The organism is Agrobacterium sp. 6Ca8, assembly GCF_055382765.1.
The window spans coordinates 895627-1007401 of the sequence record NZ_AP026433.1 but is presented as its reverse complement, the minus strand read 5'-3'; the positions used below and the strand labels follow the sequence as shown (position 1 = coordinate 1007401).

General features: G+C 58.2%; 112 protein-coding genes, 6 tRNA genes and 1 pseudogene (2 of these 119 running past the window's edge). 52 read left to right on the top strand and 67 right to left on the bottom strand.

What is annotated here, in order from left to right; all coding sequences use genetic code 11:
• The 3 genes in view from accB to aat are tightly spaced (at most 12 nt apart) and all read left to right on the top strand, a layout consistent with a single transcriptional unit that may run on beyond the window.
• Positions 1-48, top strand: partial view of an acetyl-CoA carboxylase biotin carboxyl carrier protein gene (gene accB / locus ACZ5A6_RS05055; protein WP_003512759.1) — the end only. 438 nt of this gene lie to the left of the window's left edge; the window shows 48 of its 486 coding nt (coding positions 439-486); the start codon falls outside the window, past its left edge; the stop codon is at positions 46-48.
• 12 nt (positions 49-60) lie between these two features.
• Positions 61-1407, top strand: a complete 1347-nt coding sequence (gene accC, locus ACZ5A6_RS05050; protein WP_174061441.1) for an acetyl-CoA carboxylase biotin carboxylase subunit — start codon at positions 61-63, stop codon at positions 1405-1407.
• 5 nt (positions 1408-1412) lie between these two features.
• On the top strand, positions 1413-2027 hold the full coding sequence (gene aat / locus ACZ5A6_RS05045; protein ID WP_003512757.1) for a leucyl/phenylalanyl-tRNA--protein transferase: 615 nt from the start codon (positions 1413-1415) through the stop codon (positions 2025-2027).
• A 16-nt stretch (positions 2028-2043) separates the two neighbouring features.
• On the opposite strand, the gene ACZ5A6_RS05040 is transcribed toward aat, so the two are convergent.
• The 5 genes from ACZ5A6_RS05040 to gatB form a co-directional block, all read right to left on the bottom strand.
• Positions 2044-2481 carry a DUF2155 domain-containing protein gene (locus ACZ5A6_RS05040; RefSeq protein WP_003512756.1) on the bottom strand — a complete coding sequence of 146 codons (438 nt, stop codon included), beginning with the start codon at positions 2479-2481 and terminating at the stop codon, positions 2044-2046.
• 146 nt (positions 2482-2627) lie between these two features.
• On the bottom strand, positions 2628-3026 hold the full coding sequence (locus tag ACZ5A6_RS05035) for an NADH:ubiquinone oxidoreductase subunit NDUFA12 (protein WP_003512753.1): 399 nt from the start codon (positions 3024-3026) through the stop codon (positions 2628-2630).
• A 109-nt stretch (positions 3027-3135) separates the two neighbouring features.
• Positions 3136-3609 carry a GNAT family N-acetyltransferase gene (locus ACZ5A6_RS05030; protein ID WP_112152854.1) on the bottom strand — a complete coding sequence of 158 codons (474 nt, stop codon included), beginning with the start codon at positions 3607-3609 and terminating at the stop codon, positions 3136-3138.
• A complete protein-coding gene (locus tag ACZ5A6_RS05025; RefSeq protein WP_174061442.1) occupies positions 3606-4103 on the bottom strand; it encodes a GNAT family N-acetyltransferase in 498 nt (165 codons plus the stop codon). Before ACZ5A6_RS05025 ends, ACZ5A6_RS05030 begins: the two co-directional genes overlap by 4 nt.
• 159 nt (positions 4104-4262) lie before the next feature.
• Positions 4263-5768: an Asp-tRNA(Asn)/Glu-tRNA(Gln) amidotransferase subunit GatB gene (gene gatB, locus ACZ5A6_RS05020; RefSeq protein WP_003512750.1), complete on the bottom strand. Its 1506-nt coding sequence runs from the start codon at positions 5766-5768 to the stop codon at positions 4263-4265.
• Positions 5769-5919: 151 nt separating this feature from the next.
• On the opposite strand from gatB, the gene ACZ5A6_RS05015 reads away from it, so the two are divergent.
• Positions 5920-6252 carry a DUF1294 domain-containing protein gene (locus tag ACZ5A6_RS05015; RefSeq protein ID WP_174061443.1) on the top strand — a complete coding sequence of 111 codons (333 nt, stop codon included), beginning with the start codon at positions 5920-5922 and terminating at the stop codon, positions 6250-6252.
• Here ACZ5A6_RS05015 and ACZ5A6_RS05010 read toward each other — a convergent pair.
• Positions 6234-6743 (bottom strand): GNAT family N-acetyltransferase, encoded by a 510-nt coding sequence (locus tag ACZ5A6_RS05010; protein WP_003512748.1) that lies wholly within the window; start codon positions 6741-6743, stop codon positions 6234-6236. The two genes, ACZ5A6_RS05015 and ACZ5A6_RS05010, sit on opposite strands and share 19 nt — an antisense overlap.
• Before the next feature lie 239 nt (positions 6744-6982).
• On the opposite strand from ACZ5A6_RS05010, the gene ACZ5A6_RS05005 reads away from it, so the two are divergent.
• Both ACZ5A6_RS05005 and ACZ5A6_RS05000 read left to right on the top strand, forming a co-directional pair.
• Positions 6983-8212 carry a hypothetical protein gene (locus ACZ5A6_RS05005; RefSeq protein ID WP_141566653.1) on the top strand — a complete coding sequence of 410 codons (1230 nt, stop codon included), beginning with the start codon at positions 6983-6985 and terminating at the stop codon, positions 8210-8212.
• 65 nt (positions 8213-8277) lie between these two features.
• Positions 8278-8372, top strand: a tRNA-Arg gene (locus ACZ5A6_RS05000).
• Between the two features lie 69 nt (positions 8373-8441).
• Here the strand turns inward: ACZ5A6_RS05000 and ACZ5A6_RS04995 are convergent.
• Positions 8442-8549: pseudogene (locus tag ACZ5A6_RS04995) on the bottom strand (GNAT family N-acetyltransferase); the annotation flags it as partial.
• Positions 8550-8782: 233 nt separating this feature from the next.
• Here ACZ5A6_RS04995 and ACZ5A6_RS04990 point away from each other — a divergent pair.
• Entirely contained in the window at positions 8783-9040 is a 258-nt protein-coding gene (locus ACZ5A6_RS04990; RefSeq protein WP_003512746.1) for a YjhX family toxin, read from the top strand.
• 59 nt (positions 9041-9099) lie between these two features.
• Here ACZ5A6_RS04990 and gatA read toward each other — a convergent pair whose 3' ends face one another.
• The 3 genes from gatA to ACZ5A6_RS04975 all read right to left on the bottom strand — a co-directional run bounded on the left by gatA (position 9100) and on the right by ACZ5A6_RS04975 (position 11754).
• Positions 9100-10581 (bottom strand): Asp-tRNA(Asn)/Glu-tRNA(Gln) amidotransferase subunit GatA, encoded by a 1482-nt coding sequence (gatA, locus tag ACZ5A6_RS04985; RefSeq protein WP_174061444.1) that lies wholly within the window; start codon positions 10579-10581, stop codon positions 9100-9102.
• A 55-nt stretch (positions 10582-10636) separates the two neighbouring features.
• Positions 10637-10924 (bottom strand): Asp-tRNA(Asn)/Glu-tRNA(Gln) amidotransferase subunit GatC, encoded by a 288-nt coding sequence (gene gatC / locus ACZ5A6_RS04980; RefSeq protein WP_003512734.1) that lies wholly within the window; start codon positions 10922-10924, stop codon positions 10637-10639.
• Positions 10925-11049: 125 nt separating this feature from the next.
• On the bottom strand, positions 11050-11754 hold the full coding sequence (locus tag ACZ5A6_RS04975; protein ID WP_003512733.1) for a metal-dependent hydrolase: 705 nt from the start codon (positions 11752-11754) through the stop codon (positions 11050-11052).
• An 84-nt stretch (positions 11755-11838) separates the two neighbouring features.
• Between ACZ5A6_RS04975 and ACZ5A6_RS04970 the strand changes: the two genes are divergently transcribed.
• Together ACZ5A6_RS04970 and ruvX are read left to right on the top strand one after the other, a co-directional pair.
• Positions 11839-12141 carry an alkylphosphonate utilization protein gene (locus ACZ5A6_RS04970; RefSeq protein ID WP_025593281.1) on the top strand — a complete coding sequence of 101 codons (303 nt, stop codon included), beginning with the start codon at positions 11839-11841 and terminating at the stop codon, positions 12139-12141.
• Positions 12142-12156: 15 nt separating this feature from the next.
• The gene (ruvX, locus tag ACZ5A6_RS04965; protein WP_003512731.1) at positions 12157-12636 is read left to right on the top strand and encodes a Holliday junction resolvase RuvX; all 480 of its coding nucleotides are present in this window, start codon (positions 12157-12159) and stop codon (positions 12634-12636) included.
• Here the strand turns inward: ruvX and ACZ5A6_RS04960 are convergent.
• The 5 genes from ACZ5A6_RS04960 to ACZ5A6_RS04940 form a co-directional block, all read right to left on the bottom strand.
• Positions 12588-12905 (bottom strand): DUF6105 family protein, encoded by a 318-nt coding sequence (locus ACZ5A6_RS04960; RefSeq protein ID WP_003512730.1) that lies wholly within the window; start codon positions 12903-12905, stop codon positions 12588-12590. The two genes, ruvX and ACZ5A6_RS04960, sit on opposite strands and share 49 nt — an antisense overlap.
• The gene (locus tag ACZ5A6_RS04955) at positions 12902-13063 is read right to left on the bottom strand and encodes a hypothetical protein (protein WP_013635969.1); all 162 of its coding nucleotides are present in this window, start codon (positions 13061-13063) and stop codon (positions 12902-12904) included. Before ACZ5A6_RS04955 ends, ACZ5A6_RS04960 begins: the two co-directional genes overlap by 4 nt.
• A 258-nt stretch (positions 13064-13321) precedes the next feature.
• A complete protein-coding gene (locus ACZ5A6_RS04950; protein WP_003512728.1) occupies positions 13322-13966 on the bottom strand; it encodes a TetR/AcrR family transcriptional regulator in 645 nt (214 codons plus the stop codon).
• A gap of 135 nt (positions 13967-14101) precedes the next feature.
• On the bottom strand, positions 14102-14713 hold the full coding sequence (locus ACZ5A6_RS04945) for a GNAT family N-acetyltransferase (RefSeq protein WP_003512727.1): 612 nt from the start codon (positions 14711-14713) through the stop codon (positions 14102-14104).
• A 139-nt stretch (positions 14714-14852) separates the two neighbouring features.
• Positions 14853-16505 (bottom strand): acyl-CoA dehydrogenase family protein, encoded by a 1653-nt coding sequence (locus ACZ5A6_RS04940; protein WP_013635968.1) that lies wholly within the window; start codon positions 16503-16505, stop codon positions 14853-14855.
• A 129-nt stretch (positions 16506-16634) separates the two neighbouring features.
• Here ACZ5A6_RS04940 and ACZ5A6_RS04935 point away from each other — a divergent pair, with 129 nt between their 5' ends.
• Genes ACZ5A6_RS04935 through dprA form a run of 4 tightly spaced genes read left to right on the top strand, consistent with a single transcriptional unit; the run spans position 16635 to position 20692 of the window.
• Positions 16635-17576, top strand: coding sequence for an aspartate carbamoyltransferase catalytic subunit (locus ACZ5A6_RS04935; protein ID WP_003512724.1), 942 nt, complete (start codon positions 16635-16637; stop codon positions 17574-17576).
• The gene (locus ACZ5A6_RS04930) at positions 17573-18865 is read left to right on the top strand and encodes a dihydroorotase (RefSeq protein WP_174061445.1); all 1293 of its coding nucleotides are present in this window, start codon (positions 17573-17575) and stop codon (positions 18863-18865) included. Before ACZ5A6_RS04935 ends, ACZ5A6_RS04930 begins: the two co-directional genes overlap by 4 nt.
• 48 nt (positions 18866-18913) lie before the next feature.
• Positions 18914-19531, top strand: coding sequence for a glycerol-3-phosphate 1-O-acyltransferase PlsY (plsY, locus tag ACZ5A6_RS04925; protein ID WP_003512722.1), 618 nt, complete (start codon positions 18914-18916; stop codon positions 19529-19531).
• Positions 19532-19552: 21 nt separating this feature from the next.
• Complete coding sequence (gene dprA, locus ACZ5A6_RS04920) at positions 19553-20692, top strand: DNA-processing protein DprA (RefSeq protein ID WP_065704684.1); 1140 nt, start codon at positions 19553-19555, stop codon at positions 20690-20692.
• Here the strand turns inward: dprA and ACZ5A6_RS04915 are convergent.
• Positions 20648-20878, bottom strand: coding sequence for a hypothetical protein (locus ACZ5A6_RS04915; protein ID WP_019565491.1), 231 nt, complete (start codon positions 20876-20878; stop codon positions 20648-20650). The two genes, dprA and ACZ5A6_RS04915, sit on opposite strands and share 45 nt — an antisense overlap.
• 258 nt (positions 20879-21136) lie before the next feature.
• Here ACZ5A6_RS04915 and topA point away from each other — a divergent pair, with 258 nt between their 5' ends.
• The 6 genes from topA (at position 21137) to rpmG (ending at position 28789) form a co-directional block, all read left to right on the top strand.
• Positions 21137-23821 (top strand): type I DNA topoisomerase, encoded by a 2685-nt coding sequence (gene topA / locus ACZ5A6_RS04910; protein WP_025593271.1) that lies wholly within the window; start codon positions 21137-21139, stop codon positions 23819-23821.
• Positions 23818-26172, top strand: a complete 2355-nt coding sequence (gene rnr / locus ACZ5A6_RS04905) for a ribonuclease R (RefSeq protein WP_174061446.1) — start codon at positions 23818-23820, stop codon at positions 26170-26172. The genes topA and rnr overlap by 4 nt, the downstream gene beginning before the upstream one ends.
• A 46-nt stretch (positions 26173-26218) precedes the next feature.
• Positions 26219-26662, top strand: coding sequence for a DUF983 domain-containing protein (locus tag ACZ5A6_RS04900; RefSeq protein ID WP_003512717.1), 444 nt, complete (start codon positions 26219-26221; stop codon positions 26660-26662).
• 20 nt (positions 26663-26682) lie between these two features.
• On the top strand, positions 26683-27351 hold the full coding sequence (locus ACZ5A6_RS04895; protein ID WP_003512714.1) for an NUDIX domain-containing protein: 669 nt from the start codon (positions 26683-26685) through the stop codon (positions 27349-27351).
• 17 nt (positions 27352-27368) lie between these two features.
• Positions 27369-28532: an MFS transporter gene (locus ACZ5A6_RS04890; protein WP_019565488.1), complete on the top strand. Its 1164-nt coding sequence runs from the start codon at positions 27369-27371 to the stop codon at positions 28530-28532.
• Positions 28533-28621: 89 nt separating this feature from the next.
• Complete coding sequence (gene rpmG / locus ACZ5A6_RS04885; protein ID WP_003496403.1) at positions 28622-28789, top strand: 50S ribosomal protein L33; 168 nt, start codon at positions 28622-28624, stop codon at positions 28787-28789.
• An 880-nt stretch (positions 28790-29669) separates the two neighbouring features.
• On the opposite strand, the gene ACZ5A6_RS04880 is transcribed toward rpmG, so the two are convergent.
• Together ACZ5A6_RS04880 and ACZ5A6_RS04875 are read right to left on the bottom strand one after the other, a co-directional pair.
• Positions 29670-31040, bottom strand: coding sequence for a PleD family two-component system response regulator (locus ACZ5A6_RS04880; protein WP_019565487.1), 1371 nt, complete (start codon positions 31038-31040; stop codon positions 29670-29672).
• Positions 31041-31058: 18 nt separating this feature from the next.
• Positions 31059-31430 (bottom strand): response regulator, encoded by a 372-nt coding sequence (locus tag ACZ5A6_RS04875; protein ID WP_003496409.1) that lies wholly within the window; start codon positions 31428-31430, stop codon positions 31059-31061.
• Between the two features lie 131 nt (positions 31431-31561).
• Here ACZ5A6_RS04875 and ACZ5A6_RS04870 point away from each other — a divergent pair, with 131 nt between their 5' ends.
• From ACZ5A6_RS04870 to ACZ5A6_RS04860, 3 genes are all read left to right on the top strand, one after another.
• Positions 31562-31870, top strand: coding sequence for a DUF3572 domain-containing protein (locus ACZ5A6_RS04870; protein ID WP_080798728.1), 309 nt, complete (start codon positions 31562-31564; stop codon positions 31868-31870).
• A gap of 69 nt (positions 31871-31939) precedes the next feature.
• On the top strand, positions 31940-33223 hold the full coding sequence (locus ACZ5A6_RS04865) for a DNA polymerase IV (protein ID WP_025593266.1): 1284 nt from the start codon (positions 31940-31942) through the stop codon (positions 33221-33223).
• Between the two features lie 165 nt (positions 33224-33388).
• A complete protein-coding gene (locus ACZ5A6_RS04860) occupies positions 33389-34627 on the top strand; it encodes a L,D-transpeptidase family protein (protein ID WP_112154933.1) in 1239 nt (412 codons plus the stop codon).
• Between the two features lie 12 nt (positions 34628-34639).
• Here ACZ5A6_RS04860 and dnaE read toward each other — a convergent pair whose 3' ends face one another.
• From dnaE to ACZ5A6_RS04730, 26 genes are all read right to left on the bottom strand, one after another.
• Positions 34640-38140, bottom strand: a complete 3501-nt coding sequence (gene dnaE / locus ACZ5A6_RS04855) for a DNA polymerase III subunit alpha (RefSeq protein WP_019565483.1) — start codon at positions 38138-38140, stop codon at positions 34640-34642.
• 482 nt (positions 38141-38622) lie between these two features.
• On the bottom strand, positions 38623-39306 hold the full coding sequence (locus ACZ5A6_RS04850) for an ABC transporter ATP-binding protein (RefSeq protein ID WP_013635957.1): 684 nt from the start codon (positions 39304-39306) through the stop codon (positions 38623-38625).
• A gap of 15 nt (positions 39307-39321) precedes the next feature.
• Positions 39322-40629, bottom strand: coding sequence for a lipoprotein-releasing ABC transporter permease subunit (locus tag ACZ5A6_RS04845; protein ID WP_003512696.1), 1308 nt, complete (start codon positions 40627-40629; stop codon positions 39322-39324).
• 122 nt (positions 40630-40751) lie between these two features.
• Complete coding sequence (gene proS / locus ACZ5A6_RS04840; RefSeq protein ID WP_038492791.1) at positions 40752-42074, bottom strand: proline--tRNA ligase; 1323 nt, start codon at positions 42072-42074, stop codon at positions 40752-40754.
• A gap of 687 nt (positions 42075-42761) precedes the next feature.
• Positions 42762-43067, bottom strand: a complete 306-nt coding sequence (locus ACZ5A6_RS04835) for a DUF1467 family protein (RefSeq protein WP_003512694.1) — start codon at positions 43065-43067, stop codon at positions 42762-42764.
• Positions 43068-43215: 148 nt separating this feature from the next.
• A complete protein-coding gene (locus ACZ5A6_RS04830) occupies positions 43216-44883 on the bottom strand; it encodes a ribonuclease J (protein ID WP_003512693.1) in 1668 nt (555 codons plus the stop codon).
• Between the two features lie 205 nt (positions 44884-45088).
• A complete protein-coding gene (locus ACZ5A6_RS04825) occupies positions 45089-45829 on the bottom strand; it encodes a biotin--[acetyl-CoA-carboxylase] ligase (protein WP_174061447.1) in 741 nt (246 codons plus the stop codon).
• A gap of 26 nt (positions 45830-45855) precedes the next feature.
• Positions 45856-47298 carry an NADH-quinone oxidoreductase subunit NuoN gene (nuoN, locus tag ACZ5A6_RS04820; protein ID WP_003512691.1) on the bottom strand — a complete coding sequence of 481 codons (1443 nt, stop codon included), beginning with the start codon at positions 47296-47298 and terminating at the stop codon, positions 45856-45858.
• A gap of 18 nt (positions 47299-47316) precedes the next feature.
• Positions 47317-48828 carry an NADH-quinone oxidoreductase subunit M gene (locus ACZ5A6_RS04815; RefSeq protein ID WP_013635953.1) on the bottom strand — a complete coding sequence of 504 codons (1512 nt, stop codon included), beginning with the start codon at positions 48826-48828 and terminating at the stop codon, positions 47317-47319.
• Positions 48828-50825 carry an NADH-quinone oxidoreductase subunit L gene (gene nuoL / locus ACZ5A6_RS04810; protein ID WP_013635952.1) on the bottom strand — a complete coding sequence of 666 codons (1998 nt, stop codon included), beginning with the start codon at positions 50823-50825 and terminating at the stop codon, positions 48828-48830. The genes ACZ5A6_RS04815 and nuoL overlap by 1 nt, the downstream gene beginning before the upstream one ends.
• Before the next feature lie 7 nt (positions 50826-50832).
• On the bottom strand, positions 50833-51141 hold the full coding sequence (nuoK, locus tag ACZ5A6_RS04805; protein ID WP_003496445.1) for an NADH-quinone oxidoreductase subunit NuoK: 309 nt from the start codon (positions 51139-51141) through the stop codon (positions 50833-50835).
• A gap of 29 nt (positions 51142-51170) precedes the next feature.
• Positions 51171-51785, bottom strand: a complete 615-nt coding sequence (locus ACZ5A6_RS04800) for an NADH-quinone oxidoreductase subunit J (protein WP_003512680.1) — start codon at positions 51783-51785, stop codon at positions 51171-51173.
• Between the two features lie 141 nt (positions 51786-51926).
• On the bottom strand, positions 51927-52418 hold the full coding sequence (nuoI, locus tag ACZ5A6_RS04795; protein WP_003512679.1) for an NADH-quinone oxidoreductase subunit NuoI: 492 nt from the start codon (positions 52416-52418) through the stop codon (positions 51927-51929).
• Between the two features lie 36 nt (positions 52419-52454).
• Complete coding sequence (nuoH, locus tag ACZ5A6_RS04790) at positions 52455-53501, bottom strand: NADH-quinone oxidoreductase subunit NuoH (RefSeq protein ID WP_013635951.1); 1047 nt, start codon at positions 53499-53501, stop codon at positions 52455-52457.
• Positions 53502-53513: 12 nt separating this feature from the next.
• Positions 53514-55595 carry an NADH-quinone oxidoreductase subunit NuoG gene (gene nuoG, locus ACZ5A6_RS04785; RefSeq protein ID WP_041694373.1) on the bottom strand — a complete coding sequence of 694 codons (2082 nt, stop codon included), beginning with the start codon at positions 55593-55595 and terminating at the stop codon, positions 53514-53516.
• A 156-nt stretch (positions 55596-55751) separates the two neighbouring features.
• Complete coding sequence (gene nuoF, locus ACZ5A6_RS04780) at positions 55752-57056, bottom strand: NADH-quinone oxidoreductase subunit NuoF (RefSeq protein ID WP_003502381.1); 1305 nt, start codon at positions 57054-57056, stop codon at positions 55752-55754.
• A gap of 10 nt (positions 57057-57066) precedes the next feature.
• Positions 57067-58176 carry an NADH-quinone oxidoreductase subunit E gene (locus tag ACZ5A6_RS04775; RefSeq protein ID WP_019565474.1) on the bottom strand — a complete coding sequence of 370 codons (1110 nt, stop codon included), beginning with the start codon at positions 58174-58176 and terminating at the stop codon, positions 57067-57069.
• 16 nt (positions 58177-58192) lie between these two features.
• Entirely contained in the window at positions 58193-58453 is a 261-nt protein-coding gene (locus tag ACZ5A6_RS04770; RefSeq protein ID WP_025593255.1) for a hypothetical protein, read from the bottom strand.
• Entirely contained in the window at positions 58453-59643 is a 1191-nt protein-coding gene (locus ACZ5A6_RS04765; protein WP_003512668.1) for an NADH-quinone oxidoreductase subunit D, read from the bottom strand. Before ACZ5A6_RS04765 ends, ACZ5A6_RS04770 begins: the two co-directional genes overlap by 1 nt.
• A 1-nt stretch (position 59644) precedes the next feature.
• Positions 59645-60073, bottom strand: a complete 429-nt coding sequence (locus tag ACZ5A6_RS04760) for a GFA family protein (RefSeq protein WP_038490727.1) — start codon at positions 60071-60073, stop codon at positions 59645-59647.
• Entirely contained in the window at positions 60070-60672 is a 603-nt protein-coding gene (locus ACZ5A6_RS04755; protein WP_003512657.1) for an NADH-quinone oxidoreductase subunit C, read from the bottom strand. The genes ACZ5A6_RS04760 and ACZ5A6_RS04755 overlap by 4 nt, the downstream gene beginning before the upstream one ends.
• Positions 60673-60693: 21 nt before the next feature.
• The gene (locus tag ACZ5A6_RS04750; RefSeq protein ID WP_003512655.1) at positions 60694-61278 is read right to left on the bottom strand and encodes a NuoB/complex I 20 kDa subunit family protein; all 585 of its coding nucleotides are present in this window, start codon (positions 61276-61278) and stop codon (positions 60694-60696) included.
• A complete protein-coding gene (locus ACZ5A6_RS04745; protein ID WP_003512653.1) occupies positions 61269-61634 on the bottom strand; it encodes an NADH-quinone oxidoreductase subunit A in 366 nt (121 codons plus the stop codon). Before ACZ5A6_RS04745 ends, ACZ5A6_RS04750 begins: the two co-directional genes overlap by 10 nt.
• Before the next feature lie 435 nt (positions 61635-62069).
• Positions 62070-62146 (bottom strand) — tRNA-Asp (locus ACZ5A6_RS04740).
• Between the two features lie 43 nt (positions 62147-62189).
• A tRNA-Asp gene (locus ACZ5A6_RS04735) sits at positions 62190-62266 on the bottom strand.
• An 89-nt stretch (positions 62267-62355) separates the two neighbouring features.
• Positions 62356-62487 carry a hypothetical protein gene (locus ACZ5A6_RS04730; RefSeq protein ID WP_272870985.1) on the bottom strand — a complete coding sequence of 44 codons (132 nt, stop codon included), beginning with the start codon at positions 62485-62487 and terminating at the stop codon, positions 62356-62358.
• Between the two features lie 226 nt (positions 62488-62713).
• On the opposite strand from ACZ5A6_RS04730, the gene ACZ5A6_RS04725 reads away from it, so the two are divergent.
• Both ACZ5A6_RS04725 and ACZ5A6_RS04720 read left to right on the top strand, forming a co-directional pair.
• A tRNA-Val gene (locus tag ACZ5A6_RS04725) sits at positions 62714-62789 on the top strand.
• 311 nt (positions 62790-63100) lie between these two features.
• Entirely contained in the window at positions 63101-63241 is a 141-nt protein-coding gene (locus ACZ5A6_RS04720) for a hypothetical protein (protein WP_003512649.1), read from the top strand.
• A gap of 208 nt (positions 63242-63449) precedes the next feature.
• Here the strand turns inward: ACZ5A6_RS04720 and ACZ5A6_RS04715 are convergent, their stop codons facing one another.
• From ACZ5A6_RS04715 to clpP, 5 genes are all read right to left on the bottom strand, one after another.
• Complete coding sequence (locus ACZ5A6_RS04715; protein ID WP_464111057.1) at positions 63450-65648, bottom strand: esterase-like activity of phytase family protein; 2199 nt, start codon at positions 65646-65648, stop codon at positions 63450-63452.
• A gap of 358 nt (positions 65649-66006) precedes the next feature.
• Positions 66007-66282: a DNA-binding protein HupB gene (hupB, locus tag ACZ5A6_RS04710; RefSeq protein ID WP_003496481.1), complete on the bottom strand. Its 276-nt coding sequence runs from the start codon at positions 66280-66282 to the stop codon at positions 66007-66009.
• 288 nt (positions 66283-66570) lie between these two features.
• Positions 66571-68988, bottom strand: coding sequence for an endopeptidase La (lon, locus tag ACZ5A6_RS04705; protein ID WP_003512645.1), 2418 nt, complete (start codon positions 68986-68988; stop codon positions 66571-66573).
• Between the two features lie 412 nt (positions 68989-69400).
• Entirely contained in the window at positions 69401-70678 is a 1278-nt protein-coding gene (gene clpX, locus ACZ5A6_RS04700) for an ATP-dependent Clp protease ATP-binding subunit ClpX (protein ID WP_003512644.1), read from the bottom strand.
• A gap of 291 nt (positions 70679-70969) precedes the next feature.
• On the bottom strand, positions 70970-71602 hold the full coding sequence (gene clpP, locus ACZ5A6_RS04695; protein ID WP_003496491.1) for an ATP-dependent Clp endopeptidase proteolytic subunit ClpP: 633 nt from the start codon (positions 71600-71602) through the stop codon (positions 70970-70972).
• 455 nt (positions 71603-72057) lie between these two features.
• Between clpP and ACZ5A6_RS04690 the strand changes: the two genes are divergently transcribed.
• Both ACZ5A6_RS04690 and ACZ5A6_RS04685 read left to right on the top strand, forming a co-directional pair.
• Positions 72058-73305 (top strand): GGDEF domain-containing protein, encoded by a 1248-nt coding sequence (locus ACZ5A6_RS04690; RefSeq protein ID WP_174061449.1) that lies wholly within the window; start codon positions 72058-72060, stop codon positions 73303-73305.
• 85 nt (positions 73306-73390) lie between these two features.
• A complete protein-coding gene (locus ACZ5A6_RS04685; RefSeq protein WP_162706736.1) occupies positions 73391-74644 on the top strand; it encodes a cytochrome P450 in 1254 nt (417 codons plus the stop codon).
• 58 nt (positions 74645-74702) lie between these two features.
• Here the strand turns inward: ACZ5A6_RS04685 and ACZ5A6_RS04680 are convergent, their stop codons facing one another.
• The 3 genes from ACZ5A6_RS04680 to ACZ5A6_RS04670 form a co-directional block, all read right to left on the bottom strand.
• The gene (locus ACZ5A6_RS04680) at positions 74703-75071 is read right to left on the bottom strand and encodes a cupin domain-containing protein (RefSeq protein WP_111803643.1); all 369 of its coding nucleotides are present in this window, start codon (positions 75069-75071) and stop codon (positions 74703-74705) included.
• Between the two features lie 15 nt (positions 75072-75086).
• Positions 75087-76370, bottom strand: coding sequence for an O-acetylhomoserine aminocarboxypropyltransferase (locus ACZ5A6_RS04675; protein ID WP_035198148.1), 1284 nt, complete (start codon positions 76368-76370; stop codon positions 75087-75089).
• 73 nt (positions 76371-76443) lie between these two features.
• The gene (locus ACZ5A6_RS04670) at positions 76444-76878 is read right to left on the bottom strand and encodes a CoA-binding protein (RefSeq protein WP_025593243.1); all 435 of its coding nucleotides are present in this window, start codon (positions 76876-76878) and stop codon (positions 76444-76446) included.
• Positions 76879-77761: 883 nt separating this feature from the next.
• On the opposite strand from ACZ5A6_RS04670, the gene ACZ5A6_RS04665 reads away from it, so the two are divergent.
• From ACZ5A6_RS04665 to ACZ5A6_RS04640, 6 genes are all read left to right on the top strand, one after another.
• The gene (locus tag ACZ5A6_RS04665; RefSeq protein WP_174061450.1) at positions 77762-78598 is read left to right on the top strand and encodes an EamA family transporter; all 837 of its coding nucleotides are present in this window, start codon (positions 77762-77764) and stop codon (positions 78596-78598) included.
• 251 nt (positions 78599-78849) lie between these two features.
• Positions 78850-79314 carry a 50S ribosomal protein L13 gene (gene rplM, locus ACZ5A6_RS04660; protein WP_003512633.1) on the top strand — a complete coding sequence of 155 codons (465 nt, stop codon included), beginning with the start codon at positions 78850-78852 and terminating at the stop codon, positions 79312-79314.
• A gap of 2 nt (positions 79315-79316) precedes the next feature.
• Positions 79317-79784: a 30S ribosomal protein S9 gene (gene rpsI / locus ACZ5A6_RS04655; protein WP_003512631.1), complete on the top strand. Its 468-nt coding sequence runs from the start codon at positions 79317-79319 to the stop codon at positions 79782-79784.
• Between the two features lie 131 nt (positions 79785-79915).
• On the top strand, positions 79916-80869 hold the full coding sequence (gene speB, locus ACZ5A6_RS04650; RefSeq protein ID WP_111789283.1) for an agmatinase: 954 nt from the start codon (positions 79916-79918) through the stop codon (positions 80867-80869).
• Positions 80870-80940: 71 nt separating this feature from the next.
• Positions 80941-81873 carry an N-acetyl-gamma-glutamyl-phosphate reductase gene (argC, locus tag ACZ5A6_RS04645; protein ID WP_019565461.1) on the top strand — a complete coding sequence of 311 codons (933 nt, stop codon included), beginning with the start codon at positions 80941-80943 and terminating at the stop codon, positions 81871-81873.
• Between the two features lie 10 nt (positions 81874-81883).
• On the top strand, positions 81884-82729 hold the full coding sequence (locus tag ACZ5A6_RS04640; protein ID WP_174061452.1) for an aminoglycoside phosphotransferase family protein: 846 nt from the start codon (positions 81884-81886) through the stop codon (positions 82727-82729).
• 6 nt (positions 82730-82735) lie between these two features.
• On the opposite strand, the gene ACZ5A6_RS04635 is transcribed toward ACZ5A6_RS04640, so the two are convergent.
• A complete protein-coding gene (locus ACZ5A6_RS04635; RefSeq protein WP_174061453.1) occupies positions 82736-83854 on the bottom strand; it encodes a COX15/CtaA family protein in 1119 nt (372 codons plus the stop codon).
• A 227-nt stretch (positions 83855-84081) separates the two neighbouring features.
• Between ACZ5A6_RS04635 and ACZ5A6_RS04630 the strand changes: the two genes are divergently transcribed.
• Entirely contained in the window at positions 84082-84294 is a 213-nt protein-coding gene (locus ACZ5A6_RS04630) for a DUF2842 domain-containing protein (RefSeq protein WP_003512618.1), read from the top strand.
• 98 nt (positions 84295-84392) lie between these two features.
• Positions 84393-85625: a polysaccharide biosynthesis GNAT family N-acetyltransferase UppA gene (gene uppA / locus ACZ5A6_RS04625; protein WP_174061454.1), complete on the top strand. Its 1233-nt coding sequence runs from the start codon at positions 84393-84395 to the stop codon at positions 85623-85625.
• Between the two features lie 21 nt (positions 85626-85646).
• On the opposite strand, the gene uppB is transcribed toward uppA, so the two are convergent.
• Positions 85647-87911 (bottom strand): polysaccharide biosynthesis protein UppB, encoded by a 2265-nt coding sequence (gene uppB / locus ACZ5A6_RS04620; RefSeq protein ID WP_174061455.1) that lies wholly within the window; start codon positions 87909-87911, stop codon positions 85647-85649.
• 209 nt (positions 87912-88120) lie between these two features.
• Here uppB and uppC point away from each other — a divergent pair, with 209 nt between their 5' ends.
• The 6 genes from uppC to ACZ5A6_RS04590 all read left to right on the top strand — a co-directional run bounded on the left by uppC (position 88121) and on the right by ACZ5A6_RS04590 (position 94005).
• Entirely contained in the window at positions 88121-88693 is a 573-nt protein-coding gene (gene uppC, locus ACZ5A6_RS04615; protein WP_174061456.1) for a polysaccharide export protein UppC, read from the top strand.
• 17 nt (positions 88694-88710) lie between these two features.
• Positions 88711-89853: a polysaccharide biosynthesis type 4 glycosyltransferase UppD gene (uppD, locus tag ACZ5A6_RS04610; RefSeq protein ID WP_149909820.1), complete on the top strand. Its 1143-nt coding sequence runs from the start codon at positions 88711-88713 to the stop codon at positions 89851-89853.
• Between the two features lie 221 nt (positions 89854-90074).
• Positions 90075-91628, top strand: a complete 1554-nt coding sequence (uppE, locus tag ACZ5A6_RS04605) for a polysaccharide biosynthesis glycosyltransferase UppE (protein WP_003512611.1) — start codon at positions 90075-90077, stop codon at positions 91626-91628.
• Positions 91625-92866, top strand: coding sequence for a polysaccharide biosynthesis O-antigen ligase family protein UppF (uppF, locus tag ACZ5A6_RS04600; protein ID WP_025593231.1), 1242 nt, complete (start codon positions 91625-91627; stop codon positions 92864-92866). The genes uppE and uppF overlap by 4 nt, the downstream gene beginning before the upstream one ends.
• Before the next feature lie 78 nt (positions 92867-92944).
• Positions 92945-93094, top strand: a complete 150-nt coding sequence (locus ACZ5A6_RS04595) for a hypothetical protein (RefSeq protein WP_003512607.1) — start codon at positions 92945-92947, stop codon at positions 93092-93094.
• A gap of 230 nt (positions 93095-93324) precedes the next feature.
• Complete coding sequence (locus ACZ5A6_RS04590) at positions 93325-94005, top strand: hypothetical protein (RefSeq protein ID WP_236776150.1); 681 nt, start codon at positions 93325-93327, stop codon at positions 94003-94005.
• Positions 94006-94099: 94 nt separating this feature from the next.
• Here the strand turns inward: ACZ5A6_RS04590 and ACZ5A6_RS04585 are convergent, their stop codons facing one another.
• The gene (locus ACZ5A6_RS04585) at positions 94100-94636 is read right to left on the bottom strand and encodes a DUF1269 domain-containing protein (RefSeq protein ID WP_174061457.1); all 537 of its coding nucleotides are present in this window, start codon (positions 94634-94636) and stop codon (positions 94100-94102) included.
• 219 nt (positions 94637-94855) lie between these two features.
• Here ACZ5A6_RS04585 and ACZ5A6_RS04580 point away from each other — a divergent pair.
• From ACZ5A6_RS04580 to ACZ5A6_RS04570, 3 genes are all read left to right on the top strand, one after another.
• Positions 94856-94932 (top strand) — tRNA-Pro (locus ACZ5A6_RS04580).
• Positions 94933-95070: 138 nt separating this feature from the next.
• Positions 95071-95331 carry a hypothetical protein gene (locus ACZ5A6_RS04575; protein ID WP_003512603.1) on the top strand — a complete coding sequence of 87 codons (261 nt, stop codon included), beginning with the start codon at positions 95071-95073 and terminating at the stop codon, positions 95329-95331.
• A gap of 170 nt (positions 95332-95501) precedes the next feature.
• Positions 95502-95705 (top strand): hypothetical protein, encoded by a 204-nt coding sequence (locus ACZ5A6_RS04570; RefSeq protein ID WP_013635930.1) that lies wholly within the window; start codon positions 95502-95504, stop codon positions 95703-95705.
• A 60-nt stretch (positions 95706-95765) separates the two neighbouring features.
• On the opposite strand, the gene ACZ5A6_RS04565 is transcribed toward ACZ5A6_RS04570, so the two are convergent.
• From ACZ5A6_RS04565 to ACZ5A6_RS04535, 7 genes are all read right to left on the bottom strand, one after another.
• Positions 95766-96263 carry a ferritin gene (locus ACZ5A6_RS04565; RefSeq protein ID WP_003512602.1) on the bottom strand — a complete coding sequence of 166 codons (498 nt, stop codon included), beginning with the start codon at positions 96261-96263 and terminating at the stop codon, positions 95766-95768.
• A 116-nt stretch (positions 96264-96379) separates the two neighbouring features.
• Entirely contained in the window at positions 96380-96835 is a 456-nt protein-coding gene (locus ACZ5A6_RS04560) for a pseudoazurin (protein WP_174061458.1), read from the bottom strand.
• Positions 96832-97653, bottom strand: a complete 822-nt coding sequence (locus tag ACZ5A6_RS04555; RefSeq protein ID WP_080798786.1) for an ABC transporter ATP-binding protein — start codon at positions 97651-97653, stop codon at positions 96832-96834. Before ACZ5A6_RS04555 ends, ACZ5A6_RS04560 begins: the two co-directional genes overlap by 4 nt.
• Positions 97650-98702, bottom strand: a complete 1053-nt coding sequence (locus ACZ5A6_RS04550) for a FecCD family ABC transporter permease (protein WP_065704973.1) — start codon at positions 98700-98702, stop codon at positions 97650-97652. The genes ACZ5A6_RS04555 and ACZ5A6_RS04550 overlap by 4 nt, the downstream gene beginning before the upstream one ends.
• 120 nt (positions 98703-98822) lie before the next feature.
• The gene (locus ACZ5A6_RS04545; protein ID WP_035198131.1) at positions 98823-99917 is read right to left on the bottom strand and encodes an ABC transporter substrate-binding protein; all 1095 of its coding nucleotides are present in this window, start codon (positions 99915-99917) and stop codon (positions 98823-98825) included.
• Positions 99918-100229: 312 nt separating this feature from the next.
• Positions 100230-100784: a dual specificity protein phosphatase family protein gene (locus ACZ5A6_RS04540; protein WP_003512595.1), complete on the bottom strand. Its 555-nt coding sequence runs from the start codon at positions 100782-100784 to the stop codon at positions 100230-100232.
• Between the two features lie 138 nt (positions 100785-100922).
• Positions 100923-101510: a YqaA family protein gene (locus ACZ5A6_RS04535; protein WP_003512594.1), complete on the bottom strand. Its 588-nt coding sequence runs from the start codon at positions 101508-101510 to the stop codon at positions 100923-100925.
• 516 nt (positions 101511-102026) lie between these two features.
• Between ACZ5A6_RS04535 and ACZ5A6_RS04530 the strand changes: the two genes are divergently transcribed.
• Entirely contained in the window at positions 102027-102671 is a 645-nt protein-coding gene (locus tag ACZ5A6_RS04530; protein WP_003512591.1) for an exopolysaccharide biosynthesis protein, read from the top strand.
• 3 nt (positions 102672-102674) lie between these two features.
• On the opposite strand, the gene ACZ5A6_RS04525 is transcribed toward ACZ5A6_RS04530, so the two are convergent.
• Positions 102675-102953, bottom strand: coding sequence for a hypothetical protein (locus ACZ5A6_RS04525; RefSeq protein ID WP_013635921.1), 279 nt, complete (start codon positions 102951-102953; stop codon positions 102675-102677).
• A gap of 176 nt (positions 102954-103129) precedes the next feature.
• Between ACZ5A6_RS04525 and ACZ5A6_RS04520 the strand changes: the two genes are divergently transcribed.
• From ACZ5A6_RS04520 to ACZ5A6_RS04510, 3 genes are all read left to right on the top strand, one after another.
• A tRNA-Asn gene (locus ACZ5A6_RS04520) sits at positions 103130-103204 on the top strand.
• A 157-nt stretch (positions 103205-103361) separates the two neighbouring features.
• Positions 103362-103871, top strand: coding sequence for a DUF6538 domain-containing protein (locus ACZ5A6_RS04515; RefSeq protein WP_003512587.1), 510 nt, complete (start codon positions 103362-103364; stop codon positions 103869-103871).
• 260 nt (positions 103872-104131) lie between these two features.
• Positions 104132-104374 (top strand): hypothetical protein, encoded by a 243-nt coding sequence (locus ACZ5A6_RS04510; protein ID WP_162736169.1) that lies wholly within the window; start codon positions 104132-104134, stop codon positions 104372-104374.
• Between the two features lie 1302 nt (positions 104375-105676).
• On the opposite strand, the gene ACZ5A6_RS04505 is transcribed toward ACZ5A6_RS04510, so the two are convergent.
• A complete protein-coding gene (locus ACZ5A6_RS04505) occupies positions 105677-106069 on the bottom strand; it encodes a DUF2934 domain-containing protein (protein ID WP_003512570.1) in 393 nt (130 codons plus the stop codon).
• A gap of 169 nt (positions 106070-106238) precedes the next feature.
• Between ACZ5A6_RS04505 and ACZ5A6_RS04500 the strand changes: the two genes are divergently transcribed.
• Positions 106239-106478, top strand: a complete 240-nt coding sequence (locus ACZ5A6_RS04500) for a hypothetical protein (RefSeq protein ID WP_013635919.1) — start codon at positions 106239-106241, stop codon at positions 106476-106478.
• 68 nt (positions 106479-106546) lie between these two features.
• On the opposite strand, the gene ACZ5A6_RS04495 is transcribed toward ACZ5A6_RS04500, so the two are convergent.
• The 3 genes from ACZ5A6_RS04495 to ACZ5A6_RS04485 form a co-directional block, all read right to left on the bottom strand.
• On the bottom strand, positions 106547-106990 hold the full coding sequence (locus ACZ5A6_RS04495; protein WP_025593218.1) for a TIGR02594 family protein: 444 nt from the start codon (positions 106988-106990) through the stop codon (positions 106547-106549).
• A gap of 113 nt (positions 106991-107103) precedes the next feature.
• On the bottom strand, positions 107104-107661 hold the full coding sequence (locus ACZ5A6_RS04490) for a methylated-DNA--[protein]-cysteine S-methyltransferase (RefSeq protein WP_174061459.1): 558 nt from the start codon (positions 107659-107661) through the stop codon (positions 107104-107106).
• Between the two features lie 131 nt (positions 107662-107792).
• On the bottom strand, positions 107793-108080 hold the full coding sequence (locus ACZ5A6_RS04485; RefSeq protein WP_003512562.1) for a DUF982 domain-containing protein: 288 nt from the start codon (positions 108078-108080) through the stop codon (positions 107793-107795).
• 189 nt (positions 108081-108269) lie between these two features.
• Here ACZ5A6_RS04485 and ACZ5A6_RS04480 point away from each other — a divergent pair, with 189 nt between their 5' ends.
• The 4 genes from ACZ5A6_RS04480 to sseA form a co-directional block, all read left to right on the top strand.
• The gene (locus ACZ5A6_RS04480) at positions 108270-109709 is read left to right on the top strand and encodes a cryptochrome/photolyase family protein (protein ID WP_174061460.1); all 1440 of its coding nucleotides are present in this window, start codon (positions 108270-108272) and stop codon (positions 109707-109709) included.
• 122 nt (positions 109710-109831) lie between these two features.
• On the top strand, positions 109832-110869 hold the full coding sequence (locus tag ACZ5A6_RS04475) for a cysteine synthase A (protein WP_112681865.1): 1038 nt from the start codon (positions 109832-109834) through the stop codon (positions 110867-110869).
• Between the two features lie 12 nt (positions 110870-110881).
• A complete protein-coding gene (locus tag ACZ5A6_RS04470) occupies positions 110882-111619 on the top strand; it encodes an alanyl-tRNA editing protein (protein WP_174061461.1) in 738 nt (245 codons plus the stop codon).
• A gap of 16 nt (positions 111620-111635) precedes the next feature.
• Positions 111636-111775 carry the start of a 3-mercaptopyruvate sulfurtransferase gene (sseA, locus tag ACZ5A6_RS04465; protein ID WP_174061462.1) on the top strand. The gene runs 1282 nt beyond the window's last position, so only the first 140 of its 1422 coding nucleotides appear in the window; its start codon is at positions 111636-111638; its stop codon lies beyond the right edge, outside the window.

Sequence of the window (111775 nt, the reverse complement as noted above, 5' to 3'; positions counted from 1 at the left end):
GACTCACAGCCCGTGGAGTATGGTGAAGCTCTCGTGGTCATCGAATAAAGGCGGTTCAGCATGGTTTCGAAGATCCTCATAGCCAACCGCGGCGAGATTGCGCTGCGCGTCCTGCGCGCTGCCAAGGAGCTTGGCATTCCGACAGTCGCCGTGCATTCCACCGCAGACGCGGACGCCATGCATGTGCGCCTTGCCGACGAAAGTGTGTGCATCGGCCCGCCGCCTTCGCGTGACAGCTACCTCAACATCCACCAGATCGTTGCGGCCTGCGAAATCACCGGTGCGGACGCCGTTCACCCCGGTTACGGCTTCCTGTCGGAAAACGCCAAGTTCGCCGATATCCTCGACGCGCACGGCATTACCTTCATCGGACCGACCGCAGAGCATATCCGCCTTATGGGCGACAAGATCACCGCCAAGCAGACGGCACAGGAACTCGGTATTCCCGTGGTTCCCGGCTCCGACGGCGAAGTGAAGCCCGAGAATGCGCTCGAAATCGCCCGGACGATCGGCTTCCCGGTCCTGATCAAGGCGACGGCAGGTGGCGGCGGTCGCGGTATGAAGGTGGCGAAGACGGAAGCGGATCTCGACGAGGCGGTCTCGACGGCCCGCTCCGAAGCGGCAGCTGCCTTCGGCAACGACGCCGTTTATATGGAAAAATACCTCGGCAAGCCGCGTCATATCGAAGTGCAGGTTTTCGGCGACGGGGAAGGCAACGCCATTCATCTTGGCGAACGCGATTGCTCGCTGCAGCGCCGTCACCAGAAGGTGCTGGAAGAGGCGAACTCCCCGGCCCTCACCGTTGAACAGCGCATGAATATCGGCGAAATTTGTGCAAGCGCCATGCGCAAGCTGAAATATCGCGGTGCCGGCACCATCGAGTTCCTTTACGAAAACGGCGAGTTCTATTTCATTGAAATGAACACCCGTCTTCAGGTGGAACATCCAGTCACGGAAGCGATCACCGGCATGGACCTCGTGCAGGAACAGATCAGGGTTGCTTCGGGACAGGGCCTGTCGGTCACGCAGTCGGATATCGAATTCCATGGCCATGCCATCGAATGCCGTATCAATGCCGAGGACCCGCGCACATTCGTTCCCTCCCCCGGCACGTTGACCTATTTCCATACGCCGGGCGGCCTTGGCGTGCGCGTCGATTCGGGTGCCTATCAGGGCTACAAGATCCCGCCTTATTACGACAGCATGATCGGCAAGCTTATCGTTCACGGTCGCGACCGTGACGAATGCATCCGCCGTCTGCGCCGGGCACTGGACGAGTTCGTCGTCGACGGCATCAAGACCACGCTCCCGCTTTTCCAGGATCTTCTTCAGAACGAAGATATCCTCAGCGGCAATTACGACATTCACTGGCTGGAAAAATACCTGGCCGGTGATGCGTCTCACTAAGAGATATGGTTGGGCGGCGCAGCAAAAATAACGGCATAACCGTCGATATATTGCTGCGCGCCTATTCCGCCGGCCTGTTTCCGATGGCCGATTCGGCTGACGATCCCGAGCTTTTCTGGGTCGAGCCGGAAATACGCGGCATCATTCCGCTCAACGATTTCCACATTTCCAAAAGCCTCGCCAAGGCGATGCGCAAGAAGCCGTTCGAGATACGCTTCAATACCGCTTTCGAAGCGGTGATGGCAGGATGTGCGGCTGAAGCGCCGGACAGGCCGAGCACCTGGATCAACGCCACAATTCGCAAACTCTACACCGAACTGCACCAGATCGGCCATGCCCATAGTGTCGAGGCGTGGGATGGCAAGGAACTTGTCGGCGGACTTTACGGCGTATCGCTTGGGGCCGCATTCTTCGGCGAGAGCATGTTTTCCCGCCGCACCAACGCCTCGAAAATTTGCCTCGTGCATCTGGTGGAGCGGCTGAGAGCAAGCGGTTTCGTGTTGCTCGACACTCAATTCACCACCGAGCATCTGAAGACATTCGGCGCGATCGACGTGCCGAAGCAGCAATACGCGAAAATGCTCGATCAGGCCGTCAACCAGCCAGACCTGCAATTCTAAAAATCATAACGTAACGTTATTTGCTTGCCGTTGAGGGAGCGGGAACTTCGGAGTCCTGCTTGCAGCCAGTCAGCCATACGTCGTAGATCGGGTGCTCGACGGCATTGAGGCCGGGGCTGTCGGCGAACATCCAGCCAGTGAAAATCCGCTTTATCTTGCGGTCGAGAGTAATTTCATCCACCTCGATGAAAGCATCGATCTTCTGGGCTTCCGTCTGGTCGCGCGAGTAACAGACCTTAGGCGTCACCTGGAGCGCGCCGAACTGAACCGTTTCGTCGATATAGACATCGAAAGACGTAATGCGGCCGGTGATCTTGTCGATGCCGGAAAACACTGCCACGCGGTTTTCAAGACGGGCGGCGGAGACGGGCGATACGAGGATGACAGCAGAGATCGCTGCAAACAGCGAGACTGTCAGCGCACGCAAAGAACGATCCCGCGTGAATATCCTCATACGATATGTCTCCAAAAAATTGCCTGTGTCGGGACGACGACCGGATCAACGCGTAAGGGCGGAATGTGGCAAAAACCGGTGAGGTCGTGTGCCAAGCGCGGCGTTTTGCACAACACCGCGCATCGCAATGCTCATTTTTCCCCTGCTCAGTTGCCGGGGGTCCAGGCGTCGTAGTCGCCGGTTACGCGTGGACGCTCGCCTGCGACCGCCAGCGATCCCTGTGGGCGATAGGCCTTGGATGTGCCGGTAAGGTTGGCCTGATGCGCCTTCTGCCATTCCCGGGGAACGTATGTTTCCTGGGTCGGCGGCACGTCGGTGCGGTAGTGCATCCAGCCATGCCAGCCGGGCGGAATGGCCGAAGCTTCAGCATAACCGTTATAGATCACCCAACGGCGCGGCATGCCCCAGGAGGTGGTGCCGCCTTCGTAATAGGTGTTGCCCAACTCGTCCTGTCCGACCTTCTTGCCGAAACGCCAGGTGTGAAACCGCGTTCCGATCGTCTGGCCGTTCCACCAGGTGAAGATTTGCGTCAGGAGAGTCTTCATTATGCGTTCCTCGGGCTTGAATGCGCCGCAGCGATTTTCCGTGCACGGCACAAGACAAGCTTATGCCGCCCCTCACGGCGATTGTCCAGTATTTCCCGATATATCCGCGCTATTTCAGCTTCATCCTGAAACCGAAATGCCGCTTCTCGAAACCCAGCCGCTCGTAAAAGCGATGGGCATCGAGCCTCGCCACGTTGGAGGTGAGCTGCACGGCTTTCATGCCCTTGGCGCGCGCTTCATCAAGGCAATAGTTGATCATGACCGCACCGATGCCACGGCCGCGCATGTCGGGCCGCGTCTGCACCGCTTCAATCACCATGGATTTGGCGCCGCGCCCGATAAGCTTGGTCAGGATGGCCGTCTGGAAAGTGCCGACGATCTCGCCGTCCAGTTCCGCCACGTAAAGCGTCTCGGTGGGGGACGCCTCGATATCGCGGAAGGCTGCGAGATAGTCCGGCAGCGCCGATTCGTCGGCCGTATCGCCGTGGCCTCCGATTTCGTCAGCGGCATAGATGGCCGCGAGTGCGGGAACATCCTCTTGCCGTGCCGCGCGGATTATCAGCGTATCTAATGTCGCATTCATCGTTTCAGGCTCTTTTCCATGACGATACCGGGAAAACCATCGATACCCGCCATGCGCTCGATTCGGTCAACCTCGCTAAATCCGACGCCTTCATAAAAGGCTATTGCGACAGTATTTTTGGGCTCCACTTCCAGACGCATGATTTCCGCATCCGGAAAGCAGGTTTCAAGCTCGGCGAAGAGATCGCGGCCGACCCCCTGACGCTGGAATTCGGGCCCGACATAAAGCTGGTGCAACAGGGCTGTCTTGCTCAATTTCGCAGACATGGAAGCATAAGCCATACCGCCGATCTGCCGGCCATTATCGGCCACCAGAAATTCGCCGCCCTTTTTCTCGATGCGGTCCTTCATGGCCTGTGGCGAATGCCATGCGGCAATCAGCTCCTTCACCTTGTCTGCGCCGTAGATCGCGTCATAGGTCGCATGCCAGGTGGTAGCCAGAAGCGCCCGGACCGGCTCGATATCGCGCTGGCTTGCCGTGCGTATAAAAAACATGATGTTTGCTCCGTCTCGAAACAGAAATGCCGGGCGTGATCCCGGCATAAATCAATGTCAGTCCCAGTGCTCGACGTCATCCTCGGGCTTATGCCGAGAATGACGGATGAGAACTTGCTACTTCAATGCCTTTGTACAGGCACGGGAAGCAGCGTCCGCTTACTCGTCCTCGATGCCGAGCTTGGCCTTCACCAGCGCCTGCACGGCCTGCGGGTTGGCCTTGCCGCCCGTCGCCTTCATGACCTGGCCGACGAACCAGCCGGCAAGCGCCGGCTTCGCCTTCACCTTCTCGACCTGATCTGGGTTGGCGGCGATGATCTCGTCCACAGCCTTTTCGATGGCGCCGGTATCCGTCACCTGCTTCATGCCGCGCGTCTCGACGATTTCGGCCGGGTTGCCGCCCTCGTTCCAGACGATTTCGAACACATCCTTGGCGATCTTGCCGGAAATGGTCTCTGCCTTGATGAGATCGATAATGCCGCCCAGCTGTTCGGGAGAAACCGGCGTCGTCTCGATGTCCTTGCCTGACTTGTTCAGCGCACCGAGAAGATCGTTGATGACCCAGTTGGCGGCGGCCTTCGGGTCGCGGCCGGCAGCAACCGACTCGTAGTAATCGGCGATCGCCTTTTCCGAAACGAGGATCGAGGCGTCGTAGACCGACAGGCCAAGATCGGCGACGAAACGGGCCTTCTTGTCATCAGGCAGTTCCGGCAGATCGACCTTCAGCGCCTCGACGAAAGCATCGTCGAATTCGAGCGGCAGCAGGTCCGGATCAGGGAAATAGCGATAGTCATGCGCGTCTTCCTTGGAGCGCATGGAACGCGTCTCACCCTTGCCGGGATCGAACAGGCGAGTTTCCTGATCGATGACACCGCCGTCTTCGAGAATGGCGATCTGGCGGCGCGCCTCATATTCGATGGCCTGGCCTACGAAGCGGATGGAGTTGACGTTCTTGATCTCGCAGCGCGTGCCGAAACCTTCGCCGGGACGGCGCACGGAGACGTTGACGTCGGCGCGCATCGAGCCTTCGTCCATGTTGCCGTCGCAGGTGCCGAGATAACGCACGATGGAGCGCAGCTTGGTGAGATAGGCCTTTGCCTCATCCGACGAGCGCATGTCGGGCTTGGAGACGATTTCCATCAGCGCCACGCCCGAACGGTTCAGGTCCACGAAGGACATGGTCGGGTGCTGGTCGTGCATGGACTTGCCGGCGTCCTGCTCCAGATGCAGGCGCTCGATGCCGATCTCGATGTCCTCGAAATTGCCCTGACGATCCGGACCCAGCGAAATCGTGATGATGCCCTCGCCGACGATCGGGTCCTTGAACTGCGAAATCTGGTAGCCCTGCGGCAAATCCGGATAGAAGTAGTTCTTGCGGTCGAAGATCGAACGGTTGTTGATCTTGGCCTTCAGGCCGAGACCGGTGCGCACCGCCTGCTTGACGCATTCCTCGTTGATGACGGGAAGCATGCCGGGCATGGCGGCGTCCACCAGCGACACGTTGGAGTTCGGCGCATTGCCGAAAGTGGTCGAAGCGCCGGAAAACAGCTTGGAATTGGAGAGAACCTGCGCATGCACCTCCAGGCCGATCACGATTTCCCAATCGCCGGTGGCGCCGGGAATGAAGCGTTTCGGGTCGGGGGTGCGCACGTCTACAAGGGTCATATGAAGCTCACGATATACGGGTTCTTTGGCCTTGGTGGGTAGAACAAATGGAGCGCGGGCGCAAGACATCTTGCACCCTGTCGCGCCAGGCACCGGATTTTCGCCGAAACCGGATACGCGTTTTTTACGGTTCTCAGTTTCAATTCACGTCATGACCATGATCGCTCTCTACTTCATGACCTATATGGCCTTCAATCTTTTCGTCTTTCTTGTCTATTGGTGGGACAAGGAGGCGGCAAGAAACGGTGGCTGGCGCATTCGGGAAAGTACTCTGTTATTGCTTGCTTTCATTGGCGGCAGCTTGGGCGCAGTCTCGGCTCAACAACTGCTGCGCCACAAGACCCGCAAGGAACCCTTCCGCAGCATCCTGATATCCATCGTAATTTTACAGGTGGGCCTTGTCGTGTCCCTTGCCATCATGCCGGACTGGCCGATACGGCTTGTAACCGGCCTGCAGACGCTCTCTCAGAACCCCGGCCCATAAAGGCCGCTCTCGACCTCGACCAGCTGTTTTTGCAGGCCGACGGATTGCACGTCGCGATCAAGCTTCGGCGCATAGGAGACGGAGAGCCAGTGGACGCTGTAACCGTGATGACGGAAAAAGGCGACCGCCGGTTCGTTCTGCGCATGGGTTTCAAGCCGGATGGTTTCGAAATCACGTTGCAATATCTGCCGTTCGATATCCGCAAGCAGGAGGCTGCCTATACCCCTGCGCTGAAAATCCGGATCGATCCAGAAATCGGAAATCGCCTCGTTGAAATGTTCCCGTGCCGCCCATCCGGCAACCGCGCCCCCGAACTCGGCCACGCGGATGGCAAGCCAGGACGAGCGGGTGAAATTGGAAAAGGCACTGGCTGCGTTATCGTAAAGCGTCGCGGTAATGCCGAGCGCCGTTGTGGCCTGCCGCCACGCCCTGAGGCCGATGGCTGCCAGAACCTCCGCTTCCTGCTCCTGCGCATTGCGAATGACGATCAAGCCGCACCCTCCATGGCCGACCGAAGTAAAGCATCGGTCGCGCGATTCGGCCAGTGCGGCCTTGATGAGTACCAGCGTGTGCCTGTGATCGACTAAGGAGCCTTAAAAAACACACTTAGAGCGAAGACTCCCATGAAGTAACGATGTCTACCTTTTTTATTAGAATCCCTCTTCATGGCTTGAAGGTTCGAGGCTAACATTCTTGGTTGTTGTTATGAACGGAATGGCGAGAAAAGGCTGTGCTTCAAAGAATCTTTCCTTATCTCCGATCAGGGGAGAAAATTCCCCACAATCTGATGCTCGACGCTCTAAATCAAATTACGGACGGCTTGTTTACTGACAAGCGTCGTGCCGTGGCCAGCTCCCTCTCTGAAACAGCCGGTCAATATCTGCCAGATGAACATCTCTTAGATTTCATCAGCGCAAAAATAAATCAAAGTGATCTTACAACAATCATCAACGAGAGAAAAATCTTCATCGCTAGACTGCAGGACTTACTCCCATCCATTGTCCAGATTTTAGATTTGATAGATTTTGCCAATATCAGTTCGGCCGTTCATCAAATAAATGACTGTTGCCGGGACTATCCGTCGGTCATGGTGTCTGAATACTCAAGTAAGAAGCGAAAGAAAATCCTACGTGACATTAACACCCTGATAACTCAAACTAATGAGTTGGAGAGCCTACTCGATCAAGCCGCTCGTCATATCGACATTCAATATGCACACCACAAAACTGCGCTGCATCAAGTATTGAATGACAGCACCTATTATCCAATCCGTCACATCGAGGAGTTGCGCGGAGAACTAAAGGTGTTGCGTTTTGCCGCCGAGCTGACTCGTTATGAGGATGAGAATGGCGGGACAGCGTTTTATGTAGGAGACAACAAAGGGCGGACCCACATCGTAGAGTGCGCATACCGCCTTTCCCTTCAATTTCAGTCACCCGAATTTGTCACGACACCCGGGTCATCATTCTCAATTCTATGCAGTTTGATATTTGAACTCGCGAGTGGCATATCCGATGAGAGCTTGGCGGGAGCGATAAACAGATTTGCTCGTAGTGAACTGAGAGTGGAGATAGATCGGGACGAGATAATTTCTCGCTACGAGAACAGCGATGAAGGAATGCGAGAGCGAGAGGCCGATAACTTTGCTGACGTGAAGCAGCGTATTAAGGAGCTCTCAAAATCTGAAGAATTCTGGAGAAAAATGATGTCCGCTCGTGAGTGGGATAAGTTTTCTGAGAGCCAAATAGCATTACGTCTCGTCGACGTTTTAGAGCAACGGGAAAAGGCAACTCTCACCCATGGACCTCATTTGGTTTGGGCAAGCCAAATAAGCCCATCGACAAGACAATCATATATGGATGAATTGCTAGACCATGAGCAGCAAAGGTTGAAACTGGCGATAGAAGTCGGGCAACAGAAACGTCGGGCGAATTTATCGACCCGCTTTTCGGAAAAATAACAAATCTGCGTCAACATCGTAGAACGCAGTCGGGGTATATCTCGAACGTGCCTGAGACGGCATGTCGCGGTGTAGCGCAATGGATAGCGCACTTGCTTTCTACGACAAGATTTACCCCTTGCCGGGCAAGAGGTTGCGGGTTCGAATCCTGCCACTGCGGCTTAATCCATTCGCTCTGCGTTAATGGCTTTCTCATCGAACCGCTTACAACGTCTCGACAATTTGTCGTATCCACATCGATCCAGAAATAGGAAATCGCCTCGTTGAAATGTTCCCGTGCCGCCCATCTGGCAACCGCCCCGCTAGACTCCGCCACCCGGACGGCAAGCCAGGCCGAACACATCGCGAAGGCACCGGTCGGTGACACGCGCCGGACTTGACCGCACCGGTCTCGCCCGCTAACCAAAAAGAGCAAACAAGGAGCTTTTATGTTCGCTCAATCGGAGTCCCGGTAACGGCCCTGCCCGCAAGTTTCTTGCGCGCCGGGCCATGATGAAACCGACCTGGATGCCTTAACGGCACCCGGACTTGTTTTCATGCGTCTAGAAGACGCCGACCGGATTTCCGACAATGGACATTTCCCGCGCCGAACAGCGCATTCTTCACCTGCTCGCCCAGGGCGGCAGCATCGAACTCGTTCGAGACGACCATCACAAAATCGAAAAACTCGCGCTCTATACGCGCGACGGCTGGATTTTCAGCGGCCTCGATCTCCTCACCTTCCGCAAACTGAAACGGAAGAGAGCCATCGCCTCGTCAGGCGGCAAGCCTTACCGCATCACGACGCGTGGCTTGGAACTCGTACGGGGTGAGCTGGACAATCGATAAAAACAAACGGGCGGCACTTGATGCCGCCCGTGACAATTATAGAGCTTTTGTTCAGCCGCTTACCACCACTTGGCGGGGGTGAACTTGCCGGCAGCCTGCTCGATGGCATGCGCCGTCTTGAAGAGCGTCTCTTCTTCGAAAGGCTTGCCGATGAGCTGCAAGCCGAGCGGCAGGCCCTTGCCGTCCAGGCCGGCAGGCACCGAGAGGCCAGGAAGACCGGCCATGTTGACCGTGATGGTGAAGACGTCCTGGAGGTACATCTTCACGGGATCGGAAGCGAGTTCCTCATCACCGACAGCGAAGGCGGATGACGGGGTAATCGGCGCCAGAATGGCGTCGACGCCCTCATGGAAGACGTTTTCGAAATCGCGCTTGATCAGCGTGCGGACCTTTTGCGCCTTCAGGTAATAGGCGTCGTAATAACCGGCTGAAAGCACGTAGGTGCCGACCATGATACGGCGCTGCACTTCCTTGCCGAAACCGGCTGCACGGCTCTTCTCGTACATGTCGGCAATGTCCTTGCCGTCCACGCGCAGGCCGTAACGTACGCCGTCATAACGAGCGAGGTTGGACGAAGCTTCCGCGGGCGCGACGATGTAATAGGCAGGAAGCGCGAATTTGGTGTGCGGCAGCGAGATATCGACCACTTCGGCACCGGCATCGCGCAGCCATTCGACGCCCTTTGCCCAGAGCTTTTCGATTTCTTCCGGCATGCCATCGACGCGATATTCCCTGGGGATACCGATCTTCAGGCCCTTGAGCGACTGGCCGATGGCCTTTTCGTAATCCGGCACCGGCAGGTCGACGGAGGTCGTATCCTTTGCGTCAACGCTCGCCATCGTCTTCAACAGGATAGCGGCGTCGCGCACGTCACGGGCGATCGGGCCGGCCTGATCGAGCGAGGAAGCATAAGCAACGATGCCGTAACGCGAGCAACGGCCATAAGTAGGCTTGATGCCGACGGTGCCGGTAAAGGCAGCTGGCTGGCGGATGGAGCCGCCGGTGTCGGTTGCCGTGGCGCCGGCGCACAGATGCGCGGCAACGGCTGCGGCCGAACCGCCGGAGGAACCACCGGGCACCAGCTTCTGCTCGGAGCCATTGGCGCGCCAGGGGTTGATGGCCGGACCGTACCAGGAGCTTTCGTTGGACGAGCCCATGGCGAACTCGTCCATGTTGAGCTTGCCGAGCATGACGGCGCCCTGGTCCCAAAGGTTCTGGGTGACGGTCGATTCGTATTTCGGCTTGAAGCCATCGAGAACATGCGAACACGCCTGCGTGTGCACGTCACGGGTGGCGAAAAGGTCTTTCACGCCAAGCGGAACGCCTTCCAGCTCGCCCGCCGCGCCTGCGGCGATGCGGCCATCGGAGGCTTTCGCCATGTCGCGCGCTTTTTCAGGCGTCAAGGCAACATAGGCGTTCAGCGCGCCGTTGGCGGCGTCGATGGCGGCAATATAGGCGTCGGTCAGCTCGAGGGCGGAAAACTCTTTCGCCTTGAGCTTTTCGCGGGCTTCGGCAATGGTCAGGCTCGTCAGGTCGGTCATGGTCGGCAACGGCTTTCGAAATCTTGAAAAAATCGGGCGGCAAACGGCGGTCGGATTACTCGACCACTTTCGGAACCATGAAGAAGTCCCGGTCTGTAGCAGGCGCATTGGCGACGATGTCTTCCGCCTTGTTGCCGTCGGTGACGACGTCGGCACGCTTTTTCATATCCACGGGGGTAACGGAGGTCATCGGCTCGACGCCGTCAACATTCACTTCCGAAAGCTGCTCCACGAAACCGAGTATGCCGTTCAACTGGCCAAGCATATTTTGTGCTTCGTCTTCAGTAACAGCGATACGGGCAAGGCGCGCAACGCGCTTTACGGTGGCTAGATCGACGGACATGGTTCTACTCCGGTCAGAATTTTCCTAACCGCTATAATCACCATGTCCGCCATTCGCAACGGTAGAAAGCATGTCGCGTAAAACTGTGTAGCGGTTTTGCTGTAGCGACATGCGTCAGCAAAATGTCAGAAGGACAGTATTTCACCCGGCTTCGGCGTGTGGACGCGCGCATCCGAGCCTTCCATGCCGGCCACGAACTTCTCCGGCGTCTGGTCAACGATCGGGAAGGAACCGTAGTGGCAGGGAATGACGTTGGCGAATTTGAAAAAGCGCTGGCAGGCGAGTGCAGCCACCGCACCACCCATGGTGAAGCGGTCGCCGATTGGCACGAGACCGATATCCGGCTGGTGCAATTCGTTGATGAGCTTCATGTCGGAGAAAATATCCGTATCGCCCATATGATAGACGGCCGGACCGTCTTCGAAATGCAGCATCAGTCCATTGGCGTTGCCGAGTGAATGAGAAACTCCATCCTCGGTGATCTGGGCGGATGAATGCAGCGCATTGGTGAAGGTTACGGAAAAACCGTCGAAATGTACCGTGCCGCCGGTATTACCCATATCGACCTTCGCCACGCCCTTGGTGGAAAGCCAAGCGGCGAGATCGGCATTGGCAAGCACCGTCGCGCCCGTTTCGCGAGCAAGCTGGACGGTATCCCCCACATGATCGCCGTGGCCGTGGGTCAGGAGAATATGGGTGATGCCTTCAGCCGCGCTTTTCGCATCCTGTCCGGCAAAACCGGGATTGCCGGTGAAAAACGGATCGATAAGGATCTTCGCGCTGCCGTTTTCAAGGCGGAAGGCGGAATGGCCGAGCCAGGTGATTTTCATGGGAAGTTCTCCTTTGTATTGCCCGTATATTATGACATAGGACGGCTTGAACAACCGCACTACCGATATTTCAGAGAGGCGACAATGGCCGCGGATAATGACGATTACGTGTATGACGAGGCGACCGGCGAATGGCGGCCTGCGTCCGAGCTGGCCGCAGAAGCTTCGCGCGCGAACGAAGTGCGCGATGCGGCAGGCAACGTGCTTGCGGATGGTGACCAGGTAACGCTGATCAAGGATCTAAAGGTCAAAGGCACCAATACGGTCATCAAGCAGGGCACTGTCATCAAATCGATCCGCCTGACCGGAAATCCGGAAGAAATCGATTGCAGGCACGAGACGGTTAAGGGTCTGGTGCTGCGCACCGAATTCGTCCGCAAAAGATAAGGGACAGCGTACGACATGGCGATACTTACCATCGAGGAGCTCGCGGAAACGCTTCAGCCGGCACAGGCGATTGCGGGCCTCGACCTTGGGACGAAAACCATCGGACTTGCCATGTCGGACCTGTCGCGGCGCTTCGCCACGCCGCGCCCCGTCATCAAACGGGTCAAATTCACTCGGGATGCCGAGGTGCTGCTGGCCTTTGCCGAAAAGGAAAAAGTATCCGCTTTCATCATCGGCCTGCCCATAAACATGGATGGATCGGCCGGACCACGCGCGCAGGCAACACGCGCCTTCGTTCGTACCATGGGGGAGAAAACCGCCCTGCCCTTCATTTTCTGGGATGAACGGCTTTCAACGGTCGCCGCCGAACGTGTGCTTCTGGAAATGGATGTCTCACGCGCCAAACGGGCCGAACGCATCGATTCGGCAGCCGCAAGCTTCATTCTTCAGGGCGCGCTGGACAGGCTTTCGGCACTCGCCCGCGCAACGGGCTGACGTCCCTGCCACCAATTGGCAATCTGTTTTCGCTTGCGGAAAGCAAGGATCGCAAAAACGATCAGGCTGTCGACCGCTATGGCGCGCGCGACCAGCGGCGGCAGGCTTTCCGGCGGCAGGCCGAGGATATTGCCGTAAATCTGGAATACCAGATCATGCGTCTGGCGCGTCAGCATGAAGAAGCCGAAGCTCAAGTCGTAATAGGATAGCCAGTACCAGCTGCCGAGCAATGCAACGGGACCGGCCCAGAGGATCAAAAACCACTTCATGCAGTCTGCTCCCGCGTGAAAATCGTATCGGGAATGCCAGCAAGCACCGCCCAGCGCACCAGAGCCATCAGGCAAAGGTTAAACGCTGGCGCGTCAATATCCAACGGCAGCATAGCAAAAAACGTCATCATGACGCCCAAAGCTGTCCAGCGGCTCACTTGCGGCTCCCTTATACGCAGTCATTGCGCATGGTTAACATTTTGTTAATTCACACTGGACCGGTAGCCATGGCTAAGCAAATGAAAGCTGTCGGTATGGTTAACGGTGGCCGGTCCGGCTGTGGAAAACACCCCTCACGAAGCCAACGGCATGCGATGCCGCAAGGTTGCCGGACCACTGAAAACATGGTTGATTTTTCGTCAAATAACGGCCGATTTTGTTAAGGCGACCGTCTCGCCCGGCTCGTTACGCCGCGCTCAGCCGTAAACGCCGCGCACCAGTCTTTTGACGGCGGTTGCAATCTTGTCCCAGTCCTTGTCCGACTTCAACGGCACGCCGGCGAACTGGCCGCTGGTGGCGGCGGAAATCACGAGATGCTGGATGGCGGCGAACAACACGGCATTGACGGCTGCGGTATCTACGCCCTTGGGTGCTGCCAGCGATCCGCGCATGCGCTCCAGCCATTTGCCAAGCGATTTGGCACGGGCTTCGGCAAGCTGCCTGACCTGCGGCGAGCCATCCGACACTTCCCAGGCAATGATCTTGCAGACGAGAGGATCGCTGCGCAGCGCATCCATGAAATAAAGCGCCAGCTTTTCCATGAGATCGCCATAGGTCAACAGGAACATGCCGCCGGTATCTTCAGGAATACGGTCCTTCACCCAGGATCCGAGATCCTCGCCGATCGCCTCGATCAACCCTTCCAAACCGCCGAAATAACGGTAGATCAGCTGCTTGTCGCATCCGGCGCGGCGGGCAACGGCATTGATGCCAAAACCCTGAAAGCCCTCTTCGGCCAGAAGCGACCGGGCCGCCTCAAAAATCGCCTTTTCGGTCGCAGCGCGATCCTTGATGCGCTTTTCCGGCTTGTCGGCTGAAATCACCTCTGCGGTCGCCAGCATGCTTCCCTACCCGTCTTTTAAAAGGCCTGACCCAACGGGTTAACAAAGCATGAAGACAAGGACAATGCAGCGCAGCAGCTGGGGAGAAGGTTCCTGTGGATGAATGAAGATCGAAGACCCGTACCCCGCAAATAATCACTCCAGCGCCATTCCAAACCACACGGTGCCTGGTGTGTCATGGGTTTCGAGACGTTTGAAGCCGCGGGTTTCCCAAAAGCGAATACCCGCCTGGTTGCGCTCGCTGGCGCCGAGGTGGATGCCATAGACGTTGTTTTGTCTCGCCATATCGAGCCAGCGCGACAAAAGCCGCGTGCCGCCGCCCTTGCCCTGTGTGCGTGGCAGAAGGTTCAGGTGGATATGGGCCGGAAACGGATCGGTCAGCCAGGTTGGCGTGTGGCGCGGGTGGTGGATGAAATGTGCACGGCGCTGATCGGCGTCCCATGTTTGCTGATCGCCAACGGGGTCGGGATAAAGGGCGCGCAGATGCGGCCACCACTCACGCTCCAGCCGCTCATCATGCAAGGCGGTATCGAGCGCGCCGGCGATGTAACCGCAGACACCCTCTTCGTCTTCTGCCACAAAAACGGCATCGGGCCACAGATGCAGATAAGGCACGGAATAAATATGCCCCACCATGCGGCCATCGCGATAAAGCGGGGTGGCATCCTGCCCGGCATCGCCGGTGGCAAGACTGATGGCGTAGAGCGCCTCTTCATCTTCAGGACGGGCGGAGCGGAAGGTCAGCATCTGCTATCGACCCCCATCTCCATGCCCGCACACGCGCCCACCGACTGAAAGACAGAAATACGCCCCACGCCAACGCCTTTTCTCAAATCCGATACCCCTCCCACAGGGACTGCAACAACAGCCTTCCACCCTTTATCGGTCAGGACGCGGGCGGATACAATAAATCGATTATATAATTCGGATCAAAGCGAGAATCGAGCATGCCGTAAGTATGTCGCCAACCACCCGCCAGACGGGTTTCGAGGAAGGCGTCTGCGATCTTGCCGGCGCCGAGCCGGCAAAGTTCGGCGGCAGCGGCGGCGAGTGCGAATTGCTCCACCAGCAGGCGGGCGGCACCCTCATCGCGTTCGGCAAGCGCGATTGCGGCGCGCAGCACATCCGTGGTCTTTTTGCCGGCGGGTCCGAGATCGCGCTCCAGCGTCTGGAAAACGAGATCGAACAGATCCTTGCCGCGCTGAAGAACACGCAGCACATCCAGCGCCATGACGTTGCCGGAGCCTTCCCAGATGGCATTGACCGGCGCTTCGCGGTAGTGGCGGGCAATCGGCCGTTCTTCCACATATCCGTTGCCGCCAAGGCACTCCATCGCCTCGTAAATCAACGCCGGCGCGATCTTGCAGCACCAGTATTTCACAATCGGCGTCATCACCCGCGCATAGGCCGCCTCGGAGGCATTGTTGCGGGCGGCATCGAATGCCGATGCCAGCCGGAAGGAGAGTGCCGTTGCTGCTGCGACATCCAGCGCCATATCGGCGAGAACGCGCGTCATGATCGGCTGGCTGACCAGCGTCTTGCCGAAGACGGAACGGCCGCGTGCGAAATGCACGGCTTCGGCGAGCGAAGCGCGCATCATGCCTGATGATGCCAGCGCGCAGTCGAGCCGCGTCAGCGTCACCATGTCGAGAATGGTGCGCACACCGCTGCCGGGTTCACCCAGAAGATAACCGAAAGCATCGGTGAACTCGACTTCGGCGGAGGCGTTGGAGCGGTTGCCGAGCTTGTCCTTCAGGCGCTGGAAATGCAGGCCGTTGGCGGAACCGTCTTCCAGATAACGCGGCACCAGGAAACAGCCCATGCCGTCGCCCATCTGCGCCAGCATGACGAAACCGTCGCTCATCGGCGCGGACAGGAACCATTTGTGGCCGGACAAGCGATAGATGCCCTCGCCCACCCGCTCCGCCGTGCTGCGGTTGGCGCGCACATCCGTGCCGCCCTGCTTTTCCGTCATGCCCATGCCGACGGTGACGGCGGTTTTCTGCAAGGCCGGCTTCTGCGAGGAATCATATTTCCGCGACAGTATCTTCGGCACCCATTCCTTCTGCACACGCGACGAGGTCATGATGGCTGCGACGGAGGCGCTGGTCATGGTCAACGGGCAGAGATGCCCGGCCTCGAGCTGCGAGGTCAGATAAAATTTGGTGGCGCGCGCCTTGTGTTCATTGCCGCGCGTTTCGGCTGCATTTTCCCAGACGCTGGAATGAAGACCCGATGACATGGAACGGCGCATCAGTGCGTGCCATGCGGGATGGAACTCAACCTGATCGAGACGTTCGCCGCGCGGGCCATGCGTGTGCAGCTGCGGCACGCCCTGATTGGCCATGCGCGCCAGTTCCTGCGCTTCGTGCGAGGTGACGTAACGGCCGAGCTGGTCGAACTCGTCCCTCAGATTGCGTGACAGGCCGGATGTGAGGTCGACGATCAGCGGATCGGAACGATAGGCATTGATACCGGACCATAGGCTAGGCTGGTTTAGTTCGGCGAGCGATTCTTCTGTCCGGTTCATGCCTGTCATTCGCATCCTTCTATCGGGATTCGTGCTTTATTGCGTGTATATGCCAAAACCCGGCTTATCGCATGCTTGCCCGCAAAGCCACCTGTCTTTATAGACCCGTTGACTATTGCGACCCGGAGGACAATTTCCATGGTCTATTTTCCCCACCGCCATCTCCTCGGCATAAAGGGGCTTTCCCATCAGGATATAACCCTGCTTCTCGACAAGGCCGACGAAGCGGTGAAAATCAGCCGTCAGCGCGAGAAAAAAACCTCGACGCTTCGGGGCCTCACGCAGATCAACCTGTTCTTCGAAGCTTCGACCCGGACACAATCCTCCTTCGAGCTTGCCGGAAAACGGCTTGGCGCCGATGTGATGAACATGTCGGTCAGCAATTCCTCGGTGAAGAAGGGCGAAACGCTGATCGACACGGCGATGACGCTGAACGCCATGCGCCCCGATGTGCTGATCGTGCGTCACTCCTCGGCCGGTGCCGCAGCCCTTCTCGCGCAGAAGGTTGCCTGCTCCGTGGTCAATGCCGGCGACGGCCAGCATGAACACCCGACGCAGGCCCTTCTCGACGCGCTGACCATTCGCCGCGCCAAGGGTGATCTTTCGGGAATAACGGTGGCGATCTGCGGCGACGTACTGCATTCGCGCGTTGCTCGCTCCAACATCATCCTGCTCAACCAGATGGGCGCGCGCGTGCGCGTCGTGGCTCCCGCGACGCTTCTTCCCTCCGGTATCCGCGACATGAGCGTCGAGGTCTTCCATGACATGAAGGAAGGCTTGAAGAACGCCGATGTTGTGATGATGTTGCGCCTGCAGCGCGAGCGCATGTCCGGTTCCTTCGTGCCTTCGGTGCGCGAATATTTCCACTATTACGGTCTCGATGCCGAAAAGTTGAAGGCAGCGAAAGAAGATGCGCTGGTCATGCATCCCGGCCCGATGAACCGTGGCGTGGAAATCTCATCCGAAGTGGCTGATGGTCCGCAGAGCGTCATCGAAAGCCAGGTGGAAATGGGGGTTGCCGTGCGCATGGCTGTCATGGAAACCCTGCTTGTCTCGCAAAATCAGGGTGAGCGCGTATGAGTGCCGTGACCGTTCTCAAAAACCTTCGCATCGTTGATCCCTCCCGCAATCTGGACGAGGTGGGCAGCATCGTCATCGGTGCCAACGGCACGATCCTCGACTCCGGCGGGCAGGCACACAACCAGGGTGTGCCCGAGGGTGCGACGGTTCGCGACTGCAAGGGGCTGCTGGCCGTTCCCGGTCTGGTGGATGCCCGCGTCTTTGTCGGTGAGCCGGGTGGCGAACACCGTGAAACCATCGAATCCGCTTCCCGCGCGGCAGCGGCCGGCGGCGTCACCAGCATCATCGTCATGCCGGACACCGACCCCGTTATCGACGACATTGCGCTGGTCGAATATGTGAAAAAGGCGGCACGCGACAAGGCGCTCGTCAATGTGCATCCCGCCGCAGCCCTGACCAAGGGCCTCAACGGCGAGGAAATGACCGAGATCGGCATGCTGAAGGAAGCCGGTGCGGTTGCCTTCACCAATGGCCGCAGGGCGCTTTCCGACACGCTGGTGTTGCGCCGCGCCATGACCTATGCGCGCGAATTGGGTGCGGTGATTGCACTTGAGACCCGCGACAAATATATCGGCGGCGGCGACATGAACGAGGGGCTTTTCGCAAGCTGGCTCGGTCTGTCCGGAATCCCCAAGGAAGCCGAGATCATTCCGCTGGAGCGCGACCTGCGCATTGCCGGTCTGACGCAAGCGATCTATCACGCCGCCAAGATTTCCGTGCCGGAATCGGCAGAAGCGATCCGTCTTGCCCGGCAGCGGGGCGTCAAGGCGACCTGCGGCATCTCGATCAACCATCTGACGCTGAACGAGAACGATATCGGCGAATACCGTACCTTCTTCAAGCTCTCACCTCCCTTGCGCGCCGAAGACGACCGCAAGGCCATGGTCGAGGCGCTGAAGGATGGCACGATCGACATCATCGTTTCCTCGCACGACCCGCAGGACGTGGACACCAAGCGCCTGCCCTTTTCGGATGCGGCAAGCGGTGCGGTGGGGCTGGAAACCATGCTGGCGGCGGCGCTTCGCCTTCACCATAGCGGCGAGGTTCCGCTGATGCGGCTGATCGATGCGCTTTCCACCCGCCCGGCGAAAATCTTCGGACTGGATGCGGGAACGCTTAAAGCCGGCGCGAAGGCTGATATCACGCTGATCGACCTGGACGAGCCTTGGCTGGTTGCGAGAGATCAACTGGTGTCGAAATCCAAGAATACGCCGTTTGAGGATGCCCGTTTCAGCGGCCGCGCTGTCGCCACTTATGTGGCTGGCAAAGCGGTTCATTCCTTGGCATAAGATCACGGGCATGGGATCACGCAGGCGCGCGACGAGAGGGAACGTTGAATGAGTGCTTTGACTGACTGGCAGACGGCGCCTGCCCTTCTCGCGCTTGCGGCGCTGATTGGCTATCTATTCGGCTCGATACCCTTCGGCCTGCTTCTTACCCGCATGGCGGGGCTGGGCGATGTGCGCAAGATTGGTTCCGGCAATATTGGCGCCACCAATGTGCTGCGCACCGGCAACAAGAAGCTCGCCGCAGCGACATTGCTGCTCGATGCGCTGAAGGGCACCGCCGCAGTGCTCGTCGCCAATGCGCTCTGGGGTTACGAGGCGTCGCTGGTTGCCGGTTTCTTTGCCTTTCTCGGCCATCTGTTTCCGGTGTGGCTCGGTTTCAAGGGCGGCAAGGGCGTGGCGACCTATATCGGCGTGCTTTTAGGCGCTGCCCCCCTGATGATGCTGGCTTTTGCGCTGATCTGGCTCGCAACCGCGTTCATCACCCGGTATTCCTCGCTGTCGGCGCTGGTTGCCATGCTTGTGATCCCGGTCGCCCTATGGATAGTCGGGCCTGAAAAGACGGCGCTTCTGGTAACGTTGCTGAGCGTGATTTCCTGGTGGAAACACCGGGAAAACATCGCACGGCTTCTGGCCGGCACGGAAAGCAGGATCGGGCAAAAGGGCTAAGGCCAGCTTTAGGGATACGTCATGCCGCATGAGGAAACGACACGGCAGGGCATAGAGCTTTCCGCGCGGCAGCGGGTCGCATGGCTTCGGCTGATCCGCAGCGACAATATCGGCCCCGTCACCTTCCGCGAACTCATCAATCATTTTGGCAGCGCTGAAAAAGCGCTCTCTGCCCTGCCCGAACTTTCAAGGCGCGGCGGTTCATTGCGCAGCCCGCGCATTGCCACGCAGGCGGAAGCGGAAGGCGAAATCGAAACGGCTGAAAGATTCGGCGCTCGCTTCGTCGGCATCGGTGAGCCGGACTATCCGCCTGCCCTGCGACAGCTCGACGGCGCGCCGCCACTGATCGCCATGAAGGGCTCGGCTTCCACCGCAACAAGACCTTGCGTCGGCATCGTCGGATCACGCAACGCCTCCATCAACGGCGCGAAATTCGCCGCGATGCTGGCGCGCGATTGCGGTCGTGCGGGCTATACGATCGCTTCCGGGCTGGCGCGCGGCATCGATGCGGCAGCGCACCGGGCAAGCCTTGCAACCGGCACGGTGGCCATGCTGGCGGGCGGTCTCGACCGTCCCTACCCTCAGGAAAATTTCGGGCTATTGCAGGACATCTACGAACAGGGCGGCGCGACGATCAGCGAAATGCCCTTCGGCTGGGAGCCACGCGCGCGGGATTTCCCCCGCCGCAACCGGCTGATATCAGGCGTCTCACTCGGCGTCGTCATAGTGGAAGCGGCGGAACGATCCGGTTCGCTGATCACGGCGCGGCTTGCCGGCGAAGCGGGCCGGCTGGTTTTCGCCGTGCCAGGCTCCCCACTCGATGCGCGCTGCGAAGGCACCAACCGGCTGATCAAGGAAGGCGCGATGCTGACCACGGGGGCGGCCGATATTCTCGATGCGCTACGACCGCTGATGGAACCGCAATTGCCCTATGACCGCAAGGTCGAGGAACCACGATCCGATGAGGAAATGTCACCACCCGGAGATGACGAGCGTAGCATCGTTGCCGCCGCTCTCGGGCACTCACCCGTCGAAACGGACGATATCATTCGCCACACGGGTTTTTCCGCGGCCACGGTTCACATGGTGCTGCTGGAACTCGATATTGCCGGGCGGTTAAACCGGCACGCCGGGGGGCGGGTTTCGCTCCTCGCGGATTGATAGCTTGCGCCGCCCGCTCTGGATATCGCCGACTTCCACATAGGCCATTTCAATCAGATAGCACAGCATGTCGGCGCCCTCGCGATTGGCGACGAGCCTCAGTTCCGCGAGCATCTGGCGAATGTAAGCCAAGTTCTCTCTGGTCCCTTCATTATCGGCATTATTGTTTGTTGCGTTCGGGACCATATATCTATCCTGGAATTTCAACCTGAAACAAAGATCATTACGTCAATTCAAATCATGTTGGTCACTATAACAAATTTACCAAAGATTGCAATACAACGACAGATTATCCATAGGTTGCAATTGCCTTGGAGCGATAAAATCGGGCTTGCCTCTTGACCCGCGCGCATTACCTGTCCATGTCGAATTATAAAGAAGGCGAATTGCGGCATTATGCCGTGACCCGGCTATGTTAACGGACCAGTTCCAGAGAAAAACAATATGAATGTCGTCGTCGTAGAATCTCCTGCCAAAGCCAAGACGATCAACAAGTATCTTGGTCCGGGCTACAAGGTTCTTGCATCCTTTGGCCACGTCCGGGACCTTCCTGCCAAGGACGGATCTGTGCTGCCCGACCAGGACTTCGAAATGTCCTGGGAGGTCGATAGCGCATCCGCCAAGCGCATGAAGGACATTGCCGACGCGGTGAAGTCCTCCGACGGCCTGTTTCTCGCAACCGACCCGGATCGCGAGGGTGAAGCGATTTCCTGGCATGTGCTTGATCTCTTGAAGAAGAAGCGCGTTCTCGGCGACAAGCCGGTGAAGCGCGTGGTCTTCAACGCAATCACCAAAAAGGCGGTACTGGACGCGATGGCGAACCCGCGCGACATCGACGTGCCGCTGGTCGATGCCTATCTTGCCCGCCGTGCGCTGGATTATCTCGTCGGTTTCAACCTGTCGCCGGTTTTGTGGCGCAAGCTGCCGGGCGCCCGTTCCGCCGGCCGCGTGCAGTCCGTTTCGCTGCGTCTCGTCTGCGACCGCGAAGCCGAGATCGAGCGTTTCGTCTCCGAGGAATACTGGAACATCAGCGCGCTGTTGAAGACACCGCGCGGTGACGAGTTCGAGGCGAAGCTGGTTTCCGCCGATGGCAAGAAGCTGCAAGGCCGTTCGATCAAGACAGGAGATGACGCCAACCGCCTGAAGGCGCTCCTGGAAGGCGCGACCTATATTGTCGATACGGTCGAGGCGAAACCCGTCAAGCGCAATCCCGGCCCGCCCTTCACCACCTCGACGCTGCAGCAGGCTGCCTCCTCGCGCATGGGCTTTTCCGCCTCGCGCACCATGCAGGTGGCCCAGAAGCTTTATGAAGGTATCGACATCGGCGGCGAAACCGTTGGTTTGATCACCTACATGCGTACCGACGGCGTGCAGATGGCGCCGGAAGCGATCGATGCCGCACGCCGCGCCATCGGCGAGCAGTTCGGCGACCGCTATGTGCCGGAAAAAGCACGCTTCTACTCAACCAAGGCAAAGAACGCGCAGGAAGCGCACGAAGCTATCCGTCCGACCGATTTTAACCGCACACCGGATCAGGTGAAGCGTTACCTCGATGCCGACCAGTTGCGTCTTTACGACCTGATCTGGAAGCGCGGCATTGCGAGCCAGATGGCATCTGCCGAAATCGAACGTACCACGGTGGAAATCCTTGCCGACAAGGACGGTGAAAAGGCCGGGCTTCGTGCCGTCGGTTCCGTCATCCGCTTCGACGGCTTCATTGCCGCCTATACCGACCAGAAAGAAGATGGCGAGCAGAGCGACGACGGTGACGATGAAGGCCGCCTGCCGCAGATCAATGCGCGCGAGAACCTCGCCAAGCAGAAGATCAACGCCAGCCAGCACTTCACCGAGCCGCCGCCGCGTTATTCGGAAGCATCGCTCATCAAGAAGATGGAAGAACTCGGCATCGGCCGTCCTTCCACCTATGCGGCGACACTGAAGACGCTAAGTGACCGCGAATATATCATCATCGACAAACGCAAGCTCATTCCCCATTCGCGCGGACGGCTGGTGACGGCTTTCCTCGAAAGCTTCTTTGCCAAATATGTCGAATACGACTTCACCGCCGATCTGGAAGAAAAGCTCGACCGCATTTCCGCGGGTGAACTGGACTGGAAGCAGGTGCTGCGCGATTTCTGGAAGGATTTCTTCGCGCAGATCGAAGATACCAAGGAATTGCGCGTTACCAACGTGCTGGATGCGCTCAATGAAGTTCTGGCTCCGCTGGTCTTCCCCAAGCGTGAGGACGGTTCCGATCCGCGCATCTGTCAGGTTTGCGGCACCGGCAACCTTTCGCTGAAGCTCGGCAAATATGGCGCTTTCGTCGGTTGCTCCAATTATCCGGAGTGCAACTTTACCCGCCAGCTCACGTCCGATGGCTCGGAAGCCGAAGCTTCCGTATCCAACGAGCCGAAAGCGCTGGGTGCCGATCCGATGACCGGCGAGGAGTTGACGCTTCGGTCTGGCCGTTTCGGCCCGTACATCCAGCGCGGCGATGGCAAGGAGGCCAAGCGCTCCTCGCTGCCCAAGGGCTGGAAGCCTGAGGACATCGACCACGAAAAGGCGCTGGCGCTCATCAACCTGCCGCGCGATATCGGCAAGCATCCCGAAACCGGCAAGATGATTTCCGCCGGGCTTGGCCGCTACGGACCCTTCCTGTTGCATGACGGTTCCTATGCGAACCTCGAAAGCATCGAAGACGTGTTCTCGATCGGCCTCAACCGTGCCGTTACCGTCATTGCCGAGAAGCAGAGCAAGGGACCGGGGCGCGGCCGCAACGGCACGCCCGCGGCGCTGAAGGAACTGGGTGATCACCCCGATGGCGGCCCGATCACTGTCCGCGACGGGCGTTATGGCGCTTACGTCAACTGGGGCAAAGTTAACGCCACCATTCCAAAGGGGCAGGATCCGACCTCCGTGACGCTTGACGAATCGCTGGTGCTGATTGCCGAGCGTATCGCCAAGACAGGAACCGGCGGCAAGCCCGCCAAGGCCAAGAAAACTGCTGCCAAGAAGGCCGATGGCGACACAGCCGCAAAGCCGAAGGCGACAAAAGCCAAGGCCGCGACGAAAAGCAAGACGGCTGCCAAGCCGAAGGCCGCAGCCAAACCCAAGAAGGCAGAATCGTGAGCAAGGCGCCGCGTCAGAGACAGGGTTCCGCCAGCGACGGCTTCGGACGTACCGGGCGCGGCAAGCGGGCAAATGAAGGTGAAGGCATCATCCATGGCGAGGTGCCTTCCCGCGAAGTGCTGCTGAAATTCATCGCCGAGCATCCGCAGCAGGCCTCCAAGCGCGAAATCGCCAAGGCTTTCGGGCTGAAGGGCGACGACCGCGTTGTGCTCAAGGCACTGCTGAAGGAGCTTGAAAGCGACGGCATGGTGCAGAAGAGCCGCAAGACGCTGACGCGACCGGGTGGCCTGCCGCCGGTGACGGTTCTCGACATCACCACCCGCGACAAGGACGGCGAATTGATCGGCCGGCCTGCCGAATGGCCTGAAGATCAGGGCGCGGCCCCCGCCGTGCTCATCCGCCAGTCCTCGCAGGATCGCAGTAAGAAAGCCCCTGCTGCCGGTCTCGGCGATCGCATTCTGGCAAAAATATTCCCTTCAAAGGACAGCGTCGGCCCGGCCTACACGGCCCGTGTCGTCAAGCTGATCGACCGTCGTCAGAACGCGCTGCTTGGCGTGTTCAAGGAAACGGAAGGCGGCGGCGGACGCCTGATGCCGATCGACCGGCGCGGCGAGGAAATGGTCATCGACCCCGAGGGTGTGGGCGATGCCAAGGACGGCGACCTGATCGAGGTGGAAACCTCGCGCAACAGCGGTCGTTACGGCCTGACACGCGCAAAGGTTCTTTCGGTGGTCGGCTCAGTCGCCTCGGAGAAGGCGATCTCGATGATCGCGATCCATGCCCACGGTATTCCGCACATCTTCCCGCCGAATGTTCTGGCCGAGGCGGATGCCGCAAAACCCGCGACCATGTCGCACCGTGAAGACTGGCGCGACCTGCCGCTGATCACGATCGATCCGGCCGACGCAAAGGACCATGACGACGCGGTCTATGCCGAACTCGACCCCTCGCCCGACAATCCTGATGGAGTGATCGTCACCGTCGCTATCGCCGACGTGTCCTGGTATGTGCGATCAGGCGCACCGCTCGACCGCGAGGCGCTGAAGCGCGGTAACTCCGTCTATTTCCCTGATCGTGTCGTGCCGATGCTGCCGGAACGCATCTCCAACGACCTCTGCTCGCTGAAGGAAGGCGTCGACCGCCCTGCCCTTGCTGTGCGGATGACGTTCTCGAAGGAAGGCCGCAAGGCGAGCCACACTTTCCATCGCATCATGATGAAGAGTGCCGCCAAGCTCTCCTACCAGCAGGCGCAGGCCGCAATCGACGGCCGCCCGGACGACAAGACCGGCACGCTGCTGGAGCCGATCCTGAAGCCGCTGTGGCACGCCTATGCCGTGATGAAGCGCGGCCGCGATCGCCGCCAGCCGCTGGAACTCGACATGCCGGAGCGCAAGATCCAGCTCAGGCCCGACGGCACGGTGGACAAGGTCGTCATTCCCGAACGCCTCGACGCGCACAAGCTGATCGAGGAAATGATGATCCAGGCGAACGTCGCCGCCGCAGAGACCCTGGAAAAGAAAAAGCAGCGGCTGGTCTACCGCGTGCATGACGCCCCCACACTTACCAAGCAGGAAGTGCTGCGCGAATTCCTCGGCACCATCGGCATTTCCATGGCCAAGGGTGTCGCGATGCGCGCCAATTCCTTCAACGGCATTCTGGCGCGCGCACTCGACACGCCGCACCAGATCATGGTCAACGAGATGGTGCTGCGCAGCCAGAGCCAGGCGATCTACAGCCCGGAAAATATCGGCCATTTCGGCCTCAACCTGATGAAGTACGCGCATTTCACCTCACCGATCCGCCGTTATGCCGACCTGATCGTGCATCGGGCACTGGTCGGATCGCTAGGCCTCGGCGAAGGCGGCATCACCCCGCAGGAAGAGGCGACGCTGGACGATATCGCCGCCGAAATCTCGACTTTCGAGCGCCGCGCCATGGCCGCAGAGCGCGACACCATCAACCGGCTGATCGCTCACCATCTTTCCGAGCGCGTCGGTGAGGAGTTCGATGGCCGCGTCGCGGGTGTCACCAAGGCGGGACTATTTGTCGCGCTGCCGCAGTTTGGCGCTGACGGGTTTGTTCCTATATCTACACTTGGAACCGACTATTTCCTCTACGACGAAGCCCATCAGGCTCTGACGGGGGAAAAGACGGGTCTCGGTTATCAGCTCGGCGATACGGTTCAGGTGCGGCTTGCAGAAGCGGTACCCTTGGCTGGTGCGCTGCGGTTTGAAATGCTGAGCCCGGGGCGCAAGATGCCGGTCGGCTCGCGGTCGTTCCACAAGGCAGGCCGGCGGACATCACGTCCTTCCGCCAAGCCGGGAACAAGGCCGCCGAGAGGACGTCGGTAACAAGACCGCGTCAAGCGGTTAAGACAAACGGGAGAAGGACTTCAGGATGAGTGCAAATCAGGGCTCGGAAACGGTTACCTTCGGAGATGGAAGCGCGGAGCGTCCGCTTGGCCGCTCGATCATGCGGGGCATGGCCAATCGCTGCCCGGCCTGTGGCAGCGGTCGCCTGTTTCGGGCCTTCCTGAAGCCAGTGGACAATTGCGCGGCCTGCGGCGAGGAAATGCATCATCACCGCTCCGACGACCTGCCGCCCTATATTTCCATCGTCATCATCGGCCATATCGCCGTTGGCGGCTTCATGATGACCGATCTCGTGCTTTCCGTTCCCATGTGGGTACACTTCGCCATCTGGGTGCCTATCACCATTCTGGCCGCGCTTCTGACGCTGCAACCGATCAAGGGTGGTGTCATCGGCCTGCAATGGGCACTTAGAATGCACGGCTTCGACGGAAAACAGCCAAAAGTGCAGATAGACGGCTCCTCCCACTGACGGCGGGCGGGAATTTGCAAGTGTCCGAGCTTCCCTCGAACACCCAAGCGGCGAGCGGCCCGTTGCGGCCGCGCGATGCCGCCTCGATCATCCTGTTTGATCGTTCCGGCCCTGCTATTCGCGTGCTGATGGGCCGGCGCAGTAATGCCCACATATTCATGCCCGGCGCTTACGTGTTTCCCGGCGGCAAACGCGATCCGCGCGACCACGCCCTGCCCTTCTCCGGCGATCTGCACCCCGCCGTGCTGCGCAGCCTCACCACGTCTGCCGCGCGCCGCCTGAGCGCTGCCGGGGCACGGGCGCTGGCGCTTGCCGCCGCGCGCGAGCTCGTGGAGGAAACCGGCGTCGATATGGGCATGGACGCTGATGGTCCGGATCTTTCGCGTTTTCGATATGTGGCGCGCGCAATCACCCCGCCCGGCAATATCAGGCGTTACGACACGCGATTCTTTTGCTGTTACGCCGACGAGTTGCGGCTGGATACCCGGCTAATCAGGGATTCAGATGAGCTGCACAATGTGCAATGGCTTGACATGACAGCGCTTTCCAGTCTGAACATGCCGAAAATCACACGCACGGTTCTCGAAGATGTCACAAAACTCATGATAGGTGATCCGTCACTGCCCTTTGAAAGCCCCGCGCGGCTCTATGTCACGCGCCACGGCCGATTCATTCGAGACTTTGTATAAAGGCCGTCATGTCACAAATGAAATGCGAAGCGGACGCCATTCACTGGCCCTCACTGATCGCCGCCATCTCCGCCATCAGTGCGGTCGGTGTCGCCATCGGCCTGGGCCTGCCGCTCCTGTCGATCATCCTTGAGAAGCGCGGCATCTCCTCCACCATGATCGGGGTAAATTCGGCAATGGCCGGCGTTGCGGCGATGATGGCAGCGCCGGTGACCACCAAGATCGCCCATGATTTCGGCGTGGCGCGAACGATGCTATTTGCCGTTGTCGTGTCGGCCCTGAGTGCGCTCTGTTTCTATTTCGCCGACGCCTTCTGGATGTGGTTTCCGCTGCGAATCGTCTTCCATGGCGCAACCACCACGCTGTTCATCCTCTCCGAATACTGGATCAACATGACCGCGCCGCCAAAAAAACGCGGCATGGTTCTCGGCATCTACGCCACCGGACTTGCGGTTGGGTTTGCGGTTGGCCCGTTATTGTTTTCCGTGGTCGGCAGCGATGGCATCCTGCCGTTTCTGGTCGGGGCAGCAATCATACTGCTTGCCGCGATCCCGATCTTCCTTGCGCGCGGCGAAAGCCCGGAGCTGAGCGAAAGGCCGAACCACCATTTCGCCCGTTATATATGGCTGGTGCCGATGGCTTCGGCTGCGGCCTTCGTGTTCGGCGCCGTGCAAGCGGGCGGTCTGTCGCTCTTTCCCATCTATGCGACCCGCGAAGGCTTCAACGAATCGCAGGCGGCACTTCTGCTGACCGTGATGGGCATCGGCAACATGGTCTTCCAGATACCGATCGGCCTGCTTTCTGACCGAATGAAGGACCGGCGCACAATGCTGGCGCTGATGGCCTTTGCGGGCGTTTGCGGCACGCTGGCGCTGCCCTTGCTGGTGGATAGATGGATTCTCGTCGCGGCCCTGCTGCTGTTCTGGGGCGGCCTCGTATCCGGCATGTATACTGTCGGCCTCACCCATCTGGGATCGCGTCTCAAAGGGGCCGATCTGGTGGCCGCCAACGCCGCCTTCATCTTCTGCTATGCCATGGGCACTATAGCCGGACCACAGGCCGTCGGCATTTCCATGGATGTTGCGGGTACCGATGGTTTCGCCTGGGCGCTTGCCGTGTTTTTCGGGCTTTACGTGGTGCTTTATGCCTTCCGTTTTGTTTTCAGGGCAAAACAGACTTGACTTTTCAGGCGCGATACGTAGTTTCGCGCCAGATTTAGCCGAGGTGAGAAGCGCCTGCGGCTTCTCTTTTGTTTAAAGGCAGGACGACCATGGCGAAAGCTACAACAATCAAGATCAAGCTGCTGTCGACAGCCGACACCGGTACCTTCTACGTCACCACCAAGAACAGCCGTACGTTCACGGACAAGATGACGAAGACGAAGTATGACCCGGTTGTACGCAAGCACGTTGAATTCAAGGAAACCAAGATCAAGTAATTCTTGATCGGGTTCTCCGGCAAAAGCGCGCCCAACGGGCGCGTTTTTTGTTTGTACGGAAAGGATTGCCGCCAACGGCATTCTTTGCGCCAGCGCCCTCGCAAGGCCCGCCACGGGCCAACGAATCGCAACCTTCCTAGTTGCGGTTCTTGAGTTTGGAACCCAGTCGGCGCTATCGGCACGGCGGGAAAACTCTTTATCACCGTCTCGCCTAACCAGCGCCTCTCCTAATCAGCGTCTCATCGGCCAAATGCGCCAACCCCTGCGACAGCGCGCTGCCTGCGCGCGCAGCCGGATGTGCTGCGCTATAAGCGGCAGCACAAGCACAGAATATTTTCGGAGATAAGGCGGTCGGCCAACGATGTGATCACGGCACGAGGAACCGATTCGGACATCGTCAGCCGACCGACCCCACGATCCAGGAGATGCGGCGGACCTGAGCATCATGGGGCATTCAAACTACGCAATACCAGCCCCTGACGACCGAAACATCAGCGGTGTAAACCGCCATCGTTTCTTCATCACTAGACGGAAAAACCGCCGGAAGAACTGTTATTCTCGATTGGGAGTGTGCGCAGAAGTAAAATAAAAATCAACAAATTCTTAAGCCAGAGATACATCACCTGGAAAACATGGTTAAATATACAACGCTGGCACACTATAGTTCCGTGAGCGATTGAATTCAACGTATTTTTCAACTTGAACTCTATTAACCCTGTTAGACTTCACCCCCTCATTGTAAGAAGATAAAATACTGGCAAGGTCAGGGACTTCGCGCTTGCCACAGTTTGCCGTCAGGTCTTTGGGCGGCTATCGATTACGGTAAACGTCGAAAGTCTCAAAAGGCGGCACGGATTGTCAGCGTCATGGGTCTGCGCCTTTAGGCGGCGGCCGCCACGACGCGGTTGCGTCCCGTGTGTTTCGCCTCGTAGAGCGCCCTGTCGGCCTGCTTCAGAAGCTCGTCCGGCGCGCCGAATGCTCCACTGCTGGTGGCGATGCCGAGCGAAGCCGTGATACTCAACTCGCGGTCGATGGAACGAACGTGAAACGGCTTGTCCTCGATGATTGCCCGCAGGCGTTCGGCAACGCTTGTGGCAAGCTCCATCGGCGTGTCGGGCATCACGACCACGAATTCCTCCCCGCCATACCGGCAGGCAAGATCGGCGCCGCGCACCGTGCTGCGGATGCGGGCTGCAAACTCGCGCAGAACCTCATCGCCGACATCGTGGCCATAGGTATCGTTGACCAGCTTGAAGCGGTCGATATCGGTCATGCAAATGGAAATCGGGCGGCCACGCACGGCGGCGCGGTCGAAAAGTATTTTCAGATGATTGTCGAGATAACGGCGATTGTTAAGACCAGTCAGCCCATCGACGATAGCAAGCTCCATCGTGTGCTGGAGATTGAGCCGCAGATGCTCGTTATAGCGCTTGCGCCGGATCTGCGTCAGAGACCGGGCGACAAGTTCGTTGGGATCGATCGGGCGGAGAATATAATCGTTCACGCCAAGATCGAGCGCCCGCGCCACCATGTCGTCCGCCCCCTGTTCCGCTACCAGAAGCAACGGCAGGAACCGGGTACGCTCCAGCGAACGAAGCTGCGAACACAGTCTCAGCGGATCGTAATCCTCAAAATTGGAATTGACGATGACAAGCTCGAAGGGGTTGCTCGCGGCCTTCAACAGGGCCGCCTGAGGCTCCGTGACGGCATCGACCTCGGCAACCGGCTTCAGCGCCCTGACGATGCGTTCCTGCGAGCTGGCGCGGCCATCCGCCACCAGAACGCGGCCAGGCGTCTGCATGAGGCCATCGCTGCGCAGCATCTCCTCGATGCCGATCTCGCGCGCGGTCTCGGCCCGCAGCCGCAATTCGTCACTGACGGCCTTGAGGCGCACGAGGCTTTTGACACGGGCGATCAATTGAAGGTCGTTAACGGGCTTGGTCAGAAAATCATCGGCGCCGGCTTTCAGGCCGCGCACGCGGTCCGAGGGCTGATCGAGTGCGGTGACCATGACAACAGGAATATGCGCCGTTTTCGGATTGGCCTTCAGCCGTTCGCAGACCTCGAAACCGTCCATGCCAGGCATCATGATGTCCAGCAGGATGATATCGACCTGTTCCTGGTCGCAGATATCAAGCGCCTTGAAACCATCCTCGGCGGTTACGACGTCGAAATATTCCGCGACAAGCCGGGCTTCGAGAAGCTTTACGTTTGCGGGTATGTCGTCAACAACCAGAACTCTCGCCGTCATAACAGTTCCCCAACCGCCTTACGCATCGCCTAGATAGGTCTTGATGATTTCGATGAATTTCGGAACGGAGATCGGCTTGGACACATAGGCCTCGCATCCGCCCTGACGAATGCGCTCCTCATCCCCCTTCATAGCGAAGGCAGTTACCGCGATGACCGGAATGACGTGCAGCTCATCATCCTCCTTCAGCCATTTCGTCACCTCCAGCCCGGAAACCTCCGGCAGCTGAATATCCATGAGAATGAGGTCGGGGCGATGCTTGCGGGCAAGATCCAGCGCTTCCATGCCGTTGCGTGTCTGGATCGTCGTATAGCCAGACGCCTCGATCAGGTCACGAAAGAGCTTCATGTTCAGCTCGTTGTCTTCGACTATCATGACCTGCTTGGGCATGGTGGGCAGTCCCCGTTTCGCTTTGAAACCTTCTCCCAGACATATAGGGTGCCAGAGAACCGATTCCATCGTCCATTTGTTGCGCAAGGCTAGAACGATTTGGTTTCAAAATAGGTAACTTCGGTAGAGAAATGCTGAGAGATACAAAAAACAAAGACAATGCCGGAAAAGATCCGCAAGAAACGGCGGCCGCCATACTTGGCTGGCTGGCAAACGAGCCGGAAATGCTCGGGCGTTTTCTGGCGCTGAGCGGATTGCAGGCCAATATGCTGCGCCATGCCGCCCACGATCCCGGCTTTCTGGCGGGGCTCACCGATTTTCTGATGAGCCACGAACCAGACCTCATGGCCTTCTGCGCGGCGACCGAAACATCCCCCGAAACGGTTGCCGCCGCCTGGCACCATTTTTCCGGCCCGGGGCTGGATTCGGGTGAGTATTGACAGGCCCCCCCTTGAGCCACCGTCACGGCCGGAGTATGGTTGGCGACGTTCTGGTTTTGTTTTCGGCCTATGTCCACGTCGCATCTTTATGATCCCGGTTTTTGCCGCGACTGTCTGGCCGGCCAGCCAGCGGACCTGAGGCGTTGTCGCGCCTGTGGCAGTCCCCGCCTCGTCTACCATGACGAACTCTACGACCTCAGCATCGCCCATATCGATTGCGACGCCTTTTACGCCTCTGTTGAAAAACGGGACAATCCCGAGCTTGCCGACAAGCCGTTGATCATCGGCGGCGGAAAACGCGGCGTGGTTTCCACTGCCTGCTACATTGCCCGCATCCAGGGCGTGCGCTCCGCCATGCCGATGTTCAAGGCGCTGGAAGCCTGTCCGGACGCCGTGGTCATCAAGCCCGACATGGAAAAATACAGCCGCGTCGGCCGTCAGATCCGAACCATGATGCAGGATTTGACACCGCTCGTGCAGCCGCTTTCCATAGACGAGGCGTTTCTCGATCTTTCCGGAACGGAGAGGCTGCATCACGATCCACCTGCCCGGGTTCTGGCGAAATTTGTGAAACGGGTGGAAAAAGAAGTGGGCGTGACCGTCTCGGCCGGGCTGTCCTACTGCAAATTTCTGGCCAAGGTCGCGTCCGACCTTAAAAAACCGCGCGGTTTTTCGGTGATCGGCGAAGCGGAAGCGCTTTCCTTTCTGGCAGCACGGCCGGTCACGACGATATGGGGCGTTGGAAAAGCGTTTGCGGCGACGCTGGAGGCGGACGGCATCCGCATGATCGCGCAGTTGCAGGAGATGGAGGAAGGCGACCTGATGCGCCGCTATGGCGTGATGGGACAACGGCTGTTCCGGCTTTCGCGCGGTATCGATGAACGGCACGTGCACAATAACGACCCCGTGAAAAGCGTGTCTTCCGAGACCACCTTCTTCAACGATATTTCTCGCCACGAGGACCTCGTACCGATCCTGCGGTCGCTTTCCGAAAAAGTTGCCTGGCGGCTGAAGAAGAGCGGCATTTCCGGCCAGACGGTTGTACTGAAAATGAAGACGGCCGATTTCAAACTCCGCACCCGCAACCGCAAGCTTGATGACCCTACCCAGCTTGCCGACCGCATATTCCGTACCGGCCTTTCGCTGCTTGCGAAAGAAACCGACGGCACCAAGTTTCGCCTGATCGGCATAGGCGTCAGTGATCTGCGCGATGCGGACCTTGCCGATCCTCCCGATCTCGTCGACAGGCAGGCGGAACGGCGGGCGGCGGCGGAAGCGGCAATGGACAAGTTGCGCGACAAGTTCGGCAAGGGCAGCGTCGAGACCGGCTACACTTTCGGCACACGCAAATAGCGGTCATGCCGCTTGCAAACGCCGTGAAACCCTGCGGCCTGCAACACCCCGCCCATATTTTAGATATTACACAAATTAGTGATGTGGCAGACGCCCTATCCTTAAACTTCATTAAACTTCGCGTGGTTGAGTAAACGAAGTTTTGTGCATGTGGTGTATTGCGTCATGTCCCTTCGCTTCCGTCTTCTGACCGGCATGCTGTCGGCCAGCATTCTTGCCTTTCCGGCGCTTGCCGCCGACAACAAGTCCCTGCAGATCGTCGTTTCGAAAAGCGATCAATCGCTGGCGCTTTACGAGAACGGCGAGATCGTTGCTACATCCAAGGTCTCAACCGGCAAGGCCGGGCATGAGACGCCGAGCGGCATTTTTTCGATTCTGGAAAAACGCAAATACCACGAATCGAACATCTACTCGGCCGCGCCCATGCCTTTCATGCAGCGACTGACATGGTCGGGCATCGCGTTGCACGAAGGCAAGGTGCCGAATTACCCGGCCTCGCATGGCTGCGTGCGCCTGCCTTCGAAATTCGCGCAGTCGCTGTTCGGCGAGACCCGCTACGGCGTGCATGTCATCATCACCGACCGGCCGGTTTCTCTGCGCTCCGTACAACATTCAGCCCTGTTTGAGCCGCGGGACGATGCCGATGACGGCAAGCTGCTTTTATCCGACGTCGAGCTGCGCCCCGCGACCTTCGACGCCGCATTGGGCACCGTTGAGGTGGCCGTGAATGAAAAAACGCAAGCCATCAAACCGATGGCCAAAGGCAAGGAGCCCTCGCCCTTGCGCATCCTCATCACCCGGCGCGGCGAGCGCGAAAAGGTGATGGATATTCAGGCCGTGCTGACCCGCCTTGGCTTCGATGCCGGCGCACCGGACGGCTATACCGGAGAAATGACGATCAGCGCCGTCAACGGGTTCAAGCGCTGGAAGGGGCTGAAAACCACCGGGCCGCTACTGACCGACGATTTCGTCGCTGCGCTTTACGCATCCGCCGGCGAAGATCATCCACCGAATGGCCAGATCATGGTGCGACAGGATTTCAAGCCGCTATTCGAGGCTGCGATCGACATCAAGGATCCCGAGGTGGCACTCGGAACGCATTTCTTCGAAGCCGTTGCCGTTAACCGCGCAGCCGGAACCGCCGAATGGAATGGCGTAACACTGGAAAACCATCTGCCGGCCGCAGCCCGCAAGCGGCTCGGCATCACCGTTACCGAAGCGCCCGGTGGCTTTGACCAGCTAAGCGCCGTGCTCGATCGCCTCGAAATACCGGCTGAAATTCGCTCCCGAATCGAGAAAGAGCTTTCAACCGGCAGTTCGATTACCGTTTCCGACCTCAGTCATCAGATGGAGACAGGGATGGGAACGGACTTCATTACCGTGACAAAGGAAGGGCCGGTTTGAGGGCTTGAGGCCTCACACCAGCTCTACATCAACAACGCCGGGGGCGGAGCGAAGTGCGGCGGCGATCTCAGGGGAAATACGGTATTTCTCCGTCAGCTCCACCTCGATCTCACGGCTCCCCTCGTCCTTGATGACGATAAAATAAACCGATCCGTCACCTTTGGTATTGAGGTGGCGGGCAACGGTTTTCAGCGGGCCTGAATCGCGCACATAAACTCGCAACGCCTTTTGCATTTGGACGGATTTTTCCTCGAGCGATTGCGCCGTCTGGATGCGAAGACCGATGCCTTCCGGGCGCTCTTCCGCCTGCACGGTGATAACAAGCGATTTGCCCACCTCGAGCAGATCGCGAAACTGGGCAAGCCCTTCGGAAAACAACACCGCCTCATATTGGCCGGAGGCATCGGAGAAGGTGACGATACCCATCTTGTTGCCAGTGCGGGTCTTGCGTTCCTGCTTGCCGGTGACGGTGCCGGCCAGACGCCCGGCGGTCGCCCCCTGTTTCACTGCGGCGGAAAAATCGGCGAAATTCTGCACCCGCAACTTTTCCAATACAGGGCGGTAGGTATCGAGCGGATGTGCGGTCAGGTAAAAACCGAGCACCTGATATTCGCGCAGCAGTTTTTCCGAGGCGAGCCACGGCTGGAAGGCAGGCAGGATGAGCTTTTCCGGACCGCTTGCGCCGCCGGAGCCGAACATGTCCGACTGGCCGGTAACGCGGCTTTCCTGCGCGCGTTGCGAATAACCGATAATGCGGTCCAGCCCGCCGATCATCTCGGCGCGGTCGCGGCCAAAACAATCGAAACCGCCAGCGTTGATGAGGCTTTCGAGCACACGCCGGTTGATCTGCTTCGGATCGATGCGCAGGCAGAAATCCTCCAGGCTCGCAAATGGCTTGCCGTCGCGCACGGTAACGATGTGTTCCACCGCGCCCTCGCCCACGCCCTTGATGGCGGCCAGCGAATAATAGATGCGGTTCTCACCCGTCTCGAACTGCCGGAAGGACGTCTGCACCGAAGGTGCCACGACCTCTATACCGAGACGGCTGGCATCCTGGCGGAAATCATTGAGTTTTTCCGTGTTGGCCATATCCAGCGTCATGGAGGCCGCAAGGAACTCCACCGGATAATGCGCCTTCATATAGGCGGTCTGATAGGACACGATGGCGTAAGCGGCGGCGTGGCTCTTGTTGAAGCCGTAATTGGCGAATTTCGCCAGAAGGTCGAAGATGGTGTTGGCCTGCGGCTTCGACACGCTGTTTCTGATCGCGCCGTCGACGAAGCGCTCGCGCTGCTGGTCCATCTCCTCCTTGATCTTCTTGCCCATCGCACGGCGCAGAAGATCGGCTTCGCCGAGCGAATAACCTGACAGAACCTGGGCGATCTGCATCACCTGTTCCTGATAGACGATAACGCCCTGCGTTTCCTTCAGGAGGTGGTCGATGGTGGGGTGGATCGACTCCAGTTCCTCCTCGCCATGCTTGCGGGCATTGTAGACCGGAATGTTTTCCATCGGACCCGGACGATAAAGCGCCACCAGCGCAATGATGTCCTCGATGCAGTCCGGGCGCATGCCGATAAGCGCCTTGCGCATGCCGGCACTTTCCACCTGGAACACGCCGATGGTTTCGCCGCGTGACAACATCTCGTAGGTTTTGGCGTCGTCCAGCGGAATTGCGGCGAGATCGACCTTGATGCCGCGTTTGGCAACGAAATCGACGGCAACCTTCAGCACCGTCAGCGTCTTCAGACCGAGAAAGTCGAATTTGACGAGGCCTGCGCTTTCCACCCACTTCATGTTGAACTGGGTAACCGGCATGTCGGAGCGCGGATCGCGATACATCGGCACCAGCTTCGACAGCGGCCGGTCACCGATGACGATACCGGCAGCATGGGTGGAGGCGTGACGGTAAAGCCCCTCGATCTTCTGGGCGATATCCAGAAGTCGGGCAACGACGGGTTCCTTGTCCGCCTCTTCCTGCAGGCGCGGCTCTTCCTCGATCGCTTTTGACAGCGGCGTCGGATTGGCCGGGTTGTTGGGGACCAGCTTGCAGATCTTGTCCACCTGTCCATAGGGCATTTCCAGCACGCGGCCGACGTCGCGCAATGCCGCGCGAGCCTGCAACGAACCGAAGGTAATGATCTGCGCCACCTGCTCGCGGCCATATTTGCGCTGCACGTAGCGGATCACCTCTTCGCGGCGGTCCTGGCAGAAGTCGATATCGAAGTCGGGCATCGACACGCGTTCGGGATTGAGGAAGCGTTCGAACAGCAGCGAGAAGCGCAGAGGATCGACATCGGTGATGGTCAGCGCATAGGCCACGAGCGAGCCTGCACCCGAACCGCGGCCGGGGCCGACTGGAATATCCTGCTGCTTGGCCCATTTGATGAAGTCCGCAACGATCAGGAAGTAACCGGGAAAACCCATGCGTTCGATGACGCCAAGCTCGAAATCCAGCCTGTCGCGATATTCCTGCTCTGTGTAGCCAGGTGCCATGCCGAGGGCCGCAAGGCGAAGATCAAGACCTTCGACGGCCTGACGGCGAAGCTCTTCGGCCTCTGCCCGTTGCGCCGCTTCGGGATCGTCGCTGGCACCGGTGAAGCGCGGCAGGATCGGCCCACGCTTCTTCAGCACATACGAGCAACGCATTGCGATTTCGACGGTGTTTTCCAGTGCCTCCGGAAGGTCGGCAAACAGCTCCGCCATCTCCTCACGGCTTTTCATATAATGGTCGGGGGTCAGGCGGAACCGGCTGTCATCCGAAACGATGGCGTTATGCGCCACCGCCATCAATGCATCATGCGCCTCATAATCGGCCCTCGAAGGGAAGAAGGCCTCGTTGGTGGCGACCAGCGGAATATCATGTTCATAGGCAAGCCCGATCATACGCCGCTCATGGGCGCGGTCGAAACCGGACTGACGCTGCAACTCGATATAAAGCTTATCACCGAAGAGTGATTTCAGCGCCAGCAGGCGTTCTCTCGCCTGCGCCGTATGCCCTTCCTTCAGAGCCATATCCACCGGACCACCGGAGGCACCCGTCAGCACAATCAGCCCGGCATTGGAGGCTTCCTCCAGCCATGCACGGGTAATATGCACGGACTGGCCACCGCTTTCGCCTTCCAGATAGGCGCGGCTGATAAGGTCCACCAGCCGCTCGTACCCTCCGGCATCAGCCGCGAGCAGCACGATGGCTGGAAGCTTGGCAAGGTGGCTGTTGTGGTTGCGGCGATCATCCACCGCATCCTGCATGTCGATCGACACCTGACAGCCGATAATAGGCTGCAAGCCCTCGTCACGCGCCTTTTCGGAAAACTCCAGCGCGACGAAAAGATTGTTGGTGTCGGTAATGGCTATGGCTGGCTGGCCGTCTGCAACGGCCTTGGACATGATTTTCTTGAGGGGTAAAGCCCCCTCAAGCAGGGAGTAAGCGGAGTGAACCCGCAGATGGACGAAACCGGGTGTTTTCAGCGTTTCGCCAGAGGTCTCTCCACGCGTAACCGTCTCGCCCATATCGTCATCCTGTCATTCTGAATCGAGGGGGCGATTTTCCGATTTTCGGCCTTCAAAGTCCACCGCCTTTCGGCGTCTATACAGGCTTCTGCGCCGGTGTGCCCTTCACAGGGCAGTGAGGATCACCGAAAAGCTGGCGACGAACACAGCGATGGAGGCGAAAGCGGCAACGTCACGGATGAAATCAGTCATTGGTCTCTCCTTACTCGTTATGTTCTAACTTTGTTCTCATTTTGTTCGATTGTCAACAGGCTTTTACCAATATTCCCCTTGCTAACGCGGCAGAATCGGCTGCGGTTCCACCTTCGTGAATGGCAAGCCACTGACTCCAAAGCAAAAAACCCGGAGGCAAAAACACCTACGGGTTCGTGAAAATTCAATTGTGGAAGGACGAGTGGCCTTGCGGGAAACCTGACCGTAGACAGACTCAGCCGCAGAAAAGATCGCAAAGGCGGCGTTATGGTCGCCTTACTGCATCACGATCAGAAGTCTACGATCTTGCCGTCTGCAAGCGTCACGCGGCGGTCCATGCGGTTGGCAAGCTCGTGATTATGGGTGGCGATCAGTGCGGCAAGGCCGGACTGGCGCACCAGCGCCTCCAGCGCGTCGAACACGTAATGCGCGGTCTCGGGATCGAGATTGCCGGTCGGCTCGTCGGCGAGAAGCAGGAGCGGTGCGTTGGCAACGGCACGCGCAATCGCCACACGTTGCTGTTCACCGCCGGAAAGCTCAGCCGGGCGATGTTCGCCGCGATGGCCGACGCGCATGTAATCGAGCAGCGCGCTCGCACGCTTGCGGGCCTCGCCCTGCGTCAAACCGGCGATGAGCTGCGGCATCATCACATTCTCCACCGCCGTGAACTCCGGCAGCAGATGATGGAACTGGTAGACGAAACCGATGTCGCTGCGGCGGATCGCCGTGCGCTTTTCATCCGGCAGACCATTGCACGGCGCGTCATTGATGAAAACCTCGCCAGCATCCGGATGTTCGAGAAGCCCAGCGAGATGCAACAGCGTGGATTTGCCGGTGCCCGAGGGGGCAACAAGCGCCACCATCTCACCACTCTTCAACTCGAAATCGGCCTTGCGCAGAATGGAGAGCGACGTCTCGCCCTGACCATAGGTCCTCTCGACGCCGGTAAGCCGCAGCACTGATTTTTTTGCCATATTGTGAAGCGGTCCTTATTCGTAACGCAGGGCCTGCACCGGATCGAGCTTGGAAGCCCGCCATGCCGGAAAGATGGTTGCCAGGAAAGAAAGCGTCAGCGCCATGATGACGACGGTAATGGTCTCGCTGATATCCATTTCGGCCGGAAGCTGGCTGAGGAAATAGAGCTGCGGATCAAACAGCACCGTGCCTGACACCCAGGAGAAGAACTGCCGGATGGATTCCACATTGAGGCAGACGATGACGCCAAGTGCCACACCGGCGAATGTGCCCACGGTACCGATGGCAGCTCCCGTCATGAAGAAGATACGCATGACGGCACCGGAACTGGCGCCCATGGTGCGCAGAATGGCGATATCGCTGCCCTTGTCCTTAACCAGCATGATGAGGCCGGAAATGATGTTGAGCGCCGCCACCAGAACGATGAGCGTCAGTATCATGAACATCACGTTTCTTTCCACCTGCAGGGCGGAAAAGAAGGTCTGGTTACGCTGTCTCCAGTCGGTGATATAGATCTGCCGCTCAGCTGCCTGCTCCACCAGCGGGCGGATGCCGTCGACATTGTCTGGGCGACTGACGTAAAGCTCGATGGATTGCACCAGGCCTTCGGCATTGAAATAAAGCTGGGCTTCGGACAGCGGCATATAGATCATCGACGCATCATATTCCGACATGCCGATCTCGAAGACGCCCGAAATCTTGTAGGATTTGACGCGCGGGTTGACACCCATCGGCGTCACATCGCCTTCAGGCGAAATGAGGGTGATATCGTCACCCGCCGTCACGCCAAGCTGTGCGGCAAGCCTTGAGCCAACCAGAACCCCGTCGCCCGCCATGAAGCCGACGAGATCGCCGGTCTTGACGTTAGTGGCGACTTCCTTGATCTTGTCGATATCGTCCTGGCGAACGCCGCGCACGAGCGCACCGGAGCCGGCGCCACCGCGACCGGAGGCCAATGTCTGCCCCTCTACCAGCGGCAGGGCCATCGTCACGCCCGGAATGGCGGAGAACTTCTTCGCCAGCTCATCATAATTGTTGAAGGGCTGGTCGATCGGCTGGACGATCATATGGCCGTTGATGCCGAGAATGCGCGAAATCAGCTCCGTGCGAAAACCGTTCATGACAGCCATGACGATGATAAGCGTCGCGACGCCCAGCATGATGCCGACGAAGGAAAAGCCGGCGATGACGGATATGAACGCTTCCTTGCGCCGCGACCGCAGATAGCGCCAGGCCACCATGCGCTCGAAAGCAGAAAACGGCCGGGCGGTCCTTTCCCGGGCGGAAGGAGCCGCACCCTTGTCAGCCTCGGCTTTTGCCATGTCGTCTCCCTGATCTGAACTTGAAAGGCCGGTTTTCACAAAAAACCGACCCCTGATCTTGATCTCATAAAGCTGGAGCGGATTTCAGGCGAAAACCGCTCGTCACTTTCACCATTTCGCGCTTAGCCAAGCACCCTGTTCATTGCCGCTTCGATTGTGACGGTTTCACGGTCGCCGGTCTTGCGATCCTTCACCTCGACTTCACCGTTCGCTGCCGAACGTGGGCCGACGATGATCTGCATCGGCACGCCGATCAGGTCAGCAGTCGCGAACTTCTGGCCCGCGCGGTCGTCCGTATCGTCATAAAGAACATCCTTGCCGGCATTGGAGAGCGAGTAATACAGCTTTTCGCACGCCGCATCACAGGCTGCGTCACCTGCCTTCATGTTGATAATCACGACATCGAAAGGAGCGACCGAAGCCGGCCAGATGATTCCGTTCTCGTCATGCGATGCTTCAATGATGGCGGGAACAAGGCGTGTCGGGCCAATGCCGTATGACCCCATGTGAACGGGGTGTTCCTTGCCATCAGCACCCTGCACCTTGGCGCCCATCGGCTCGGAATATTTGGTGCCGAAATAGAAGATGTGGCCGACTTCGATGCCGCGCGCGGAAAGGCGCTCGCCATCGGGAATGGCCTCATAAGCAGCTTCGTCGTGCATTTCCGAGGTGGCGGCATAGTCAGCCGTCCATTCGTCGAAAACGCCCTGAAGGGCTGCGACATCGTCGAAGTTGGTATCGTCGGCGGGGATGGCGCGGTCGAGGAAGCTCTTGTGGCAGAAGACTTCGGATTCGCCGGTGTCGGCCAGAATGATGAATTCGTGGCTGTGATTGCCGCCAATCGGGCCGGTATCGGCACGCATGGGAATGGCGCGCAGGCCAAGGCGCTCAAAGGTGCGCAGGTAAGCCACGAACATCTTGTTATAGGAGTGGATCGCGTCTTCCTTGGTCAGATCGAAGGAATAGGCATCCTTCATCAGAAACTCGCGCGAGCGCATGGTTCCGAAACGGGGGCGGACCTCGTCGCGGAACTTCAGCTGAATATGGTAGAGGTTCAGCGGCAGGTTCTTGTAGGATTTCACATAGGACCGGAAGATGTCAGTGATCATCTCCTCGTTAGTGGGGCCATACAGCATCTGGCGGTCCTGACGGTCCTTGATGCGCAGCATTTCCTTGCCGTAATCGTCATAACGGCCGCTCTCCTGCCACAGCTCAGCGGTCTGCAGCGTCGGCATCAGAAGCTCGATCGCGCCCGAGCGATCCTGCTCTTCGCGGATGATCCTGTTGACCTTGTCCAGAACGCGCTTGCCGAGCGGTAGCCAGGAATAGATGCCCGCCGATTGCTGCCGGATCATGCCCGCACGCAGCATGAGGCGATGGGAGACAATCTCCGCTTCCTTGGGGTTTTCCTTCAGGATGGGCATGAAATAACGGCTGAGACGCATGACGACTTCCATTGGTATGGGCAACAACACGCAAAGGCGCGGGAATCGCCCCGAATAGAGGGATATTGGCGCCGTACATAGCTGTTTCTGACCAAGAAGAAAACCCGCCATGCAAAGACCTGCCCAGGCCATTTCGTGGCATTTTCGCGATAGCTAATTCGCGTCAAAACGCTTTGGCCGGAATATTATTCTTGATCCGGTGCGACAAATTGCACCACAGGGAATTTTTTGCCGACTGTAACAAATATGCAAAAAATGAGATGACAAGCATGGGTGATTGGGCTAACTTTAGCTCACAAAAGAGGCAGGAAGTCTAAATTCTTGCCGTTTTCGCGGTCAGTCTTGGGAGGATTCGATCTTAGGCGCGCTTGTCGCTGCCCCGGTGACGGTTACAGATCACGCGAAACCTGAAAAACAAGGCTGAAATGCCTTGTTTTTTTTTGATTCCGGCGAAGTTCACAACCCCGAATGCTTATTCCGGTAAAATTGTGACAGCGAATTGCCCGCCAGACACGCTCATGGTGTGTGCACGACTGATATGACATCCATGTGACAGCACTGGCGCATCTTGTGGCGACCGTTCATAAAACGGCAGCACAGCTTATGTTGCCTTAAATCGCATCACGAAGCCCGCCACGCTGCAAAATTCTGCGGCGCGCTATAATCCTAGGGCGTGGGTGAGGTGCTTCAGTCGAAAACCGGGATAATTCTCGGAAGGTCGTCCATGCTGACGCCGAACCACCAGGTTACGCCGTACCAGAGCCCGCAGATCAAAGCCGATATCAGCGTTGTCCACAAGACGATGCGCCCGCCCCTGAACCTTGACGGGGCGCTTGCAACCGTGCCGATCGCCACATCGCCGTCTTCCTCCTGGGTGCGAAGGCCAATCGGCAGCACAACGAAAAGCACCGTCCACCAGACGATGAAATAAATGGCGAAGACCGAAAGAAGCGGCATGACGTCCTCCTGCGTGATGCGCCCCTTGTAACGCATTCATCCGCGAACCGGAATCACTTCCCTGCAAGATGTATAAAAAGCTGCAAGAGAGGAGAAGGAACGATCGCGGACGGCGATTGCGTCATGTCCGAGATGGTCCGGACATGACGGGGCGTGACGGTTTGAAAACCCGGGATTTTCCGGTTCAGACCTTGGTGACGAAAACCGTCACGATCGGCTTCTTGCCCCATGCCTGATTGGCAGCGGCGCGTACGGCGCGGCGCACTGACTCGCGCAGCAGCGCAAGGTCCTTGCGGCGGGCCCGGGGGATGCTTTCCACGGCGCCGAGTACGGCGTCATAGAGCGTATCTTCCATGTCCTCGCCCTCATCATCGAATTCCGGCAGGCCGAAAGGTACGACATCGGGATCTCCGAGGAAGTCGTAGCGGCTGTCCAGCAGCACATTGACGGAGACGTGGCCGGCGAAGGAAAGCTTGCGGCGGTTGCTGATCCCCATCTCGTCGAGGTCACCGATGAGGTTGCCGTCCTTGAAGACGCGGCCGTGCGGTGCGTCGTTGATGACTTCCGCAGGACCAGGCGCCAGACGCAGAATGTTGCCGTTACGAACCTTCGGCACCTGAGAAATGCCGGCCTGTTCAGCCAGTTCCTTCTGCGCCACCAGATGCGCCGCCTCGCCATGCACCGGCACCAGGATTTGCGGCTTGGTCCATTCGTACATCCTCAGAAGTTCGTTACGGCGGGGATGGCCGGAGACATGCACCAAAGCCTCATTGTCGGTAACGATATGGATGCCCTGCTCTATCAGGCCGTTCTTGATCTCGATGATCGCCTTTTCGTTGCCCGGAATGGCGCGCGAGGAAAATACAACCGTATCACCGGCAGCCAGCGCCACATTACGCATCTCATCGCGCGAAAGCTTGGCAAGGGCTGCCCGCGGCTCACCCTGCGAACCGGTGAGAATGACGACCACCTTGTTGCGCGGAATATATCCGTATTCGTCTTCAGCCAGGAACGGCTTGATACCTTCCATGATGCCGAGATCCTGCGAAACGTTGACGACGCGCTTCAGCGACGAGCCGAGCAGCAGCACTTCGCGTCCGGCAGCTTCCGCAGCCTGCGCGATGGAGCGGATACGGCCGACATTGGAGGAGAAGGTGGTGATGGCCACGCGACCCTCGGCATTTTCAATGATCTGGCGCAGCCCCTCAGACACTTCGTGCTCCGAAGGCGATACGCCGTCACGCAGCGAGTTGGTGCTGTCGCACATCAACGCCAGCACGCCCTCCTCGCCGATGGCGCGGAAACGCGCCTCATCCGTCAACGGACCGAGAGACGGCGCCTCGTCAATCTTCCAGTCGCCCGTGTGGATGACATTGCCAAGCGGCGTGCGGATGACCAGCGACATCGGCTCGGGGATCGAATGGTTGACGCCGACGGCCTCGATTTCGAACGGGCCGACATTGATGCGATCACCCGCCTTGAACGGGGTGATTGGAATTTCGGCACGGCTGCCCTCATAGGCGCGCTTTGCCTCCAGCATGCCGGCGGTGAAACCCGAGGCATAGACGGGTACGTTGAGGCCCGGCCACAGATCGTTCAGCGCGCCGTAGTGATCCTCATGGGCGTGGGTGATGATGATGCCTTTGAGGTTCTTCTTCTGCTCGGCGATATAGCTGATATCGGGCAGAACCAGATCGACACCAGGCAGATCGAGACCGGCAAAGGTAACGCCGCAATCCACCATGATCCATTGGCGCTTGCTTTCCGGACCGTAGCCGTACAGCGCCAGATTCATGCCGATTTCACCGACGCCGCCAAGCGGCAGAAATACCAGTTCGTCCTGTTTAGTCATTGTTCTTCTTATCCACTCACGAGAGCGCGCTGGCGACGGCAATATGCCGCGCCCAGCCGCCCGTTTAACAGCATCGGACATGAAACATCATGATCGACCGGGCCGATGCGGAGCCGGTCTGTCACCCTGCTTTTCATGAGCAGCAGGAAAGCTCCAACCTGTGGGAAGAGGTTCGGCGTGGGTCCTTGAAGACACGCCGTCCACCTCATCCAAAAAACACGTCGCCGGCGGCGATGGAGCGCCTTGTGCCCTCATCCTCATCCAGCAGCAGATAACCATTATCATCAATTCCAACGAAACGCCCGCCGATCGAGCGATCCGGAAAATTGACGGTGATATGTTCGCCGATACCGCAGGCAGCCGCCCGCCATCCGGCCATGACACCGGAAACGCCCCTGCCCTCATCCCAGCTTTGCAGCACATCCGCTGTCTCGCGGAAGAGATGCGCGAACAGCTCGTCGGGGGAGCACGACGCCCCGTGTTCGGACAGCATGGTGACAGGATAAAGCGGATTTTCAGGCTTGTGGGCGATATTGATGCCGATGCCGATGACGATGGCGCGGCGTCCATCCGGCAGAAGTTCGGCTTCCATCAGAATGCCGCAGGTCTTCCGGCGCCCGATCAGCACGTCATTCGGCCATTTTATCTCTAGCGGTTCGCCACCCGTCGGCAGCACAGCGCGAATGGCGCGGTAGACGGCGAGCGCAAAGGCAAGCGGCAATGAACCGATGCGGTCCATTGGCGCGGGATCGATGAGAAGAAGCGAAGCGTAGAGATTGCCTGGTTCAGACACCCAAGGCCGGCCGCGGCGACCGCGTCCGCCAGTCTGGCGGATGGCGGTGATCCACAGATTGCCGCCATCGCCTGCCCTTGCGCGGGCGAAACATTCTATGTTGGTCGATGGCGTGTCCGCCATCGCCTCGTGCCGGAAGTCATCGATGGACATCCGGCCCGTATGCTTGTGCGTATTGCTCAAAAGAACGTCTTTGCCGCAACCGTGACTGCATTGCCGAGCGCACCACCGAAGACGATGAAGGCGACGACGAACAGTCCAGAGAGCGCATAAACGATTTTCAGTTCGCCAGCCGGACGCTCGAAGCTGCCCTTGGCTTCATCGAACCACATGACCTTGACGACGCGGATATAATAATACGCACCGACAACCGAACCGATCACACCGATAACGGCAAGCGGATAGAGTTTGGCTTCGATGGCAGCAAGGAAGACGTAGTACTTGCCGAAGAATCCGGCGAGCGGCGGAATGCCGGCAAGCGAGAACATCAGGATCGTCAGAACAACTGCCATGAAGGGGTTGGTGGACGAAAGCCCGGCCAGATCCTCGACATTTTCGACATTGCCGATTTCCTTGCGACGCATGGAGAGAATGCAGGCGAAGGTGCCGAGCGTCATGACCATGTAGATGGTCATGTAGAGAATGACGCCCGAGATACCGGCCTCGGTGCCCGCCGCAAGACCAACCAGCGCGTAACCCATGTGACCGATGGAAGAATAGGCCATCAGGCGCTTGATGTTCTTCTGACCGATTGCCGCGAACGAGCCGAGCAGCATGGAAGCGATGGAGATGAAGACGACGATCTGCTGCCAGTCGGCAAAGACCGGCTGGAAAGCGTCAACAACGATGCGAACGAAGATCGCCATGGCGCCGATCTTGGGAGCGGCAGACAGGAAGGCCGTGACCGGTGTCGGCGCACCCTCATAAACATCAGGCGTCCACATGTGGAACGGCACGGCGGAAATCTTGAATGCCAGACCGGCAAGAACAAAAACCAGACCGAAGACGAGGCCGAGCGAACGGGTTTCTGCCGTCAGAACCTGGGCGATTTCGGTAAAGCCGGTATTGCCGGTAAAGCCGTAAACCAGCGACATGCCGTAAAGCAGCATGCCCGAGGAGAGCGCACCGAGAACGAAATATTTCAGGCCCGCTTCGGTGGAGCGCAGGCTTTCCCGGTTGATGGCGCAGACAACGTAGAGCGCAAGCGACTGCAGCTCCAGCGCCATATAGAGCGAGATCAGGTTGTTGGCCGAAATCATCAGCAGGATGCCGAGCGTCGCCAGAACCAGAAGCACCGGATATTCGAACCGGCCGACCGGCTCAAAACGGCTCTGGCCGACAGAAAGGATCATGGCGGTGATCGAGCCGATCAGCGCCAGCACCTTCATGAAGTTGCCGAAGGCATCGGCGACGTAAACGCCGCCGAAAGCCACACCCGAAGCGGGCGCAAAGACGATCCAGAGACCGACGACGAGCAGCAGGGCCACGGAGAGGCCCGTGACCGTCGTTGTCGACTTGTCGCCCGAGAAGACGCCAATCATGAGCAGCGCCAGCGCGCCGACCGCAAGGATCAGCTCGGGCGTCGCGATGTGCAGACTGGCAAAAAGAATTTCAGCGGTCATGTCCAACGGGTCCTGTCGTCAATTCATAGAAAGCGCAACATTTTGCGCCGCCTGCAATGCAGCCGTATAGTTGTTTACCAGAAGATCGACCGAAGCGGCTGTCGCATCGAAAACCGGAGCCGGATAGACGCCGAAGAAGATCGTCAGCGCAACCAGCGGATAAAGGATAACCTTTTCGCGGGTTGACAGATCAAGCATCGATTTCAGGCTTTCCTTCTCAAGCGCACCGAAAATCACGCGGCGGTAGAGCCACAGCGCGTAAGCGGCCGAGAGGATGACGCCGGTTGCCGCAAACAGCGCGACCAGCGTGTTGGCGCGGAATACGCCGATCAGCGTCAGGAATTCACCGACGAAGCCGGAGGTGCCGGGCAGACCGACATTGGCCATAGTGAAGATCATGAAGGCGACGGCATATTTCGGCATGTTGTTCACGAGACCGCCATAGGCCGAGATCTCACGGGTATGCAGCCGATCGTAAACGACGCCGACGCAGAGGAAGAGCGCGCCCGACACGATGCCGTGCGACAGCATCTGGAAGATTGCGCCCTGCACGCCCTGCACATTGGCCGCGAAGATGCCCATGGTCACGTAACCCATGTGGGCGACGGAGGAATAGGCGATCAGCTTCTTGATGTCGTCCTGCATCATCGCCACCAGCGAGGTGTAGATGATGGCGAGAACCGACAGCGTGAAGACGAAGGGTGCAAAATAGTCCGAGGCCAAGGGGAACATCGACAGCGAGAAACGGATGAAACCGTAACCGCCAAGCTTCAGCATGACGCCTGCCAGAATGACGGAACCTGCGGTCGGCGCCTGCACGTGCGCATCCGGCAGCCAGGTGTGAACCGGCCACATCGGCATCTTGACCGAGAAGGCCGCGAAACAGGCAAGCCATAGCCAGGTCTGCATGCCGGCCGGGAAGCCGTATTTCAGAAGTTCGGTCATGTCTGTTGTGCCGGACTGCCAGTACATCGCCATGATGGCGAGCATGGTCAGAACCGAGCCAAGCAGCGTGTAGAGGAAGAACTTGTAGGACGCGTAGACGCGATCCTTGCCGCCCCAGACACCTATGATGATGAACATCGGGATCAGCGTTGCTTCGAAGAAGACGTAGAAAAGAACGGTATCCAGCGCCACGAAGACGCCGATCATGACGACTTCCAGAAGCAGGAAGGCGATCATGTATTCCTTGATGCGCTTTTCAACCGACTGCCAGCTTGCCAGCACGCAGAAAGGCATGAGGAAGGTGGTGAGGATGACGAACAGCATGGAGATGCCGTCGACGCCCAGATGATAGGCGGCGATGTTGCCGAACCATGCGTGTTTTTCCACCATCTGGAAACCGGGGTTCGAATTATCGAAGCCGATCCAGACGAACAGCGACACCAGGAAGGTGAAAACGGTCGTCAGCAGCGAGACGTTGAGAATGTTGCGGCGACCGTAAGGGCCGTTCTCATTGGTCAGCAGCAAGAGCACCACGCCGACTAGCGGCAGAAAGGTGACCGTTGAAAGAATTGGCCAATCGGTCATCAAAACGCACTCCCGAGCATCATCCAGGTGACAAGCGCCGCGATGCCGATCAGCATCGCAAAGGCATAGTGATAAAGGTAACCGGATTGCAGGCGGACCATGCGGTTGGTCACGTCAACCACACGCGCTGCAATGCCGTTCGGTCCATAGTGGTCGATGACGGCCACGTCGCCCTTCTTCCACAGGAAGCGGCCAAGCGCCTTTGCGGAACGCACGAAGAGGAAGTCGTAAAGCTCGTCGAAATACCACTTGTTCAAGAGGAACTGATAGAGGCCGCGATGGGTCGCTGCCAGACGCTTCGGCGTCTCCGGCGACTTGATATACATGTACCATGCGGTGACAAAACCAAGCGCCATGGCGAAGAACGGGCTCCACTTGACCCACAGCGGAACATGGTGGAACTCGTCAAGGATTTCATTTTCCGGAAGCGTGAAGAGAGCACCCTTCCAGAACTCGGCATATTCATGGCCGAAGAAATAACCTTCGAAGACAACACCGGCGAAGATCGCGCCGACGGTGAGGATGAAGAGCGGGATCAGCATGACCATCGGCGATTCATGCACATGGTGCATCACGTCAGCCGAAGCGCGCGGCTTTCCGAAGAAAGTCATGAACGCCAGACGCCAGGAATAGAAGCTGGTGAACAGCGCGGCGATGACCAGCAGCGTGAAGGCGAAACCTGACAGCACCGAATGGGACGCATAAGCGGATTCGATGATCACGTCCTTCGAGAAGAAGCCGGCAAAGCCGATCATCGTGCCCGGAATGCCCACACCTGTCAGCGCAAGCGTGCCGACGGTCATCGTCCAGAAGGTGATGGGGATATGCTTGCGCAGGCCGCCCATGTAACGCATGTCCTGCTCGCCATCGACGGCATGGATGACGGAACCGGCGCACAAGAACAGCAGTGCCTTGAAGAAGGCATGCGTGAAGAGGTGGAACACGGCCGCGCCATAAGCACCGACGCCAAGTGCCACGAACATGTAACCGAGCTGCGAGCAGGTCGAATAGGCAATCACGCGCTTGATATCGTTCTGCACGAGACCGACGGTCGCTGCGAAGAAGGCGGTGATGGCGCCGACCAGCGTCACGACGGTGAGCGCATCATGCGACAATTCGAACAGCGGCGACATGCGGGCAACCAGGAAGACACCGGCGGTCACCATGGTTGCGGCGTGAATGAGGGCGGACACAGGGGTCGGGCCTTCCATCGCGTCCGGCAGCCAGGTGTGCAGCAGGAACTGCGCCGACTTACCCATGGCGCCCATGAAGAGCAGCAGGCAGACGCCCGTCATCGCATTGGCCTTGTCCAGCTGCATGCCGAACAGGTTGATGACGGTTTCCGTCGAAGCTGCACCTTCAGCCGGCAGATAGGTGCTGGCGGCAGCGAAGATGGTTTCGAAATTGATCGAACCGAACAGCACGAAGACGCCTGATATGCCGAGAATGAAGCCGAAGTCGCCAACGCGGTTGACGATGAACGCCTTCATGGCAGCAGCAGACGCCGAAGGCTTCTTGAACCAGAAACCGATCAGCAGGTACGACGCCAGACCAACGCCTTCCCAGCCGAAGAACATCTGCAGCAGGTTGTCGGAGGTCACCAGCATCAGCATGGCGAAGGTGAACAGCGAAAGATAGGCAAAGAAGCGCGGACGATGCGGATCGTGGTGCATGTATCCGATCGAATAGAGGTGCACCAGCGTCGAGACGGTGTTGACGACGACGAACATGACGGCCGTCAGGGTATCGATGCGGAACGCCCATTCGACGTCGATGCCGCCGGACTGGATCCAGCGCAGCACGGTGACCTTGATCACCTCGCCCGGCTCGCCATGGGCAAGCGCGACGGAGAAGAAAACGATCCACGACAGGACGGCGACCACGATCATCAGACCGGTGGTGACATATTCCGAAGCCTTGGCGCCGATCGACCGGCCAAACAGGCCGGCAATCAGGAAGCCGATCAGGGGAAGAAAGACGATAGCCTTGTAGATCATAGCCTTATCAGCCCTTCATCATATTGACGTCTTCGACAGCGATCGATCCGCGGTTGCGGTAGAAGACAACGAGTATTGCAAGACCGATGGCCGCTTCGGCGGCTGCGACGGTCAGAATGAACAGTGCGAAGACCTGGCCGACGATGTCGTTCAGGAAAGCCGAGAACGCCACCATGTTGATGTTGACCGCCAACAGGATGAGCTCGATCGACATGAGGATGACGATGACGTTCTTCCGGTTGAGGAAGATACCGAAGATGCCGATCGTGAAGAGGATCGCGCTGACCGTCAGGTAGTGGGAAAGACCGATTTCCATATTCTGTTTCCTTGGATCCGTTCGCGCCTTCAGATGCCCTGGCCCGGCTTGACCTTGACCGTGGTGACGGCGGTCTTCGGGTCACGGCCGACCTGCGTGGATATGTTCTGCCGCTTGATGTCGGTGCGGTGACGCAGCGTCAGCACGATGGCGCCGATCATGGCCACCAGCAGCACGAGACCGGCAAGCTGGAAGAAGTAGACGTAATTGGTATAGAGCACGTCGCCCAGCGCGGCCGTATTGGTGCGCACGGCCGGTGACGGGATCGGCATGGTAATCGATTTGGCGGCCTGCGGGTTGAGCACGCTGCCACCGACCACGACGATCAGCTCAGCCGCGAGGATGATACCGATCAGCGCACCGATCGGCGCATATTGCAGCACGCCGGAGCGCAGCTCCGCAAAATCCACATCCAGCATCATGACGACGAAGAGGAAGAGCACCGCCACCGCACCGACATAAACGACGAGCAGGATCATGGCGAGGAATTCGGCCCCCGTCAGCAGGAACAGCGCGGCTGCGTTGAAGAAGGTCAAAATCAGAAACAGCACCGAATGAACAGGGTTCTTCGATGCGATGACCATGAACGCAGACGCCACGGCGACGAAAGCGAATATATAAAAGAATACAGCGTGCAGACCCATGTTGGTGCCTTCTTGTCCTCATCCGGGCAAAGACCGCGCAATCGCGCGCTCTACCCGTTTCGTCCCCGCCGGCGATAACCGTGCAGGCTCTTTTACTCTTTCTTCGCTTTCCGGGGTCTCCCCCGGAAAGACGGTTGCGCCTTAACGGTAAGGCGCATCCAGTGCGAGGTTGCGCGCAATTTCACGCTCCCAGCGGTCGCCATTGTCGAGAAGCCTTTGCTTGTCGAAATAGAGCTCCTCGCGGGTTTCCGTCGCGAATTCGAAGTTCGGGCCTTCGACGATGGCATCCACCGGGCAGGCTTCCTGGCAGAAACCGCAATAGATGCACTTCACCATGTCGATGTCGTAACGCACCGTGCGGCGGGTGCCGTCATTGCGGCGCGGACCGGCTTCGATGGTAATCGCCTGAGCGGGACAGATCGCTTCACACAGCTTGCAGGCGATGCAGCGCTCTTCACCGTTCGGATAACGGCGCAGCGCATGCTCGCCGCGGAAGCGCGGAGACACCGGGCCCTTTTCGAAAGGATAATTCACCGTGGCCTTCTGCTTGAAGAAGTGGCGCATCGTCAGGAAGATCGCACCGACGAACTCCTTGAGGAACAGTGAATTGACGGCTTGGGAAAGGCTGGCCATCTCAAACTCCAGATTTCTGAGCGAGGCGTACGGACATCAACCGGCCCACCCCGTCAGCTTCAATACGAATGCAACAATAACGACCATGGCGAGCGACAGCGGCAGGAACACCTTCCAGCCAAGGCGCATGAGCTGGTCATAGCGGTAACGCGGAACGAAGGCCTTCACCAGAGCGATCATGAAGAAAACCATGCAGCCCTTGAGCGCGAACCAGACAATGCCCGGAATCCAGTTCAGGAACCACACATCCACGATCGGCAGCCAGCCGCCAAGGAACAGGATCGTCGTCAGGCAGCAGATCAGGACGATCGCAGCATATTCGCCGAGCATGAACATCATGTAAGGCGTCGAGCCATATTCGACCATGTGACCGGCCACCAGTTCCGATTCCGCTTCCGGAAGGTCGAAGGGCGGACGGTTGGTTTCGGCAAGACCCGAGATGAAGAACACGATGAACATCGGGAACAGCGACAGCCAGTGCCAGTCGAGGAACGAGGCCGGCAGACCGATCATCGTGCCGAGGCCGGTACGCTGCGCCAGAACGATATCCGTGAGGTTGAGCGAGCCGACGCACAGAAGCACGGTGACGATGACGAGGCCGATCGACACTTCGTAGGACACCATCTGCGCCGCCGAACGAAGCGCGCCGAGGAACGGGTACTTCGAGTTCGAAGCCCAGCCGCCCATGATGATGCCGTACACTTCAAGCGAGGAAATCGCGAAAATGTAGAGAATGCCGACATTGATATTGGCAACGACCCAGCCATCGGCAAAGGGGATGACCGCGTAGGTGGCGAGCGCCAGCGTTACGGCAACCAGCGGCGCCAGAAGGAAGACCGCCTTGTTGGCGCCCGCCGGAATGACGGGTTCCTTCAGGATGAATTTCAAAAGGTCGGCGAAGGACTGGAACAGACCAAAGGGGCCGACGACGTTGGGACCACGGCGCAACTGCACGGCTGCCCAGACCTTACGGTCGGCAAGCAGAAGGAAGGCGATGGCCACCAGAAGGCAAACGAGAAGCAGCAGGGACTGGCCGACCATGATCAGCGCGGGCCAGACGTAGCTCCAGAAAAACGATTCCATAATCCCCTACCCTTACTCTGCCGCAGCCTGGAAATTGTTGCGGGCCAATGCGGAACACTCGGCCATGACGGCGGATGCGCGCGCAATCGGGTTCGTCAAATAAAAGTCTTTTACCGGCGAGGCAAACGCAGACTTATTGAGGCTGCCCGCGCGAGCGGCAAGTGCCTCGACATCCGCGCCGTTGCCGGCAACGATCTCATCGGTTTCCGCCAGATGCGGATGCGCGACATAAAGCTGGCCGCGCAGCGCAGACAGCGAATCGAACGGCAGCTTCTTGCCGAGCACGTCGGAAAGCGCACGCAGGATCGCCCAGTCTTCACGGGCTTCGCCCGGTGCGAAACCGGCGCGGTTGCCCACCTGAACGCGGCCTTCGGTGTTGACCCAGATACCGGATTTTTCGGTATAGGCCGCACCCGGAAGGATGACGTCGGCGTTCATCGCGCCATGATCGCCGTGGCTGCCGATGTAGACGGTGAACTTGGCGCCCTTGTTCGATAGGTCGATTTCATCGGCGCCGAGCAGGAAGAGAACGTCCATGGACGTTACCATTTCGGCAGCAGCAACACCGCCCTCGCCCGGCACGAAGCCGATGTCGAGACCACCGACGCGGGCAGCGGCAGTGTGAAGCACCGAGAAGCCGTTCCACTCTTCGCTGATTGCGCCAACCGAAACGGCAAGCTTCGCAGCGGCCGCGAGAACGGCTGCACCATCGGCGCGTGCCAGAGCGCCCTGGCCGATGATGATCAGCGGGTTCTTGGCGGACTTCAGCTTCTCAACGAAGCTGTGAGAGCCATTGGCGAGATCGGAAAGCGTTTCCGCGCCGGAGCCTAGATATTCGTAGTTGTAGCGCAGCTCACCGGCTTCGCCGATCACGCCGATCGGGAAACCACCGCGACGCCAGCGCTTGCGGATACGTGCATTGAGCACGGCCGCTTCATAACGCGGGTTGGCGCCGACGATCAGCAGCGCATCCGCGTGCTCGATGCCTTCGATTGTGGAATTGAACAGGTAGCTGGCGCGACCCAAAGACGGATCAAGCGCTGCGCCATCCTGACGGCAATCGACATTGGCCGAGCCGAGCGACGCCAGAAGCGACTTCAGCGCGAACATTTCCTCGACGGAAGCAAGGTCACCGGCAATCGCGCCGATCTTGCTGCCGCTGGTTGCGGCAACCGCCTGCTTGATAGCGCCGAAGGCTTCGCCCCAGCTTGCGGGCTGCAAGCGGCCATCCTTGCGGACGTAAGGGCGGTCGAGACGCTGAGTCTTAAGGCCGTCCCAGATAAAGCGGCTCTTGTCGGAAATCCACTCTTCGTTGATTGCCTCGTTGACACGCGGCATGACGCGCATGACTTCGCGGCCACGGGTATCGACGCGGATTGCCGAACCGAGAGCGTCCATCACGTCGATGGTTTCGGTCTTGTTCAGTTCCCACGGACGGGCAGTGAAAGCGAAAGGCTTGGAGGTGAGCGCACCGACCGGGCAAAGATCGACGACGTTGCCCTGAAGCTCGGAGGTCATAGCCTGCTCGAGATAGGTGGTGATTTCAGCGTCCTCGCCGCGGCCGATGAGGCCCAGTTCGGCGATGCCGGCAACTTCCGTGGTGAAACGGACGCAGCGCGTGCAGTGGATGCAGCGATTCATCACCGTCTTGACGAGCGGGCCGATATATTTGTCTTCAACCGCACGCTTGTTTTCAGCGTAACGCGAACCGGCGATACCGAAGGCCATAGCCTGGTCCTGCAGGTCGCATTCGCCGCCCTGGTCGCAGATCGGGCAATCGAGCGGGTGGTTGATGAGAAGGAACTCCATCACGCCTTCGCGGGCCTTCTTGACCATCGGCGTGTTGGTGAAAACTTCAGGCAATTCGCCATTCGGGCCGCCGCGAACGTCGCGCACGCCCATGGCGCAGGATGCGGCGGGCTTGGGCGGTCCGCCCTTCACCTCAATGAGACACATGCGGCAGTTACCCGCGACCGACAAGCGCTCATGAAAACAAAAGCGCGGAACTTCAGCACCAGCCTCCTCGCACGCCTGCAACAGCGTGAAATGATCCGGAACCTCGATCTCTTTACCGTCAACCTTGAGCTTTGCCATGGTTCTACTTACGTCCTGTTGCCTGTTCGTCCCGTGTCTCTCACACGGTCCGCAACAAATCCTTAATCGCGCCCGACACTTCATCTCGTCGGTCAGGCGCTTCATGGTTTTCCGGCGCCGGGATCATCCCCGCGCCGCATGCAAACTGCGAAAAGCTTATTCGGCAGCTTCCAGAACAGCGCCATCATCCATGGCCCTGTAGGTATATTGGTCGATGCGCTTTTCGATTTCCGGACGGAAATTGCGGATCAGCGCCTGTACCGGCCATGCGGCGGCGTCGCCGAGCGCACAGATGGTGTGGCCTTCGATCTGCTTCGTCACTTCGAACAGCATGTCGATTTCGCGCTTCTGCGCGTTGCCCTTCACCATGCGTTCCAGCACGCGCCACATCCAGCCGGTGCCTTCACGGCACGGCGTGCACTGGCCGCAGCTTTCATGCTTGAAGAACGCCGCGATGCGGGCGATCGCCTTGATGACGTCGGTGGACTTGTCCATGACGATCATGCCGCCGGTGCCGAAGGACGACTTCACTTCGCGCATGCCGTCGAAGTCCATGATGGCGTCCTTCATGTCCTCACCGCGCACGATGGGGCAGGATGCGCCGCCGGGGATGACGCCAAGCAGATTGTCCCAGCCGCCGCGAATGCCACCGCAATGGTGTTCGATCAGCTCACGGAAGGACAGGCCCAGCGCATCTTCGAAGGTGCATGGACGCTCGACATGGCCGGAGACCATGAACAGCTTGGTGCCGACATTGTTCGGACGGCCGATAGACGAGAACCATGCCGCACCTCGGCGCAGAATCGTCGGAGCAACGGCGATGGATTCGACGTTGTTGACGGTCGTCGGGCAACCGTAAAGACCCATATTGGCCGGGAACGGCGGCTTCAGGCGCGGCTGGCCCTTCTTGCCCTCGAGGCTTTCGAGCAGTGCTGTCTCTTCGCCGCAGATATAGGCACCTGCGCCGTGATGGACGTAGATGTCGAAATCCCAGCCGTTCTTGTTGTTCTTGCCGAGCAAGCCTGCATCGTAACATTCGTCGATGGCGGCCTGAAGCGCCTCACGTTCGCGCATATATTCGCCACGCACGTAGATATAGGCGGTGTGTGCACCCATGGCGAAACCGGCGATAACGCAGCCTTCGATCAGCGTATGCGGATCGTTGCGCAGGATTTCGCGGTCCTTGCAGGTGCCGGGCTCGGATTCGTCGGCGTTGACCACGAGATAATGCGGACGGCCGTCGCTTTCCTTGGGCATGAAGGACCACTTGAGACCCGTCGGGAAGCCTGCGCCGCCGCGACCGCGAAGGCCGGAAGCCTTCATCTCGTTGATGATCCAGTCACGACCCTTTTCAATGATCTGCTTGGTGCCATCCCAATGGCCGCGCGCCATCACGCCCTTCAGGGACTTGTCCTTGAGGCCGTAGAGATTGGTAAAGATGCGATCCTGATCTTTTAACATGCTTCACCCTTTACCGCGGCTTCTTGCCGAAGACCCTGATATACTCGGCTTCGCCACCCTTGGCGAGCGCCTCGGCCTGCTTGATCCACTCATCGCGTTCGATGCGGCCCTTGAAATTCAGATAACCATCCACCCAGTCGCACTCGGCCTTCTTCCAGCCGGCAATCTGCGCATAGGTGAAGATGCCGAGCTCGTTAAGCGTGCCTTCGATCTTCGGGCCAACGCCTGAAATGAGTTTCAGGTCATCGGGCGCAGCGGGCTTTTCAATGCCTGCCGGACGGTCGGCTGACTCAAGCGACGGTCTGGATGCTGTCGCTTCCTTGCCTGCCGATTGCTGTTCCCCTGCCTTTGCGTTTTCCGCAGCAGCCTTGGGCTCGTTCGCAGGCGTCTTCAGCTTCGGATCGGTTTCCGGTGCGTCCGTCTTTGGCTTGGCGGCATTCGAAGGAAGAACGGGTGCTGCTTCCGCCGGAGCTTCCGCAGGCTTGTCGAGATTGGAGCGATCTGGCTTGATCTCTTCCGTCAGCGTCGTCAGGCCGCCAACGGGCACCGACTGGTGACGGTCGATCTGGGGGCCGGTCTTGACCGTGTCGCCCTTGCCTGCCTCGAACGTGTCGATGATCTCTTCCAGGCGCTCGGGCGTCAGATCCTCATAGGCATCCTTGAAGATGATGACCATCGGCGCGTTGACGCAGGCGCCCTGACATTCCACTTCTTCCCAGGACAGCGTGCCGCTCTCGTTGGTGTGCAGCGGATCGTGGTGGATCTTCTTGCGGCAGACATCCATCAGCGCTTCCGAGCCGCGCAGCATACAGGGCGTGGTGCCGCAAACCTGAACATGAGCGCGTGTGCCGACCGGCTTCAGCTGGAACTGGGTGTAGAAGGTCGCCACTTCCATGACGCGGATATACGCCATATCCAGCATGTCGGCGATTTTTTCGATGGCGGCGCGGGTAACCCAGCCGTCCTGCTCCTGCGCACGCATGAGCAGCGGGATAACTGCCGATTGCTGGCGTCCCTCCGGATATTTCTGGATCGTCTTTTCCGCCCATGCGGTATTATCCGCGTTAAAGGCAAATGCCACGGGCTGGAACTGATCTTCGGCTAGTCGACGAACGGACATACTTCCTCACGCCTTTTCAGTTTAACGTCTCACAACGCGATCTCGCCACCGTGACGAATTCGCAGGCATAAGCCGCCTTGTCTTTCTGCATGAACACGATGAACTTGCTGCCATTGGGAACCGAGGCCTTGATCTCGTATCCCGATGACAGAAGCTGCTTGATAGTGGAACCACCGCTGCTTGATAGCGAAACGCCCCCCTCGTCCGTCGCCGTCTGGGCGAGAACGGAGGTCGACATCGCAGCAAGAAAAGCCAAGATGGCCAGCGGCAGACGCATCAGCGGTCGACCTCCCCGAACACGATGTCGAGGGAGCCGAGCACGGCTGTAACGTCGGCAAGCTGATGGCCCTTGCACAGGAAATCCATCGCCTGCAAATGTGCATAACCCGGCGCGCGGATCTTGCAACGGTAGGGCTTGTTCGAACCATCGGCGACCACGTAGACGCCGAACTCGCCCTTCGGCGCTTCGACGGCGGCGTAAACTTCGCCGGCGGGAACGTGATAGCCTTCGGTATAGAGCTTGAAGTGATGGATGAGAGCTTCCATCGAACGCTTCATCTCGCCGCGCTTGGGCGGAACCACCTTGCCATCCAGCGAGGAGACCGGGCCGATGCGGTGCTTGCCGGACAGAAGATCGACGCACTGCTTCATGATCTTCACCGATTCGCGCATTTCCTGCATGCGGATCAGGTAACGGTCATAGCAGTCGCCGTTCTTGCCGACGGGGATATCGAACTCCAGATCGGAATAGCACTCGTAGGGCTGCGCGCGACGCAAATCCCAGGCAGCACCCGAACCGCGCACCATGACGCCCGTGAAACCCCATGCAAAGGCATCTTCAAGCGAGACGACGCCGATATCGACGTTACGCTGCTTGTAGATGCGGTTGTCGGTCAACAGGCCTTCGATATTGTCGAGAACGGTAATGAAGGGATCGCACCATTTGCCGATATCTTCGACCAGTTCCGGCGGCAGATCCTGATGCACGCCGCCCGGACGGACATAGGCCGAGTGCATGCGGGCGCCACAGGCGCGCTCGTAGAACACCATCAGCTTTTCACGTTCCTCGAAGCCCCAGACAGGCGGCGTCATTGCGCCGACGTCCATGGCCTGAGTCGTCACGTTCATGATGTGCGACAGGATGCGGCCGATTTCCGAATAAAGCACGCGGATTAGCTGGCCGCGCATCGGGATTTCGAGACCCAGCAGCTTTTCGACGGCGAGCGCGAAAGCGTGTTCCTGGTTCATCGGCGCGACGTAGTCGAGACGGTCGAAATAAGGCACCGCCTGAAGGTAGGTCTTGGTCTCGATCAGCTTTTCGGTACCGCGATGCAGAAGACCGATATGCGGATCGACGCGCTCGACGATTTCGCCGTCCAGTTCCAGAACCAGGCGCAGCACGCCGTGCGCGGAAGGGTGTTCCGGACCGAAGTTGATCGTGAAATTGCGGACGTTATGCTCAGTCATTCTAGTGCTCCGCCGAGGTGATCATGGCGATGAATTCGGGGCCGGTCATGTTCTGCGTGGTTTGCGCGAAAGAATAGCTCGAAGGCTTCTCATCCGTGAAAATCTGCGACGCAAAATGGAAACTGGAAGGGTTGTCGAAAGCCTGCAACGAGACGGCAAAATGCTTGCCATCCTTGGAGCGCCACATCAGCGTGCTGCCGCAATTCTTGCAGAAGCAGCGCTCACCCCATTCCGACGAGGTATAAACACCGAAATGCTCCTCGTTCTCGATGGCGACGTCAGCGCATTCGACAGCCAGAAATGTTCCGCCGGACCAGCGGCGGCACATCGAGCAATGGCAAACGCCGAATTCGCGGGCGCCGATGCTGGCATTGAAGCCAACGGCGCCGCAAAGACATTGTCCGTGCTCTGTCGCGGGGGCTTCGCTCATTGCTTGGCCTTTTCGTCACCCGGGAGAACATAGTCAGTCCCCTCCCAGGGAGAGAGGAAATCGAAATTGCGGAATTCCTGCTTCAGTTCGACCGGTTCATAGAGAACCCGCTTCAGAACGTCATCGTAGCGTACTTCCACAAAGCCGGTAACCGGAAAATCCTTGCGCAGCGGATGACCTTCGAAACCGTAATCGGTGAGGATTCGGCGAAGATCCGCATGGCCTTCGAAAGGAATGCCGTACATATCCCAGGCTTCGCGCTCGAACCAGTCGGCACCCATGTAAACGGAGGTTGCCGAGGGAACGCCCTCGTCTTCCGCCACCTGCAGCTTGATGCGCACGCGCAGATTCTGGCGCGGCGACAAGAGGTGATAGACAACGTCGAAACGCTTCTCGCGCTGCGGCCAGTCGACGCCGCAAATATCGATGATGTTGACGAAACCGCACTGCACATCGTCACGCAGGAACGTCAAAAGCGCGATAACGCTTTCCGTCGTCGTATTCAGCGTCAACTCGCCATAGGCGATATCGGCCGAAACCACGAGGGAACCACGCGCTTCCTTAACGTAAGCAGCAAGATCGTTTAGAGCTTCGCTCATTCCTTAATCCGTCCTTTGCCCTTAGCGCTCGATCGTACCGGTACGCCGGATCTTCTTCTGCAGCAGAAGCACGCCGTAAAGCAGCGCCTCCGCCGTGGGGGGACAGCCCGGAACGTAGATATCCACCGGCACGACTCGGTCGCAGCCGCGCACGACGGCGTAGGAATAATGGTAATATCCGCCGCCATTGGCGCAGGAGCCCATGGAGATGACGTAACGCGGCTCGGGCATCTGGTCATAGACCTTGCGCAGTGCCGGCGCCATCTTGTTGGTCAGCGTTCCCGCGACGATCATGACGTCCGACTGGCGCGGCGAGGCGCGCGGGGCGACACCGAAGCGCTCCATGTCGTAACGCGGGCCGGAAGCCTGCATCAGACCCTCGACGGCGCAGCAGGCAAGACCGAACTGCATCCACATCAGGGAGCCGGTACGCGCCCAGGTGATCAGCTCGTCGGTCGAGGTAACGAGAAAGCCCTTGTCGGCCAGCTCGTCGTTGATTTCCGTGAAGTAGGCATCGTTGCTGCCGACAGGCTTGCCGGTCGCGGGATCGATGATCCCCTTCGGCTGCGGTGCAACGAGCGTGCTGTTGTTCTGGCTCATGCCCATTCCAGCGCTCCCTTCTTCCACTCATAGATAAAGCCGATGGTGAGAACGGCGAGGAACACCATCATAGACCAGAAACCGAACCAGCCCATATCACCGAAGGACACAGCCCAGGGGAACAGGAAGGCGACTTCCAGGTCGAAGATGATGAAGAGAATGGACACCAGATAAAACCGGATATCGAACTTCATGCGGGCGTCGTCGAAGGCATTGAAACCGCACTCGAAAGCGGAGAGCTTTTCCGGGTCCGGCGCCTTATAAGCGACAGCGAAAGGCGCGATGAGAAGCGCCAGGCCAATGACAAGAGCGATACCGATAAAGATTGCGATCGGAATATAGGAACTGAGGAGTTCAGTCATGGTCTCTTCCCTGTCCGGCCGGGTGCCGGACCTGCCTTTGCGACTGAAAGTCTAAAGGCGCACAAATATGTTGCAACGCCAAAGTGGTTAGCGCAGCCGCGCTCTCTCTGCAAGAGTTTAGGCACCATTTCAAGACACCTGCCGCATTGATTGGCAACAATATTGCCGGAATTGACGCAAATTTGGGCCACAATTCCGGGCTAAGCCCCTCAAATACAATAATAATCGATTGAACGACGCAACCGCAAAAAAGTCACACGAATTTTACGTCAAAATGGCAGCGAAGTGACGATCTCTCGATATCGAAACTTGACTAAAAACAGCAGGAAAAACCGCGCTCGCAAATGCCGGAAACAGGCGCTGAAATCGCCATTGCCGATATGGCAGGACGATGCCTGCTTGCTTCGTTTGGGAGCGTCATTTCGGTGAAAGAAATGGCGCGAGTGACGGGGCTCGAACCCGCGACCTCCGGCGTGACAGGCCGGCACTCTAACCGACTGAGCTACACCCGCGCTCCACAGACATTCGTCTGCGTTTTTTTTCCGAGGAACAGGATGGCGCGAGTGACGGGGCTCGAACCCGCGACCTCCGGCGTGACAGGCCGGCACTCTAACCAACTGAGCTACACCCGCTTATCCTGACCGACAAGACCTTAGTCTCGCCGTACGAACCAGCCTCGGCTGTTCGTTGAGCGGCTAACTACGGCGTTCGTGCGGGGGTGTCAAGCAGGTTTCACGACAAAAGAATAAGCTTCTTCATTTTGATCGGAAAAAACTGAAAGGCCTTTGACCGGCATTGCAGCGAATGCCTTGTTTTCCGGGCTTTTCCCAACAGAAACAAAAAACTTGTCCACAGCCGGGGCGTCCGTAACGCGATTCCAGTATACCGCCAAAGGTAACGGCCGGGCGTTGTTTTTATCGAAAAGCCCGCAGTTCCCGGCTTTTTGCCGATCACCTCTGCCAGTGGGCAAAGCTGTCCGGAAAAAAAACAAAAAAACTTCACAAAAGCTCTTGCGGTTTTTTTCCGATCCGAATACATCACGGCCACCGACGCGGCAGACACGATCTGCAAGACGCGAAGGGCGATTAGCTCAGTTGGTAGAGCGCCTCGTTTACACCGAGGATGTCGGGAGTTCGAGTCTCTCATCGCCCACCATTTTCCAGCTTCTTCAAATTGTGCGCATTAACAAGCCGAAGCTCTTTCGGATGTCGGTGCGTTTCGCCGTAAACTTCCGGCATTGGGAATCACGGGCCCTGCCCCCGATTCTGTAGACGGCCGCGCCCTTGGGCTGGTGGAGCGGCTTTTCCGGCATGAGTTTATGCCAGATCGGCACTTCTGTTCCACATTCATACAGGCCGGCTCCAATAGGTGTGCCACCCCGCAACATACCGAAAAATAAGCAGATTCAGACTTTTTAAAGAGATTTCATGCATTGTTTTCGAGCCGTTTCATGATGAACGGTATAAATGATGGATGAAACCATGTCGGTCGACGCGTTTGTAACACTCGCGCTTATTGCGCTGCCTGTTTATATTTTTTTCCGCTGGGTCCAGCAGGACTCAGAAAAAGACAGCACTCCCAAAAGCAAGAATTCCATGGGGCGGTGATCTCTAGCGATCTGGTCCACTGCACATTCATGGAAGTCCTCCGGATAACACCCTCGATTATGCGATAGCGACGCGACCATGCCGGTTTTAACGGCTGGTATGCGACTCATCGTGGGGAATCGGCATTCCCCAGATCGGGGTTTCTTCCGCCGCACAAAAAAGCCGGGCTATGCCCGGCTTTTCTCATTTGCGATTCTATTCGGACCGATCAGTTGATCGCCTTTAGATCGACGGTAAAGAACAGCGTTTCGCCGGAAGATCCGTCGACGCCGTCATTGTCAGTGACGACATAGGCCGTTCCTGCCTTGTCGAAGGTGAAGCCTTCCAGCTTGTCAACGGTATAGCCATTCGTCTGGGCCTTGAGGTCCGGCAGGAAATCATGTGCTTCCTGCTTGGCCACCAGCGGCAGTTCGCCACCGATCTTGCCCGGCTTCAGGTCAGCGATCGCGACGCGGTAAAGCTTCTTGATCTTTGCCTTGTCACCGACCTGATTGTCGCGCTCGACGATATAGACATAGTCGCCCTGTGCGGCGATTTCAGAAAGGCCGACCCAGCCTGCCTCGGTCTTGTCGAGCGGGTAACGCACGGCGCCCCATTCCTTGGACTTCGGATTGTAGGAGACGAGTTTGACGACACCCTTCTCGTCCGTGCCCCACTCGCGCTGTACGGCCATCCACAGCGTCGCGTTGTCGCCCTTGCCGATCATGGTCACGCCTTCGAAACCGAAGCGGGTTTCGCCAGCCAGCAGTTCCTTCGGCAGAGCGATCTCAGCCTTGATCTCGCCCTTGGCGCTGACATTGTAGAGTGCGTGGGGCACGAGCTTGGCACTGTCACCTTCCGAGGCCAGCCAGAAGCCGCCCTTACCGTCAAGCGTAATGCCTTCGATGTCGAGTTTCTGGGCTGCGATACCGTCGCGCTTGATGCGCAGGGCGCTGGTTATGGTGGCGGGCTTCTTCGTTGCGTCGATGGTGTAGATCGACGGCTGGTTGCCATAGACCGAGTCGGACACGGCATAGAGGATGCCAGGCTTTTCAGCATCGCCCACCAGACCGGAGAGCGCGCCCCAGCCGATCGGTGCGCCGTCAACGGTGGCGGACGCGAGCTGCGGGTAGGCAATCTGGCCTTCTGCGCGTTCATAGATCATGACATGCGAGCGAGCGCCGCCATCTTCGACGAGATCGGCTTCGTTGGCAGTGACGAGAAGATTGCGCGACGGAATGGCGACGGCGCCTTCGGGCGAAATGCCCGAGGGCAGAAGCTGGACCAGTTCCGGTGTGCCGCCCGTATCCTTGTAGACAGCAGCGAGAGACGCGCGCTCGGCAAGAACGAAGAAGTACTTCTGGCCATCGAAGGTTGCCGCCTCCAGACCTTCCGGCTCGATGCCCTTGGCCTTGGAACGCTTTTCCGGATAGTGGCCGATGCTGGCGGCAGCGTGCTCAAGGGTGGCACCGGCTTCATAAAGAAGCTTGCCGGTCTTGTCGAAAATGGTGAAGCCGCGCGCGCCGCCCTGCCAGTCACCCTCATTGGCGATGACGATGCGGTCATTGTCCAGCCACTTCACGGCATCTGGCTCACGCTTGCGGCCTTCCTGCTTGTCGGTGAACTTGATCTGGCCGTCCGTCTTCGTGTCGACGCCTTCCAGATCAACCGTGCCAGCGGAGAAATGCGTCTTTACCGTACCGGTCTTGCCGTCGATGATGACGATGTGGTTGTTTTCCTGCAGCGTGAGCGCGATCTCGCCATTGGCATTGATCGAGACGAATTCCGGCTCCGGATCTTCCGGGGAGATTTCGGCAAGGCCGGTCACGTCGATCTTCTTCAGCGTCGCGCAGTCAGCAACACCGTTCTTCAGACCGACCGTCACCAGATAACCGGCGGGCATCTGTGGCAGGGCGCCTTCGTTCACCTCTTCATCGCGTTCGTTTTCGATCGCGATGGCGGCGAAGGTCTTGTCCGGGGAAATTGCGACAGAATCTGGCTGGCCGCCGAGATCGCAGCTCGCTTCAATCTTCTTGGTGGCGATATCGACCGTCACCAGCTTGCCGGACGGCTTGGCGCGGTTTTCGGACGTGTTGACACCGGCCAGAACCTTGGTGCCAGCAACGGCAACCGAGGTCGGTTCGCCTTCCAGCAGCAACGCGCCGCCAGCCTTGGGTGCCTTCGCGTCGGTGATGTCAACGAAACCAATGCCGCCAAGCGGGCTGTCCGAATAGACCAGCGTCTTGCCATCTTCGCTGGCGGTTACGATTTCAGCTGAGGTGACGGCCTTCGCGTCCTTGTCCGCTGGCAGGTTCTTTACGACCGGGAAAGATGCGATGCGGTTGAAAACCGGCTCGGCAGCAGCCGGAAAGGCCGCGGACGTGAGCAGAGCAGCAGTCAAAGCCATCTGAGAAAGTCGGAACGCCATTATAAATCCCCCTTGGATCCAAAAAAACACCCTATGGCTTCTGCGTCAGAGACATGACAGCGGCATGACATTTCCTGTCGGAGGAATCAAAAAGCCCGACCATGAAGGCCGGGCTTTCCTGTTCGTGCGCACATTCCGCGTATCAGAGCGCCGTGTGACCGGATGGAGGCTACACAGGCGCGCTCTCCTACTTTCAAGTACATCTTGCCGGTTCGAAAAAAGGGCCATCCGAAAAAGCAATTCGAAAAGCCGCCCGGTTTACGTGCCGGCATGATGGCGTCAGGGCGTCAAAACATGTTTCCTCGTGAACCTGAAAAGCCGCCCGCCCGCCGCCGAACGTCACGGCCTTTCGGAAACCTTACGAGTTGACGGCGTCCTTCAGGCCCTTGCCTGCGGAAAACTTCGGTACGTTGCGAGCCGGGATATCGACTTCAGCACCCGTGGAAGGGTTACGACCCTTGGAGGCTTCACGACGGCTTACGGAGAAGCTGCCGAAGCCAGCGAGACGGATGTCGCCACCGCTCTTCAGTTCGTTCTGTACGGTTTCGAATACGGCATCAACAGCGGAAGCAGCATCTGCCTTCGTGAGACCAGCCTTTTCGGCAACAGCAGAGACGAGCTCGTTCTTGTTCATGTTTCCACCCCTTTCAATGGTTTGAAACGACTCAAATTAAGCCGGCGCAGAATACGTTTGTATCCGCGCGCAGCAACTCAAAAGCGCTGGAATCGCCTGAAAAACAAGGGGTCTGCGGGGTTTTTCACAAAAAAGGCCGACATTTCTGCCGGCCTTTCCCTTAAACGTGCCAATTTCGCACCAGTTCTGCGAGCATCAAAGAAGCATCGCGCCTTTCGGCATCTAACACATTGAATCTATGCACAGGTGTCGCGAAAACCGATTCTGGCTTTCACAACGACGTGGCAATCAATGTGCGATCGTCTGTCCGCCCTCGTCGACACCGTCGACAGTTGCGATAACAGGCGTTTCGATGCTGCCGTCCCACTCGATTGGCTCGGGCATGCGAAGCAGCGCGTGCTTGATGACCTCACCCATGCGAGACACCGGGATGATCTCCATCTCGTTCTTCACATTATCAGGAATATCCGCCAGGTCCTTGGCGTTTTCTTCCGGGATGAGCACCTTCTTGATGCCACCGCGAAGCGCCGCAAGCAGCTTTTCCTTCAGGCCGCCGATCGGCAGCACGCGACCACGAAGCGTGATCTCACCCGTCATCGCCACATCCTTGGAGACCGGGATACCGGTCATGATGGAGACGATGGCGGTTGCCATGGCAACACCGGCAGACGGTCCGTCCTTCGGGGTAGCCCCTTCCGGAACGTGAACGTGGATGTCGCTCTTGTCGAAACGCGGCGGTTCGATGCCGAAGTCCACGGCGCGCGAGCGGACATAAGATGCCGCTGCCGAAATGGATTCCTTCATCACTTCCTTGAGGTTGCCGGTGACCGTCATGCGGCCCTTGCCGGGCATCATCACGCCTTCGATGGTGAGCAACTCACCGCCGACTTCCGTCCATGCCAGACCGGTGACGACACCAACCTGATCCTCACGCTCGGCCTCGCCGTGGCGGAACCGCGGAACGCCCAGATAATCCGGGACATTGGCTGCGGTGACTTCCACGGACTTGACCTTGCCCTTGATGATCTCGGTCACGGCCTTTCGCGCAAGCTTCATCAACTCGCGCTCGAAGCTGCGCACGCCCGCCTCGCGGGTGTACTGCTGGATCACGATCATCAGAGCGTCATCGCTGACCGAGAACTCTTCCGGACGCAGGGCATGTTCCTTGATCGCCTTCGGCAGCAGGTGACGCTTGGCGATTTCGCGCTTTTCGTCCTCCGTATAACCGGCGATGCGGATCACTTCCATACGGTCCATCAGGGGACCTGGAATGTTCAGCGTGTTGGCCGTGGTCACGAACATCACGTCGGACAGGTCGTATTCCACCTCAAGATAGTGATCCATGAAGGTGGAGTTCTGTTCCGGATCGAGCACCTCCAGCAGTGCGGAAGACGGATCGCCACGGAAATCCATGCCCATCTTGTCGATCTCGTCGAGCAGGAAGAGCGGATTGGACTTCTTGGCCTTCTTCATCGACTGAACGATCTTGCCCGGCATGGAGCCGATATAGGTACGGCGGTGACCGCGGATTTCCGCCTCGTCACGCACACCACCCAGCGCCATACGCACATATTCGCGGCCGGTCGCCTTGGCGATCGACTTGGCGAGCGAAGTCTTGCCGACGCCGGGAGGACCGACGAGGCACAGGATCGGGCCACGGATCTTCGAAGCGCGAGCCTGCACGGCCAGATATTCAACGATGCGTTCCTTGACCTTGTCCAGACCGAAATGATCCTGATCGAGGACCGCCTCGGCGCTGTTGAGATCAACCTTGACCTTCGACTTCTTGCCCCAGGGCAGGCTGAGCAGCCAGTCCAGATAGTTGCGCACGACAGTCGCTTCCGCAGACATCGGGCTCATCTGGCGAAGCTTCTTCATTTCCGCCTCGGCCTTATCCTTGGCCTCCTTGGAAAGCTTGGTCTTGGCAATGCGCTCTTCCAGTTCGGCCATCTCGTCACGGCCATCCTCGCCGTCGCCGAGCTCCTTCTGGATCGCCTTCATCTGTTCGTTCAGATAATATTCGCGCTGCGTCTTCTCCATCTGGCGCTTGACGCGCGAGCGGATACGCTTCTCGACCTGAAGCACGGAAATTTCGCCTTCCATGAAGCCGAGCGCTTTTTCAAGCCGCTGCTTCACGCTGACGGTTTCCAGCATTTCCTGCTTTTCGGTGATCTTGATCGACAGGTGCGAAGCAACAGTGTCGGCCAGCTTCGAATAATCGTCGATCTGGCCGGCAGCGCCGACAACCTCGGGCGAAATCTTCTTGTTGAGCTTCACATAGCTCTCGAACTCCGAAACGACGGAACGCGACAGCGCCTCGATCTCAACCGGGTCTTCCGCAGGCTCCTGCAGCGGCGTCGCAGACGCTTCGTAGAAATCCTCGCGGTCGGTATAGGCCTCGATCTGGGCGCGGCCCTTGCCTTCCACAAGCACCTTCACGGTGCCGTCGGGCAGCTTCAGAAGCTGGAGAACGTTAGCGACCGTGCCGACCTTGTGGATGGCTTCCGGGGACGGATCGTCATCGCTGGCGTTGATCTGGGTAACAAGCATGATCTGCTTGTCCGAGCCCATGACCTCTTCGAGAGCGCGAATGGATTTTTCCCGCCCGACGAACAGGGGAACGATCATATGCGGGAAAACGACAATGTCGCGCAGGGGAAGTACCGGATAGATACCGCCGGATGCCGCAGACGTGATGTTCGTCATATCATTTCCTTTCATGGTCCCTTTCAGGACACTTTGCCTGACGTCTTGGGGCGTCCGGCATATTCATTTCTCGAGACTGAAAGTGGAGTTTCGGAACGCCGATTTCAAGTCACCGGAAGGGACGACCCCGCGCAACGGCACGGCCGTAAAATTCAAACAAATACAGCGCCGGCTATTACTCCCGACATTTCCGGTTATCCCACAGGATCAGGAACCGGGTCGCCGACGGTAATTCACATTTCCGTCATATCGCGCTGCAAATCAGTTTTAAGACTTTATCAGCAAAGCGCAATCCGCTCCAAACGCAAAATCGGGTTACTCCAAGTTAGCGGCAAGTTTCGCACCTGCCACAACAGAAAAGGCCCGCACGAGTGCGGGCCTTTGGAATTCATCAAAGCGTCGGATCGGTCAATCAAGCCGAAACATTGGCCTTTTCTTCCTGACGATCCGCATAGATGTAGAGCGGGCGAGCGATGCCGCTGACGACATCGTTGGAGATCACCACTTCGCGCACGCCTTCCAGCGTCGGCAGTTCGAACATGGTATCCAGAAGGATCTTTTCCATGATCGAGCGCAAACCGCGGGCACCCGTCTTGCGGGTAATCGCCCGGCGGGCAATCTCGCGCAACGCGTCCTCGTGGAAGGTCAGTTCCACATCTTCCATCTCGAACAGACGCTGATACTGCTTGACCAGCGCGTTCTTCGGCTCGGACAGGATCTGGATCAGCGCATCCTCGTCAAGGTCCTCCAGCGTAGCCAGAACCGGCAGACGGCCGATGAATTCCGGAATAAGACCGAATTTCACCAGATCTTCCGGCTCCAGTTCGCGAAGCACCTCGCCAACGCGGCGATCGTCTTCCGCCTTGACGGTCGCACCGAAGCCAATCGAGGTCTTTTCGCCCCTGGCCGAGATGATCTTGTCCAGGCCGGCAAACGCGCCGCCGCAGATGAAGAGAATGTTGGTCGTATCCACCTGCAGGAATTCCTGCTGCGGATGCTTGCGGCCGCCCTGCGGCGGAACGGAAGCGACCGTGCCTTCCATGATCTTCAGAAGCGCCTGCTGAACGCCCTCGCCCGACACGTCACGCGTGATGGACGGGTTATCCGACTTGCGGGAGATCTTGTCGACTTCGTCGATATAGACGATGCCGCGCTGGGCGCGCTCGACATTGTAATCCGCAGCCTGCAACAGCTTCAGGATGATGTTTTCCACGTCCTCGCCGACATAACCGGCTTCGGTCAGCGTCGTTGCGTCCGCCATTGTGAAGGGAACGTCGATGATGCGGGCGAGCGTCTGGGCAAGATAGGTCTTGCCGCAACCCGTCGGACCGACGAGCATGATGTTCGACTTCGCAAGCTCGACATCGCCATTCTTGGAGGCGTGCGCGAGGCGCTTGTAATGGTTGTGAACGGCCACCGACAGGATCTTTTTCGCCTGCTTCTGACCGATGACGTATTCGTCGAGGATCTTGATGATGTCCTGCGGGGTTGGAACACCCTCGCGCGACTTCACCATCGACGTCTTGTTCTCCTCGCGGATGATGTCCATGCACAATTCGACGCATTCATCGCAGATGAATACCGTCGGTCCGGCAATGAGTTTCCGGACTTCGTGCTGGCTCTTGCCGCAGAATGAACAATAGAGTGTATTCTTAGAGTCGCCGCCGTTGCTGCCGCTGACTTTGCTCATATCACTTTCCTTCCAGCACGCCGCAGGTCCGCCAAACGGATCGCGGTCAACTTACCGCCCGCCGATACGGCCGCCCTTGGGTGCATCGCCGTATCCGCCTCGTTTCCCGGGGTACTAACCGGTATCAGATACATGAGCTGACAACCGGCTGCAACGAATTCCCCATCAAACCAAAGGCCACGTCATAAAAATTCAACACAGCCTTTATATATACTAATATCGCTTTCTGTTGCGGTTGAAAGCCCCGAAATTACTTTGCGGGGTTAAACAACCGTCAAAAAGCGTCGCGCCTTAATTCGCGGCGGCGCCTTCCATTTCCTGGCGCGAGGTGAGGATCTTGTCGATCACACCCCAGTCCTTGGCCTCGTCGGCATCCATGAAGTGGTCGCGATCAAGGGTTTTTTCAACCTCTTCCAGCGTGCGGCCGGTGTGCTTCACGTAGACTTCATTAAGGCGACGCTTCATTTTGATGATGTCGCGGGCGTGACGCTCGATATCCGAAGCCTGCCCCTGGAAGCCGCCGGAGGGCTGATGCACCATGATGCGGGCGTTCGGAGTTGCGAAACGCATTCCCTTTTCGCCAGCAGCCAGAAGCAGTGAGCCCATGGATGCGGCCTGGCCGACGCAAAGCGTCGAAACGGCAGGACGGATGAACTGCATCGTATCGTAGATCGCCATGCCGGCGGTCACGACGCCACCCGGCGAATTGATGTAGAGCGCGATTTCCTTCTTCGGGTTTTCAGCCTCGAGGAAAAGCAGCTGCGCGCAGACGAGCGAGGCCATCTGGTCTTCCACCGGTCCGGTGAGGAAAATGATGCGTTCCTTGAGAAGACGGGAAAATATGTCATAGGAGCGTTCGCCGCGATTGGTCTGCTCTACGACCATCGGCACCAGAGCCATGGCGGTATCAACTGGATTTTTCATGTCCGTCCTTTGTCAAACTCTGCCCTTCGCGGAAAACCGCTCCGGAATCACTTCTAACCTTCGTTCTCCCTACATAGAGTGTCCCTGCCCGGTACTTCAAGACACGAAGCCGCATATCCTTAACGGCTCAACAGCGTTTACGGGCGTTTTCCACCCGCGGGGTAACGGCTATGGACAAGCCGATGCCAACCGGACCATTCTCTGTCGCACTCATTATTTTTTAACAGGAGCAAACCGCAAACGCAAAAACCGGTGTGTTGCCCAGATATAACTTCTCACTGGCAAGAACTCGTTAGGTATTTGCGGCTGATACTACGCCCGCGAATTTCCGGTTTCCCGTCAGGGGGCGGGAGCCTCTTTTGAGGCGAAATGGCATCTCCACCAATTCGGCGGGCATTGCGCACATCGTGCCGCGAACCGCTTTTACGGCATGATAGCGCAGATAGGATTTTGCAATGCTGGATGCAAAGACGGGCATGCTGCTTTGGGCGTCGGAAACGCTGACCCTTGCCCTGCTGCTGGGAACCCTGTGGCTGCACCGCCCTGCCCGCCGGCACAATATCTATTTCGCCGCCGGTTTTGCCGCAACGAGCGCCGGCACGGTGATGGTGGCGCTGCGCGGCGATATTCCCAACTTCCTGTCGATCGAAGTCGGCAATACGCTTGCCCTTTCGGCCTTCAGTTTCTGGCTCGCCGGTGTCCTGTCCTTCGAACAGCGCAAGACCGCCGGCTGGATCGCCATTCCGCCGCTGTTATGGGTGGCGGGCATGCTGATCGGCCCCGTACGCGAAAACATGGTCCCGCGCATCCTGCTCTATCACATCTGTGCCGCCACCGGTTATTTCATGCTGGCCGGCATTCTTCTGGCCAGCAAGGCACGCGCATCATTCAGCCGCAAGGTGCTGGCGGCCACCTTCATCGTGCAGGCATTTTGCGGGGCGCTCGTGGCGTCCATCGTCATTCCCGTCAACGCCGCCGCCCCCAACGCCATTCCGCTGACGGCAGCGCTCGCCTTTTCAGGCATTCTCGGCTTTACCATCATCGTCATGATGAGCGCCAAGATCATCATGGAAGACACGGAAACCCGCCTGCACCGGCTGGCCATGACCGACCACCTGACCGGCGTCCTCAACCGGCGAGGGCTGCTTGAAGAGTTCGAACACATCAAAAAAAGGTCGCCCGGCTCCAGCCGTTACGTGGCGCTGGCGCTGTTCGACATCGACCATTTCAAGAAGATCAACGACAAATACGGCCATCAGTCGGGAGACGCGGTGCTTGTGCATTTTTGCAATATGGCGCAGCGGGTCATCGGTGAGCGCGGCCTGTTCGTCAGGATGGGCGGCGAAGAATTCGCGCTCGTCGCCGAAGTGGAAAGCCCCTCCAGCACCGTGACGCTTGCGGAAGCCATCCGCAGCAACCTGCGCCTTTCCAAGATCAGCGCACGCGGCGAAAACATCGAGGTCACGACCAGCGTCGGCATATCCGAAGCCATGATCAAGGATGCGGATCTGAGCGTGATGATGACGGAGGCCGACCGCGCGCTTTACGCGGCCAAGAAGGCCGGCCGCAACCGCACCGTGATCCACGTCAATTCAGCCAATGTTGTCGTCCCCTCTCCGGACCGGAACGAAAACCCGATGGACAACAATGCCAACCGGCAGGTTGCGGCGCTGAACCGGATAGCGGCCATCGCCAACCGGTGACAAAGTAACCGCACAGTGACATGCGGATAAACACACGGAACGGCATTTTCCCGCCCTTCCCAAAGTGCGGCGCGCGGAATAAACCATGGACATGACAGCGACATTTCCCTTTCTCAAAATCGATCCCGCCACGCGTCGTGTTTCACTCGATGCCCGCAATCCGGCTTTCTACAACGATCCGAACCCGGTCTATGCTGCCCTGCATGCCCAATGTCCCACTTTCTATTGGGAAGAGCAGCGGCAGTGGTTTTTCACCGAATATGACCATGTCAGCGCCCTCCTGCGCGACCGCCGGTTCGGACGGCAGATCCTGCATGTTGCGAGCCGCGAGGAGATCGGTCTGGCAGAGCCGCTCGAACATGTGAAGCATTTCGACGCCGCAGAGCAGCACTCGCTTCTGGAGCTGGAGCCGCCGGAACACACACGGCTGCGCACCCTCATCAACCGCGCTTTCGTGTCGCGGCATGTCGACAAGATGAAGCCGGAAATAGAGGAACTCGCCAACCGGCTGATCGACGCCTTCGAACGAAACGGCGAGACGGAACTGCTCTCTTCCTATGCCGATATCATCCCGGTCACGATGATCGCGCGCATGATCGGCATTCCCGAGGAAATGGGGCCGCAGCTTCTGAAATGGTCACATGCCTATGTCGGCATGTACATGTTCAAGCGCACGCCTGAGGACGAGCTTCTGGCCGACAGGGCCGCACATGAGTTTTCAGACTATGTGCGCAGTGTGATCGCGGAGCGCCGGGCGGAGCCGAAAGACGATCTGCTGAGCCACATGATCCATACGGAGCACAAGGGCCAGTATCTGACCGACGACGAGCTGATCTCGACCACCATCGTTCTGTTGAACGCCGGGCACGAGGCGACGGTGCACCAGATCGGCAATTCCGTGCGCATCATTCTGGAAAGCGGCATTGCGCCTGACACACTTTTCCACGACGAGACGGCAACGGAACGCACGGTGGAAGAAACGCTGCGTATCTGCGCGCCCGTCCATATTTTCCAGCGCTGGGTTCTGGAGCCGGTCGAGATCGATGGCGTGGAATTCAAACGCGGCGACAAGGTCAGCCTCATTCTGGCGGCCGCCAATCTCGATCCGGCCAAGTTTTCCGATCCCCTGGCATTCAGGCCGGACCGAAACGAAGGCGCCAACGTCTCCTTCGGCGCCGGCATCCATTTCTGCATTGGCGCGCCGCTGGCAAGACTGGAGCTGAACCTAGCCTTGCCTCTGCTTTTCAAGCGACTGCCGGGCCTGAAGATTGCCGAGCCACCCAGGGTCAAGGACGTCTATCACTTCCATGGTCTGGAACGGCTCGATCTCAGCTGGTGACAGCCACGCCGGGAACAACCTTTATCCCGGCGATGGACCAATAGAAATCATCCGGCCCCTACAACCGGATGACATAATCCTTGCGGGTCGTTTCGATGACCTCCCAGGTTCCCTTGAAGCCCGGCCGCAGGACCAGCCTGTCGCCCGGTTTCAGGTCGCGCGGGGATCCGCCATCCTCCGTCAGGATCGAGTGACCCTCGAGGATGTTGAAATATTCCCATTCGTCATAGACCACCCGCCATTTGCCGGGTGTCGACTGCCAGATGCCGGCATAGATGCCACCGGGCGCTTCCTCCAGATTCCACGTGGTGAATTTGGGGTCGCCGGAAATCAGCCTTTCCGGTGCGGGTGCACTGTGCTCCACCTCCGCCTCGACATCACCGGCCGTAGCGGTTCGTGTATCTTCGAATGCGAGAAAATTCGTCATGACGACCCCGGTCTCTCAGAGCTTCGCAAGCGATTGTTCGAGATCGGCGATGATGTCCTTGACATCCTCGATGCCGATCGAGAGGCGCACCACATCCGGTCCGGCACCCGCCGCCGTCTGCTGTTCCGGTGTCAGCTGCGCATGTGTCGTGGAAGCCGGGTGGATGACGAGAGAACGTGTATCGCCGATATTGGCGAGATGGGAGAAGAGTTGCAGACCTTCCACCAGCGCCTTGCCGGCGGCATAACCGCCCTTGATGCCGAAGGTGAAGACGGAACCAGCGCCCTTTGGCGAATAATGCTGCTGGATTGCGTAGTTGTCGCTGTCCTCCAGCCCGGCATAATGCACCCAGCCGACCTTGGGGTGCGCCTTCAGCCATTTGGCGACGGCCAGCGCATTGTCGGAGTGGCGCTGAACGCGCAGCGGCAGGGTCTCTATGCCTGTGAGGATGAGGAAGGCATTGAAGGGCGAGATCGCAGGGCCGAGATCGCGTAAGCCAAGAACGCGGCAGGCAATCGCGAAGGCGAAATTGCCGAAGGTCTGGTGCAGCACGACGCCGGAATATTCTGGGCGGGGCTGCGACAGCGACGGATATTTATCCGTGGCCGACCAGTCGAAAGTGCCGCCATCGACGATGATGCCACCCATGGAATTGCCATGGCCGCCGAGGAATTTCGTCAACGAATGCAATACGATATCCGCGCCATGCTCCAGCGGCCGCAACAGATAGGGGCTTGCCATGGTGTTGTCGACGATGAGCGGCAGGCCGTGACGATGGGCGACATCTGCAATCGCGGCGATATCCACGAATGTGCCGCCCGGGTTGGCGAGGCTTTCGATGAAGATGGCGCGTGTGCGGTCGTCGATCTGCCGTTCGAAACTGGCCGGATCAGCCGCATCGGCCCAGCGCACCTGCCAGTCGAAACCCTTGAAGGCGTGGCCGAACTGATTGATGGAGCCGCCATAAAGCTGGCGTGCCGCGACGAAATTGTCGCCGTGTTGCAGCAATGTGTGGAAGACCAGCAATTGCGCGGCGTGACCGGATGCAACGGCAAGTGCCGCCGTGCCGCCTTCAAGCGCTGCGACACGCTCCTCCAGAACCGCCTGGGTTGGGTTCATGATGCGCGTGTAGATATTGCCGAACTCTTTTAATCCGAACAGCGCGGCTGCGTGATCGGCGTCACGGAAGGCATAGGCCGTTGTCTGGTAGATCGGCGTCGCGCGCGCACCGGTGGTCGGATCGGGCTGTGCGCCCGCGTGCACGGCCAACGTTGAGAACCCGGGATTGCTGCTCGGCATGATGTTTCCTCCAATGATATTTTGGAGGGATCATAATGCCTTGCCGCCAAATGATAAGTCCAATCCGTACCAACTATCGCACAATATTGAGACGCGGATACTCAATTGCGGGGCAACGGTCCATCACCACGTTCATGCCGTAGGCCTCGGCCTTGGCCGCCGCATTGTCGTCTCTGACCGAAAGCTGGCCCCAGATCACCGATGGCCGCTGCGGCAGCAATATCGCCTCTTCGACAATTGCCGACAAATATTCCGGCGCCCGGAACACATCGACCATATCAACGGGTTCGGGAATGTCGGCAAGCCGCGCATACACCTTCTGCCCCAATATCTCCTTGCCCGCCTGACCGGGATTGACCGGAAACACGCGGTAACCCTTGGACAGCAGAAAGCGCATGACGCCGTGGCTCGGCCGATCCGGATTGGGAGAGGCGCCAAGCAGGGCGATGGTCCTGACATCCGTCAGAATTTTTCTGAGGTAATCCGGTTCATAGGTATCATGCTGCATGTCAACTTTTCCCTCTGCCATATCGCGCGGTTCAAGGACCTCATGCGCCGGCTCGACGCTCAATGGCCCAGCGAGAATTGCCTCTCCCGCATAAATCCGCGGACGAGCTTTTCGCACCGCTTTTTTGCGGCCGCTTTCCTAGATCTAGGAACCCTCATCCTTCTCTTGAACCCCCGCCCGAATGAAAATATTGAACAAGCCGGACTCGTGGTGTCACGAAAGTACACCTAGTTTGCGCAAAATGATTTCACAAAAACACCTTAAGCGGCGTTGTGCTGAGTATTTTTATCCAGTTTTTCAAAAGCATACATTTCGATGAATATTTGCTGAAACAACATTTGCGTGCATCTTATGCGCCCTTCGTCTCCTGTTTGTTTTCATTCCGTTCACCGATGCATTAGGCGTATCTAATTTTCAGAAAGTTATTCTGTAAATCAAGTTATAGGTAAAACTGTAACGTTGTAGCGAGCCATTCAGTAATGAATTGAAACTTCTTTTCATTTTGAGCCTGCATGTGCTCGCTTGATTGATACAGTTTTATCTTCTGGATATGGGCAATTTTGAGCAGGAATAATCGCCGCAATCGGTCGCATTTTTGCGAAAAACACGTTCCACAGCAAAACCATAAGCTGTGCATCCGGTATCGGCGCGTATGTCCTGCTGATGAAATCGTGAGCACGGCCGCATATCGCCTCTCGCACAGTTACCCACTCCATCCCGCAACACGCACAGACCCGAAACTTGACACGCGTCATAATCCGCAAAGAAGCAACCGCTTACGACAGGAGGATTTGCGTCTCCCACAGCCACCACGGAAAATGGATTCCGGTTTTCAAGCCGATGCTGTAGGTTGCCTGGAATAGCCCATGAGCGAGTCTCTATCGTGACATTTGACATTCTAATTCTGGTGCTTCTGGGCGCGATATTGCATGCCGGATGGAATGCGCTGGTAAAGTCCGGATCCGACAAGTCGCTGGACGCCTCGCTGATCGCGGCGGGCGCCGCAGCTTGTTCTTTACCCTTCCTGCCCTTCCTGCCGTTTCCTGCGCCGGTAGCCATTCCCTTTCTCATCGCCTCGGCCGTTCTGCAATTTGCCTATTTCCGCCTAGTCGCCGCCGCCTATACGATCGGCGATATCGGCCTCGTCTATCCCGTCATGCGTGGCGTGGCGCCGCTGATCGTCGCAGCGACGAGCAGCCTTTTTCTCAGCGAGATTTTAAGCCCGCTTGCGCTTGCCGGGATTGCCATCATTTCCGGCGGCATCCTGACGCTTGCTTTCGAGGCGCGGCGCGGCGGCGGAAAGGCGATCATTGTCGCGCTCATCAACGCCTTCGTGATTGCCTCCTACACCTTCGTTGATGGTGTCGGCGCAAGGCTTTCCGGCAATGCGATTTCCTATACGTTGTGGATGTCGCTTCTGCCGCCCGTCCTCCTCTTTGGTTTCGCCTTTTACCAGCGCGGCGTAAGCGCCGTTGCGCAGCATGTGCGGCGAAACTGGTGGCGCGGCCTGATCGGCGGCGGCGGCTCCATCCTCTCCTACGGGCTGGCGCTCTACGCCATGACCAAGGCCCCCGTCGCCGTCGTCGCGGCGCTGCGCGAAACCTCAATTCTGTTTGCGCTGGTGATCTCCGTCGTCATCCTCAAAGAACGCGCCAGCGTCTGGCGTTATCTCGCTGGCGGCATCATCGCAGCGGGTGTTCTGGTCATGCGGCTGGGATGAAACAGGTAAATCTATGGGGTAAAATAATACCACATAAGTAAACCATTGTTTTTATTTATTTATTTTTACAGTCAGCAAAATCCGTCATATTGACGCCTCATCCAGCACACCGTATAAGCGCGCCAGATCGGATTCCAAAGGGAATATGGTCATTTGCGGTCGCCTTCGGGTGACCAAACCAAGCAACAAGAAACGCCCGTATGCTCTTACTTTAAAAGAGGATGACGGGTCCACGTTAGAAAGTGAAATCCATGTCTACTTTCGTTCAGAAGCCTGCTGAGGTGGAGAAGAAGTGGGTCATCATCGACGCCGAAGGCCTCGTTGTTGGTCGCCTCGCCACCATCATTGCAACCCGCCTGCGCGGCAAGCACAAGGCCACCTACACCCCCCACGTCGATGATGGCGACAACGTCATCGTCATCAACGCGGAAAAGATTGCCTTCACCGGCAACAAGTACGCCGACAAGAAGTACTACTGGCACACCGGTCACCCGGGTGGCATCAAGGAGCGTACGGCTCGCCAGATCATCGAAGGTCGCTTCCCGGAGCGCGTCGTTGAAAAGGCCGTCGAGCGCATGATCCCGCGCGGCCCGCTCGGCCGTCGTCAGATGAAGAACCTGCGTGTTTACGCCGGCTCGAACCACCCGCACGAAGCACAGCAGCCCGTCGTTCTCGACGTAGCCGTGCTCAACAAGAAGAACGTAAGGAGCGCCTGATAATGGCCGATCTTTCCTCTCTGAAAGACCTCGCCCCTGCATCGGAAGCTTCTGCTCCCGTGCACGTCCGCAAGGTTGACACTCTCGGCCGCTCCTACGCGACCGGCAAGCGCAAGAACGCCGTTGCCCGCGTATGGGTAAAGCCGGGTTCTGGCAAGATCATCATCAACGGCCGCGATTTCACCACGTATTTCGCACGTCCGGTTCTGCAGATGATCCTTCAGCAGCCGATCGTTGCCGTTGCACGCACGGGCCAGTTCGACATCATCGCTACCGTTGCCGGTGGTGGTCTGTCCGGTCAGGCCGGTGCCGTTCGTCACGGTCTGTCCAAGGCCCTCACCTACTTCGAACCGGGCCTGCGCGCCGTTCTGAAGAAGGGCGGCTTCCTGACCCGCGACAGCCGCGTTGTCGAACGTAAGAAGTACGGTAAGGCCAAGGCCCGCCGTTCGTTCCAGTTCTCCAAGCGCTAATCGCTTCCCAGAACCGTTCGTTCAAAACTTCGAAAAGGCGGGGCTTCGGCTCCGCCTTTTTTCATTGCTATCCTCCTTGTTTTTTCGGCGAGAAGACAGCACCCTCAGCGCAAACCGCAATGGGGTGATCAATGCCATCAAAAACCATCGACCATGCCTTCACCGCAGCAACGCTGACATCGGCTGCGACCGACCCGACCCATGCGGGCGTCCTCTCCTTCATGCGGCGCAAATATACCAAGATCCTCAAGGGCGTATCGACGGCCGTCTGGGGTGTCCCCTTCGATGCGGCGACATCCAACAGGCCGGGTGCACGCTTCGGGCCGCAGGCGATCCGCCGCGCCTCCGCGATTTTCGACAACGACCCGCAATATCCCTTCGCCCGCGATCTTTTCGCCCATATGCCGACCATCGATTATGGCGACTGCCTGCTCGACTACGGCAATCACTGGAAAACGCCTGATACAATCGAAAAGGAAGCGCGCAAGATCATCTCCAAGACGGATTATCTGCTGACGCTTGGCGGCGACCATTTCATCACCTGGCCGCTGCTGAAGGCGCATGTGGCAAAGCACGGCCCGCTGGCGCTGGTGCATTTCGATGCGCATCAGGATACCTGGTTCGACGACGGTAAACGCATTGACCATGGTTCCTTCGTGGCCCGCGCCGTGCGCGATGGTCTGATCGATGCCGATCGTTCCATCCAGATCGGCATTCGCACCCATGCGCCTGAGGATTTCGGCATCCGCATTCTCCACGGTTACGAGGTGGAGGAGATGCGGGCGAGCGACGTCGCCTCGCTGATCATCAAGCACACGGCAGGCATGCCCACCTATCTGACCTTCGATATCGATTGCCTCGATCCAGCCTTCGCGCCCGGAACCGGTACGCCTGTGGCCGGTGGGCCGACAAGCGCCAAGATATTGTCCGTCCTTCGCGGACTCGGCCAGCTCGATATTCGCGGCTCCGATGTGGTGGAGGTCGCGCCCGCTTACGACCATGCTGATATCACTGCCATTGCCGGAGCGACCGTTGCAATGTATATGCTTGGCCTGCGCGCCGAGCGGCTGGCGAAGGCCGGCTGAACCGACGCCCGGGCGCTTAGCAAACTGAATCCGATTACACTCGCAACCCTCTGAAAAGTCAGGACAAGGACATGACAGCGAAGATCTTCATCGATGGCGAACACGGCACAACGGGTCTGCAGATCCGCACGCGCCTTGCTGGTCGCCGCGATATCGAGTTGCTGTCCATTCCCGAAGCCGAGCGCCGCAACGCCGCTATCCGCGAGGACATGCTCAACAACGCCGACATTTCGATTCTCTGCCTGCCGGATGATGCTTCCAGAGAAGCTGTCACCATGGTGGCAGGCAACAACAATGTCCGCATCATCGACACCTCGACCGCCTATCGTATCCATAAGGACTGGGCTTACGGCTTTGCCGAAATGGACAAGGAACAGGGCGAAAAGGTTCGTTCCGCCCGCTTCGTCGCCAATCCGGGCTGCTACCCGACCGGCGCGATCGGCCTTCTTCGTCCGCTGCGCGCCGCCGGCATTCTGCCCGATGGTTATCCCGTCAGCGTCAACGCCGTGTCCGGATATACCGGCGGCGGCAAGCAGATGATCGCGCAGATGGAAGATCAGAGCAGGGACGATGCGATCAGTGCCAACAACTTCCTCTATGGCCTGACGCTTGCACACAAGCACGTGCCGGAAATGACCATTCACGGCCAGCTGGACCGCGCGCCGCTGTTTGCACCCTCCGTCGGGCGCTTCCCGCAGGGCATGATCGTGCAGGTTCCGCTGTTTGCCGCCGACCTCAAGGATGGCGCGACCATCGAGACCGTGCATGCCGCGCTCACCGCCCATTATGCCGGACAGGACATCGTCAGCGTCGTTCCGCTTGCCGAAAGCAAGGGGCTGTCCCGCATCGATGCCGAGGAACTGGCGGGCAAGGACACGATGAAGCTGTTCGTCTTCGGCACGCCGGGCGGCGAACACATCAATCTCGTCGCGCTTCTCGACAATCTCGGCAAGGGCGCGTCGGGTGCGGCTGTCCAGAACATGGAGCTGATGCTCTCGGCATGAGGCTTTCTGCGTGAGCCGAGCTATCCCCTTTTTTCCGGCCTCGTGGAATATCGAGGCCGCAAAACAGATTGCCGACACGCCTGCCGGGGTGGTTTACGAAGTCAGACTAGGCAATGGTTCCCTTGCCATCGCCAAGGTACTTAAACACAAGGTTCTGAAAGACAGCCTTCGCGGGGCGGATTTCATCGAGTGGCGGGCGGGTGTCGGCTGCGTGAAGCTGCTCGATCGCTCCGACGACATATTGCTCATGGAACATGCCGGCAATGAGACATTGCGCGACGTGCTGTTCCGCGACGGCGACGATGATGCCACGACCGCAATCGCCGCCGATGTTCTCCTTCACTATCACCAGCCTTCAACGCAGACGCCACCAGCCAGCCTGCTGCCGCTGCCGCAATATTTCGAAAGTCTGTTCCGTAAAGCCGAGCACGATCGCAGCGAAGGCACCGACAGCCCCTATATCGAAGCCGCTTCGCTTGCCGAGGAGCTTATCGGGCACCAAAGCAATATTCGACCGCTGCACGGCGATCTGCATCACGAAAACATCATGCGCAGTGCGCGTGGCTGGATCATCATCGACCCGGCAGGCCTGATCGGCGATGCAGCACTCGACGTCGCCAACATGTTCTCCAATCCACTCGACCGCTTCGATCTGACACGCAGCGAGGCACGCATCGCCTCCATGGCGTCGATTTTTGCGAAAGCGCTCAAACGGAACGAACGGGTGCTTCTGCAATATGCCTTCGCCTACGGTTGCCTTTCGGCGGCATGGCACGAGGAAGATGGCAACACGCACGAACGCGACGACGAAATGGCCGTCGCGACAACCATCAAGTCTGTCCTGAAGCAATTTTAAGGGTTTTCAGTCCCTGATCTCAACCGCGACAGGTGCCGGGTATTCGCCGAGGAAGCCTCGCCAATGGGCTACTGCAAAACCAAGCACAAGCAGCGCCATGCCCTGATGGGCGAGCGCCACATGAATATCCACATGCATCAGAAGCGTGGTAATGCCGAGCGCCGCCTGAATGGAGATCAACACGAAGAGCAGTACGGCGCGGCGGGCATGCGGCGTGCCGGACAAGGCGCGAGCCAAGGACACCATATGCCACAGCGTGGCGGCAAACAGCGTATAGGCGCCGAGGCGGTGGACGAACTGCACCGTCTTCGGGTTTTCGAACAAGTTGATCCACCAGGGCTGTTGCAGGAAAAGATCGCCGGGCACCAGGGAGCCGTCCATCAGCGGCCACGTGTTGTAGGACAGGCCGGCATTCAGCCCCGCCACCAGCGCGCCGAGATAAATCTGGAACAGACAGAGGAAGGTCAGCAGCGCGGCAAAACGGCGGCCGGTCGTTTCATTGGCAGCATCGGCCGAATGGTGCGACAGGCCGCGCAATATCCACATGCAGCCCGCAAAGATGAGGCACGCGATCGTCAAATGCGTTGCCAGGCGATATTGCGAGACATCCGTACGGTTGACGAGGCCGGAAGACACCATCCACCAGCCGACGAAGCCCTGAAAGCCGCCAAGCCCCAGAAGGCCGATGAGCGGCAGGCGCAAGCGCTTTTCGATGCGGCCGGTCAGCCAGAAGAAGGCGAGTGGCAGGGCGAAGATGAGACCGATGGCGCGGGCAAGCAGTCGATGCGCCCACTCCCACCAGAAGATCGTCTTGAACTCATCGAGCGACATGCCCCGGTTGATTTCCTGATATTGGGGAATACGCTTGTAGAGCTGGAATTCCTCTTCCCATTCGGCAACGGAAAGCGGCGGAATGGCGCCGTGGATGGGCTTCCATTCGGTAATTGACAGGCCAGACTCGGTCAGCCGCGTGGCGCCGCCGACAAGCACAAGACAGAACAGCGTGAAGAGAACGACGCGCAGCCAGATGCGCAGCAGGCGGCGATCCTTCTGCTGTTTCTGCAGGGCAGCCTCCACCACCATTTCCGCAGAACCATTTGCCATCGTCATGCCGCTCGAATGCATCTTTGAGGTCTCCATCATACAGTCATGTTGATTAGCCCCAACCGGCACCACAAAACAAGGCCTCAGGGTTTGCGGCATCCGGTCGCGGCGGTATAGTTTCGCCAGACATTAGATCGTCCTGTCTCTGCTTCGAATCACCAAGACGATCTAGATTTTTTGTTTTACGCATGTCTTTTCCCCAAAACCGATGACACTTTTGGGATACATGCTCGGTTACGGAAGATTTCATGCACCCTCGCCTCAGATCGCTCATCGGCACCATCGTCATCATCTGCCTCGTCGTCATCTACGCCGTAGCGGCGACGGCCATCGCGTCGGCGACGCTGGCGCAATCTCCATGGTGGGTGCATCTTGCCTACTTCGTGCTGAGTGGGCTTTTGTGGATACTGCCCGCCATGCTGGTCATCAAATGGATGGCCGGCTCCAAAAAACAGGAATAGGCACCTGCTTTCTACGGGACATCCAGAGGTCGCAATTTTATAAACCTCTTGTTTGCCGCTCAACGATATAGTCTCACCGAAACAACCGGAGAGCGTGGATGGCGGCTGAAGCGCCGGTCATAGTCAGCGAGGGTGAAGGACCAGCCGCCGTGCAAAACGAGCGGCGGGGCGCCGATCGCCTGGCTATCGATCTCGTCGACGATGCCTCCACTATCCGCGCCGACTGGGAACAGCTGGAGTGCGACCCGCTCAATTCGCTGCATCAGGGTTACGGCTGGTGCTCCATCTGGGCGCACACGCAGGACAGACCCCTCCTCATCATTCGCGGCAGGCAAAGCGGAAAGACCGTGTTCCTGCTGCCGCTCGAAATCGTTCTGGAAGGCGGCATCCGCAAGGCACGTTTTCCCGGCGGCCGTTTCAACAATATCAATACCGGGCTTTTCGACCGGTCCTTCGCCGAAGCAGCCAGCCACAAAACGGCGGCAGCCATTGCCCGCGAAGCGCGAAAGCTGCTGCGTGGCCAGGCGGATATTCTGGCCTTGCAGAACATACCGCTGATCTGGCGCGGCAGGACCAACCCGCTCTCGCATCTGGCATCAGTCGAAAACCAGAACCCGGCCTTCCAGATTCCCTTACTGGCAAATTTTGAGAGCACGCTTCGGCAGATCAACGCCAAGAGGCGCCGGAAGAAATTCCGCATCCAGAGCCGGAGAGCCGAGGAAATGGGTGGTTACAGCCATGTGATCGCCCATTCGCCACGGGAAAAGTGCGAATTATTGCAGACGTTTTTCCGACAGAAGGCAGCCCGGTTCGCATCGCAGGGCATTCCGGATGTTTTTCGCGATCAATCGGTAAAAGACTTTTTCTATGACCTCGCAAATTTTCCGGAGATCGGCACAGACAGTCTTCTGGAACTACACGCCATTCGTCTGCATGGTCAAAATGAAGGTTTCATCGCTGCCATATCCGGCCTTTCCCGCAAGCAGGATCACATCATCTGCCAGTTCGGTTCTATCGATGAGACCTTCGCGGAAATCAGCCCCGGTGAGCTGCTGTTCTGGCTGATGATCGAACGGGCTTGCAGTGAAAATGCGGCGATCTTCGATTTCGGCGTCGGTGACCAGCCCTACAAGCGCAGCTGGTGTCCGCTTTTCACCGTGCAGCATGATATTTTCCTGCCGGTGACGTTGAAGGGCCGCGCGGCGGCCTCTGCCTATGTTGCCATTGCCCGGACAAAGAGCCTGATCAAATCCAATCCGGCACTCTATGCGTTCATTCAGCGTTTCCGCGCCGGTCGGCCGAGCATGGACGCAACGCCCGCTGCCGACTGACCGGTTATCGGCCACAGCATCTCAGGCGGCGCTCAGACGGTCCGGTTTGCGCATGCCGGTCATCGGCAATGCCTGCTCGTAGCCGTGGGCAACCAGTTCTCCGAGGGTCTTTTCCAGCAATTCGCTATCATTACCGGGAACGGACACGACGATTTCCGCCGGCAGATTGCGCAGCATTTTCTCAAGGCTCGATATCTGCACCGCGCCGCATTCCACGAGAACCGTGTCATAGGCGTCGGAAAGCGCGCTGAGGATCATGGTCAACCGGTCGATCGCGCGCATGGCCTCTCGCGGCTGCGCATTGCCGCGCGGCACGATATGGGCATCGGAAAGCCGGTCGCCGTGAATGGTTTCGCCAAAGGCGGCGGCACCCGCCAAAAGGTCCATGACGCCCGGCAGTCCGGTCTCAGGCGCCATCAGGCGCGTCGGACAGGCCGATGCCGTCATATCGACGAGAACGACCGAACGGCCCATTTCGGACAGGGCGCGCGCCAGCATGACGGTGGTGGTCGAACCACTATCACCAGCTGGAGACACGACCGCTGCGACGGATTTGGCAAGACGGGTGGCGAGGAAAGACGCGACGGCGTCGATCGAGAAATTGTCGACGTTGTCGATCTCTTCTTCCGCAGCGTCCGCTTTCGCAGCCATGGCATCTGCAACTGGCAAGGCCGATGTGACAGCGACAGCCGCGACCGGTATCTGCGCTTCCTGTTCGACAATGGACTGGCGGGCAGCGGCAGGCATGGAACGAACCGCAGGCAGCGCATCCTCTTCACGTGCGGGAAGCGGTTGTTCCGGCGTATCCGGTGTCTCATCCATGTCAGCACGCGCTTTGGCGGGCGGTGGCGGATCGGACAGCGGCGGGACATGGGTCTTGCCAACCGGCTTCAACGCCCGCCCGGTGAACAGTTCCACGAGCATGACGACGATGCAGGAGAGAAGGAAGGCCGCCAGCGTGACGACGATGGTGATGGCGCCGGTCTTCGGGAAATAGGGTTCGCGCGGCTCCACTGCGGTTGAAATCACGCGGGCATCGGCGGGCGTGGATTCGGCTGAACCGGCGCGCGACGTCGCCTCGCGGTAACGGGCGAGATAGGTTTCAAGAAGCTGGCGCTGAGCCGAGGCCTCGCGCTCCAGGTCGTTGAGGCCAACCTGCTGCTCACCGGCGCGTACACTTTCCGTTTTCAGCACGTTCAACTGCTGAACCAGCTGCCGCTCCCGCAGGCGGGACACATTGGCCTCGTTTTCGAGACTTGCGAGCACCTTGCGGGTCTCTTCCTGAATCTGCCGCTGTATGCCGTCAATTTGGCTGCGCAGCGCCTTGATACGCGGATGGCCTTCCAGCAGCGAGGAAGACAGATCGGAAATCTGGCTGCGCATGGCAGCCTCGCTTTCCTTCAGTCTCTGGATCATCGGCGAGGCGACGACGTCGGGGAAAGTATCGAGTGGGCGGCCGCTCGAAAGCGCGTTGCGCACGCCTTCTGCCCGCGCCTCCGCATTCGCCCGCTCGCCGCGGATACGGCCAAGTTCGGTCGAGATATCACTGAGTTGCCGGGTGGCGAGCGTTTCGCCCTGCCCTGCCGACAGAATATCGGACGAGGCGCGGTAATCCGCGACCTTCCTGTCCGCATCGCGAACCTTCTCACGCAGACTGGCGATTTCCGGCTCCAGCCAGCGTGCCGCCTCCGTGCTTGTGTCCAGTTTCGCGCCGCTCTGCAGCGCGATATAGGCCTTCATCATCGCGTTGGGGACTGCTGCCGCAAGCATGGGGTCCTCGGACGAGAACTCGACCGTGATGACGCGCGAGCTTTCGACCTGGTAGACCTGCAACCTCTCCTGGAACGCCTTCAGTATCCGTTCCTCTGGCGGCACCTGCTGCGGATCTTTCTTGACGCCGACAGCAACCAGCAGCTTCGAGACGAGAGAAGGACGCGCCGCCGGGTCAAGCTCCTGCCGCTCATAAAGCTTCATATCTTTCGCGACCTGCTTGATAAGGTCGACCGATTGCAGGATCTGCACTTGGCTGGAGATGGTCAATTCATCGAGCACGGGTTCGGCGGGCGCATTCGACTGCTGCGACGCACCGAAGGAGGCCGCGCGCGATTCGATGAGGACGCGCGCCTCGCCCTTGTAAGCGGGCGACATCATGCTTGCGACAACGAAGGCGGCGCCCCCGGCAAGCAGCGTGATCGCCGCTATCCTGCCCTTGCGCTGCCATATGGCAGCGACGAGCCGCGCGAGATCGATATCCACATCCCTGTCATCAATGCGATCGCCGTTCATACGGGCTCCGTAACCGAGACACACCTCGGGCGCTCAAATATAGAGGCCAATTTTCGCGAAGTTTAAGTCTTTCCGGTAACACAACAGTTAATTGTGACGAAGCCGATGAAATAAAGCCGATATTACCATCCTTGCGACTGGCTGTTTACCGCCCATTAACCCTAACAGAACGATAAGAATGCTCATAGTTCGACTCGGAGCCAGATGAGATGCCGCTCGCCGGATCACGACATGTCACCGCACTGACGCTTGCCGTTCTAACGGCCCTTTCCGGTTGCGCGGCATATCAACCTGCGCCCAAGGCGTTTCACGAGGGCGCCCTGCAGCCCTATCATGTCGATAGCGGTGACAGGCTGCGCATCAACGTGTTCGAACAGACCGGGCTGACAAATACCTATACGGTGGATCAGGCTGGTTATGTCGCCTTCCCGCTTGTCGGTCAGGTTCCCGCCCGAGGCAAGACGCTGCCGCAGCTCGAAGCCGCCATTGCCGCCAAGTTGCGTCAGGGTTATCTGCGCGATCCCGACGTCACGATCGAGATCGATCGTTATCGCCCCGTCTTCATCATGGGCGAAGTCGGCCGTCCCGGCCAATATTCCTACGTGCCGGGCATGACGGCGCAGAATGCCATCGCCATCGCCGGCGGCTTCACGCCACGCGCCAACCAGTCCGATGTCGATATCACCCGCAAGATCAATACCGAGGTGATGACCGGCCGGATCGGGATCACCGCACCAATTCTTGCGGGCGATACGGTCTATGTGCGTGAACGCTTCTTCTGAAAAACGGAGCGGCTGACATGGCGGATGACGGTCCTCCCCTGCGCATCATTCACTGTTTCCGCTCTCCCGTCGGTGGCGTGTTCCGCCATGTCCGCGACCTGATCGAAGAACACGTCAAGCAGGGCCACAAGGTCGGCATCGTCTGTGATAGTTCGACCGGCGGCGCGCATGAGGAACGGCTTTTCGCGCAGATCGCCCCGATGCTGGAGCTAGGGTTGACCCGCCTGCCGATCAAGCGGTCGATCAGCCCCGGCGACCTCTGGGCGCTCGTTAAGTCCTACAACCATATCAAAAGTTTGCGGCCGGATATTTTGCATGGGCACAGCGCCAAGGGTGGCGCTCTGGCCCGGCTGATCGGCTCACTGTTGCGGGTGAACAAGTATCGCGTAGCCCGCCTCTATTCGCCGCACGGCGGCAGCCTGCATTACGATCGCAAAAGCCTTAAAGGGCAGCTGTTCCTGCGTATCGAGCGGTTTCAGGAGCATTTCACGGACGCCCTGTGTTTCGTTTGCAATTTCGAACAGGAAACCTACGAAACCAAGGTCGGCAAACCACGCACCCGCACGGCGATGATCTATAACGGCGTGCAGGAAAGCGAGTTTGAAACCGTGCCCGCCCGCGAAGGGGCAGCGCGCTTTCTCTATATCGGCATGCTGCGTGACCTGAAGGGCCCCGACATCTTCATCAGGGCATTCGCCAAGATGGAACGCAGCATCGGCCAGCCCATGTCCGGCGTCATTGTGGGCGATGGGCCGGACAGGGACAAATATGCTGATATGATCGCCAAGGCCGGACTTTCGCAGCGCATTTCCATGCACGCCGCCATGCCCGCCAGACAGGCATTTGCGCTGGCGACGACTGTTGTCGTTCCCTCACGCGCCGAGGCGATGCCTTACATCGTGCTGGAAGCGCTTGCTGCGGGGAAAACCGTCATCGCCTCGCATGTTGGAGGCATAGTTGAGGTTCTGGGAGAAGACAGCGAGGCGCTCGTTCCGGCTGGAGACGCCGATGCGCTGGCAAAGATAATGGTCAAGGATGCCGAGAGCCCGGACTGGGGGAAACGGGTGATGCCCCGCCCCGACAGCTTCAAGGCGAAATTTTCAACGCCTGTCATGGCCGACGACATGATGAAGCTCTATCGTCACCTGCTTTCGCTCTAGAAACATTTCAAAAACACGATTTTTAATTGTATATTCCGCCGTCCTGTAGAAACTCATCATAAACGTTTCTTAGCATGTTTCGGCTAGTTTCCTGTTCGTAGAGCGCACGTATCCGCACGGATGCGAAAACTGTGCTCTACCACTTTGAAGTTGCGCATCGTTCCCTTCGAAAATCGATTCCGGTTTTCGGGCCGATGGGCTGGAGGGTGCGGACCAAAGCAATGACCAAGGCTGACAAGGGAAGACTTGAATTCGATCTGGCGACGTTGCGCCAGCAAATCTCCGAGCGCGATGCGGGTGAGCCTTCCGCATCGGAAAGCGTTGTTCTCAATCCGCTTGCCCGGCAGATCGCCAACCAACTTCGCGCCGGCAACCATTCGCCAAACATGGTCATAGGCCAATTGCGTCTTCTCGAATTTTCGATGCTTGCGATCATCGCGGCCATCGTCAACGGCATCGCTGCGCGGCAGGGGCTTGAAACCTTTCTTGCGGTTTTCGGCATTGGGGTGCTGGGCGCGGCGGTTTGCGTGTTTCTTTTGCAGGCCGGCGACTGTTACCAGTTGCCGACGCTGCGCGCGCCGCTGAAAATGTTTGCCCGCATTCAGGGCGCCGTCTGCCTGTCCTTCGTCACCGTCGCCGGCATCCTTCTTCTGTTTTTGCCAGAAGCGCTGCATTCCTGGCAGACTTTTGCCATCTGGTACGCCACCGGCGCAATCGCCATTTTCACCGGACGGCTGATCCTCGGCTTCGCCATTCGCCACTGGGGCCGCAACGGCGTGATGGAGCGTCGCGCCGTGATAGTCGGTGGCGGCGATGCCGCCAAGGACCTCATCCGCTCGCTCGAACAGCAAACGGACAATGATATCCGCATCTGCGGCATTTTCGACGACCGGAAAAGCGAGCGTTCGCCCGATGTGGTTGCCGGCTACCCCAAGCTCGGCACCTTCGCGGAACTGGTGGAATTCGCCCGCCTGACGAAGCTCGACATGCTGATCATCGCCCTGCCGCTCAGTGCCGAGGCGCGTATCCTCCAGCTCCTGCGCAAGCTGTGGGTGCTACCCGTCGATATCCGTATCGCGGCCCATGCCAACAAATTGCGTTTCCGCCCCCGCGCCTATTCCCATGTCGGCGCGGTGCCGATGCTCGACGTGTTCGACAAGCCGATACGCGACTGGGATTCGGTCGGGAAAAGGGTGTTCGACATCGTCTTCAGCATTATCGGCATCGTTCTGTTGTGGCCGGTGATGCTGGGCGCGGCTATTGCCGTCAAAACGACATCCAAAGGCCCGGTGTTCTTCAAGCAGAAGCGTCATGGCTTCAACAATGAAACGATCAATGTCTGGAAGTTCCGTTCCATGTATACGGAACTCAGCGATCCCACGGCAAAAAAGGCCGTCACGAAAAACGATCCGCGTGTCACGCCGGTCGGGCGGTTCCTGCGAAAATCCTCGATGGACGAGCTGCCACAGCTTTTCAACGTTCTTTACGGCGATCTTTCACTGGTCGGGCCGCGTCCGCACGCCGTGCACGCCCAGACGGGCGACCTGAAATATACCGAGGTGGTGGAGCATTATTTCGCCCGGCACAAGGTCAAGCCCGGTGTTACCGGCTGGGCGCAGATCAATGGCTGGCGTGGTGAGATCGACCACGGCGACAAGATCAAGTTCCGCACCGAATACGATCTCTATTATATCGAGAACTGGTCGCTGCTTCTCGATCTCAAGATCCTGTTCCTGACACCGATCCGGCTGCTCAAATCGGAAAATGCCTATTGACCCACACCGGTTACCAGCACGCACCGGATTTTGACGCACCGCTTGCCGCCATGCGGTTGGTCGGCGCGTTCTTCATTGCCTTCGGCGTCTTTCTTTCCGGCTTCGTGATTTCCGAACCGGCGCCCTATGAGCTGATGATGGTAGGGCAAGTGGCCATCTGGTTCCTGCTGGGCTTGCGCCTTTCGCGCACCGTCGTCCTGCTTCTGTGCCTGCTGCTTGCCTTCAATGTCGGCGGTTATCTTTCGCTCACCACCATGGCCAATCTTGACGAGGGGCCGCTTTATCTCGCCGTATCGACCTTTCTGGCGCTGACCTCGGTTTTTTATGCTGCCATCATCGAGGACAAGCACCAGCGGCTGCTGCTGATTTTCCGGGCCTGGCTCGCCGCAGCGTTGATTACCTCCCTGCTCGGCATCATCGGATATTTTCACGCCATTCCCGGTTTCGAGGTCTTTACCCTTTACGATCGCGCCAAGGGCGCCTTTCAGGACCCGAACGTCTTCGGCCCCTTCCTGGTGACGCCGTCGCTGTATCTGATTTACGGCCTGCTCTCCGGCAAGGCGATGCATGCGCCATGGCGGATCCTTGGCCTGCTCATTCTGTCTCTTGCCGTGTTCCTGTCGTTTTCACGCGCCGCATGGGGCCTTTTCCTGTTTTCCACAGTGCTTCTGGTTTTCGTCATGCTGCTGAAAGAGCGTACGGCGGCATTCCGGCTGAAAATCCTCGTTCTGTTTCTCGTCGCCGTGGCATTGATGGTGGCAGCCGTCATCATCGCCCTGCAATTCAAGCAGGTAGCAGACCTGTTCTCCAGCCGCGCCTCGGCGGTGCAATCCTATGATGGCGGTCATCTCGGACGTTTTGCCCGCCACTATCTCGGTTTCCTGATGGCGATGGAACATCCGCTCGGCATCGGCCCCATGGTGTTCGATGACATCTTTCCCGCCGCGGAACATAATATCTGGCTGAAGAGCCTGACCACGCATGGCTGGTTTGGCTTCGTCATCTATCTCACGCTGATCTGCTGGACCATTGCCGCCTGCTTCAAACTGCTGCTGCGCCAGCGGCCCTGGCAGCCGTTTCTCATCATTTCCTGGGTAACCTTTGTCGGGCATGTGATGATCGGCAACGTCATTGACACCGACCACTGGCGGCATTTCTTCCTGCTGCTCGGCATATTGTGGGGATGCATGGCTCTGGAAAAGCGCGAAAGCCTGCGCCAAAGCAGAAGTGCCACATAAAGTCCTTACCCTTACGGAACCTTACATTATTTCATGCGTTTAGCCCGCGATCATGATTGTCAAACGGGGAGACATCCTATGACGCAGACGAACAATCTCTATTTTATCATTGGCGCACTTCTGGTGGTTCTTGTCGGGCTTGGAGCCTATGTCTGGCACGAAGAAAGCAAACCGAAGGGGATCGAGATGAATATCGGCCCGAACGGTGTTTCCGTGCAGGAAAACTGAGCACTTCCAGTAAAAAATGCGTAGCGGTTTCATGACTGAAACCAAGGCATTGAGTGCGTCCAACGCTTCGTTTCATTAGAGACGCACTATATGTCCGCAAGCGTCGCGCAAAGTTCGGCTATTAGACCGGGTGCATCCCAAGCTTGAGACGCCTGGGGATACACCCGGTCTTCTTATGAGAGGAGACGAAAGGCGGGATCGAGAATCTTCGCCGAGCCGGTTCGGTATGCATGACGTGTATCGGCCTGATCATGGAAACAGTGAGCGCAATGGTCTCCTCCGTCGACCTGTCCACACGCATCAACTCCACCAAACTCGCACTCAAGGCCATCAAGGAGCAGGAGGACAATTCCGCTTCGACCTCCTCACCACGAACTGCGATCCTCGACTCCTACGGGATCGACACCTCGCCCTCCTCCACCAATACGCGGCTGACCCAGCTTCTGGCGCAATATGCGCAAGTCTCCGGCACTGACGCGGAGACCGACGACACCAGCACACAGGCGCCATCCGGCGACATTACACAGGCCAGTTTCATGACAAGCCTGAAGGCGACGCTGGAAGAACTCTCCAAGGACCCGAGCAAAGCTACGCAAGCCAAGGCAATGCTGGAAGCGCTGGCCGCTGGAACGCTGACAGTCTCCGATCCGACCGAAGGCGCAAGGATAAAAGCCTGGGACGTGGAGGCCGACAACACAACCACCTCAAAACCGGCAACCGAGATTACCACGACCGGCTGGAGCGATTTTCTGAAGGACCACCTCAAGCGCGACGGTTCCGCTTATGCCAAGACCACCGGCGGCGCCTATGTCGACAGTATTTCCGGCGACAACGCATTTTTTGGCAATGTCGGCAGTCGGTATTATTATCTGACCTGGCCGCAGGCGAAAACCGGAACGCTGACGATTTAAGCCAACGTTTCCGGCGAGGGTCGCAAAGAGCGCCGCCGCACTCTTATAGATCTGCTGCGACATAGATCATGCCGCAGCATCTTCTCTGCCGCATTCAGGCGGTAGGTGCTGCGGCTTGTTCCGTTCCACCGGAAAGCGCCTTTTGCAGTTGCGCTTCCTGCTCTGGCGAAAGCGAGGTTTTGATGACCCGCCCACGAAGACCTTCCAGTTCCGCCATCACCTTTTCCGGCTGCACCTTGCGGATCAGCACGAACAACGCCGAAGAGCCATTCGGGATGGTTTCACCCAGAGATTTGATGAAATCGTCGTCGATGCCGTAATCCGTCAGCGACCCCGCAAGCGCACCCGTTCCCGCACCGATCGCGCCGCCAATCGCAAATCCCGCGAGCGGATTGAGGAACAGCAGGCCAACGAGGCCGCCCCAGAGACCACCGGAGAGAAAACCGGAGCTTGCACCGATCGCCGTCAGATTGACGCTCTGTTTCAGGTGCACCTTGCCGTTTTCATCGCGAACGACGACGACGGCATCTTCCAGATCGACCAGATATTCCTTTTTCATTCCAGCAAGTTTCAGAAGGACCCGGTCGGCCTCTTCCGTTCCGTCAAAACCGACAACGACGAGTTCGGACATGTTTCATCTCCCTGAATTTCAGTTTCGCTTAGATTGGAACGCCAAAGAACACGGCAGGTTCCCGCCATGATGGAAGGATGATGTGTCACGCGTTTGACGGGCAACATCTTCGGGAAGAAAGTCCCCTGCCCACCGTCCACAGCCTTTGTTCCTTTTTTCAAGAAAAGGCTATTTTCCGCTTGCGCCCTAACAGGCTTATATATAAACGGCTTTCAGGTTCGGAGCGTAGCGCAGCCCGGTAGCGCACTTGACTGGGGGTCAAGGGGTCGTGGGTTCGAATCCCGCCGCTCCGACCATTAAAAACAGATAGATAGCCAGTTCCCCCAGAGCTGGCTATAATTTTTTCAGCCACATTCTCGCCGGCGCCATGCGCGAATTGACAAGATGCGGTCTGGGTGTGCGTTTATCCAAGCCTGAGAACGAGGTGTGCTGTGATGGTCAAAAAAACAAAAATTGAACACTCGGAATTCTCAGGCGAATTTGAAGACGACGGTATCACGGTTCTGGTTGATATCTACCGGCCGGCTGGCACCCAGCAGGATTGGACGCTCGAGGTTATCAGCGAGCATGATGATGTCACCACCTGGGAAGAACCTTTCACGACAGACAAGGACGCCTGGGAAGAATTCCTGGCCACCTGTGAGAAAGATGGAATTCGCAGCTTCCTGGACGGCGAAGATCCATCCGTTCATTGACGCTTGACACTGCGGTGCGAGGCCGTGGCGGGCGCGAGTGCATTCAACGATAATTCTAGAAATATACCCTCATTGCAAAGCCTGTGACCATCTAGAGACGGCACGCATTTGCCTTGTTGACTCTCTGCTAAAATTAGAACATTTAGTGAACAAACGAGAGGTCAACCGATATGCCCGATGCGGAAAAAATCACCCCTGTACGGCCTGACGACATAGCTGGATATGTCATCCAGTGTCATGATGGCGATGCGAAGGCGGCTGTTGAAACGCTGCTGGGCGAAATCGAACATTTGCAGGAACAGCTTTCCCTTGCGGTTGCCATCATGGGAAAAGGCTATACGCGTGGATGGACGCCGGATTTAGGAAGTGACTGAACCAGCCACAAGCTGCGTTTGATGCAGCTTGTGGAATATCCAGTGAATGCTGCGCAGCTTTCAGGCCTTTTCAGCCAGTTCGCCGATTTCGCGGTCAATCAGATAAAGCGCATTGGGACCGTCACCGATCAGCTCGATCTTGCCCATTATCGTGCGGCACAGGCTGTCCTCCTCATGCTGTTCGTTCACGAACCATTGCAGGAAGGATGTGGTCGCATGGTCTTTTTCAGACCGCGCGAGATCAACCGCTGCGTTGATGGCGGCGGTGACACGCGATTCGTGTTGCGCGACAATTGCAAACAACCCCTTGATATCGTTTGCAGTGACCTGTGGAGCCGGCAGCTCGGTGAAAATAACTGGAGCTCCGAGATCGTTCAGAAAGCTGAAGATGCGGTGCATATGCTCCAACTCTTCGGCAGCATGGCCAAGCAGAAACTTGTAGCAACCATCGAGATTGCGCTCAGCCGCCCAGGCGGCCGCCTGAAGATAGGCGTGGTGGGCGCGCAATTCGCCGTTGAGCAGGTCGTTCAATGTCGTTTCGACTAGTTTATTTGCCATTGGTTTATCCTTGTTATGGTGATTGCAGCCAATTTTTTCGTATGGGCTGCTTCACACACCCGGCGAGCGAGATAAGAGGGATCGAGCGTCCCATCCGGTCGAGCACGGAGATGGCGTCATTGCGCCGGCGTTACCTGTGCCAGAGCCGCGTCCAGCCTTTCGCCCTTCATGACCAGTTTGGGGCGCAGCTTCTCCGCCTTTTGCCTGACCGATTCCAGATTGACGGGCTTGCCGACCTGGATCACACCGATCATCGCCATCATCAGATGCGGCGGGCAATAATAGAGATAGACGCCTTCCTTCTCGACGGTAACGGTGAAGGCCTCATCGAGCTTGCCTTTCCAGGGCGTTACGCCTTCCGGAACGGCATAGGACTGCACGTAATGGCTGGAATTTTGCGGCACGAAGGTGATGGTGTCGCCGGGCTCTGCCTTTACATAGTAAGGCTCAAACACCATGCTGCCGTCCGTGCCGTAATTGAGCATCAGCACCTTGTGTTCGGCAGCAAAGGACGGCGCGACAGAAAAGGTTACGGCCAAAGCCGCGGCAAACGTCATCAAAAATCGTTTCATGCAATTATTCCTTCAAGGGTTTTGAAATGTTCGGGCAGCGGGTCGCCAGCCGGCTGAATGACGGGATTGCCGCGCCGGTCCCGCAAAACTTCCACCGTCACCCCGTAGGTCTCGGAAATGAGTTTCGGCGTGACGATATCTCCCGGCGCGCCGGTCGCCTTCAATGCGCCACCGGAAATCACCAGCAGGTTGTCGGCATATTGGCAGGCGAGGTTGAGATCATGCAGCACTACCAGCGTTACCCAGCCATTGGCGCGGGTTTCCTGCTGCACCAGATCGAGAAGCGCCACCTGATGTTTGAGGTCCAGCGCGCTGACCGGCTCGTCCAGCAGCATCGCCTGCGGCTCGCGCATCAGAACCTGCGCGAAAAGCGCCATCTGCCGCTGCCCGCCGCTGAGGGAGGCGATCTCCCTGCCCGCCAGATGCGCTATTCCCGCCTGATGCAGGCGTGTCATGGCCAGGTCGAGCGTCTCGTCGTCAATATGCAGCGACAGACGCCCGAAACGGCCGAGTGCCACCACCTCCAGCACGCTGAGCGCAATATCGGACGTGGTGTCCTGCGGCATGTAGGCAAAGCCGTCGCGCCACTGCCTTATATACCGCCCCGCCCGCTCCCCGGCCCGAAGACGGCGGTCGCCGAGGCTGATCGAACCGGCAGCAAGTGGCAGATCGCCGAAGATCGCTCTCAGAAGGGTCGTCTTGCCCGTTCCGTTTGGGCCGATGACGGCATGAATATGCCCCGCCTCCAGACGCGCCGACAGCCCTTTCACAACAGTCTGTCCGCCGCGCTCGGCGGAAATAGAATCGAGAACCATCATCGGCCGCGCCTTTTCGGAGCGAAAATCAGCCACATCAGAAACGGCACGCCGACAATGGCCGTGACGATGCCAACCGGGAACAGCGCACCGGGAACGATCGATTTGGAGAGGATCGAGGCAGCCGACAGCATCAGCGCGCCGCTCAGCACCGACATGGGCAGGAAGAAGCGCTGATCCTCGCCCACGGTCATGCGGGCGATATGCGGCGCGACCAGCCCGATAAAACCTATGACGCCGACGAAGCTGGTGGCCGTCGCGGTCATGATGGCAACGATGACGAGAACCTTCATGCGCAGCCAGCGGACATTGATGCCGAGGCTTGCCGCCCGCATCTCCCCCATTCTGAGCGCGGTCAGCTTCCAGCAATCCGCCATCAGCAGGGCGCAGCAGAGGGCGGTCACGGCAGCGGTCAGGCCAAGCGTCGGCCAGGTCGCCTTGGTCAGGCTGCCGAACAGCCAGAAAAGGATCTGCTGGGACAGTTCCGGTGATGACAGGAACTGGATGAGCGACAGCAGCGACTGAAACAGGAAAAGAAGCGCGATGCCGCCGAGAATGATGGTTTCGGTCGTCATCTGCCGCATGGAGGCCAGCGTGAAGAGAAAAAGTGCTGCGAGCATGGAAAAGACGAACGCGCCCAGCGGAACGGCAATCATGGCATCCAGCCCGAGACCGCCAAGCGCCAGCACCAGCGCCGCACCGAAACCGGCCGCTGCGGCCATACCGAGCGTATAGGGGCTCGCCATGGGATTATTGAGCAGGGTCTGCATTTGCGCGCCACCTGCCCCGAGTGCCGCACCGACGGCAAGCGCCATCAACGCCATGGGCAGGCGAAGGCCGCGCACGATGGAATCGGTCATGGCGGCCCGTTCGCCAAGGCCGGTCAGCGACTTCACCACTTCGGCGGGCGACAGCAGCGAAGGACCAGTGGCGATATCGAGAACGAGGCTTACCGCCATCAATACGAAGAAGATAGAGACGACACGCCAGCGACGGCGCTCGCGCAGCCGGTGCGCACCGATGGCCTCGGCGTTGCGGGCAGCAATTGTCATGAAAACCTGCCTGAAAGGACTGTCTGGAAAAGCGGACGCCGCAACGGCGGCGTTCGCGAGATTTCGCCACTGTGGCGGCGAAGAAAGCACGTTTCTGCGCCGCCACAGGCAAGCGCGATATCAATCCTTGACGGCGATGGCGAAAGTGCCTTGAGGCGTTACCGGAAGGTACTTCTTGTAATAGCCGAGATAGTTGGCGATCGGATCGACATCCTTGAACTGCTCGGGATATAGCTGCTTTGCGATGTACTGAACCATGGCGAAATCGGAGAGCGTGCGCGACGCACCCTGGTAGACACCGAACAGCTGGCCGTTCTTGATGGCGGGCAATTCGCTCCAGCCCTGACGGGCCTCAAATGCCTTGAGTTTCTCGCCTGCGTCTGCCGCCTTCACCGCCTGTCCCATGGGCAGCGCTGCCGGGTTCTTGTTGTTTTCGCGACCGGAAATGAAGATGGCGTCAGGCTTGGACGCCAGAACCTGTTCTGGATTGATCGGTCCCCACCATTCGACGAAGGGAGCGGCAATGTTGTCGCCGCCAGCCGCCGTGGACATGGCGCCCCACATGTTCTTGCCGTAGGTGAAAGAATATTCGGCCGGGCCCTTGTTGCCGAACTCGACATAGACCTTCGGTTTCGGCTTTCCGGACTTGGCGACCCGGTCAGCGACCTCTTTCAGCGAACCGGCATAGAAGTCGGCAATTTCCTTGCCACGCTTCTCCTGGCCGGTCAGGTCGCCAAAAAGCCGGGTCGAGGCGACGTGCCGCTCGACCGTCTGGGCGTTGTAGTCGACGACGACGACGGGAATGCCTTCTTCTTCCAGACGATCGGCATCGAGACCAAGCGCTTTGTATTGCCAGTCTGCCAGAATCACCAGATCGGGATTGAGGCTCAACACTTTTTCGACCGAGAAAGTCTGCGCTTCCACTTCACCGACATCGGCAATGTCGGCAAGCGAGGCGCGATGCGCGAGATGCATCTTCCAGTTGGCGGGTACCCAGCCTTCCCAGGCTTCGCGAGAAATGCCGACGACGGAATCATAGGCTTTCTCGCCGCCGACCGCCATGTAGTCCTCGAAGTAGAAACCGAGAACAACGCGCTTTGCTGGAAGGTCAACCTTCACTTCGCGTCCGATGACATCTGTGATGGTCTTTTGTTCAGCCATTACATAAGGGGCGGTAAAGAGAATAGACAAGAGCGATGCGGCAAGGCCGCTCATAAATGATTTTGGGGTCATGATGCGATCCAGAAGTTGAAACAACGTCGCTCTATAAAAGATGATTAAATGAGTCAACTTAATTGTGGGATCGCATAAGTTACTAATATATAGACAAAAAATGTGATTTCCGACGAACCTCGAGAGGGAGAAAGCGGGTCGCCTGATGAAAGACAGGCTGCGTCGTTGAGAACTCAACAGTTAAGAAACCAAGCGTTTGGGCCCCGTCCCGACCGTTGCGCGATCAGAACGGAATGCAAAATCCCGCTTCAGGAGATCGATCAGCAATTTTGCGGACGCTATGCCCGACCGTTTTCAAAACTCGTTTGAAGCAATTGTGAAGTCGTCGGCGATCGACATGTGTTCGACATTTTCCCAGGTCTGGTCCATGGCATAGGTCTCAGACAGATAGGGGATGCCGATATGGCCGTAGCGGACGGAAAGCTGGCTCTCAGCCGCCTTTTCACCGAGATACGCGACGCGGCCGAGATAGAGCGCGGTCGCAAGGCCTGTCCTGTCCGCACCGGACTTGCAATGGATGAGGATGGGTTTCGGCGCATCACGCATGATCGCGACCAACTGGTTCACCTTGGTCATGTCGAGTTCGTGGCGGGCTGACATGCCAAAATCGATATGGGTCAACCCAAGCTCGCGCGAGGTTTTGATCTCATCCTTGTACCAGTCCTCGGATTCATTCTCTCCGCGCAGATTGATGACCGTCTTGATGCCATGGTCCCTGGTATAGCGGACCAGCTGCTCACTGCTTGGCTGGTTGGAGCGGTAAAGCTGCCCTGCCACCACCTCGTGAAAGTTGCCGAGAAGCTGGATGGCCAGGAGATAACCGCCTGCGGCAAGCACAGCAATACCCATACCCCCAAAGGAGCACTTCCATAATCTTCGCATAATAAATCGGTTCTCTCATTGGACGAGACAACCGATACAGCTGGATTCTGACAGTAGGCTGAAAGTTATGCGACAGTATTGTAAGAGTAGAAAAACTGCGTTTCGTCAGCGCACGAAAACGTAGACCGCATAGATGGCGATGAGCGCTGCGGCCACAGCGGCGGCGATAACACCAAGGCGTTTTTCGATGAAGTGGCGCACCGGTTCACCGTATCTTTGCAGCAACCCGGCGAGGATGAAAAAGCGCGCGCCGCGCGTGACGACAGCCGAGAGAATGAACAGGCCGAGGCTGATATTGGCCGCACCGGAGAGGATGGTGACAACCTTGATCGGCGGCAGATGCGCAAAGCCCGATGTCACCAGCAGGAGAATGATGGTCTCGTAATTTACCGAATTCTTGAGCTGCTCGAAGCTGTCCAGCTTGCCGTAAAATTCCAGAATTGGCCGCGCGATACTCTCGAAAGCATAGTGGCCGAGAAACCAGCCGGCAATGCCACCGAGAACGGAAGCGACCGTTGCGACGAGCGCATAAAACATCGCCTTTTTTGGCTTTGCCAGCACCATGGGCAGGAAAAGCACATCCGCCGGCACAACGAAGACGGAGCTTTCGACGAAGGCCACGATCGCCAGCCACCACACGGCGCTTTTGCGCGCGGCAAGCGCCATCGTCCAGGCATAGATGTTTTTCAGCATTTCATGTCCCCGGGGAAGATCGTTTTAGACCGAAGGCAAGGCGGGAGCCAAGGCATCTCAGTGGCGGTTTGTCAGCGGCGGACGGTATGACTATCGACCGCCGCCAAATCAGGATTAGAGACAACGCACGAGAATGGCAAATGTTGGAAGATTTATTTTTTGCGTTGCGGCAAATGAGAAAAACAAACAATTCCAGACCGCAGCGGCGAATGGTTGCTGCGATGCGAAATTTCATCCTCAGGTAGATAAACCGGCCTTTTTGCGGTAGAATAAGGTGTGGCGGAAAGAGGAGGAAGTTATCATGGACTATGTAAGCTTCATTACGTCGATCAATCCGGTCATACTGGTCATCCTGCTGATTGTTCTTCTCGCAGGCGCCTACAGCAGCTGGGTTTCCCACTGACAAAGGCGGGCGGCAGCACCGGTCCGAAAAGACGCTGATTTTCCATCGGCGGTAGGCATTCGGCCGGATGAATGTTATCAAACCCGGAGTTAAAGCAACTTCCGGGAAGCCTGATGTCGAACGAATTCGCATTCACTGATACGTCTGAAAAGCTCAGCACCACGCTCGAAAAGCTGATTGGGAAACTGCAAGGTCAGACGATCACATTGCGCGAGCTGATGGAGGCAATCGGCGAACAGGGCCTGCTGCTCATCTGTGCCATAGCTTCCCTGCCCTTCCTCATTCCGGTCTCCATTCCAGGCGTCAGCACCGTGTTTGGCGCAGCGATCATTCTCGTCAGTCTGGCCATCACCCTCAACCGTCTGCCATGGCTGCCGGCCAGGATTCTCGACCGGCAGATGGAAACGGCAAAGCTGGTACCGGCACTGCAGAAAGGCGTCGCCATAGTCTCCAGGCTCGATCGCTTCATCCGCCCGCGCCTTCCGGCGCTGACGGCGGGCATCGTCGCCAATAGAGTGAACGGACTTGCGCTGATGACCGCTGGCGTGTTGCTGATGATGCCGCTCGGCTTCATTCCCTTCTCCAACACCCTGCCTGGCGTCGCCATCCTGCTTTTTTCGGCGGGTATGATCCAGAGGGACGGTGTGACCGTTCTCGGCGGGTATCTGTTTCTCATCCTGACAGCGATTTATTTTGCAGCACTCGCCTACGCCGCCTTCTGGGCTGGACAGGGCCTCAGCAGCTCGATGGGCGGCTGAGCCTTATTGTCCACCTCTATTGCGGGTGTTGCGACCATTGCGTCGCGATGCCCACCAGACTGCCAGCCGCCGCCGCCTGCGGCGAACCGCCGGCAAATCGTGGGAAAGCACGATAAGACCAAGCGGGACCATCCAGAAACCGAGGATGGGCAAAAACCCGAGCGTTCCGCCCACCACCAGCGCCGAGCCGGTGGCGATCCTGCCGACGCGCGAACGCGGCATGGCAACGCTCCATTTTCCGAGATTGAGACGACCCGTTCTGTGGTCCATTCCAAATTTCATTCCATACTGCCCTTTAACATCTGGCCTGTGGATAATTTTTTCACCGTCGATAAGCCCGGAAAATCGGGACTCCGGCGAGATAAAACAAGATGAATGCGTTTTTTTTGAAAAAAGCGCTTGGCAAATCGGAAAAGCATTTGTATTACCCCGCTCACACCGCGCCAAGCAGCGCACGTTCCCTGGTAGCTCAGCGGTAGAGCATTCGACTGTTAATCGACAGGTCGCCGGTTCGAATCCGGCCCGGGGAGCCATTTTTCTCTAGAGGAGAAAAGTAACATACCGCAAAACAACCATGCAAAAACAATTGCTTACAATTGACCGCTGCTTTCATGGGCGCCAGCGCCTACTCCCATTCTTGCTATTTCGGATACTTTTTGGCTACATTTCCGTATGCAGGCGGGTAAACGAATGAAGTCAGAAGATGTTTCAAAATATGTGCTGAGAGATCCATCGAGTGGCATCTATCGGTATTACCGGCGCGTCCCTACGGAGGTTTCTCACCTCGACAAACGCGCGCATGTGAAGAAAAGCCTGAAGACGAAAAATCATAAAGACGCGCTTGAACGAGCCGAGTCTGTTCACAAGGCCTCGGAAGCTTTCTGGCGTGCCCTACTTGAGGGCAAAAGCGCCGTTGGTGCAGTCGAGGAATATGATGCGGCTGTGCGAGCTGCACAGTCAATGGGCTTCACATACAAGCCGGTGGGCGAAGTTTCCCAGATTGACATTGCCGAACTGGAGCGCCGTTTCAAAATTGCCGAGCAGAATTTCGACATATCGCGGACCATTGCCGACGGCGTCCTTGGAACCGCCCCCGAACCTAGACCACACATAAGTGACGTGTGGAAGCTCTACACACATCACAAAGAGGCCGGGCGGACCGGAATGTCGCCAAATCAGCTAGCCGAGACAAGTAAATGAGTTTGCTCCTGCGGCTGTAGGACGCTACCCGATTTAGCGTCCTGTGACCCTAGGACGATTTCGTCCTGTGGCTGTAGGACGCTTGATTTTGTATCGTCCTGTGACGGTAGGACACTAGTAGTGTCCGGCGACTGTAGGACGCTAAAATTCGGGTGGTATTCGGAGGGCCGTTTGCCAGAACCCATCACGCGGGTGAAATAGCCCCACGCTACAAGATCCTCTGTTGCGCTTGCGACGCTGCCCCTTGTTAGGCCGGTGGCTTGCTGCAAGAAACTAACACTGGCGCGCGCGTTGCCATGCTTCTGGTAATAGCGCTTGAGAATGTGGCGCGCGGTCTTGATGTGGATGAGCCGCACGGCTTCACCTACACGCCGGCCGGCGACGTCTCCCAGATCGATATCGTGGAGCTGGAGCGCCGCTTGCCACCATCGCTACCGAGGCAACTCGTCCTACAATCGTCGTGCGTACTAGAAATGTCCTCGACCGTCGCGAGCCACAATTGAGCATTCACCCCTGGTTAAGATCGCAAGCGTCATTGTCCATGGAACTGCGACGCTTTGTCGACGTTAAATCACTCATCGGGAGTCGAAATCATGAGACTATTAAGCGTAGCAATTGGTATGTTGTCCGTCGGTATCCTCTCTGGATGCGTGGATGACAGCGGATATCAATCGGGCGGTTACTACGCGTCGAGCGTTCAGTATCGTTCCAATGAGCGTGAACGATACTACCGCGACTATGACCGGCGCAATTACAATCGTCGCGACTATGTGCGTCGTGACCGTGACCGCCATGATTATGTTCGACCAGAGAGGGAACCGCAAAGAGATCCTTCCGGAAACAGCAGAGAATGGATCGATCAAGGCGGTGGCAGAGGGTACGAGCGAGCCGTCGTCAACGGGCAGGTCATTTACAGGACGGGGAAAGACGTCCAGTAGGGCAACTAAATGCACGCCGCCAGGTGCTGCAGATCGAAGGGCGAACCATCGACTTGGCGCTTTCTGCTCACTATCCTCACAAGCAAATAAAAACCCGCCCACCTCTCGGCAGGCGGGTTGAATGCCTTGGCCATTGGTTGGGGGTAATGTGCGAACTAGTTTTTTTATCCTGCCGGCTAACCGGTTTTGTACGTCCATAAGGATCATATTCAACAATTATATTAGAAGGCCAATATTCGCTTGCTCCGCCAAAAACAGCGAAACCTTCAAGTGGTCCTCGATATAGATCAGTTTCTATCTTTCCATAATCAATTCTCCTAAAGTATTGGAGATTTTAATTATAGACAAAAACCAAATACGTTTCTTTATCGATTAGACTACTTACTCCTGCTCACCTCAACAGGGCATAAATGCTTGAGACCTCAATCGAGAAAGAGCAACATGTATTTTCAATCATATGATCGCGATGCCGAATACTTCTACTGGCTAGAGCGCGTTTATTGCTGCTGTCCGCACAGGTACTCTGGTTACTGGCGGCCTTGCTGTCGCTCTCGGTCCCATTGGTTTGATCGCTGGGAGGCTTCTGCTGCACTGTGCCTGCTCATCGACGGTGCCAACGCTACCGATACCGCAACCACAAACGCCAACGCCGCTATCTATAGTAATCCCTCGGCCCTAGATCAGGCAAAGTTTTCTTCAAACGGCTATACCTCTGCACTGCGCGATCAGATTCAGATGCAATATACCGCAGCTTGTGCCACCGGCCCGGGGAGCCATTTTTTCCAAAATATGGCATGATGAGCGAGATGCCGCAGCATTCGCTCTATATCGATCTTGGCATAGGCGCGTAGCTGGGCGCTATTGACCTCAGGTCTTCTTCGCCACACGCTTCGTCGAAGTGGACGCGTTGGTGAGTGCCGGCGGATCGCTTGCCGGGAAACTTTCCTCCAGGCTTTCGGTCAGGTCGTCGTCTTTTCGGCTGGTCTCAGCTTTTTGCTCTTTCTGAAGAGATTTTACCGCTGGTGATTTGGCATTTTTTGCCGAAGCCTTATCCGCAGTCACCTTCTTCTGGACCAAGGACTTGGCGGCAGCGGGTTTCTTCGCGCCATTTTTGCCATTGGTCTTTCCGGTTTCTGTGCTTGCCGAGACCTCCAGTTCCGCCTCCATCCAGTGGCGTTCGTGATGTCCCTCCGGCCTGCCTTCCCTCTCCCATATTGCGCGGGCTTTTTCGCGGATTGCTGCTTCGCGATCATGGTTCATAACGTCCTCCTCTTTGCGTCGCATCGGCTTTGACTGCGCCAATTGAAAAACAGAAATGGCCGGAAATTGTTCCGCGTCCGGAGATTGCGCATGCGCATTTCCCTGAAAAAAGGGAACCCTACTCACTGCAGGATCGTTTGTCCGGCAGGAACCCGCAGGAGGACCATCCATGAGCGATCCGAAACAGAAGAAAAACGAACCTCTCGATATCAAAGACGAAGATTTGCCGCGTTTTGAAACCGACAGCGAACTCAAATCGAAAGAAAGTGAGATTTACCCCGATGAATCGATAAGCCTGCGCGCACGCCGGCAGGCAGCGCGGCAACACGAGGATGCCTTCATCGTCGCCACAGACCTTGAGGACGATGACCAGCGCGATGCGGCACCCGGCACAAGGGAACAGCCATAGGGGCCTTAAAACGCATAAGGCGGGCCACAGCCCGCCTTTATAAGGATCGTAGTAAGTTGGTCCGGTCTTCAGCGACGCACGGAAACGATGGCCTTGCGGTTGAAGTTCGACACCTGCACCCGGCCGGACTGATTGCCGCCGAGAATTTGCGCTGTCTTGCCGCTCATGCTCTTCAATATTCCGGCGTGATAACCGCGGCCGTTGCGAATGACGACAACATCGCCCGGTTTGGCGGCGGCGACGGGAACGGCATAACCGAATGACGTCCAGGATTTTGCAAATCCGTAGGATTTGGGCGATGCGCGCCCGGCCTTGCTGGCAACGGCATGAAGGAACAGGCCACACCACGGTGTGCTGCGGGGATTTGCCCCAAGAATATTCTTCAGGCTCTTGTTGTTTTTGGATTCATGCAGTCCGGTGTATTTTTCAGCTTGGTTCAGCATGCCAGCCGACGCGGGTGCCACGACTGTAAAAGCCAAGGCAGCGGATAGAATTAACGCGGATACTCTCAAACGTCTCGCCCTTATGTTAGAGGGCGTCCGTGTATTGTGACAATTTAGCGACAATTTGACGAGAAAAGGGCAGAAATCAGACGGATATTCATGCGGACTGATCTGTCATTGCTTTAAAACAGGCTGCCCTGTGCATCGTCAGCGCGGCTGCGGCCGGCATTTTCGAGATCCAGCATGCGTAATTTGGTGTTCGTTCCGCCCGGCGCGGAAAAGCCACCCAGCCGGCCGCCAGCCGCCAGAACACGGTGGCAGGGAATGATCAGCGGCACGGGATTTTTCGCCATGGCCTGCCCGACGTCGCGGGCCTTTTCCATGGAGAGGCCCAGCGTTTTTACGATACCGCCATAGGTCGTCGTGCGGCCCCAGCCGATATGCCGTGCCACCTTATAGACATCTAGAAAGAACCGCTCCTGCCCGGAAAGATCGAGTTCCACGGGCGTAAAATCAATCTCTTCACCATCGAAATAGCGGCTAACCATCGCAATCGCCTCACGGGCGCGTGTGTCGGGTACAGCAATGGAAGATGACGGCAGGCGTTTCTGGATTAGTTTTTCGGTTTCACCGGCATCTGCGCTGGGCAATTGCAGACGGGCGATACCGCGCTCTGCCCATGCGAGGCCGCAATGGCCGAGAGCTGTCGGGAAAACAATATAGCCGTAGTGGTTGGTCATTGCCGTATTCATCCGCTTTGCACGCGCACGATGCCATATCCTGCGTTCGACACAACCCGTTTCTGGCGGCGGATAAAACAAGGCCACCCGGCTTTACGGGTGGCCTTTCACATCTTAATCCCGGAACGCTGTCAGGATGCAAGTTTACCCTGATCTTCCACCTTGTTTCCGGCCTCCAAGAGGCATTGCGCCTGGCGGCTCGCGGTAACGAAGGCGGCGCGCGCAATCTCTCCCGCCACGTCCCCCATCAGCGAGGCGCGGCACAGACGCAGGGCCTGCTCATGCGCCTTGTCACCGCGTTGTGGCCATTCGTGCTGGAGAAAATCGAAGGCCTCGTAAACGCCGTTGAAAATCCGGGGAGCACCGTTTTCCAAGGATATGGTAACAGGCTTTTCCCACTTAACGTCTTTCAGCAACATTGATTGTACTTCCATGCTCTATTAACCAGCGAAAAACGCTGGCTCCTCCAGTTGGTTCCCTTCACTTTCGGTTTCAAGGTCGAAAAAATAGCCCTCGAAAAACCATGTGCCTCCAGCTTTCCATTCTACGCGATTTGAGGAACAAAGCGTTTCAACACTCGTTCAAGCGGAAGTGAACCGGATCCCTTCATGCCAACAAAATCCTCTCCTGTTATCGTCTGGTTCCGCAAGGACTTGCGCCTTGCGGACAATCTCGCCCTTCTCGCAGCGGTGGAGCATGGCGGCCCCGTCATACCGCTCTATATCCGTGAGACATCCAGCGGCCCGCTGGGCGGCGCGCAGGAATGGTGGGTTCACCATTCGCTTGCCTCTCTTTCCGCGGCGCTGGAAAAATGCGGCAGCCGTCTACTTCTCAGGAGCGGCAACGCAGAGGAGACGCTGCGCCGGCTTATAGCCGAGACCGGCGCGGATGCAGTCCTCTGGAACCGTCGTTATGAGCCGACCGGCATGGCAACGGACAAGACACTAAAAGAGGCGCTTGGGGACGACGGCCTGACAGTTCGCAGCTTTGCCGGACACCTCCTGCATGAACCATCCCGGGTGCAGACCAAATCCGGCGGTCCCTACCGGGTCTATACGCCCTTCTGGCGGGCTCTGGAGGGCGGCGAGGAGCCACATACGCCGGCGGATGCACCGCAGAGCCTGAAGGCACCTGAGACATGGCCAAAATCGGAGAAACTCGATGATTGGAAGCTTCTGCCGGTCAAACCGGACTGGGCCAGGGGTTTCAGCGAGATATGGACACCCGGTGAAAATGCCGCGCGGGAAAAACTCGATGATTTCATCGATGGTGCCTTGAAGGGTTATGAGGAAGGCCGCGATTTTCCGGCGAAGGACGCCACGTCGCTTCTTGCGCCGCATCTGGCGCTCGGCGAAATATCGCCCGCCGCCGTGTGGCATGCGACGAAGGGGCTATCACGCCATATCGCGTCCAACGATATCAGCCGTTTCCGCAAGGAACTCGTCTGGCGGGAATTCTGCTACCATCTGCTGTTCCACTTTCCCGAGCTGGACGAGAAAAACTGGAACGACAGTTTCGACGCCTTCGGCTGGCGGGACGATGACACATCCTTCAACGCCTGGACGCGTGGCATGACGGGTTATCCGATCGTGGATGCCGGCATGCGGCAATTGTGGAAACATGGCACCATGCACAACCGGGTGCGCATGATCGTGGCATCCTTCCTCATCAAACATCTACTTATCGACTGGCGCAAAGGAGAGAAGTGGTTTCGCGATACGCTTGTTGATGCCGATCCGGCCTCCAACGCCGCCAACTGGCAGTGGGTGGCGGGTTCGGGCGCGGACGCCTCGCCGTTCTTCCGCATTTTCAACCCCATATTGCAGGGGGAGAAATTCGATGCCGAGGGAGACTACGTGCGCCGCTTCGTGCCGGAGCTTGAAAAGCTTGAGCGAAAATACATCCACAAGCCGTTTGAAGCACCGAAAGAGGTGCTTAAAAAGGCGGGTATCGAGCTCGGCAAGACCTATCCTCTGCCGATCGTCGACCATGGGAAGGCACGGGAAAGAGCACTTGCGGCCTATGCCGAAGTGAAGAACAACGCATAAAATTGGGTATCGGCAAAATTTTGCGTGGCGAAGCCTGAGGCGGGAAGATAATTTCTTGCCTTGAGGCGGTTGTAACGGGACATAACGGCACCTAATTTCCGCTCAGACAAGAAGGCTCAATCATGACCATTCATCCCTCTGCGCTCAGTGCTATCGGCAACACGCCGCTTATCCGTCTGAAAGCTGCCTCTGAAGCGACGGGGTGTGAAATCCTCGGCAAGGCGGAGTTTCTCAATCCCGGCCAATCGGTGAAGGATCGCGCCGCGCTTTACATCATCCGCGATGCGGAACGGCGCGGACAGCTGCGGCCGGGTGGCACCATCGTGGAAGGCACGGCAGGCAATACCGGCATCGGCCTGTCGCTGGTGGCCAATGCGCTCGGCTACAAGACTGTCATTGTCATTCCCGAGACGCAAAGCCAGGAAAAGAAGGATGCGCTGAAGCTTCTCGGCGCAAAGCTGATCGAGGTTCCGGCGGCACCCTATTCCAACCCGAACAATTACGTGAAGGTTTCCGGCCGCCTGGCAAAACAGCTGGCCGCGACGGATGAAAACGGCGCGATCTGGGCCAACCAGTTCGACAATATCGCCAACCGTCAGGCCCATATTGAGACAACGGCACCGGAAATATGGGACCAGACGGACGGCAAGGTCGATGGTTTCATTTGCTCCGTCGGTTCCGGCGGAACGCTTGCGGGCGTGGCTGACGGCCTGCGCGATTTCAATCCCGATATAAAGATCGGCCTTGCCGACCCTGAGGGGGCCGCCCTCTACGAATTTTACAAGCATGGCGTCCTGAAGTCGGAAGGCTCCTCTATCACCGAGGGCATCGGACAGGGGCGCATCACCGCCAATCTGGAAGGCTTCGCGCCGGATTTCTCCTATCGTATTTCGGATGCAGAAGCCCTGCCGGTGCTGTTCGATCTGGTCACGAAAGAGGGTCTTTGCCTCGGTGGCTCCTCCGGCATCAACATTGCCGGCGCAATCCGCCTTGCCCGCGAGCTTGGTCCGGGGCATACAATCGTGACGATACTTTGCGACTACGGTAATCGTTATCAGTCGAAGCTGTTCAATCCGGATTTCCTGCGCTCCAAGGGGCTTCCGGTTCCGCAGTGGCTGGCAACGAAAAGCGAGATTGCGGTTCCGTACGAAACCGTTTGAGGACATGCCGAAATGCCTGCGAATGCCCTGTTCCGTGACGATTTTTATCTTTCCACCGCAGAAGCGATCGTCACGGCGGTGCATGAGGATGGCGGCATCGAGCTCGACCAGACCTGCTTTTACGCCACGTCCGGCGGCCAGCCGGGCGACAGCGGCTTTCTCGAGCGGGCCGATGGTTCGCGCATCGAACTCGGCATTACCAAAAATGGCGCCGACAAGAGCGTTATCATCCATGTGCCGCTGGAAGGTCAGCCTTCCCCCGAGGTCGGTGAAAAACTGACCCTGCACGTAGACTGGCCGCGCCGTTACAAGCTGATGCGCATGCACACGGCCTGCCATCTGCTATCAGTCGTCTGCCAGTGGCCAATCACCGGTGCTGCCGTCGGCGAAGACGAATCGCGCGTCGATTTCGACATGTCGGAAACCATCGACAAGGACGAAGTGACGGCAAAGCTGATGGAACTGGTGAAAGCCAACCATCCCGTTTTCCTGCAATGGATTACCGACGAAGAACTTCAGGCCAATCCGGGCATCGTCAAATCCAAGAATGTGCGCCCGCCAATCGGCCTTGGCCGGGTCAGCCTTGTCTGCATCGGCGAAAATTCTACCATCGACAGCCAGCCCTGCGGCGGCACCCATGTTTCCGAAACGCAGGAAGTGGGCGATATTCACATTGCCAAGATAGAAAAGAAGGGCAAGGAGAACAGGCGGTTCCGCATTCGTTTCGGCACGCCTGAAGCTGCTGCCTGAAATCAGGAGAGACATCGTGAGCACGGATAAGAGCCGTTTCGTCGTTTCGGCGGACTGGGTAGAAAAGCAGCTCGGCACGGCCGGGTTTCGTCTCGTTGATGCCTCGTGGTATCTGCCGGCGCATAAACGCAACGGTGAGGAAGAATTTGCGGCGGG

Bases quoted from the DNA above. Each gene is read 5' to 3' on its own strand.
- accC (WP_174061441.1), top strand. From the start codon at position 61: ATGGTTTCGAAGATCCTCATAGCCAACCGCGGCGAGATTGCGCTGCGC.
- aat (WP_003512757.1), top strand. From the start codon at position 1,413: ATGGTTGGGCGGCGCAGCAAAAATAACGGCATAACCGTCGATATATTG.
- ACZ5A6_RS05040 (WP_003512756.1), bottom strand. From the start codon at position 2,481: ATGAGGATATTCACGCGGGATCGTTCTTTGCGTGCGCTGACAGTCTCG.
- ACZ5A6_RS05035 (WP_003512753.1), bottom strand. From the start codon at position 3,026: ATGAAGACTCTCCTGACGCAAATCTTCACCTGGTGGAACGGCCAGACG.
- ACZ5A6_RS05030 (WP_112152854.1), bottom strand. From the start codon at position 3,609: ATGAATGCGACATTAGATACGCTGATAATCCGCGCGGCACGGCAAGAG.
- ACZ5A6_RS05025 (WP_174061442.1), bottom strand. From the start codon at position 4,103: ATGTTTTTTATACGCACGGCAAGCCAGCGCGATATCGAGCCGGTCCGG.
- gatB (WP_003512750.1), bottom strand. From the start codon at position 5,768: ATGACCCTTGTAGACGTGCGCACCCCCGACCCGAAACGCTTCATTCCC.
- ACZ5A6_RS05015 (WP_174061443.1), top strand. From the start codon at position 5,920: ATGACCATGATCGCTCTCTACTTCATGACCTATATGGCCTTCAATCTT.
- ACZ5A6_RS04990 (WP_003512746.1), top strand. From the start codon at position 8,783: ATGGACATTTCCCGCGCCGAACAGCGCATTCTTCACCTGCTCGCCCAG.
- gatA (WP_174061444.1), bottom strand. From the start codon at position 10,581: ATGACCGACCTGACGAGCCTGACCATTGCCGAAGCCCGCGAAAAGCTC.
- gatC (WP_003512734.1), bottom strand. From the start codon at position 10,924: ATGTCCGTCGATCTAGCCACCGTAAAGCGCGTTGCGCGCCTTGCCCGT.
- ACZ5A6_RS04975 (WP_003512733.1), bottom strand. From the start codon at position 11,754: ATGAAAATCACCTGGCTCGGCCATTCCGCCTTCCGCCTTGAAAACGGC.
- ACZ5A6_RS04970 (WP_025593281.1), top strand. From the start codon at position 11,839: ATGGCCGCGGATAATGACGATTACGTGTATGACGAGGCGACCGGCGAA.
- ruvX (WP_003512731.1), top strand. From the start codon at position 12,157: ATGGCGATACTTACCATCGAGGAGCTCGCGGAAACGCTTCAGCCGGCA.
- ACZ5A6_RS04960 (WP_003512730.1), bottom strand. From the start codon at position 12,905: ATGAAGTGGTTTTTGATCCTCTGGGCCGGTCCCGTTGCATTGCTCGGC.
- ACZ5A6_RS04950 (WP_003512728.1), bottom strand. From the start codon at position 13,966: ATGCTGGCGACCGCAGAGGTGATTTCAGCCGACAAGCCGGAAAAGCGC.
- ACZ5A6_RS04945 (WP_003512727.1), bottom strand. From the start codon at position 14,713: ATGCTGACCTTCCGCTCCGCCCGTCCTGAAGATGAAGAGGCGCTCTAC.
- ACZ5A6_RS04940 (WP_013635968.1), bottom strand. From the start codon at position 16,505: ATGACAGGCATGAACCGGACAGAAGAATCGCTCGCCGAACTAAACCAG.
- ACZ5A6_RS04935 (WP_003512724.1), top strand. From the start codon at position 16,635: ATGGTCTATTTTCCCCACCGCCATCTCCTCGGCATAAAGGGGCTTTCC.
- ACZ5A6_RS04930 (WP_174061445.1), top strand. From the start codon at position 17,573: ATGAGTGCCGTGACCGTTCTCAAAAACCTTCGCATCGTTGATCCCTCC.
- plsY (WP_003512722.1), top strand. From the start codon at position 18,914: ATGAGTGCTTTGACTGACTGGCAGACGGCGCCTGCCCTTCTCGCGCTT.
- dprA (WP_065704684.1), top strand. From the start codon at position 19,553: ATGCCGCATGAGGAAACGACACGGCAGGGCATAGAGCTTTCCGCGCGG.
- ACZ5A6_RS04915 (WP_019565491.1), bottom strand. From the start codon at position 20,878: ATGGTCCCGAACGCAACAAACAATAATGCCGATAATGAAGGGACCAGA.
- topA (WP_025593271.1), top strand. From the start codon at position 21,137: ATGAATGTCGTCGTCGTAGAATCTCCTGCCAAAGCCAAGACGATCAAC.
- ACZ5A6_RS04900 (WP_003512717.1), top strand. From the start codon at position 26,219: ATGAGTGCAAATCAGGGCTCGGAAACGGTTACCTTCGGAGATGGAAGC.
- ACZ5A6_RS04890 (WP_019565488.1), top strand. From the start codon at position 27,369: ATGAAATGCGAAGCGGACGCCATTCACTGGCCCTCACTGATCGCCGCC.
- rpmG (WP_003496403.1), top strand. From the start codon at position 28,622: ATGGCGAAAGCTACAACAATCAAGATCAAGCTGCTGTCGACAGCCGAC.
- ACZ5A6_RS04880 (WP_019565487.1), bottom strand. From the start codon at position 31,040: ATGACGGCGAGAGTTCTGGTTGTTGACGACATACCCGCAAACGTAAAG.
- ACZ5A6_RS04875 (WP_003496409.1), bottom strand. From the start codon at position 31,430: ATGCCCAAGCAGGTCATGATAGTCGAAGACAACGAGCTGAACATGAAG.
- ACZ5A6_RS04870 (WP_080798728.1), top strand. From the start codon at position 31,562: ATGCTGAGAGATACAAAAAACAAAGACAATGCCGGAAAAGATCCGCAA.
- ACZ5A6_RS04865 (WP_025593266.1), top strand. From the start codon at position 31,940: ATGTCCACGTCGCATCTTTATGATCCCGGTTTTTGCCGCGACTGTCTG.
- ACZ5A6_RS04860 (WP_112154933.1), top strand. From the start codon at position 33,389: ATGTCCCTTCGCTTCCGTCTTCTGACCGGCATGCTGTCGGCCAGCATT.
- dnaE (WP_019565483.1), bottom strand. From the start codon at position 38,140: ATGGGCGAGACGGTTACGCGTGGAGAGACCTCTGGCGAAACGCTGAAA.
- ACZ5A6_RS04850 (WP_013635957.1), bottom strand. From the start codon at position 39,306: ATGGCAAAAAAATCAGTGCTGCGGCTTACCGGCGTCGAGAGGACCTAT.
- ACZ5A6_RS04845 (WP_003512696.1), bottom strand. From the start codon at position 40,629: ATGGCAAAAGCCGAGGCTGACAAGGGTGCGGCTCCTTCCGCCCGGGAA.
- proS (WP_038492791.1), bottom strand. From the start codon at position 42,074: ATGCGTCTCAGCCGTTATTTCATGCCCATCCTGAAGGAAAACCCCAAG.
- ACZ5A6_RS04835 (WP_003512694.1), bottom strand. From the start codon at position 43,067: ATGCGTTACAAGGGGCGCATCACGCAGGAGGACGTCATGCCGCTTCTT.
- ACZ5A6_RS04830 (WP_003512693.1), bottom strand. From the start codon at position 44,883: ATGACTAAACAGGACGAACTGGTATTTCTGCCGCTTGGCGGCGTCGGT.
- ACZ5A6_RS04825 (WP_174061447.1), bottom strand. From the start codon at position 45,829: ATGTCCATCGATGACTTCCGGCACGAGGCGATGGCGGACACGCCATCG.
- nuoN (WP_003512691.1), bottom strand. From the start codon at position 47,298: ATGACCGCTGAAATTCTTTTTGCCAGTCTGCACATCGCGACGCCCGAG.
- ACZ5A6_RS04815 (WP_013635953.1), bottom strand. From the start codon at position 48,828: ATGACCGATTGGCCAATTCTTTCAACGGTCACCTTTCTGCCGCTAGTC.
- nuoL (WP_013635952.1), bottom strand. From the start codon at position 50,825: ATGATCTACAAGGCTATCGTCTTTCTTCCCCTGATCGGCTTCCTGATT.
- nuoK (WP_003496445.1), bottom strand. From the start codon at position 51,141: ATGGAAATCGGTCTTTCCCACTACCTGACGGTCAGCGCGATCCTCTTC.
- ACZ5A6_RS04800 (WP_003512680.1), bottom strand. From the start codon at position 51,785: ATGGGTCTGCACGCTGTATTCTTTTATATATTCGCTTTCGTCGCCGTG.
- nuoI (WP_003512679.1), bottom strand. From the start codon at position 52,418: ATGGCCAGCCTTTCCCAAGCCGTCAATTCACTGTTCCTCAAGGAGTTC.
- nuoH (WP_013635951.1), bottom strand. From the start codon at position 53,501: ATGGAATCGTTTTTCTGGAGCTACGTCTGGCCCGCGCTGATCATGGTC.
- nuoG (WP_041694373.1), bottom strand. From the start codon at position 55,595: ATGGCAAAGCTCAAGGTTGACGGTAAAGAGATCGAGGTTCCGGATCAT.
- nuoF (WP_003502381.1), bottom strand. From the start codon at position 57,056: ATGTTAAAAGATCAGGATCGCATCTTTACCAATCTCTACGGCCTCAAG.
- ACZ5A6_RS04775 (WP_019565474.1), bottom strand. From the start codon at position 58,176: ATGTCCGTTCGTCGACTAGCCGAAGATCAGTTCCAGCCCGTGGCATTT.
- ACZ5A6_RS04770 (WP_025593255.1), bottom strand. From the start codon at position 58,453: ATGCGTCTGCCGCTGGCCATCTTGGCTTTTCTTGCTGCGATGTCGACC.
- ACZ5A6_RS04765 (WP_003512668.1), bottom strand. From the start codon at position 59,643: ATGACTGAGCATAACGTCCGCAATTTCACGATCAACTTCGGTCCGGAA.
- ACZ5A6_RS04760 (WP_038490727.1), bottom strand. From the start codon at position 60,073: ATGAGCGAAGCCCCCGCGACAGAGCACGGACAATGTCTTTGCGGCGCC.
- ACZ5A6_RS04755 (WP_003512657.1), bottom strand. From the start codon at position 60,672: ATGAGCGAAGCTCTAAACGATCTTGCTGCTTACGTTAAGGAAGCGCGT.
- ACZ5A6_RS04750 (WP_003512655.1), bottom strand. From the start codon at position 61,278: ATGGGCATGAGCCAGAACAACAGCACGCTCGTTGCACCGCAGCCGAAG.
- ACZ5A6_RS04745 (WP_003512653.1), bottom strand. From the start codon at position 61,634: ATGACTGAACTCCTCAGTTCCTATATTCCGATCGCAATCTTTATCGGT.
- ACZ5A6_RS04720 (WP_003512649.1), top strand. From the start codon at position 63,101: ATGATGGATGAAACCATGTCGGTCGACGCGTTTGTAACACTCGCGCTT.
- ACZ5A6_RS04715 (WP_464111057.1), bottom strand. From the start codon at position 65,648: ATGGCGTTCCGACTTTCTCAGATGGCTTTGACTGCTGCTCTGCTCACG.
- hupB (WP_003496481.1), bottom strand. From the start codon at position 66,282: ATGAACAAGAACGAGCTCGTCTCTGCTGTTGCCGAAAAGGCTGGTCTC.
- lon (WP_003512645.1), bottom strand. From the start codon at position 68,988: ATGACGAACATCACGTCTGCGGCATCCGGCGGTATCTATCCGGTACTT.
- clpX (WP_003512644.1), bottom strand. From the start codon at position 70,678: ATGAGCAAAGTCAGCGGCAGCAACGGCGGCGACTCTAAGAATACACTC.
- clpP (WP_003496491.1), bottom strand. From the start codon at position 71,602: ATGAAAAATCCAGTTGATACCGCCATGGCTCTGGTGCCGATGGTCGTA.
- ACZ5A6_RS04690 (WP_174061449.1), top strand. From the start codon at position 72,058: ATGCTGGATGCAAAGACGGGCATGCTGCTTTGGGCGTCGGAAACGCTG.
- ACZ5A6_RS04685 (WP_162706736.1), top strand. From the start codon at position 73,391: ATGGACATGACAGCGACATTTCCCTTTCTCAAAATCGATCCCGCCACG.
- ACZ5A6_RS04680 (WP_111803643.1), bottom strand. From the start codon at position 75,071: ATGACGAATTTTCTCGCATTCGAAGATACACGAACCGCTACGGCCGGT.
- ACZ5A6_RS04675 (WP_035198148.1), bottom strand. From the start codon at position 76,370: ATGCCGAGCAGCAATCCCGGGTTCTCAACGTTGGCCGTGCACGCGGGC.
- ACZ5A6_RS04670 (WP_025593243.1), bottom strand. From the start codon at position 76,878: ATGCAGCATGATACCTATGAACCGGATTACCTCAGAAAAATTCTGACG.
- rplM (WP_003512633.1), top strand. From the start codon at position 78,850: ATGTCTACTTTCGTTCAGAAGCCTGCTGAGGTGGAGAAGAAGTGGGTC.
- rpsI (WP_003512631.1), top strand. From the start codon at position 79,317: ATGGCCGATCTTTCCTCTCTGAAAGACCTCGCCCCTGCATCGGAAGCT.
- speB (WP_111789283.1), top strand. From the start codon at position 79,916: ATGCCATCAAAAACCATCGACCATGCCTTCACCGCAGCAACGCTGACA.
- argC (WP_019565461.1), top strand. From the start codon at position 80,941: ATGACAGCGAAGATCTTCATCGATGGCGAACACGGCACAACGGGTCTG.
- ACZ5A6_RS04635 (WP_174061453.1), bottom strand. From the start codon at position 83,854: ATGCATTCGAGCGGCATGACGATGGCAAATGGTTCTGCGGAAATGGTG.
- ACZ5A6_RS04630 (WP_003512618.1), top strand. From the start codon at position 84,082: ATGCACCCTCGCCTCAGATCGCTCATCGGCACCATCGTCATCATCTGC.
- uppA (WP_174061454.1), top strand. From the start codon at position 84,393: ATGGCGGCTGAAGCGCCGGTCATAGTCAGCGAGGGTGAAGGACCAGCC.
- uppB (WP_174061455.1), bottom strand. From the start codon at position 87,911: ATGAACGGCGATCGCATTGATGACAGGGATGTGGATATCGATCTCGCG.
- uppC (WP_174061456.1), top strand. From the start codon at position 88,121: ATGCCGCTCGCCGGATCACGACATGTCACCGCACTGACGCTTGCCGTT.
- uppD (WP_149909820.1), top strand. From the start codon at position 88,711: ATGGCGGATGACGGTCCTCCCCTGCGCATCATTCACTGTTTCCGCTCT.
- uppE (WP_003512611.1), top strand. From the start codon at position 90,075: ATGACCAAGGCTGACAAGGGAAGACTTGAATTCGATCTGGCGACGTTG.
- ACZ5A6_RS04595 (WP_003512607.1), top strand. From the start codon at position 92,945: ATGACGCAGACGAACAATCTCTATTTTATCATTGGCGCACTTCTGGTG.
- ACZ5A6_RS04590 (WP_236776150.1), top strand. From the start codon at position 93,325: ATGACGTGTATCGGCCTGATCATGGAAACAGTGAGCGCAATGGTCTCC.
- ACZ5A6_RS04585 (WP_174061457.1), bottom strand. From the start codon at position 94,636: ATGTCCGAACTCGTCGTTGTCGGTTTTGACGGAACGGAAGAGGCCGAC.
- ACZ5A6_RS04575 (WP_003512603.1), top strand. From the start codon at position 95,071: ATGGTCAAAAAAACAAAAATTGAACACTCGGAATTCTCAGGCGAATTT.
- ACZ5A6_RS04570 (WP_013635930.1), top strand. From the start codon at position 95,502: ATGCCCGATGCGGAAAAAATCACCCCTGTACGGCCTGACGACATAGCT.
- ACZ5A6_RS04565 (WP_003512602.1), bottom strand. From the start codon at position 96,263: ATGGCAAATAAACTAGTCGAAACGACATTGAACGACCTGCTCAACGGC.
- ACZ5A6_RS04560 (WP_174061458.1), bottom strand. From the start codon at position 96,835: ATGAAACGATTTTTGATGACGTTTGCCGCGGCTTTGGCCGTAACCTTT.
- ACZ5A6_RS04555 (WP_080798786.1), bottom strand. From the start codon at position 97,653: ATGATGGTTCTCGATTCTATTTCCGCCGAGCGCGGCGGACAGACTGTT.
- ACZ5A6_RS04550 (WP_065704973.1), bottom strand. From the start codon at position 98,702: ATGACAATTGCTGCCCGCAACGCCGAGGCCATCGGTGCGCACCGGCTG.
- ACZ5A6_RS04545 (WP_035198131.1), bottom strand. From the start codon at position 99,917: ATGAGCGGCCTTGCCGCATCGCTCTTGTCTATTCTCTTTACCGCCCCT.
- ACZ5A6_RS04540 (WP_003512595.1), bottom strand. From the start codon at position 100,784: ATGGGTATTGCTGTGCTTGCCGCAGGCGGTTATCTCCTGGCCATCCAG.
- ACZ5A6_RS04535 (WP_003512594.1), bottom strand. From the start codon at position 101,510: ATGCTGAAAAACATCTATGCCTGGACGATGGCGCTTGCCGCGCGCAAA.
- ACZ5A6_RS04530 (WP_003512591.1), top strand. From the start codon at position 102,027: ATGTCGAACGAATTCGCATTCACTGATACGTCTGAAAAGCTCAGCACC.
- ACZ5A6_RS04525 (WP_013635921.1), bottom strand. From the start codon at position 102,953: ATGAAATTTGGAATGGACCACAGAACGGGTCGTCTCAATCTCGGAAAA.
- ACZ5A6_RS04515 (WP_003512587.1), top strand. From the start codon at position 103,362: ATGAAGTCAGAAGATGTTTCAAAATATGTGCTGAGAGATCCATCGAGT.
- ACZ5A6_RS04505 (WP_003512570.1), bottom strand. From the start codon at position 106,069: ATGAACCATGATCGCGAAGCAGCAATCCGCGAAAAAGCCCGCGCAATA.
- ACZ5A6_RS04500 (WP_013635919.1), top strand. From the start codon at position 106,239: ATGAGCGATCCGAAACAGAAGAAAAACGAACCTCTCGATATCAAAGAC.
- ACZ5A6_RS04490 (WP_174061459.1), bottom strand. From the start codon at position 107,661: ATGACCAACCACTACGGCTATATTGTTTTCCCGACAGCTCTCGGCCAT.
- ACZ5A6_RS04485 (WP_003512562.1), bottom strand. From the start codon at position 108,080: ATGTTGCTGAAAGACGTTAAGTGGGAAAAGCCTGTTACCATATCCTTG.
- ACZ5A6_RS04480 (WP_174061460.1), top strand. From the start codon at position 108,270: ATGCCAACAAAATCCTCTCCTGTTATCGTCTGGTTCCGCAAGGACTTG.
- ACZ5A6_RS04475 (WP_112681865.1), top strand. From the start codon at position 109,832: ATGACCATTCATCCCTCTGCGCTCAGTGCTATCGGCAACACGCCGCTT.
- ACZ5A6_RS04470 (WP_174061461.1), top strand. From the start codon at position 110,882: ATGCCTGCGAATGCCCTGTTCCGTGACGATTTTTATCTTTCCACCGCA.